This is a genomic window from Aliarcobacter butzleri (assembly GCF_900187115.1).
GTDB lineage: Bacteria > Campylobacterota > Campylobacteria > Campylobacterales > Arcobacteraceae > Aliarcobacter > Aliarcobacter butzleri.
In genome coordinates this window covers 115,344-230,686 of the sequence record NZ_LT906455.1, presented here as the reverse complement: position 1 = coordinate 230,686, position 115,343 = coordinate 115,344, and the positions used below count along the sequence as shown (strand labels likewise).

Here is a 115,343-nt window from a genome sequence, read left to right as displayed (position 1 = left end):
TCCACTATCAAATGTTTTAGATTTTCATACTCTTGTTCTAAAACTTTTTTATTTTCTTTTAAATACTTTTGGCTATCAAAATTAAAATTCACTATAAAATATCCATACTTTTCATCACTAGCTTTTTCTAAATCAACTTTTGAATCATAAAACTCATCAAGTTCCATTTTTGAAGATAAAAAGATGATTAATACATTTAGAGCTTTTTGTAAAAGCTCATCTTCAATTAAATTTACCATTACAAAAAGTAGTTCTTTTGCTCCATCAAAATTTTCATTTGACCACTTTTCAATCGCATGTTCATATAAAGCTCTAGCATAAAAAAGATGTTCATCTTCAAGCTTTAATTTTTTATTTTTATTTATGATTTTTTCTACATTTTCAAATGCTAATTTTAAGATTTCTTGATAAAGTTCATTTATTTGTTCTTCATCTAAATCTAAAACTAACATTGAATCAAGAGTTTCATACATTAAAGCTATATCTTTTGCTTTTATAGAATTAACTCTTGTTTCATTTAAATACTTTAAAAAATCAGGATTTGTTCTTGCTTGAAAAAGTTCTTCTTTATCCATCTATAAAATCCTTTAATCTTTTTAAACTCTCTTTAGTTTTCTCTTCATTTTCAACTAGAGCAATTCTTACATACTCTTTTCCAAGTCCACCTCTTCCTAAAAAACTTCCAGGTAGAACTTTGATATTTTTTTCTTTATATAAATTTTTTGTAAATTCTAAATCATTTTCTACTTCAAGCCAAATATAAAATGTTGCTTCAGGAGTTGGTATTCCTAAAATTTCTTGTGCAATCTCGAAATTTCTTTTATATATTTTTCTAAACTCTGCTACATGATTTTGGTCATTCCAAGCAACTGCCGCTGCTTCTTGTAAAGGAACAGGACTTGCACAACCAATATAAGTTCTATATTGTAAATAGTCTTTCAAAATAGTTTCATCACCAGCTATAAATCCACTTCGTAAACCTGGAGCAGAACTTCTTTTTGAAATAGAGTTCATAACTAAAACATTTTTAAATTCACTATTACCTACTTTTATAGATGCTTCTAAAAGTGAAGCTGGTTTTGTATTTTCATCAAAATAGATTTCACTATAACACTCATCATTTACAAGTATAAAATCAAATTCTAAAGCTTTTTTAACCCAAATTCCTAATTCATCAATATCCATTGAAGCTGATGTTGGATTATTTGGGAAATTTAAAATAACTAAATCACATCTTTTTAGTTCTTCATCACTCAAATTTGCTTTAAAATTATTCTCTTTTGTCAAATTTATATAAATAACCTCTGCACGACTAGCGATTGCTGCACCTTCATAAATTTGATAAAAAGGATTAGTAAATGCAATAACTGGATTTTTTTTATCAAATAAAGCAAACTGAGGGAAGTTAAATAAAACCTCTCTTGTTCCAAATGTTGGAATTATTTGGCTCATTTTTAAAGATACATTAAATCTATTTTTCACAAAATTTATCATAGATTCTCTCAAAAAAGGTTCACCAATAGTTGAGGGATATTTTCGTAAAAAAGAGCTTGTCTCTTTTAATTTATCTTGTATAAATTGTGGTGTTTCAAACTTTGGTTCACCAATAGTTAAAACTGATAATTCATATTTTTCATTAGGAACTATATCTTTTAATAGTTCATTTAATTTTTCAAATGGGTATTTTTCGAAATTCACATATTTTCCTTAATTATCTTCTGAAACTGGTATTAGAAGTTGGTTAAATTTATTCATATCAAATGCTATTACATCACTATTGGTATTGAAAATTTTAAATAAAAATCTTTTTTTGAACATCTTTCTTTTCAAAGGCAAAATTTGAAGCATATCTTTTTGTTTTTTCAATTCTCGTATTGGGTTTTCACTACTTGAAACAATTTCTATTTTTTCATTATACAATTTTGCTAGATTTTCAAAATGGTCAACTAAAGTAATTTTTCCATCTTTTTCACCAATTGGGTCTAAATCAAAAAGTTTAGTTTTTATTTTCAATTGACTCGAAACATCAAATACTATTGGAGAAATTTGTTCATAAGATTTTATATCATTTAAAACAACACCTGTTCTTTTTACTGCTTTTAAACTCTCTTTTCCAAATTTGAATATTGGTATTTTCAAATCAAATAAAGTATCTTTTATAAACTCTTTATATTTAAACATCTCAGATGTTAGCATCAACATACCAATATTATATTTTCTACTATCTTCTTTTAAAATTTTTACAAAACCTTTATTTGCATAATCAATTTGCAAAATAATAGTTGGAAAATGTTTTAATTCATTTTTTATTAAATCCATAATAGCAACTGTTGTTGGTCGAGTAACTTTTACTATCAACAAAGAATTTTTTAGTTTTTCATTCATATATTTTGCTTCATCAATAGCTTTTCTTACACTATTTTCGTTTTCTAAATATAGATCTAAATACAAATATATCTTACTTCCAAATGGCATAGGAAATTGTCCTTGTGTTTTTCCTATTGCATTATAAATATTCATTAAAATACTTGGTTTTCCAATAACCAAAATCAAATCATTTGGTTTTAAAACTAAAGTTGGATTTATATCTATCATTTTTTGATTTCTATAAAGTCCAAAAATTCTCCACTGTTTTTGTTCAATTGAACCAATAGAACGATAAGCATAAGAACTTCCAAATGGAACTCTAATTTCCATAATTTCACCTTGTTTAAGCCCAATATTTTGAGCTAAAACAGGAATATTTGGAAGACGTTCAACCATTCCATTTGCTAATACATCTATTCCTCTATATATGTTTAGCATTGGGTCATTACTAACTTTCATACCCCAATAATCTAAAATTGTAATTTGAAGGTTTTTCTTATACTCTCTAATATTTTTAATAACATTTAATATTTCATCTTTTGAGTTAAGTGCCATCAAAACTTCAGTGTGAATGTTTTTATCTAAAACCATAGAAAGTTTTGATTTTGATGTTGGGTCAAACTTATAAAATGTAAAATTTGAAGGTTTTTGAACAGGTAAAATAACATCATTTATGTAAATAACATCATAACTATTGTCACTTGTATTTGCTTCTACAATTCTTTGTAATAGTTTTTTTGCAACTATTCCATCTAATATAACTAATATTTTTTTCATAGGCAAAATTATATCTTAAAAAAATTAATTCTATATTTGAGTTACGATAGATAAATCTTACTTTGGATATAATAATAACTTATCTAAAAAAAAGGTTTTTATAATTTATGGAATTTAAAATCGATGGAACTTCACAAGGAGCTAGAGCTTGTACAATCAAAACTGCTCATAGCACTATTTTAACTCCTGTTTTTATGCCAGTTGGAACTCAAGGAACAGTAAAAGCACTTGATGCAAATGATATGTTAGAACTTGGAGCAAAGATTATTTTAGGAAATACTTATCACTTATATTTAAGACCAGGAAGTAAACTAATCAAAAAATTTGGTGGACTTCATGGTTTTTCAAAATTTCCTAACTCATTTTTAACTGATAGTGGTGGTTTTCAAGCATTTTCTTTAAGCAATAACTCAAAACCTGATGAAAATGGAATTACTTTCAAATCACATATTGATGGCAGCCGTCACTACTTTACACCAAAAAGTGTTTTAGACACACAATATGATTTAAATAGTGATATTATGATGATTTTAGATGATTTAGTAGCACTTCCAAATACTGATGAAAGAATAAAAACATCAATTCAAAGAACTACAAAATGGGCACAAGAAGCCATAAATTATCATATGGAACAAAAACAAAAAGGTATTGGAACACACCAAAATATTTTTGCAATTATCCAAGGTGGAACGAGCAAAGAGTTTAGAAAATTAAGTGCACAACAACTTTGTGATATGAGTGATTTTGATGGATTTGCTATTGGTGGGCTTAGTGTTGGAGAACCAAATGAGCAGATGTATGAAACTGTTGAATGGACAACTCAATTTATGCCAAAAGATAAACCTAGATATCTTATGGGCGTTGGAACACCTGAAGATTTGATTGAAAATATTGAACGTGGTGTTGATATGTTTGATTGCGTTATGCCTACAAGAAATGCAAGAAATGGTACTTTGTTTACAAGTTTTGGAAAGTTAAATATCAAAAAAGCTGAATTTAAAGATGATGCTAATCCAATAGATAATGAATGCTCTTGCTACACGTGTAAAAACTTTAGTAGAGCTTATCTAAATCATCTATTTAGAGCAGCAGAAATAACATATTTTAGATTAGCTTCAATTCATAATATTCACTACTATTTAAATCTTATGAAACAAGCTAGAGAAGCTATATTAGCAGATAATTGGAGCGAATTTAAAAAAGAGTTTTACGTTAAAAGAAGCAAATAAACACTTTTTTGATAAAATAAAATATATTAAAATAAGGATACTTATGACAGTCGATGATAAATTAATTGCAAAATTAGAAAAATTATCAAGTTTACAAGTTGATGATGAAAGAAAAGAGAAACTAAAATCAGAATTAGCTGATATTATAAACTTTGTTGAAAACTTAAATGATATTGATGTATCAAATATCGAAGCTACTTTTAGCACTATTGAAGGTGGAACTCCACTAAGAGAAGATACTTCAAAACAAGATTTAGAACTATCAAATCATATTTTAAATCATGCTCCCAAAAGTGAAGATGGATACTTTATAGTTCCAAAAATCATTGAGTAAAGCTTTATTCATAAAGCTCTTTAGAATTTTCTCAAAGAGAGTTCTAAAGAACAAGCTACTTTTAAGGATTTTTTATAAATCCTGCTAAAAAGTAGTCATAAAATATTTTGGTTTCCCTTTAAAAAGGGAACTTTTTTAAAGGAATAGTATATGATTACAGTTTATGGAATAAAAACTTGTGGAAGTGTAAGAAATGCTCTAAAATTTTTTAAAGACCATAATATTGAAGTTGATTTTTTTGATTTTAAACAGAAATCTCCAACAGCTTCTCAAATAAAAGATTGGACAAAAAAAGTAGATATAAATATCCTTTTTAATAGCAAAGGTACAAAATATAAAACTTTAAATCTAAAAGAATTAAATCTTGATGATAATGGAAAATATGAGTGGCTTTGTAAAGAACCAATGCTTTTTAAAAGACCGGTTATTGAATATGGTGATAAATTAGTTGTAGCTTGGGATGAAGAAGAGTATAAAAAGACTTTTTTATAATTTCTTCTTAGCTCTCTCTTCAATTTGCTTTAACTCTTTTAAATCTTCGTAATCTGCTTCTATAGCTTCTTGTTTTTTTCTTTTACTATCAAAAGTTTCGTAAACTTTTTCAACCATCTTTTTCATTTGTTCGTTGCTAATACTTCCATTATCTTTTAATAGTTTTTTATCGTTAAACTCTATAATTCTGTCTATATTTTCTCTCCAAAAATCCATTGTAATATCTTCTTTATTTTTTGCTCTTAATTCTGCTGTTTCTAAAAATACAATAACAAACCTATTTAAACTATCTAATTCATCAGAATTAAGATAATTTTTTGCTATATAAATATCTTCTTTTCTAACTTTAGCACCTTTAAAACTTGTCAGTGCCATATTTGGTTTCATTTCATCTGCACGATTTATAATAATTTCTGCAGCTGTTTGCCCTGTTATTGCAAATAATAATTTATTTTGTGTTTGTGCAAAAAAAAGTTGCGTTGATTTATCACTTGAATCATAATCACTGCTAAGCATAAAAAGTTCTTTAACTTTTTGATAAAATCTCTTTTCAGATGCTCTAATATCTCGGATTCGTTCTAATAATTCATCGAAATAATCAGGTTTTCCATCTAGATTTTTCAATCTTTCATCATCTATTATAAAACCTTTTATCATATACTCTTTTAGATTTTTATTTGCCCATTGACGAAATTGCGTTCCTCTTTTACTTCTTACACGGAAACCAATAGCTAAAATCATCTCTAAACTATAATGTGTAACTGAGTAGTTTTTACCATCATTGGCAGTTGTTAAGTAATCCTTAACAACTGAATTTTTATCCAATTCCTCATCTTCAAAAATATTTGAAATATGCATACTAATATTTGGGATTGAAGTATTAAAAAGTTCTGCAATTTGCATTTGACTCATCCAAACCATACCATCTTTTGCTAAAAGGGAAACAGAAGTTTTACCATCTTGAGTGTTATAAATGATTATATCTTTCATATTAATTCCTATTAGAAATAAATTTTATTGCTTCTTCTTCATCTTTTTCAATAGCAATTTCAACAACTTTTTTTGCCAAATCCAAAAGTTGTTTTGATTCTTCTTTTAATTCAAATGATTTTTTAATTTTTTCTTCTATTTTAGTTTGAATTGAAATATCGATAATTGGGATTAAAATTTCTTGTATTTCTGATGGCTTCCAATGCTGAATAATTGAACCACCAGCATCTCTTTGTGCCTGAAACTGTACGATTAAACTATTTAAAACAAGTGTTAAATATTCAGGTAATATATCATCTTTTTTTATTGATAAATGCAATAATGCACCCGAAGTTATCATTTCTTTTTCATTTTTAATTTTATAAGCAATTCCAACTGTTCCATCTTTTGATAATAAAATAGTATCTTTTGTAGGATACAGTTTTTGTAACTCTTCTTCTTTTAATATATTTTTTGATAGATATATATCTGTATCTGATATTCCAAATTTTGTAACATTTGAAACTCTAATAAATGGAATTCCTTCTTCTTGATATGCTTCACTTCCAGGTTCTATCGATTTTTTAATATTAACAATATTACTAAGTTTATCAAATTTTGTTTTTTCAATATGTGCAACTAATTCATCATATTTTGGTTGATAATATTCACTATCTATTCGTCCACTCGTTCCAAAACTATCTTTAAAAGATTTTATAGAGATATTTTCAACACTAGGTTTAAAATCTAGTAAATCAATTTCTTTTAAAAGTAACTCTTCCGCTTCTTTGTAAAGTGTTTTACTTTCTTCTACTTTTTTGTATGAAGATTGAACAAGATTTTCAATTTGTAATTGAAATTGTTTATTTAATTCTGGAATAAGAAGTTTTCTAATTTGGAAAATACTAAGCCATGGCTGAACATTTCCTGTTGATAGCCTTTCTATTTGTTTTAATCCAAATTTGCTATTAAAGTAAACAGTAAAATAAAATGGATTATATCGAGCTTTATCTATTATAGTTAATTTAATAACATTTTCATTGCAATTATAATTTACTTCATTTTCTGTGATAATAGAAGCTCCACCTATTTTACCTTTTCTTGCCATCATAATATCATGTAATTTCGTTGTAGATTTAGGCAACTGTTTATGTGATAACTCAGAAATATATTCTAAATCACTTAAATTAATGAAAGTTTCTCCACAATTTCCTGACCTGATAAATGGAACAATTTTAGGTTCATCATTACTCATTATCTTTTTTACTATTGCAAATGAACCATTTGTTGATAAATCTGACATTGTTGTAAAATCAATTAATTTAGGTGAATATATAATTTTACTGTATAAACTAATATATTCTTTTTTATAATATTCAGAATCTAATCTAAATTCTTCATTATCTTTTAAAATATTTTGACTATTAAAAACAGTAACTTCAAGCCCATCTAATAAAGCATTATATTTAGCTTCATCAAATGGGCTATCTACTTTCCCGAAAAACTTAAATTCTCTTTTTTTGCAAATTCTAGAAATGCTTCTGCTATTCCATCTTGAGTAAGTCCATCGTGATTAAAAAGGTCGTGGTCAACTATCAAGTGGTCGTGACTATCTAGCTTATTTGTACCATCTTCATTTTTAACATATATTTTTTCTCCACTATTATCTTTGCTTGGTTTTTGCATTGTTGCAAAAAATATTGGATAATCCTCTTTTTTAGGACATAGTTTATCATCCCATTTTTGAACTATCAAAACAGATGTTTTTGTACCTGTATGAGGTTTAAATACATTTCCATGAAGTCCAACAACTGCTAAAATCCTGCACTTTTGGGCAATATAGTCTCTGATATATTTATCACTTGAGTTATTAAATCTTCCTTGTGGAAGAACTACCGCCATTCTTCCACCAGACTTTAACATCTCTAAGTTTCTTTCTATAAATAATATATCTCTTCCAACTTTTGATTGGAATTTTCCACTTGCATTTTTACCTAATTCATATTTATATAAAATTCTACTCTCTTTTATATCTCCAGCAAATGGTGGATTTGCCATAACCATATCAAATTCAAATTCTTTTGTATCATAGATTTGTTTCTCTTTTATATATATTTTTCCATTTCTCTCTTCTTCTATCTCAACAATTTTTGCTTTTTTGTTTTTGAGAATTTTTTTAAGATTATTCCAACCAGTAGCATAAATAGATTGCCACTCTCCATTGTTATAATTTTCATCCCATCTATCAAAATCAAGAGAGTTTAGATTTAATACATTTGTGTGTCCATCTCCAGCAATAATATTTAACATTCTACTTACTCTCACACTTTTTTCATCAAAATCTATTCCAAAAACTTTTTCTCTTACATAATCAAGTGCTTCTTGATGTTTCTCTTCTGCTGTGAAAAGATGAGATTGTTCAACTTCTAGTTTTTTATAAATTTTTTTCCAAACTTCAAAAACTGTATGTATAGGAAAACCACAACTTCCGCTTGCTGTATCTATCATAGTTTCAGCTTCAGTTGGATTCATCATTTTTACACACATATCAATCACATATCTTGGAGTGAAATATTGTCCTTTTTCACCTTTGCTTGTTTTGTTTACAAGATACTCAAATGCATCATCTATAACATCAAGGTTTGAATTAAATAGTTTTACATCTTGTAAAGAACCAATACAAACAGCTAAATGAGATGGAGAAAGTTTGATTTTATCACTCTCTTCAAATATACCTGTCCATTTATTTTTTGCATCATCAAAAAGTGCTTCTATTTTTTGTTTTAGCTGACTATCACTCTCTCCATAGTTTCTAAATTCTAAATTTCTTGTTTGAGTTCTTGTGCTTTTTAACTCATCAAATAGTTTGATAAAAATGAGCTTGAAAACCTCTTCAAATACATCAACTCCCGCATTTGCTAAAACTTCATCTTCCATATCTAAAACTATATTTTTTAAACTTCTTCTTTGTGTTTTTAAAATATCTTTTGCATTTAAGTCTGCAATTTTAAAATCAACTCGTAAAATATCTTTAAGTTGTTTATCACTAGATGGTATATCAGGAATTGGTTCAAAGTAGTTTGGGTCTTTTCTATGATAGTAAACTATCTCTTTACCATTTGTCCAAACTGCCATTGTTGCACCTGTTCCATTACAATAGCTTTTTAATTGGTCTTTTCCATCTTTTAGTTTTGGCTTTTTTAATTCGATGATTATATAAGGTACTGTTGGCTGGATTTTATCCATTATTACAATATCTGCTCTTTTTACTTCTTTTCCAAAATGTACAGCAAATTCAAGTTGCATTCTCTCATAAGCATAGCCATATTCTTTGTGAAGTTTTATAAGATAAAGTTGTCTTACTATCTCTTCAGGAGTTAATTTTATATCTTTTTTTCGCACTTTACAAATAATATAAGGAATTAATCCATTTTTTTGTTCTTTTGTTGTAATTTCTAAATCATTTTCATATTTTGATAATAAATCTAAACTGTAATTTGAATCTTTTAAAATCTCTTTAATTGTCAAAGCAGTATCCTTTTTTTTAATAGTTTTAATTTTACCTAAAAAAGGATTTGATTATTATTTTGATATATTTAAAACTTATAAGCTATACTAAAGTAGTGCCCAAAGCCTGTGGTATCAGTTTTTTTATCATTTAACTCCTGATTATCTCTCCATTGAGTCATATTTTTATACACTTTTAATCCATATCCGATTAACCACTTTTTTTCATGCAAATAAAGTCCTAAATATGACTGTAATGAATCACTTGTTCTATACTCTTTTTCGAATGCAGTTTTATCAAGATTACTTCCAAATTCATAATCAATATATCCGTGAAATGATAAAAAATTATTCTTACTAAAAAAATAAAAAGGTTTAAACCAATTTATATGTGCTACATATCCATCAAAACTATTTTCATTACTTGCACCATAATTTTCATCGATATATCTTGTATAAAAATTCACTCCACTTTTTCCAAGCCATGGAATATCTATATCACTTCCAAGTCCCATCCAAAGTACTTTCAAACCTTTTCCAGTTGGTTCATCGGCATAATAAAAATCAAATGCAAAATATAATTCTTGTAATACTCCATAAGATAAGTCTGTGTTTGTTAAATAATCGATTGAAATTCTTGGTTCTATATCAACAAAAAAATTGTTTTGTCCATGTTTATCACTACTTTTGCTATTTAACACATCAACAAAATCAACATATCCATATAAATCCAGCCATTCATGTCTTCCACCAAATTCAAATTCAACATAAGTATCATCAAAAGAGAAAGGTCCTCCTCTTTGTTCAATACCTTTCATCAAAATTAGATTTGCCCATTGTGAATTTTCTATAGAAGTTTTATCTTTTGCAAAACAGTTTATTGAAATAAAAAAGAAAAGGAAGAGTATTTTATAAAAAGTGATTTTTTTCATTGTACTCCCCTAATTTACAATTCAAAAAGAAGAAGAGAAAGTATTCTCTTCTTAAGCAATAAAATTTATTTTCTAGCTTCTTTTAGTGTGTCAGCTATCATAAATGCCAATTCTAAAGCTTGATCAGCATTTAATCTTGGATCACATTGAGTATGATATCTACTTGCTAGATCTCCTTGAGTTACAGCAGAAGATTTACTTCCTGTACACTCTGTTACATTTTGTCCTGTCATTTCAAGGTGAATTCCACCTGCATAAGAACCTTGAGCTCTATGGATTTGGAAAAATTGTTTTACTTCACTTAAAATAGCTTCAAAATCTCTTGTTTTATAACCATTTTCAGCTTTGATTGTATTTCCATGCATTGGGTCACTTGACCAAAGCACTTTTTTACCCTCTTCTTCAACTCTTTTTAAAAGTTTAGGGAAATGATCTGCTATTTTATTTGCACCCATTCTAACTATTAAGTTTAATCTTCCAGCTTCATTGTTTGGATTAAGAGTATCTATTAATTTAAGTAACTCATCTTCTTTCATTGATGGTCCCACTTTACATCCTATTGGATTATTAATTCCTCTAAAATACTCAATATGAGCACCATCAAGTTCTCTTGTTCTATCTCCAATCCATAACATATGAGCGGCACAGTTAAACCAATCACCAGTTATTGAATCACGTCTAGTTAATGCTTGTTCATAATTTAACAATAATGCTTCATGAGAAGTAAATAGTGTTGTTTGATTTAATTGTGGAGTATTTTCACTTGTAATTCCACAGGCTTTCATAAATGCTAAACTTTCACTTATTTTATTTGCAAGTTCTTCATATTTTGTACCTAAAGTGTTATCTTTTACGAAATCTAAATTCCATAAATGAACTTGATTTAAATCAGCCATTCCACCTCTTGCAAATGCTCTTAAAAGGTTCATTGTTGCAGCACTTTGATTGTAAGCTTTTAAAAGTTTTTTTGCTTTTGGTTCTCTTGATTCTAAAGAAAAATCAATATCATTTATAATATCTCCTCTGTAAGAAGGAAGACTTAATCCATTTATATCTTCAAAATCAGCACTTCTAGGTTTTGCAAACTGACCTGCAACTCGTCCAACTTTTACAACAGGACAACCACCTGAAAAAGTTAAAACAACTGCCATTTGCATCATTACTTTGAATAAATCTTTTATATTTGTTGCATTAAAAACATTAAATGATTCGGCACAATCTCCACCTTGAAGTAAAAATGCCTCTTTATTTACAACTTTTGCAAGTTGTTTTTTTAAATTTAATGCTTCACCAGCAAATATCAAAGGAGGATAAGAAGCAAGTTCTTTTTCTACTTGTGCTAAAGTTTCTACATCATTATAAGTTGGTTGTTGTTTTATAGGAAAATTTCTCCAGCTACTTGGAGTCCAGTTATTCATTTTGTTTTACCTTTTTTATATTATTTTATTATTGGAAAAATTTTATCCAATATATCTTAAAATCTTTTTAATGTTTTAACTTTGAAAGTAAATCTTTAAAAGAGTTTTTAAATGATTCTAAACCATCAGCCAAAAGTTTTTCATAAACTTCTTCCATTTTTATACCTTTATCTTTTAAAAGTTCAAAGTATTTATCACAATCTGTTTCGCTCATAATTGCTGTTTGTTCTTTTTTGCCATCTGTTAGCCAATCTTCAATAGTAGCTAATGGCGCAGTGTTTACAGAATTTGGATAAATCAAATTATCTATATAGTAACTTGGATTTAGTTCATTTCCTTTTACACCTGTACTTGCAAATAATGTTCTTATATTTGAATTTTCAAATTTAGTTACTTCATAATAACATTTTGTTGCGTTGATAATTCCAAGTTTAGATTTTTGTAATCCTTTATTAGAAAGATCATTATCCATCAATCTATCAAATCTTGAAACAAATACTGAAATAACAGCCTTTATATCTTTATTTGAATCTTTTATTCCTTCATCTAAAGCTTGTGCGCATTTAATAGCTTGTTGTGGAGAAAAAATCAAAGTTGCATTTACATTTATTCCTCTTGAAGTTAGTTCTCTCATAGCTATATATCCTGCATCTGTTGCAGGTATTTTTATCATAACATTTTCAGCATTTATCGAGCTATAAAGTCTAATTCCTTCTTCGATAGTTCCAGCAGCATCATCACATAAAAGTGGGTCAACTTCAATAGAGATAAATCCATCATCTGCATCTTTTTTGTGTAAATCATCTAGTAAAAAAGCTGCTCTTTTAATATCAGTTAATGCTAACTCTTCATAAATTGTTTTTTCATTATTTGCTTGTAACATGTCAAGTTGTTGTTTGTATGCAACAGATGTTGTAATTGATGATTCAAAAATTGCAGGATTCGAAGTTGCACCTTGAATAATTCCTTTATTGATTATCTCTTTAAATCTATTTTCTAAAAAATCTCTTTCAATAAAATCACACCATAAAGAGTAATTTATTTCTTCTTTTAATCCCATTATTAAGCCTTTATATTATCTAAAATTTTTGTTAAATCTTTTGTATCAACTATGATATTTGCTTCTTTTTTCAAAATCTCTTTTGCACAAAAAGCAACTCTTGTATCCGCATATTCAAACATAGATAAATCATTTGCTCCATCACCACAAACCAAAGTATTTTCTCTTGAAACACCTAAAATTGATTGAAGCCTTTGAAGCATATCACCTTTTGAAAAACCAAACATCATATCTCCACCAACAAGTCCTGTTAGAACTCCATTTTTTTCATGTAAAACATTTGAAAAATCAGCATCAAGACCTAATTTTATCTTAGCGGGTGTTGTTCCAACTCTAAATCCACCTGAAAAACAAACTACTTTATAACCCATTTTTTTTAATTCAGGAATAAGTTCATACGAACCATTCATCAAAGGAAGATTTTCACAAATCTCTACAACTTTTTTATATTCTAAACCCTTTAATAAAGCTACTCTCGTAGTTAAAGATTCAAAAAAATCTAATCTTCCACTCATAGCTTCTTCAGTGATTTTTGCTACTTTTGCACCAAGATTTAACTCTTGTGCTAAAAAATCTATTGTCTCACCATCCATAAGTGTTGAATCAAAATCAAAAACGGCTAATTTCATCAATTTTCCCTAATTTTAGTCTTTAAAAGGTATAATAATACCCAATTTTAACTAAATATATAAAAGGAAACTTTTTTCTAATGTTCAAAACACTTATACAAAAACTTCAAGAAGATAAATATTTAACTCTTGAAACAACTCCTCAACATGAGCCTTCAATGCACAATATCATTGAAAAAATAAAAAAATTTAATTTGCAAGATAAAATTGATGGCTTCTCCTGCACTGATAATCCTTTAGCAAAATTAAGATACAACTCTTTATTTGCTGCTTTAAAACTACAACAAGAGTTTGAAAAACCAGTAATAGCAACAATGACTATGAGAGATAGAAATAAGATAGCTTTACAATCAGATCTACTTGGAGCAAATGATTTTGATGTTCGTGCAATTTTAGCATTAACAGGTGATCCTGCAAAAATGAGTGATCAACCAAATAGTAAAGGTGTTTTTGAAGCAAACTCTTTAATGCTTTTGAAAATGATAAAATCATTTAATTATGGGATGGATTTTGCAGGACATCCTTTTAAAATCGAACCAAAACAAATATTTCCTTTTGCTGTTGTAAACTCTTATGCAAAAAATTTCTCTTCTTTAGAGAAAAAACTGCACTTAAAAATCCAAAATGGAGCAATAGGAATCATCACTCAACCTATTTTCGATATAGAAAATGCACAAAAACTTCTTGAAAGTTTTGATATAGCTAAAGAGAATGTTGAAGGTGATAAAAGAAAATCTCAATTAATCTTTGGAATTTTCCCTGTTACTAAACTAAGAACTGCACTATTTTTATCTGCACAAGTTCCTGGAATTCATGTTCCACAATTTTGGATTGATGCTCTTGAAAAAGCTCATAGCATTGGAGAAGAAGAGGAGTATAAAGTAGGAATGGAATTAAGTAGCAATTTATTTAAAGAGTTAAATAAACTTCATCCAAAAATTCACTTGATGACAGCAAATAGATTTGATGTTGCAAATGAGATTATCTCTTGAAATTAGCTTCGATTGATGTAGGTCTTAAAAGAATTGGAGTTGCCATTTGTCTTACAAGTGATATAGTAACTCCACAAAATGCAATTTTACGAAAAAATAGAAATCAAGCTGCTAATGATGTAAATACTTTTTTAAAAGAGTGGGAAATTGAAAAACTAATCGTTGGTTTTCCCACTTCAAGTGAAGATATGCAAAACAGAATCAAACATTTCGTTAACCTACTTGAACTTCAAATTCCTTATGAATTTTGCGAAGAAAATATGAGCTCAATTGAAGCGGAAGAATTAATCAAAGGTGAGATAAAATATAAAAGAGATGGCAGAGTTGACTCACTTGCTGCTAAAATAATATTAGAAAGATATTTAAAAAATAAATAATTTAAAATAAAGGGAAAAAACTTATGAATTTTACATTTAATCCATATTACACACTAATTGTAGCCGTTATAGTTTTACTTATTGGAAAAGTCTTAGTAAACAAAATAGATTTTCTAAAAAGATATAATATTCCAGAACCAGTTGCTGGAGGTCTTGTTGCAGCACTTTGTACGACTGCTATACACTACTTTTTTGGATATAGTATATCAACAAGTACAGAACTTCAAACAAGTTTTATGCTAATTTTCTTTGCATCAATTGGACTTAGTGCAAACTTTTATAAACTAAAAGAAGGTGGGAAAAGCCTTGTAATCTTTCTTTTTGTTATAGCTTTTTTTATTGTAGTTCAAAATTTTGTTGGTATCTCACTTGCTACAATTTTAGGTATTGATCCACTTATTGGATTAATCGCTGGTTCGATAACTCTTACAGGAGGACATGGAACTGCTGGTGCTTGGGGAAGTATATTAGAAACAAAATATGGTATAGAAAATGCTACTGCTCTTGGTATGGCAGGTGCTACTTTTGGTCTTGTAATGGGTGGAATTATTGGTGGACCGCTTGCAAAACTTCTAATAAATAGATATAAAATTAAAAATGGACATCTACAAAAAGATGAGAGTGACACTGGAAATAAAAAGGTAATTGATGAGTTTGTACCATTTGAGTATCCAAAAGCAGTAAGATTAATCACTACAAATAGTGCAATTACAACTTTAGGACTTTTTGCAGCTTGTTTAGCTTTTGCTGATTTTATGACAGGTTTTTCAAAAGGAACATCATTTGAATTACCTACTTTTGTTTGGGCACTAGGAGGTGGTGTAATTTTAAGGAATGTTTTAGAAAATATACTAAAAGTAGAAATTTTTGATAGAGCTATAGACGTATTTGGAAATGCTTCTTTATCTTTATTCCTTGCAATGGCACTGCTTTCACTTAAACTTTGGCAATTATCGAATTTAGCTGGTGCATTATCTGTAATTTTAGTTACTCAAGTTGTTGTTATGATTTTATACGCTTATTTTGTAACGTTTAGAGCTATGGGTAAAAATTATGATGCTAGTGTTTTAGCTGCTGGTCATTGTGGTTTTGGATTAGGTGCTACTCCAACAGCAGTTGCAAATATGCAAGCTATAACAAACGTATATGGAGTTTCTCATAAAGCTTTCTTAATTGTTCCTCTTTGTGGAGCGTTTTTTGTCGATTTAATAAATGCTACGATAATTCAAGTTATTTTAAAATTGCTTTAAAAAAATGCTATAAGAAGCAATTCTTATAGCATCTTTACTTTTTTTTCAAAACATTTACAACAACTGCTATTGCAAAACCTGCATCATGAGTTATTGTAAGATGAGACTTTTTTATACCAAATTTTTTTCTAATCTCTTTTTTATACTTTATTTTTGGTGCTCCTAATGCATCTTTTTTTATTTTAATATCATGAAAACTACAACTACCACCAATTCCAGTTCCTATTGCTTTTGATGCTGCTTCTTTTGCTGCCCAAAATCCAGCTGCTGTTTCTGGCTTTTTGATTAATTCAATTTCATCAGGATTTAAAAATTTTTCATAAAATTTATCACCAAATTTTTCATACATTTTTTTTATTCTATCTGTTGAAGTTATATCTATACCTATCATTTAAACCTATCTTTTGTATAATTTCGACCATGAAACTTTTTATAAAAAAATTATTATATCTTATAGTTATGTTATTTATCATTAGCTTGATTTCATTTATTGCAATAAATGCTGCACCAAACTCTTTTTTTGCAAGTGGAGAATTAAATCCAAATATAACTCCTGAATCAATCGAACAATTAAAAGCTATTTATGGGCTTGATAAACCTTTGTATGTACAATTTTTTTCTTGGATTTATTCTATTTTAAAACTTGATTTTGGAATCTCTTTTTCAAGTGGAGAGATGGTAAAAGATGAAATTTTAAATAGAATCCCAATCACCCTTACAATAAATCTAATATCGATGTTTTTAATTTTTATCATTTCTTTATATTTTGGTATTAAATCAGCTTTAAACAAAAACTCATTTTTTGATAAAGCCACAGAACAACTTTCACTTTTAAGTTTTGCAATGCCATCTTTTTATTTAGCACTTATTTTAGTTTTAGTTTTTGCAATAAATTTTGAGATTTTTCCAATAGCTGGACTTCACAGTGTTCCAAATGATGGAAGTTTAACTTATTATTTAGATTATGCTTGGCATTTAGTTTTACCTATTTTTATTATTGTTTTTGGTGGAATTGGAAGTTTAATTTTATATATTAAAAGTCTGACTGTTGAAATTTTAAAAAGTGATTATATATTTTTTGCTCATGCTAGAGGATTAAGCAAAAAACAGATTTTAAGATTTTATATCTTACCAAACTTATATCCACCAGTTATAACTTTACTAGGACTTTCTCTTCCAGGAATTATTGGTGGTTCAGTAATACTTGAAACAATTTTTTCAATAGATGGAATGGGATTACTATTTTATCAAAGTGCATTAAGCCACGATTATCCAGTTATTATGGGAATACTTATAATTGGAGCATTTTTAACACTTATTGGAAATATGATTGCTGATTTATTTTTACTAAAATTAAATCCAAACTATCAAGAAAAATAAATATAAAAAAGGATAAATTTTGCAAGTTTTAAAAACTATTGAAGAGTTACAAAACATAAGAAAAAACTCTTTAGGAAAAGTTGGTCTTGTACCAACAATGGGTGCTTTACACAATGGACATATTTCACTTATCAAACAAGCAAGAAATGAAAATGATATTGTAATAGTTTCAATTTTTGTAAATCCAACACAATTTTTACCTGGTGAAGATTTAGACGCATATCCTCGACGTGATGAAGCTGATAAAAAGATTTGTCAAATGTGTAAAGTTAATTATGTTTTTATGCCTGAAATTTCAACAATGTACACGAAAGAAGAAGTTTTAGTAAAAGCTCCAAATAAAAGTTATATTTTAGAAGGAAAAACAAGACCAGGACATTTTGATGGTGTTTTACAAGTTGTTTTAAAACTATTTAATTTAACACAACCAACAAATGCTTATTTTGGAAAAAAAGATGCTCAACAACTAACACTTATTCAGCAAATGGTAAAAAATTTCTTTTTACCAATCAATATTGTTCCATGTGATATTGTAAGAGAAGAAGATGGTTTAGCACTTAGTTCAAGAAATATTTATCTAAACCCAACACAAAGAAAAGATGCACTATTAATTTCAAAATCACTTTATATGGCTGGTTCATTAATTTCAAGTGGAGAAAGAAGTGTAAAAGCTGTAAAAGATAAAATTTATGAAGTTATGTCAATACTAGATGTTGAATATGTAGCTATTGTAGATAAAGAATTTAATGAGCTTGAAACTATTGAGCCTACAAATACAATTATTTTAGTAGTTGCTAGATTTGGAAATACAAGATTACTTGATAATATTTGGCTTTAAAATAAATTTTACAAAAACAATCGATTATGCTAAAATTCGCGAAAAATAATATGGATAAATTAAATTAATGAAATTTTCAACACAAAAACCTAAAAAAACTCTGCATATGGTAAGCCTTGGCTGTACAAAAAACTTAGTAGATAGTGAAGTTATGCTTGGACGATTAAGTGATTATCAACTAACAGATGATGCACAAAATGCAGATGTAATTATAGTAAATACTTGCGGATTTATAGATAGTGCAAAACAAGAGAGTATCAATACAATTTTAAGTCTTCATGAAGATAGAAAGAATGAATCTGTTTTAGTTATGGCTGGATGTTTAAGCGAAAGATATAAAGAAGAGTTACAAAAAGAACTTCCAGAAATTGATGTTTTCACTGGAGTTGGTGATTATGATAGAATTGATGAACTTGTAAACGAAAAAAGAAGCAACTTTACTTCTGAAGTATTTTTAGCAAGTGAAACAAATGAAAGAGTAATAACAGGTTCTTCATATCATGCTTATGTAAAACTAAGCGAGGGCTGTAACCAAGCCTGTTCATTTTGTGCTATTCCTTCATTTAAAGGGAAACTTCACTCAAGAACTTTACAATCACTTGTAAAAGAAGTAAAAGCACTTGTAGCAAAAGGATATGTAGATTTCTCTTTTGTATCTCAAGACTCTTCTTCATTTTTAAGGGATTTAGATATAAAAAATGGACTTGAACTTCTAGTAGAAGAAGTTGAAAAAATCGAAGGTATTAAAACAGCAAGAATTTTATATCTATATCCATCAACAACAACTCTATCTTTAATAGACAAAATTGCAGATTCAAAAGTTTTTGTAAACTATTTTGATATGCCTTTACAACATATAACTCCTTCAATGCTAAAAATCATGAAAAGAGGAAAAGGTGTTGAGCAACTAAATGAACTTATGAATCATATGAAAAGTAAACCAAACTCTTTTGTAAGAACAACATTTATTGCTGGACATCCAGGAGAGACTGAAGATGATTTTGAAGCACTTTGTAATTATGTTGAAAACTTCAAATTTGATAGAGCAAATGTATTTTCATACTCTGATGAAGAGGGAACGACTGCTGAAACTAGAACAGATAAAGTTGAACAAGAATTAATCGATGAAAGAGCTGAAGTTTTAGGAGAAATCATTTCTCAAACTACACAAGAGTCACTAGAAAGTGAAGTTGGAAAAACTTTTGAAGTTTATATTGATGGTGAAAGTGAAGAACACGAATATCTATTAAGTGCTAGAAAAACTATTTGGGCTCCAAGTATTGATGGTGAAATTTATATAAATGATAATGAGTTAAGTGAAGGTGAGCAAATCAAATTTGGTCAAATTTATACTGTAAAAATAACTGAACTTGTTGGAGATAAATTACTTGCAACAGTAATCAAATAATTATGAACTTAAATTTTAGTGCAATAAAAGAGTCAAAAAACCTTCTAGCATTCTCTGCTGGAGTTGATTCTTCTGCGCTATTTTTTCTACTTTTAAAACAAAATATTCCCTTTGATATTGCAATTGTAAACTATAACGTAAGAGTTCAATCAAAAGATGAAGTTAATTATGCAAAAGAGTTAGCTTCAAAATATAATAAACAAATTTATATAAAAGATATAAAACTAGAATCGACTTCAAATTTTGAAAAAATGGCAAGGGATATAAGATATAAATTTTTTGAAGAAATAATAGATGAAAACTCTTATGAAGTTCTAATCACAGCTCATCAATTAAATGATAAATTAGAGTGGTTTTTGATGCAATTTACAAAAGGTGCAGGTTTAGTTGAACTTATTGGATTTAATGAATTTGAACAAAAAGAAAACTACAAAGTTTACAAACCTCTACTTGAAATTACAAAAAAAGAATTAGAAAACTTTTTAAAACAAGAAAATATAAAATATTTTATAGATAATTCAAATTTTGATGAAAAATATAAAAGAAACTACTTTAGGCATAATTTTTCTGATAAATTATTGAGTGAATATACTAATGGAATAAAAAAATCATTTAAGTATCTACAAGATGATATAAATTCCTTAAATATTGAAATTACTCCTATAAAAAATTTTAATGAATTAGAAATCTATCAAAATCAAAATGATAATAATCTAAATATTAGAATTATAGATAATAGTTTAAAAAAAAGAGGTTTTTTATTAAGCTCAGCACAAAGAGATGAAATTATTAAACAAAAAGAGATAACTATTAGTCATAAAATAAATATCTCAATTAAAGAAGATTTTATATGGATTTGTCCAAATGTAAGTTCTGTTATGGATAAAAAGTTTAAAGAAATTTGTAGAATAAATAAAATTCCTAAAAATGTAAGAAACTATATTTATTATAAGAAAATTGATATAAAAGAACTAATTTTTTAAAAAGCTTTTCACTTTTCTTATTCGTATTAACTCTTGTCTAGCCTGTTCTTTTATCTCTTTTAAAAAGTTAATATTTCTAAAAAATAACTCTTCCAATGTTTTTAAATCTTTAAGCTCTAAATCAAACTCTTCAATTGAGTTCTCACTTAGATAATCATTATACCAATTCACTAAGGCATCTCCTTTTTCAAAAGAGTCTAGTGAATCAATATAAATCAATTCATTTAGTGCTTTTAAAGACCTGTTTCGTCTTTCCATGCTTCTATCAATCCTTGAGTAACTTTCATAACTTGGTTAATTGAATTAATGTTATCATCAATTCCAGCAGAAAAAAGTGTCTCTATTTGATATAAATATAATCCATCTAAATAATAAGCAACATCTCCACCATCAAAATCTAAAACACTTCTTAATTCATCAAAAATTGCAATTGCTTTATTTATATAAATAAACTTTTTCTCAATATCACCCTCTTGTATTGCACTTTTTGCAAAAGAAAGAAACTTGATAACTCCCTCATATAGTTTTAATACTAAAACATAAGGATCATCTGATATGGCATTTTGCTGATTATATTCTTCAATTCCCATAAATTCACAACTCCAAAATAATTCTTTAGATAGTATATAAAGTTTTTACTTAAACTATAAAATCATTTCTTCTAATTACTTGCCGTTGACTGTTGAATTAACATCTTTAAACCTGAAAATGAATTTTCCATTTGAGTTATTATTGTTGTATATGCTGCAAATTGTTCTGACATTAGCTTATATTTTGCATCTAAAGCTTCTTGTGCTGCATCTTTTTGTTCTGTTAATTTTGTTTCTCTAGACAACATATTTGATTCATAATCAATCAAATCTTTATTTATTCCACTATTTGAAATTAACTCATCTAATGTTGTTGCTATACCTTTTTTTTCAGCAACTCCAACAAATAAGTTTTGTAATCCTTCTTTGTCATTTTTAATTGCATTATCAAATTCTGTTGAACTTAAAACTAAATTTCCATTCGATGAATCAAAAGAGAATCCATAACTAAATATAGTTTTATCTCCGCTACCTGTACCAAATAGTTGCTCTTTTAATTGAGACATAACATTTCTAATAGAAGCTTTATCTCCCAAAGAAGAATCCGTACTATATACTTCACCTGAAATTAATGTATTCAATGTATTATATGCTGTAACAAAAGCTTGCATCTGTGTTTTAATATTAGAATTATCATCTTCTATATTAATAGTAGATTCACCAGTTGACTTTGAAGCTGTTATTTTAAGCCCATCAATAGTTATTGTATTACTACTTCCTGAATAATCAACTCCATCAACTTTCATTTTCATATCTTGCGCTTTTAATACATTATTTGTTGTATCATCAAATCCAAAATGAGATAAAGCTGTAGAATCTGAACCAGTAAAATTAATTTTATTTGATTCTCCCGTTTCGCTACTTTTTATAGATAATCTAAATTTACCAGTAGAATCTTCAACTAAAGAAGCCTGTACACCACTGATTTTATTTATTTCGGTAACCAAATCGCTATATGATTTATTAGTTGTGTCTATTGATGTTCCATTTATATTTAAAGTACCTTGATTAACCAAACTACTTTTTGTTGTAGTAGTTCCATCAAATTGTTTTGATTGCCAAACATCTTTTTGCGCTAATTGCTCAACTTTTACGCTAAGGCTACCAGATTTTAAAGCACTTAAGTCATCTGAGTCAAATACTACTCCATCTCCCGTTACATTTGCACTTTTTTGTTGAAATGCATTTGCTCCAGTTGTCTGATTTAAGCTGAATACCTTTACAGCAGATAATAATTCATTAACTTTTGTTTGTATATTAGCAACTACCTCTTTCTCTGTAGTAAACTTTTCTAGTTTTTTTTCTAAAGGAGTTACGCTAGAGGCTTTATCTGCTTCTTTTAATTTTTCAATTAATGCTTCATTTAAGCTTGTCGATCCGCTTGAACCTAATCCTAATACTCCAGCCATTGTTTACTCCTTTATTTTAATTAACTTCTTAATCCAAGTATTACTTTAATCATTTCATCAACAGCAGTTATCATTTGTGCATTTGCACTATATGCTGCTTGCAACTTCATTAAATTTACCATTTCATCATCTTCATCAACTTTTACAATATTATTATATGTTGTTCCTATCGTTTGAGCAATATTTGCTTGTACCTCTTTTGAGTATTTTGCATTTTCTGTATCACTTGATACATTTACTTTTGTATTTCTAAAAAATTCACTTAAAGATGTTGTATTTGTTGCTGTCGAATCTTGTCCTTTTCCATCAAAAGACAAATCTGTTTTCCATTGTATTGTTGCTAAATACTCTATTTGTTCCTGTTTTAAATCATTTACAGCATTTTTATTAAATGCTAATGTTTTAACACTAGTACCACTAAATAATCCAACAGAAACTATCTCTCCCTTAGGAGTTCCATTATAATCATTTGCAGCATTTTGTCCATAAACATATTCACTTTTCCCAACTTGAATATATTGATCATAAATATCTGAGAAAGTAGCTGCTAAAGAGTCTAAATTATCAAGATATGATTGAATTTTATTATTTGGTGAAGATGAAGATAAATTCTCAACTTGAGCTTTTATACTTCCACTTGATAAATTTACATTTTGTTCCAATATTTTAAGAACTACATCTGATTCAGCTGTTGTACTTTGAGATTCATTTTTATATAAAGCTTCTCTTTCTTGTACAGCATTAGTTGCATCATATCTTACAATGCTTATAGTTCCCGTAAATTCATTAGCTTTTCCAGCTTCATTAGATTCAACTCTTAGATATTTATCCGAATCTGTACTTAAACCTCTATTATCTCCTGGATAAACCATATAACCATCATTATAATCTCCGTTATGCGCAGTAACATATTGACTTAATTTAGGGTCATTATTTATTTTAAAAGCTAAAGCTCTTGTTAAATTATCCATAGTTACAGCTTCTCCTGTATCAGGAGTAGATGGATCATTATCCCAATCTCCATTTACCACTTCACCTATTTGAATAGTAACTGAAAGATTATCATCATTATTTAATGTATATTTGATTACATCATTTGCATCATAAGCTGCTTTTGCCGTTCCATCTTCATTATATTTCAAAGAATCCAAAACTGTTCCATTACTTTGAATATAATTAAATTTATCTACTTGTTTTGTATCTTTATAACTTATTTCTAATTCTCTATTAAGAGTACCACTACTTAATGCAGTTACTCCACCAATTTTTATTTCATAACCATTGTCTCTATTTATATCTACATTAACATACTGAGATAACTTGAGTTCTAAAGCATCTCTTTTATCCAATAAATCATTAGTAGAATTAGTATAATTTTCAAGTTTACCATTAATATCAGCTATTTCTTTTAAAATTGAATTTACTTCTTTTACATTTGTTTTCAATTCAACTTTTTCAATTGATTGTTGTTGTTCAACGCTAGAATAAAGTCTTTGTAAATTATCAACTAATGCTTGTCCTTGTGATTGTAGATAACTTTTATATATTTGGGAATTAGGATTGGATCTTAACTGTTCAACTGCCGTAAAATAATTGTTTATATCAACTGATAAGCCTGCAGTATCAGTTTCTGCAAATACTTTTTCAATATTGCCCAACATATTAGTTAATTTATCATAGTAACTAGTTTTTGTATATTCTTTTGTGTAATTATCATATAGATATTGAGAAGTAACTCGTGAAACCCCATCGACATTTACACCTCTTCCAGTAATACTAGAACCCATTTGTCCAATTTCACTTAAATCAGTTACACGTTTTTTATATCCATCAGTATCTTTATTTGCAATATTATTACTTACAGTTTCGATACCATATCTTGAAGCACTAAGTCCAGTTTGAGCAACATTAAAAGTACCGAATAAACTCATACTAACTCCTTTAAAATCTTTAAAATTATTGCATTACATTTCTTAATATTAGATTAAAATGGCCAAATCTTACGCATAAAATTTAATCCCCAAGGTGTATCTAAAATATCAGATTCTGTACCATCTTTATTATATAAAAGCTTCAAATTTGCTATTTGAGAAGAGTTTATTGAATTATCTGACGTTATATCATAAGGTCTTATTACTCCACTTATAACAATTTTTTGTTTTTGCCCTTCAATTAGCATCTCTTTTTCGCCTCTTATATAATAATTACCATTTTGATAAGTCTCTTCTATAATTGCCGAAATTGTTGTGTCAAAAGTTTCATTAAACTGAGTTTTTACTTTTCCTTTATCAGAGTTTGTACTTTGAGTTCCAAAATCAACTCCTAAACTTCTATTAGACTCGTTTGTAATACTTTCAGCTACACCACCTAAAGTATTAGTACCCATTGGAGTAAATAATCCACCACCTAAGTTATTATTCCTATTATTTGTCAACTCTCTTTTGTTATCACTTTTAGCTGTTAAATCTTCTTTTATTATTATTTGAATAATATCTCCGATTTGTAAATCTTTTTTATCAGCAAATAAAGATGTCCCTTGCATAGAATATAATGAACCTTTATTTTTTTTAGCTTCTGGTGCTTTTTTAGGAATTTGTATTTCTGGTTTTTCAAAATGTATATCTGGTTCCTGAGAGGCACATCCTAAAAATAATAAACTTGTAAGTGATATATATATAACTAATTTCATAATTTATTCTTTAAAATAAAATCAATATCAACAACTATAACTATTTCATCAAAAGTTTTTTTAACTAAAGCCATAGCACCATATCTTACAACTAAAGCATCAATATTTGTATCTGGTTCACAAACAAATACAACTTTATTTTTAATCAGTTTAACATCTCGAACATACTCTTGCCCAATTAAATTTACAGCTTTTTCAACTTCAGCCAAAATCTCTCTTTGAGCTTCTTGTTTTATCTTTTCTTGTTCTTCTTCTTTTGCTTTTAATACTCTTTTTTGCTCTTCTTCTAACTTTTGTTTTTCTGCATTTATTCTAGCAGTTTCTATATAATCATTGTAATAATAAGCTCCACCTGAAACTAACAAAACAACTATTATAATTTTTAAAATTTTTTGACTTTTATTTCTTTTTACAGCTACTATCATTATTTAATTACAAAAGTTGTGAACAATATTGTACTTACTACATTACGATTTGATTTCGTAACATAATTTATAACATTGTTTATTTCGGCTATTAGCTCATCTTTCAATAAGTTTTTTCCACCAACAGTCAATAATTCTTCTGAACTTCTTGAACTCACTTGTGAAATAACAACATCAGTAATTTCTGCTTTATACTCTTCTATTACTGTTGCTATTAATGGATCATTACTTCTAATAGAAAAAGATAATTTCATTACTTTTTCTTTACCTCTTGAATCAGTTAAATTTAAAACCAAATCATTTACATCTGCTTTAAAAGTAGCTTCTGACGTATTTGCAGGAGTAGCAGTTTGAGCACTTTCTTCTGTTTTTTGTCCATTATTTGCTGTACTAGAAATTTTATCTAATAAAAAGTATGTTCCGCCAGCAACGGCCATAATTAAAATCAGAATTAAAACTATTAATACAATTAATAATCCCTTTCCTTCCGAAGATTTTTTTGTTGTTTCACCATTTTCTTCTGCCATTTTAATCCTTTTTATCTTTATCTAAATTATATTTTTCAAGTTTTTGTGTCAGTCTTGATGCATTCGTTACAGTCAAAAATTTTAGTATTTGTGTAACATTAGACTCTCTTAGTCTTAAGATTATATCAAAAACATCTTCAATTTTGCCTTCATTTATCATTTGGTCAAAAATTTCAGCTGCATTTTTTGCTTTCATTCCATCATAAATTTTTACTGTTTTACTTTGAACTTCTGCTCTAATATCTTTTAAAAGTGCTAAATTCTTGTCATGAAGTCTTTTGGTTTCAGCTTTTTCTTTTTCTACTTGAGCAAGAAGATTTTCTAACTCTTTTTTTTGTGTTTGATACTCTTTTTCTTTTTCATTATAAAAATTATTTAACTCATTTTTTAATTCTAAAACTTCCATTTTTTGTCTAGTTAAAGAACTACTTGTTTCAACTGCATTTATTTGTATTACAAAAAAAATAGTTAATATCAAAAATTTATAAATCAAATTAACTCCTACCCTCTTATATATTTACTTTGTACATATTCGCTAGCGGCTTCTTCTTCTGCAGCTAAAATTTTTTTAAATTTTTCTTTTTTTTCTTCATCTAAAATATATTTAAATTGTTCACTCTCTTTTTGTAATTCTACTATTTCATTTACTAAATTTGCTATTTGAGAAACTAAACTGTTTTTTCTAGTTAAAAGCTTTTGAATATGCAATCTCATTGTATCTTTATGCATTGCCAAAATCAAAAAATCAGAAATTGCTCCAAATCTATCAACTGTTGCTGTATCAATTTTATGTTGAGTAAAAACAACTTCAGAATCAATTTTATCAACTTCTTGTTCTAAAGTAGCTTTTTCTATTAATTTTTGGTCTGTTTGGTTTTTTTTGAGTTTATATAATTTCTCAATCAACTTAATGCCCGAATGTTAAGATTATATCCCATAAATCTTTTGTAAATGTTTCAAGATGATCTCCAACCCAAGGTAAAGAAATCAAAATAAATGCTGATACAAAAATCATTTTAGGAACAAAGGATAAAGAAGCATCATTTACTTGTGTAACTGCTGAAAAAATTGATATTACAAGCCCTATAATCATACTTACAATCAAAGAAGGCAAACCTAATATTAAAATTATTTTTACCGTATTTTCTGCAATTCCTATTAAATCCATAATTAATCTTTTAATTTTATCGTTATTTCTAAAGTTTTATTACTTAGTAGTTTAGAAATTAGTTGTGATATTTCATCAACATTTGAACTATTTAAAATTACTGTTTCTTTATTGTTTGTATTAGAAATTATTTGAGTCTTTTCTTCATTTTTAGGCACTTGAACTATTTCATCTGCTTTATAATTTAAAGCTTCCATTAAATCTTTTTCATTCAAGCTATCTAATTCAGAAAATTCATTATCATTCATATTCTCTCCTTCTAAATCTTCAAAATTTTCACTTTCTTCATCTTCTTCATTTTTTTCTTCATTTTCTTCATTTTCTTCATCATCCATTGGTTCGATAATAACTTTTTTTTTCTCATTTTCAAAATTATCTTCTTCTAAATCAGCCACTTCTTGTATCTCTTCATCAGGAAGATGAACTTCTTCATCATCATCAAACTCTACAAATTCATCCGTCATCTCAGTTTTATCATCTTCAACTTGCTTTTCTGGTTTTTCAAAAGTCGCAAGAAATTCTGCTTTATCAGGAAAAAGTTCTTCTAAGAAATTTACATCTTCAAATGTTTCCCCTAAAAATTCATAATTATCTTCATCTATACTAGCTGAATTTAAAATCTGAGATAAAACATCTTCATCACTTAAAGAATTGTCATTTAAAATATTATCGTCATCGTAATCAAATGATATATTATTTAGTCCAAAATCATTATTAAAATCTTCAAATTCATTAGTTATTTTATCATTGTTATCTAGCTTATGCAAATCTATATTTTCTGTTTCTTCAGTGGTTTCTATCAAATTTTCTAGTTCGTTTAGATTTACACCACTTACGATTTCATCATCTTTTATTTCAGGAGTACTTTCTGCTTTTTTTTCTATTTGCGTTTCATTAGCAAGAAGTTTTGATAATTCATCATCAAGTTCAACTTTATTCTCTTTTTTTATATCTTCTAAGTTCTTTTCTAATTCATATTTTCTGATTATATATTCTGGTATTTCATTCAAAGAATTAATAGTTAAATCGTTGACTCCACTTTCTACTAGAAATTGTTCGTCAACGCCATCTTTAGGAGCAAAAAACTTCGATTTTAAAGAATCTTTTTTTATTATCTTTTCATCATCAATCAAATAAATATCTTTAGGTTGCGCTTTTATTGTCTCTTTTAAATCATTTAAATTACTAATTTCTTTTATGATTACATTATTATCAATTTTTTTAATTTGAGAGCTATCTAATATTTTATAAATCTCTTTTTTAAAACGCTGATTACCGTATATATAAATATTCAACTTTGATAAATCCTATTAAAGATATTTTTAATTTTATGCAGATTATACCTTTTTTTATTAAATTTTCGTTAAAATATATATTAAAATAAATTAGGAGGATGATATTGAAATATTTTTTTATTATTGCACTATTATTATCATCTTTATACTCGCAAACAATTAAAGACATTTCAAATATCATTGGAATTAGAGAAAACCAACTAATTGGTTATGGGTTAATAGTTGGATTAGCTGGAACTGGTGACAAATCAAAGTTCACTATGCAATCTTTACAAAATCTTCTTAGAAATTCTTATATTAAAATCCCAGCAGGTTCAATTAATTCAAAAAATATTGCAGCAGTTATGGTAACTGCTGATTTACCACCATTTGCAAGACAAGGTGATAAAATAAAAGTGAATATTTCAACTATTGGTGATGCAAAATCTGTTGACCATGGAGAACTTTTAATAACTCAATTAAAGGGTGTTGATGGAAATGTCTATGCCTTAGCACAAGGAACAATTGTTGCAAATGAAAATAATAAAACTACTGGATTTATTTATGATGGGGCAACTGTTGAAAATGAAATAAATTTCGATTTACAAAGTGAAGACTCAATCCAACTAAGTCTTTTGAAAAATTCTGCAAAAAATGCTGATTTAATTGAAACAAAAATTAATGATACTTTTGGAAAAAAACTTGCAACTGCATTGGATACTAGAACTATTGATGTAAAAAAACCTGATGGTATGTCTATTGTAAAATTTATTTCTCTTGTTCAAAATATAGAATTAGAGTCTTCATTTAAAAAGAAACTTATAATTGATATGAACAGAGAATCGATTCTTGCAGGAGGAGATATAGTAATTGATCCTGTTACAATAGCAAGAGATACTTTTACTATTAGAATAAATAAAACTGGTTTAGGTGAAGTTGATTGGAATAATCCTACAATAAATACAGGTGTTGATATTGGTGATGATGTAAGAATTGCAGATAAACCAGTTATAGACATAAATAATGCAATGATAAATACAAAAAATCCTCCAACAGTTGCTGATTTAGTTCGTTCAATGAAAGTTATGAAACTTCCAATGAAAGAGATAATAGATACCCTAAAAATGATAAAAGATATGGGTGCAATTGATGTTGATATTGAATTAAGAGAGTAATAAATGGCAGAATTTTTAAGTCAAGATGAGATTGATGCACTTTTAGATATCGCTGAACAAGGTGATGATATTGATGGAACTAATCCTTTAGATAAGTTCACCGCAAAAGAAAAAAATTACTCTATTTATGACTTTAAAAAACCTAATAGAGTTACACTTGACCAATTAAAAGCACTAACAACCATGCATGATAAAATGCTAAGAGAGTTCATAAATGATCTATCTTCAATGCTTAGAAAAATTGTAGATATAAAACTTACAACAATTGAACAAATGACTTATGGAGAATTTATCTTATCTATTCCACAAGTTACATCTTTAAGTACACTTTCTATGAAACCACTTGATGGAAGAATAGTAATTGAGTGTAACCCAACTATTTCACATAAAGTAATCGCTGATTTATTAGGTAGTGGTGCTGTAAATACTATGGATAATTTAGATAGAGAATTAACAGAAATAGAAATAAAAGTTTTAGAACACTTTTATAAAATGTTTATAAAAATTTTATATAAAACTTGGAGTGATATTTCAAGCTTAAACTTTAGAATAGAATCAAGTGATACAAATGCAAATGCTATACAAATAGTATCTGACCACGATATAGTTTTACTTGTTGTTTTTGAAATCACTATTGATGAAGATTCAGGGTTTTTATCAATTTGTTATCCAATTTCTTATATTGAACCTTTATTAAATAAAATTGTTGATAAAATTTTTAGTGAAGGTAAAAATAAAAAACTTAGTAGAAAAGAAGATATAAAAACTCTTATTTCTGGAGCAAGGATGAAAGTTGAAGCAATTATGGCTGAAACTGAACTTACAACTGCAGAAATTCTTAATCTAAAAGAAAATGATATTATAGTATTTAATAAAAATGCTTCGTCATCATCTGCAACAGTTTATATTAATAAAAAAGAGAAATTTTCAGCAGTTTCTGGAATTTCAAATAATAGAAAAGCTGTTCAAATAAAAGCTAACTTAGATAGAGAAAAACAAGAAACACTTGATACTTTAAGAGAGATGAGAGAAGATAGAGAGCAAAAAGCAAAAGAATCTGCTGAAACTTTGAAAAAGTTATTAAATGAAAGAACTAGTAATTATCTTTAATACTAGCTCTTTTTTTCTTAGTCTTCTAAACTCCAAGATAAAGTTTCTCCTGCATACATAGGCACAACTCTTTCTTCTTTATATTCATAAATTGCTGGAACTACAAAATCTTTTTTTACTAATTTTATAGTTTTTTTATCCAATTTTAGATTATAAATTTTTTGTGCATTTAAAGAAACAAAGGCATTTAAATTTTCTAATGCATTATGCTTTTCAAAAAGTTGTGTTAATACTTGTAAAGCGATTGGTGAAGTAAAAACTCCAGCTGCACAACCACAACACTCTTTTTTATGTTTTGGATGAGGAGCACTATCACTTCCAAACATAAGTTTTGGATGAGCTTTTAATGCAGCATTTAATAAAGCACTCCTATCAATAGGAGTTTTTGCTATTGGTTTACAAAATAGATGTGGTTGAAGCATACCGCCAGCAACGTCATCTAAAGTTATAAGCAAATGATGTAATGTTACAGTTGCAAAAAGATTATCATATTTATCCAACAACTCTATCGCATCTTTTGTAGTTATATGTTCCATAATAATTTTTAATTTTGGAAAGGCTTTTGCTATTGATTCATAAATTGGCATAAACTCTTTTTCTCTATCCATTACAAAACCATTTGTTTCACCATGAATACAAAGTGGAATTTCTAATTTACTCATAGATTCTAAAGTAGGTCTTAAAACTTCGATATCCATAGAAGAAACTCCTGTTTCAGAGTTAGTTGTAATCCCTGCTGGATAAAGTTTAATAGCGATTATCTCATCTTTTATATCTTTTAAAAATTCATAAGAGTAATCATTTTTGAAAAATAGTGTTACAAAAGGCTCAAATTGATCATTTTTACAGGCTTCTTTAATTCTTTGTTTATATGATAATAAAGCTTCTTTTGTTGTAATAGGTGGAACTAAATTTGGCATAACTAAAGCACCACTAAATGTTTTTGATGTTAGCGGTCCTACAAGTTTTAGCATATCTGCATCTCTTAAATGAAGATGCATATCCAAAGGTTCATTTATTTCAAAAGTTTTAAAGCCACTCATCTAAATAGCTTCCTCGTCTTCTTCACCTGTTCTAATTCTTACAATTTTTTCAATAGGAGAAACAAATATTTTCCCATCTCCAATTTTTCCTGTTCTTGCAGCTTCTATAATAACTGAAATTATGTTATCAACGTTTTCATCTGCAACAATTAACTCAATTTTGATTTTTGGTAAGAAATCAACAACATATTCAGCACCTCTATAAAGTTCGCTATGTCCTTGTTGTCTTCCATAACCCTTTACATCAGATACAGTCATACCAGTAATTCCTGCTTCTTGTAAAGCATCCTTTACATCTTCAAGTTTAAATGGCTTGATTACAGCTTCAATTCTCTTCACTACAAATCCTTTTTTAAATTCGTATTATTTTAACAAAAGATTATTAAACTAATATTATTAAAAAAATTTTAGAATCAATTAAAGTATTAATTAGATAAAAAGCATAAAAGCTAAATAATAAACTTTATATTTTATAAAGTTAATAATCAATAATTTTATTATATAATCCACTAAATTTATAGCAATTAATTATAGGAAAGTATGTTAAATATATTGACAAACAAATCAAAATTTACAGAACAAGATTTAGTAAAAGAACTTATAGATCCAACAACTTCATCTGAACAACTAAATAAAATATATCAAAACTCAAATATAGACCTAAATAAAATTTATCATCATGATGAACCCATTTTACATAGTTGTTGTAAAAAAGATTTATATGAATCTGTACTTTGGCTATTAGAACACAATATTAATACTGAAATTGAAACTGAACAAAAAGAGACGGCCATTTTTTACGCTATATATTCAAAAGATAGCAAAATGCTTAAAACTTTAGTTGATTTTAATGCTAATGTAAATCATATAAATAATAAGAACCGAACAGCTTTACAAGAATCAATAAGTAATTCAAATAACAAAGTAATAAGATATTTATTGCAAGTTACGAAAGTTTTAAACAATAAAGATACAAATGGAAATAATCTTATTTTTGATGCTATAACAAATGGAAACTTTAACCTCATAAAAAATATTGTATCTTTAAAAAAAATCGATATAAATGAGATAAATAATCAAGGCAATTGTGTATTACATTTAGAAAATGTTTTAAAAAACAATGAAATAGCGATGTTTTTATTGGAATCAGGAGCAAATCCTACAATAGTTGATAGAAATGGAAAAAGTTTTCTTTCTTATTCTGTTTTAAATGGAATCAAAAATATGAATCTTATAAAAAGAGCAAGTTTTTTTGGTTTTGATTTAAATTTAAAAAATAAAGATAATAGAAATATTTTAATGGAAGCAACAAATCATTTTTTAAATCTTCCAAAAGATGATAAAAAAACAGTAAATAGTCAAGCAGAACTAATAAAAGAGTTAGTTCAAATGAATATCAATATTCAAGCAGTGGATAATGATAATGAAACTGTTTTTTTCAATATTACAAGAAGTGAAGATAGAGATTTGATTCACTATTTTTTAAATAATGGATTAAACATTAATTTAAACAAACAAAATAATATTGGATTAACTCCTTTAACTATTTTAGTTTTAAATGGAATAAAAAATAGTGATTTGATTAAACTGTATTTGGAAAAAGGTGCAAGTTTAAATACAAAAAACAAATTTGGAAAAACAACAATAGAAATTTTAATAAATATAATTTTACATCAAGACGATAAAGTTGAGATTGAACCAGAATACAAACTTTTATTGGTTGAAGATGCACAATATAAAGATATTTTAGAACTATTTATAAAAAATTATGATGTTGAAATAAATGAATTAAATTCAGAAGGTGAACCTTTGTTTTTTTCTTCACTTTTAAATTTTAATTTCTCTTTATTTAAAATATTAAGAACAAGAAATACAGATTTGAATAAAAAAGATGAAAATGGAAATAATATAATTTTCAGATTAATGGATTTGAGTTCTGAACACAAAATAAAAAATAAAAGAACTTACCTAAATACAATAAAAAACTTAATAAATGTTGGTGTTAATATTGATGAAACAAATCAAGAAGGTTCTACTGCTTTACAAGTTGCGATTTTTAATAATTGTAAAGATGTAGTAAAACTTTTATTAGAATTAAGAGCTTCTTGTAATTTAGTTGATGAAAAAGGAAGAACTTTAATCCATAGTTGTGTTTTCCAAGATAGAACTTCTTTTATAAAAGATATTCATCAATCTAACCAAGAGATTATAAATATAGCAGACTCTTTTGGAGTAAGACCAATAAATTATGCCGCATTTATGGGGAAAAAAGATTTAGTTCTTGAAATGTTATCAATGGGTGCTTTAATAAATAATCCTCATAAAAAATCACCAAAGATTTTATCTTTTCTTGAAAAATATCATAAAAATATATTAAATCTTACTATTGGTGTAAAAGATGAATCTAATAAGGCAAACTTGAACCTACTTGCACAAAATATGATAAAAGAGTTTAATATAAAAACATCTGTTTAGTTTCTATACAATTTTTTATTTATACATTTTTTTATTTTTTATATAATAAAAAAAAGTATAGGAAATTGTATGAAAGAGTTTTTTGAAACATATAATCAACACCAAGAAGACATAGAGTATTTTTTACAAGAGAGCCTCAAAAATATTGGTGGTTTATCAAATCATAAAAAAAATGATTTTAAACAACTCTATAAAATCTTTCCCTCTTTAGAGTTAGTTTATATAATAGATAAACATACAAAAATTCAAACATCAAATAACTTTTATAGATATAAAATTGATGAAAATGCAAAAAACAAAGATAGGTCTCATCTTATTTCTAAACTTCATTTTACTGACTCAAATATGGCTTTTTCAAAACCCTATATAAGTAGTGCAACAAGAAGTACTTGTGTAACAGTAACTATAAAAGAAGAAAATGAAATATTTTTTTTAGATTTTAGAATTGATATTTTACTTCAAAAATTAAACTTAATTGAGCTAAATAAACCTTTTCATAGTATTACAAAAGGTTTTTATATCATTGCTGGTTTTTCTATGATAGTTTTATCAATTCTTACAATTTTTTTCTCTTTATATGATTTTATGCTTTATATATTTTCAAATCACGATTTATCATTGGAAATGATTTTTAAACCTATAATTTCTTTAACTTTAAGTATTGCAATATTTGATTTAGCAAAAACTATTTTAGAACAAGAGGTATTTTTCAAATCATATTCAAAAAATTCAAGGGTTGAAACAAAAATATTAACAAAATTTTTAACTACAATTATTATTGCTCTTTCTATTGAAGCTTTAATTGTTGTATTTAAAATTGCGATTAATGATTATGTTCAGATGGTTAATGCTTTCTATTTAATAGCAGGTATTGCTCTAATTTTGGTATCATTGACAATATTTATATATTTTTCACAAAAAAAATATATACAGTCTTGATTGTTTATTTTTTATACATTATAATCTTTTAATGTAGTATATATTTAATAAGGTAGAACAAATGCAAGAATATATAGCACTGGATAGTATCTCAAAAGAGATTTTAAACTCAGCAAAACTTCTTCAATCAGTTGAAGTTAATGCTTTAATATTAGGTGAAAATGGAGTTGGTAAAAAATCTTTAGCCAAATATATATTACCAAATTCAAAAATATATGAAGCAAAAGCCTTACAAAAAGATATTATTGACAATATTTTAACTCTGCAAAATGAATCAATAATTATTGATAGAGTAAATGAAATCACAAATATTGATATATTTATAAATTGGATAGAAAAAAATCAAATAAGAGTAATAGCAACTTCACAAGCTTCAAATTTAAATCAAAAACTAAAAGATTTATTTATAATAACCTTGGAAATTCCACCTTTGAAAAATAGGATTGAAGACACCAAAGCTTTGATAAATAAATTTTCACAAGAAGCCAGTTCTATTTTAGAAATGCCTTTAGTAAGCTCTTCAAAACTTATCACAAATATCTCAAACAATACTCACAGCCTAAGAAAATCTATATATTTTTCATATCTTTTTGAAACAATTGGAGAAAATGAAATTTTAACATTTTTGGAAAAATATCTAAGCGAAAACCTATCAAAAAATAGTTCTTATAAAGATTTATTATATATTTTTGAAGTTCCTTTACTAAAAGCAGCTATAAAAAAATATAAATCTCAAGTTCAAGTTGCAAAACATCTAGATTTGAATAGAATTACATTAAGAAAAAAATTAGAAGTATATAAAGAGTTACTATGACTGAACTAAATATTCAAATCGAAGAATTAATATCAAACAATGCAACAGATTTTCAAATTTCAAAAGTATTCAAAACTTATTATAAAAACTATTTAGATTCTATTGATACAACAGTTGAGACAACTGGTGGAAAAGATTTTTTTATAAAACATACAAAACATACTGATAAATTTTTAATACTTTTATATAAATATATTTTGAGAAAAAATTTTGGTGTACACCAACCAATGAGTAACTCTATTCCAATAACTTTAATAGCATTAGGTTCTTATGGAAGAGAACAACTTTGTATATATTCTGATATTGATATTATGATTTTATATGAAGATATTAAAGGTTATAACTTAAAAACTATTATTGAAGAATTTATAACTTTAACATGGGATTGTGGTTTAAAACTTGGTTCACGTGTTGATGAATTAAAAAATATAGAAAATGTAGTAAAAGAAGATATAACAATAAAAAGTGCTATTTTAGAATCAAGAATAATTTATGGTTCAAAAACTTTATGGGTTAGTTATGAAAATATTTTAAAAAAGATAAGAAAAACTGACCAAAAAGAGTTTATTTTAGAAAAACTCGAAGAACATAAACAAAGACTTTTAAAATTCCCTTTAAAAATGGAACCAAATATCAAAGATGGTTATGGTGGAATTAGAGAAGCAAATATGATGTATTGGATAGCAAATATTTTATATGGCTTAAATAATGTAAAAGAACTTGCAGGTTTTCAATTTAGTGAAGATGAATATAAAAAATACAGACAAGCTTTAGAATTTATTTTTCAAGTAAGAACAGCTTTGCATAGTATTGCAAGAAAAAAACAAGATCAAGTTACTTTTGATATTTTGCCAGATTTAAGTGCAAAACTAGGTTTTAAAAATCAACCAAGATATACAAAAGATAGACTTTGTATGTCAAAAATAATCTCAAGTTTGCATATTATTCATAACTTCACTGCAACAATGATAAAAAAATTTACAAGAGTTGCTTTATTTGAAGCTACAAATATACCAAAACTAAAAAAACTAAGATACAAAAAAACCTTTACATTATAAACAATGAACTATTTTGTTCTTTTAGTGCAAAACCACAAAGTTTAAATAACTTTATAAAAGAGTTAATAGAACTTCCTTTGAATGTTGATAGATTTGATAGATCTTATATCTATTATGCTAGTAAAACAAAATTACCAAAAACTCAATCCAAAGAGTTGAGAAAAAGTATAAAACTACTTTTAACAAAACAAAAACTATACCCTTTGATGAAACTTATTTATAATGCTGGATTATTCCAAGCAATTATTCCTGTTACAAAGATGCTGATTAATCAACCTCAATTTGATGGTTACCATCGACATCCAGTTGATATTCACTCTATAAAAACTTTAAAATTTGCACAAAATATTGAAGATGAACACGTAAAATCAATCTTTAATGAACTTACAAATGAACAAAAAATGATAGTAAGACTTGTGGCATTTTTTCATGATGTAGGAAAAGGAAGAAAAGAAGATCACCATATAGTTGGAGAAAAACTTTTTAAAAATATGTTGAAGTCTTTTGATTTTGATGAAGAACTTATAAAAGTTGGAGCAAACTTAGTAAGATATCACAATATGATGTCTTATATGGCTACAAATGAGGATATTTATTCAGAAAAAACTATTTTAAATCTTATGGGTATAGTAAAAACAAAAGATTCATTAAAAATGCTTTATGTTGTAACATATTGTGATATTTCTGCTGTTGGTCAAAATATTTTTAATAGCTCAACTGCTTCTTTACTAAAACAGTTATATTATCAAGCACTTCCAGCTTTTGATAATCAAGAATTTTTAAAAGAGAGTAAAAGAAGAACTGCAAAACAAAATGCTATAAAAAATCTTGAAAGATATAAAGAACTTCCAATGATTTTGCAAAAAAAGATTATGTATATATCTTCAAATCAAATATTTCTAAGAATGAAAGCAGAAGATATTTTAGATATAGCAATTAAAGCAAAAGATGTAGATTCATATATTTATAAAATAATAAACGAGGCTCAATTAACAATTAGAATCATTAGAAAACAACCATTAAATTTAGGTTATTTACTTGGAAAATTAGAGTTTTTAAATATAGATTCTATGAATATATATAAACTTTATGATAATAAAAAAGCTTTTGAAATCTCATTTAGTGAAAAAATAGACCCAGAAGATATATATTTAATAGAAGAGATTATCAAAGACTCTTTTGATATGACAAAAAGAACAAATTTAATAACTCCAATTATAAAAAAAGAAGACATAAAAATAGACTGTAATCATACTTCTTATCTAGCTTCTATGCATATAGTTACAAAAGACCAAAAAGGTTTAATCGCTTATATTGCTAAGATATTTGATGACTTTAATGTCGAAATAGAAAGTGCCAAACTTTATACTTTAAAAGGTATGGCAAGAGATTTACTTTTAATTGAAAAAGATGGAAATTTTTGTTCAAAACGAGAAGAAATAGTAAATCTAATTTGTAGCAAAGGTTAAATTATTAACCTTTTGCTAAAAGTTTTGAAGCGTTAAAATCTTTTTTTCCACTTCCAAGTTTTGGTATATCTTTTACTATTTTTATCTCTGATGGAATCATTAATTTATTATCAAAATTATTTAAAATTTTCTCTTTTAAATTTGCTACAAAATCTTCATCAATATTTGAGATAAGTAAAACTATTTTTTCACCTTTTTTCTCATCTTCAACATTTGTTGCTATAAAATCAACAGAACTATCTTCTTTTAACTCTAATATTTTTGATATTTTATCTTCAACTGAAGTCAAACTTACCATTTCACCACCAAGTTTTGCAAATCTTGAATATCTATCAATAATAGTTAAAAAGCCATCTTCATCAACTTTTCCTTTATCTCCTGTTATATAATAAGTTTTTCCTTTTATAGTTTTTAAAACTTCTTTTGTTTTTTCTTCATTTCCCAAATAACCTTTCATTACTTGTATTCCAGAAATTACAATCATCCCTTCTTCATTTGGTTTTAACTCTTCAAAACTCATTGGATCTACTATTTTTATAGTTGTTCCTGGTATTGCCATACCAACTGTTCCAGCTTTTTGTCCAATTTGAACTGTAAAATCAGGTGCCATAACATTTGGTAAATTACAAGTTGCAACAGGTGAAGTTTCTGTTGTACCAAAACCTTCAAGAATATCTTTTCCAAATCGTTTTTTAAAGTCAATTTTTACATCTTCTCTCAATTTTTCTGCACCTGCAATAACAAGTCTTAAACTTTCAAACATTAAAGGATGAATTTTTTGATTTCTTACATATAATCTAAAGAATGTTGAAGTTCCACACATAAAAGTTACTTTATGTTTAAAAATCAATTTTGCTATTTCTAAACCATCAGTTGGATCTGGATGTGCTACACATTTTATTCCTTCAATTAATGGAAGATATGTATTTACAACTATTCCAAAAGCATGAAATAGTGGTAATGAACCTAAAATTGCATCTTTATTATTTACATTTATAATATTTGCAATTTGTTGAGCATTTCCTAAAATATTATCTCCACTTAATTCTATTCCTTTAGGACTTCCTTCGCTTCCTGAAGAAAATAAAATCATAGCTGTATCATCTTTTTTTGTTTTAGTTAAGAAAAGCCATTTTAAAATAAAACTTGGAAGTAATTTTACGCAAATTAGAGTTATTATTCCTTGTTTTTTAGATATTTTTGTTTTTAAATCTTCCATATAAAAAACATTTACATTTTCTAAAACCTCATCAATTTTAAAACCTTTTAATTTTAGTTTTTCAACAAATTTCTTTGAAGTTATTACACTTTTTGTTTGAGATTGAATAATTGCAGATTTTAAGGCTTCAACTTGACTTGTATAGTTTAGATTTATTGCTGTTTTTCCCATCAATAAAACCATGTAATTCATAAATGCTCCAGCTACACTTGAAGGAAGTAGTAATGCTATATTTTGTTCTTTTAAATCTTTTTTTAGTAAATTTTTAAATAAAATTGAAGCAGTTAGAAATCTATAACCACTCAATTGTGTATTTGTTGAATCAGCAAAAATTATCTCATTTGAAACTTCTTTTAATCTATCAAAAATAACTTCATTTAAAGGTTTTAAATGATTTATATGTTCTTTCCAAGATTTAGCAGATAGTTCAAAAACTTCATTTTTTATACTTATTGCATTTGCATCATTTTTATTCATCATTCTTGCAAAAGATACTGTTACTCTATTTGTTTTATTTGAATCTTTAAATCTTTTGTTTGCCCTACTAAACATAGATTCCCAAAGTCCTCTTATATAAAAAGGAATTACTTTTATCTCTTCATTTGTAGTAAATTCTAAGATTTTTTCAAAGCCTCTTTTAAATTCTCCTAAATGCCCATTTCTAGTAATTGCGCCTTCAGGGAAAAGTACAACTATATTACCATCATCTAACTCTTTTGCAATAATTTGCATAGATGATTTTGACGATTCATTTGAAATTGGAATACATTTAAACATCTTTAAAAGCCAAGTTAAATACCATTTATTATAAATAGTTTTATCCATTACAAATTTTACTTCTCTTGGAACTGCCATCAAAATAATTGCCCAATCAATCCAAGAGACGTGATTTCCTAAAAGTAAAACTCCACCTTGAGAAGGAATATTTTTTATTCCATCAACTTCAAGTTTATATTTTAAACCAACAAAAGCTTTTAAAAATAATAAAAGTAAAGATTGTGGCAATTTATAAACTGTGTATAAAGTTCCTATTACAATAATTGATAAAATTAGATAAATTGTATTTAATGGATCTAAATCATAAAAAGATACTATCGTAGTTATACAAAGCATTAAAAACATAAATAAAGATTGAAACCAATTATTCCCTGCTAAAATAGTTCCTAAGAATTTCTTTTTTGCATTAAATTGTATTAAAGAGTTTAAAGGAACTACAAACATTCCACCAAAAATACCAAATACTAAAAAAGTAAGAGTTAACATAAAAGGAGTTTCAACAATAGTTGAAATATATATCATTGTAGCCATTCCAAATGATGCAAAAGGAATAGTTCCTACTTCAATATAGAACTTTGAAACTCTTGAATAAATTATTGACCCAATAGCAATACCTATTCCAGAAGCTGCGATAACTCCATTTATTACAAAAACATCATGGATATTTAGATACATTTTTGCAAAAGATGGAAAAACTGCAATTACTCCTTGAGAAACTCCATAAAATACTGATAAACCAATTACTGATAAAAATATTACATTTTGAGAATAGATATTTTTTATATTATTTATTAATAATCTACCTTTAAAAAATTCTTGTTTGTTTAAAGATATTGTCTCATTTTTTACATAATTTGTATTAACTCTTCTTAAAAATAAAAACGAAACTACCATCTCTAAAAATGCAACTGGTAAAATATAATAAGTCAAAGGTAAAATTGCTAATAATAATTCATCTTTAGAAGTTATATTTTGAAGATTATTTAAGTTATAAAATTTTTCAAATACAAATGAAGTAACACCAATAGCAAATAATATTGCTATTATAGATATTGCTTGAAGTGCTGCATTTCCTCTTGATAGATTTTTTTTACCATAAATATCAAGAATCAATCCAAGTTTTGCAGGTCCATAAATGGCACTTTGAATTGCTAATAAAAATAAAGCAAACATTGCAAAATAAAAATTCCCACTAATATAAGCAGCTATCATCAAACTTGCTAATAAAAAAGATGATAATGCACCATATACCAAAATATCTTTTTTATTATATTTATCTGATAAATATCCACTAAATGTGAACAAAAGTAAAAAAGGGATAATCAATAAAACATTTATAATTGATACCCAAATAACTTGTGTTGTTCCATCAAAAATTTTAAAAGCAATATTTTGAAGTAAAACTTTATGAGATACATCAACAACAGCATTACAAAAAACTACAAATAAAAATGCAATTTTTATTATTAATAAATTATCTATTTTTTTCATTGATTACCTTATTAACTAATTTGTTTTAGATTTGTTTCAAAAAAATCTTTTAAAGTTTCATTCAAAGTTTGAGAATTCTCAGGAATATCTATAGATTCACCAATAACTACTTGACAATTAAAAGGTACAAATAAAGCTTCACCTTTTGGTAAAGAGTTACCTAATCCTTGCATTGCAATAGGAATAATTGGTATATCTTTTTTATCTTTTAATAAATAAAATAATCCTTTTTTCAATCTTGTCATCTGTTCAGGTTTTCCCCTACTTCCTTCTGGAAATAGTATTAAAATATCTTTATTATCTAAAGCTTCATGTGGTTCTTTGAATAATTCTTCTTGAGAACTTGCACCCGTTCTATCTAAAGGAATTATACCTATACAATAAGTTGAAATCCAAGATACAAATTTATTTCTCATAAAATAATCTGCTGCGGCAACTGGTCGAATTTTATCTATTTTAGATAAAGGGTATAAACTCATAATTACCAAAGTATCCAAATGACTATTATGATTAGGAGCAATAACTGCTCCACCTTCTAAAGGTAACTTTTCTCTTCCTTTGATATTTAAACCTAAAACAACAAATACAATTGGTTTTACTATAAAAGCAAAAAATAAAACTTTAACAACTCTTTTCATATTAATAACTCACATAATATAAGAAATGGAAAAAAACAGGTGCTGTGTACATTAAACTATCAATTCTATCTAAAATTCCACCATGTCCAGGAATAAATGTACCTGTATCTTTTATTCCAATATCTCTTTTTACACTTGAAATTACTACATCTCCAAAAAATCCAATGCAAGAGATAATAAATCCTGCCATAAATCCATAAGACATATCTAAAGGTGTTAAATAAGGAGCAACTATTCCAGAGATTAATGTAACACTAAAAACACCACCTAAAAATCCTTCCCATGTTTTATTTGGACTAACTTTTGGAATAATCTTATGTTTTCCAAATAATTTTCCAAAAACATATTGTGAAACGTCATTAAACTGTGTCATTATCAATAAAAATAAAACTGGACCAATATTCCCAGCTAAACTATTATGAACTGGCAATGCCATAAGATAAGCTATATGACTTATACTAAAAACTGTTAGCATTGTTGCCCATTGGATTATACTTGCTGATTTTATAAAACCACTTGTTTCTCCAATCAAAACCAATCTTATAGGTATAAATAAAAACAGATAAACAGGAATAAATATGATAAACATTCCATACCAACCAATACTAATCCAATAATATTGTAAAGGAATAGATAAATAAGCCCAAAAAATAGCTCTTCTATCCACATATCTAACAGAAACTATTGATAAAAACTCTTTTAGAGATAAAAATGATAAAAAGGCAAAAAAGATTAAAGCTGATTTTAGACTAATACTTAATGCTAAAAAAACTATTCCTATCATCCACCACCAAGATTTTATTCTTAACCCCAATTCTTTAAAATCCTTATTTGGATTTTTAACTTTTTTATATTGATATATCAAAGTTGATATAACTAAAACTGCAATGGTAAGAATCATTGCATATAATGAATTTTGTGCAATATCAAACATTATTTTCCTTCTAAAGTGTTATAAATAGTCTTTGTTCTATTGATTATTGTTAAAAATGAACCAATTGCTATTACAAACAATGTAATTATTAAAATATAATCTGTAGCAAAAAGTGATAATTCAAACGGTGTTAATATTAAAGCTATTGTCAAAATAGCCATTCTATGTTGTTTTGCCATTGGTCCTTTAAAACAACTTCCAGCTTGCATACTTGCACCTAAAACTCTCACATAAGCTGTTAAAGCTGCAAAAAGTGCTGCTAAATATCCAAGTTCTATTCCAAAAGATATATTTGTTATTGAATATCCTAAAGCTATAAAAAGTAAACTATCAGAAACTCTATCTGGAATATCATTAAATAACTCACCTGATTTTGTACTTTTTCCACCTTCAAGAGCAACCATTCCATCAAATAAATTACATAATAATCGCATTTGTATAAACAATGCAGCTAATATTGGTGAAATCCAAATAGTAAAAAAATTATCATTTGAAATAAACAATATAAAAATTGAAGCTATAAAAGAAGCAACTATACTACCTATTGATATTTGATTTGGAGTAATATCTTTTTTGCTTAAATAACTTGCAAATTTTTGGCTCCAAACACTTCCTCTAACTTTTAATGGTCTTCTATTACTATCTTTCATTTTTATCCTCTGTGATTGATTTTTGATACTTTTTTGCTATAAAAAGAGAAAACATAAAAGCAACAATAACTGTAGGAGCAATAGTATAAAATATATTTTGAGTATTTATTATTAAATGCCCTATAAAAACTATACTTGAAGTAGCTAAAACAGTTAAAATTGATATTATGTAAATTGAACTATTTGTAAATATATTACTAAAAACGATTATTAATCTTACCATAAAAAGTGTTATTATAAAACTAGCTATTCCTTGAAAAAAAGATGATATAAATCTATTTTCATCTTCAATATTTACAAAATAAGACCAACTTCCCCATAAAATAAAAGCAAAAATTGCTGATATATATTTCTCTTTTCTCATTATTTTGCCTTTTTAAACTCTAAAATTGTATGCCGATTAAAAACATATGGTTTAAACTTATTTAATATATCAAGAACTAAAACTTCTGGTAAAAAACCATTTTTTTCCAATACTTTATTTGTAAGTTCTTTTTCTAAAAGTGCTAGATTTTTGCTTGTTTTTACATATTGGCTTATAAGTTCAGTTGATACATCATATTTTTTTAGCTCATTAAATGTATCTAAAACTTCAATTTCTGTTTTAAAATAAACTTCTTTATCCTCTAATAAATCAAGTTTTATAGCTTCATCAATATTTTTATTTAATAAATCTTTTTTTAAAATTGGATTTTTAATTTCATTGCTTAACATTTGAATTGATTGTAAAATCAAATCTGATCTATTTTCAAAATTTATCTGATAGTAATCAAATAACTCTTTTATGTAATCTATTGAAAAATTTAGATTATCTTTGAAATATTTAATTAAATTTAAAACCGTAATCGTTATTTCAGGATAATATTTCATATTTTTTGATGTACTAATAGTATTTGGTAACAAACCTTTTTTATCATAAAATGATATTGTATGATTATTTAGATTTGATAATTCAACCAATTTTGACATCTTATAATAAGTTTTATCTTCTATTATTTTCATTCTCATTCCTTAAAGTATAAAGTTTAACTCTTTACTTTTGAAAGTTTATAAAAAAATTCTTAAAAAGTCAAGAATTTCTTAAAAGTGAATAATTTTTTATTTGAAAAATTAAGGCAAAAATTAAAACAAAATTTAAAAAAATATTCGCTATTATTAAAGCTTAGACTAAAAAAAGGACGCACTTTGGAACAAGAAGTAGATTTGAAAAAAAGAACTTTGATGGACTATACTGTTAAAAGCTTAGCTTTTTGGGTAATATTTGGTATCATCGCAGGTATTATTGTGGGGTATGTTAATCCTGCATTAGGAATAGAAGCAAAGCCAGGTATTGATTGGTTTATAAAAATATTAAAATGGCTTGTAGGACCTATTATTTTTCTTACGATAATTTCTGGTATTGTTGGACTAGAATCTCTTAAAGAATTAGGTTCATTAGGATTTAAAGCATTTATTTACTTTGAAATTGTAAGTACATTTGCTTTAGCAATTGGTGTTATTTTTGGTAACTGGTTTGGACCAGGACATGGAATGAATCTTGATGTTAATCACCTTGATGAAAAAAGTGTTAGCACTGTTGATAAATATACTCATGTTGATCCAGACAAAGTGGGAGATATTTGGGAAATTCTTAAAAATGCAATTCCAACTGACCCTATTACACCATTTTTAACTGGTCAAACTTTACAAGTTTTAGTTATGGCTTTAGTTTTAGCTATCTTAATTTCTGCTTTTGGTGGAAAACATAAACCAAAAATTTTAAAACCTGTTGAAGTTGCACAAAACTTTTTCTTCAAAGTGTTAATCATTTTAATGTGGTTATCTCCTTTAGCAAGTTTCAGTGCTATGGCTTTCTTAATTGGGAAATTTGGTATTGATTCACTTATTAACATGGCAAGTTTATTAGGTGTTATGTTTATATCTGTTCTTGCATTTATTTTTGTTATCTTAGGTATTATCATGGCATTCTTTAAAGTTAATATCTTCAAATTTATGAGATATATTCAAAAAGAAGTATTAATTGTATTTGCAACAAGTTCTAGTGAATCTGCTTTAGCACCACTTATGAGAAGACTTGAAGCAGCTGGAGTAAAAAAATCTGTAACAGGATTAGTATTACCTACTGGTTACTCATTTAACCTTGATTGTACAAATATTTATTTAGCACTTTGTATTATATTCTTATCACAAGCATTTAATATTCCTTTAACTATTGAACAACAATTATTCATTATTTTAATTTTGATGGTTACATCAAAAGGAGCAGTTGGAGTTACAGGTTCTGGATTTATCGTACTTGCAGGAACTTTAGGAGCAATGGGTGGAGCAATTCCTGTTGTAACAGTTGCTGTTTTACTTGGTGTTGATAAATTTATGTCTGAAATGAGAGCAGTTGGAAATCTTTGTGGAAATGCAGTTGCAGCTGTTGTTGTAGGTGTTTGGGACAAAAAAATTGATATGGAAAAATTCCAATATGCACTTAACAACCCAGATAAAATTGAAAGTGTTATTGGATCAAAAACAATTAAATAAGTCGTTAGATAAAGTTTTATCTAACAACTTTTTGATAGAATAGAACAAAAATTAGGATTAAAAATGGAAATTGGATTATTTTTTAACTTTATGAGCTTTTTCTTAACAGCAATTTTGCTTGTAGTTTCTTTTCTTTATCTTTATTCTATAGTTACACCTTATGATGACTATAAACTTATTTTTGAAGAAAATAACATTGCAGCTGCTTTAGGATTTGGTGGAGCAATAATTGGAGTTTCAATTCCTATTTATAGTGCTTTAGAAAACTCTGTTTCTTATATAGACTTTGTTGTTTGGGGAGTTATAGCTATAATTATTCAATTAATTTTTGCATCTATTGTTACAAGAACTAAAGGAAAATATTCATTTAGTTCTAAAATTTCACAAGGAGTAATTTCTGTTGGAATTTTAATGGCATTTTTATCAATTTGTATTGGATTAATCAATGCTGGATCAATGAGTTATTAAACTCATTGATTATATTAATATAGCTCTTCTTCTATAATTTCATCTTTTAAAGTATATATATAAGTATCAACTTCAATTTCATCAAATCTTTCAGCTTTTATAGGCATTCTTATAAATTCTTCTCCTTCAAATTCATCTAAAAAATCCCAATGATTTATAAGATTATCTGAATAAAATAAAAAACCATGTATTGTATCACTACCATCTTCAAGTCTAATACCTGGATATCCCATACTTGCACTCCAGCCAGCATCAACTAATTTTCCTTTTACAGTTGCTGGAAGAAACTTTCCCACAATATTTTCTAGAATATGAGCATTTGGACAATTTGGCATAAGAGTTCCATAAACAAAAAGAGTTTCTTTCACTTTTAGTCCTTATTTTAGAAAATATTTTTAAAATATGTAATTACTATTGGAAGAAAGATTGCAGTAAATATTCCACTTAACCCCATAGCAAGTGCTGCAAAAGCTGCTGCTTTTTCACTTATTTCAATTGCTCTTGCAGTTCCAATTCCATGAGATACAAGTCCAAGTGCAAAACCTTTTGAAGTTTCATATTTAACTTTAAAAATCTTAAATACAATTGTTCCAAATAAAGCTCCAACAATTCCCGTAATCAAAACAAAACCAACTGCAAGTGAAGGAATAGCTCCTATTTGTTGTGAAGTTATAATTGCAATTGGAGCAGTTATAGATTTTGTAGTCATTGATAAAATAGTTGGAAGATGTGCTCCAAAAATATAAAGCAGACTAACTGCAATTACTATTGAAAAAACTCCAGCTATAAAGAGTGTTAATACTATTGGTAAAAAAAGTGATTTTATATATTTCAAATTTTTATATAAAGGAAGTGCAAGTGCTACAGTTGCAGGGCCAAGAAAAAAATGAATTATTTCAACACTTTTAAAATACTTCTCAAATGAGGTATTTGTGTAAATAATTAAAAATAAAATAATCACATAAGCAATAATAATTGGTTGTAAAAGTGTATGTTTATTAAACTTTTCATAAATTATTATTCCAAATTTAAAAGCTGCTATTGTTATAATCAACCAAGTAAGAGGAGTTGAACTAATATAATTTGTTAAAGCTTCATAATTCATCTTTATTCACCTTTGAAGTTAAAAAATCCATAAATTTTGCGGCAAAGATTAAAGCTATTAATGTTCCAAAAAACAAAGCTATAAATATCGCCCAAAACTCTTTTGTAATAATATCTATTTGAGTGATTATTCCCATAGCTGCTGGAATAAAAAGTAGTGGAAGATATCTTAAATGAAGAGCAACTGCATTATCAAGACTATGAAAACTTCCTTTTTTTATAATTAAAAATACTAAAAGTAAAACCATCCCAATTACAGGACCTGGAACTAAAAGAGTGAAGAATTTTGCTATACACTCGCCTAAAAATTGGAAAACTAATAAAACTATAATACCTTTTAACAAACTTTTTCCTTGTTATTAAGTTTTTAAAAAAACAGATTATATGAAGTTAATATAAAAAGAAGATGAGATTTTTAAATTAATTAAGAAATTAATAGATGAGTTTTAACTCTCACCTATTTAATTGTTTTTGAAGTCAGCAATAATTTTTGCTTTTAATTTATCTTTTGTAAATCCAAACTCTTCAAATAAATCATTTGCTGGTCCAGATGCTCCAAATGTTTCCATACCAAACACAACATCAGCATATTTGTAGTATTCCAAACCACGAGCTGCTTCAACTGCATATACTTTTGTATTTTTATTTATAATTCTGTCAACATACTCTTTACTTTGTTCCATTAATAAATCAAAACAAGGAACTGAAACAACATTTGCAAAAATTCCGTCTTCCTCTAAAGAACAAGCTGTTTGAAGTGCAAGCATTAATTCACTTCCAGATGCCATGATAGTGATATTTGCATTTTCTCTTTCTTTTAATAAATAAGCTCCATTTGAAACATTTCCATAAGCTTTTTCATCTTTTAATACTCTTAAACCTTGTCTTGAGCAAACAAAAGCAGTTGGAGCTTTCATTTTTAAAGCAACTTTCCAAGACTCAATATTTTCTGTTGCATCAGCTGGTCTAAATGTATAGAAATTTGGTAATGCTCTAAATTGTGATAAATGCTCAATTGGTTGGTGAGTTGGACCATCTTCTCCAACACCAATAGAGTCATGAGTCCAAATAAAGTGTTGAGGAATTCCTGCAAGTGCAGCTATTCTTGCACTTGGTTTTAAATAATCACTAAATACAAAGAATGTTGCAGAATAAACTCTAAATAATCCATATAAATTCATTGCATTTGTAATAGCTGCCATAGCATGTTCTTTGATACCAAAGTGAATATTTCTTCCTTTTGGGAAATCACCCATATCTTTTAATTCAGTTTTATTTGATGGTGCTAAGTCAGCACTTCCACCTAAAAATCCTGGAATTGCTTTTGCAATTGCATTTAAAATTTTATGATTTGAATCTCTTGTTGCAACGCTTGAATCAGGCTCAAAAGTTGGATAAACGATTGAATCAAAATTAGGATTTTTTAATTCTTCAATTTTCGCTTTTGTTTGAGCAGAAAGTGATTCCATCCAAGCATTTTGAGCAGTAGAACCAACGATTAATTTATCAAAAGCACCTTTTACATCAGCTGGTACAAAGAATTTTTCTTCAGGATTAAATCCTGCTTTTTCTTTAGATTTTGCAATTTCATCTTCACCTAATGGAGCTCCATGAGAATGATGACTTCCTTCCATTGTTACTGCACCTTTAGCAATTGCTGTTTTTGCAATAATTAATACTGGAAGTGTTGATGATTTAGCAGCAACTAAGGCTTTATCAATTTGGTCAAAATTATGTCCATCTATTTCTATTACTTCAAAATCAATAGCTTGAAATCTTTTTTTAACATTTTCACTCCAAGAAATACTTGTATCACCTTCAATTGTGATTGAATTTGAATCATAAATTATTACAAGATTATCAAGTTTTAAATGTCCTGCTGTTGCTGTTGCTTCATAAGAAATACCCTCTTGTAAATCTCCATCACCACATAAACAGTAAACTTTATGATTTATTACATCACTTCCAAGAAGATTTTGTGCATATTTTCCTGCCATTGCAAATCCAACTGCATTTGCAATTCCTTGTCCTAAAGGTCCTGTTGTAATTTCAATTCCATGAGTATGACCATATTCTGGATGTCCTGGAGTTTTAGAGTGAGTTTGTCTAAAGTTTTTAATATCATTTATAGATACATTAAATCCCCAAAGATGTAATAAAGAGTAAACTAATCCAGTTGCATGACCACCTGAAAATACTAATCTATCTCTATTTAACCATTTTTCATCAGCTGGATTTACATTTAAATGTTTACTTAAAACTGTTGCAATATCAGCTAATCCCATTGGAGCACCAGGATGTCCTGAGTTTGCTTGTTGAACCATATCAGCTGCTAAAAATCTGATAGTATCTGCTTGTTTTTGTAGAAGTTGTTTTGACATAATTATCCTAATTGTTTGGTGAGTTATTTAAAATTTTTAAGCGATTATATCTAAAAAGTATTTAATTTTTTAAGTTACTAAACTATTTTAGTAAACTCTTCAAAAAGTTTATCACTCAGAGGATTTTCAAGTTTTAGTTCTAAACTTATTGGTTTATTATCCCAGTATTTTAGAGTATTTGCAATTCCAAGATAGATAAAATCTTGCGTTTTTTTATCAACTTGAACATATTTTCGCACAAATATATGAAGTTTAACTCCGAATTTTTTATTTTCACACAATCTTTCTCCATCACCTTTATCAGAAGAATGACTTGGTTTACTTTGGTATGTAAAAACATCTTTTGATAAAAAGGCATTATGATAATTTGCAGATTTTGAAAACTTCTCTTTTTCTAAATTTATAAATAAAAAGAAATCATTTTCATATTTTAAAAATCCACTTCCTCTAAATGAACTATGAATTTTTGGGAAATTACAAAGTTTTGCAATATTTAGCATATTGTATTTAGAATATAGTTTTAAAAATGGTTTTCCAAAATCAGTTAAACCAAACTCCTCTTCATAATTATAAATTCCAAAATTCAAACTATCTTCAAATATTTTTTTATAATTTTCATTTTTCAAAAGTTCTTCAAACTCTTTTGTTTTGCGTGCGATTTTATTTTCATAATTTATTAGTTTTAAATATCTACTACTTTGTGCAGAATCTAAAAAATCTTGTCTTAAATATAAAAAACTATGAATTATCGTCTCTTTATCAACTCTATCTAAATACTTATTTAAAATCTTAAAAGCTATATTTTCATCACAAAAATCATTATTTAAAAGATATTTTAAAATCACAAACTCATAAACTCTTTTTATTGGTAACTCATTTTCTATAAATCTTATAGCTTTTATAAAATTTTCATCTAAAATCAACTCTTTTAGTTTTTTATCATCTTCAACTTTTGCCAAGAATTCTATATATGATTTACTTTCATCAACAAATTTTAAAGGATTTATCACATCTTCAAATTGCAAAAAATCAACTAAACTAGGAATTTTTCTTAAAATATTTTTTACTTCAAAATATTGTTCTTTTAGATATTTTAGTTGATTAAAATTCTCTTTGTTTATCTGCTCTAAAATTCTACTTTTTGAGATTTCATCGATACTAATAAAAGCATTTTTAAAATCTGCAAAATTGTTTTGTAGTGAGAGTTTAATGCTTTCTTTATCAATCATCTTATTTCCAACAAGTGCAAGAGCTATTAAATAAGCTTTTTTATGATTTCCTATAAAATCAAGAACTGTTAAAAACTCTTTATTTTGATATTTTCGTAAACCTCGACCAAGTTGTTGAACAAAAACTATAGGAGAATTTGTTGGTCTTAAAAACAAAACCATATTAATTGATGGAATATCTATACCTTCATTGAAAATATCAACTGTAAAAATCACTTCTAAACTATCATTTTCATTTTCCAGTCTTTTGATACTATCTTCTCTTTTAGAAATAGAATCTTCACTTGTTAAAGTTATAGAATTTATACCTTTTTTATTAAACTCTTCACTCATAAAATTAGAATGTTCTTTTGAAACACAAAAACCTAGAACTTTTCTTTTATTTCCACTATTTGAATAAAAATTCATCTTATCAATAATAAAATCAACCCTTTTATTTACACTTAAAAGTTTGGCTAATAAATCAATTTTTATTAAATCCACATTTTCATAATCTATACTTTGTATATCACTTATTCCATAATAGTGAAAAGGAACAATCAAATTATGTTCAAGTGCATCATTTAGTCTTATATCAAGTGCAATATTTTCATCAAAAATTTCATAAATAGAGTTTCCATCCATTCTGTTTGAAGTTGCAGTTAGCCCCAATAAAAATTTTGGTTTAAAATAATCTAAGATTTTTTTATAACTTGGACTTGTGGCATGATGAGCTTCATCAATAATAATATAATCAAAAAAATTTTGTGAAAACTCTAAAAAGTTTGAACTCATTGTTTGAATAGTTGAAAATAGATAATTTTTATTTTGTTCTTTTTTATTTCCAGTATATAAACCAAAAGAGTTAATGTGAGGTAAAATTTCTTCAAAACTTTGTTTTGCTTTTACTAAAATATTTTCCCTATGAACTAAAAAAAGAATAGTTTTTGCTTTAAAATTTTTTACATCAAATGCACTAAGATATGTTTTTCCAGTTCCAGTTGCTGCGATTATTAAAGCTTTATTTTCACCTTTGTTTCTTAGATTTTCTAACTTTTCCAAAGCTTTTTCTTGCATAAAATTTGTTTTTATTTGATTTAAACTAAAAGATTTAAACTCTTTGTTTTGGCTATTTAAAAAATTTGAATATGAAGTTAGAAACTCATCATTTACTTTTCTTGAACTCTTCCAAAGAGTTCCAAACTCATTTAAAACATCTTTTAAAAAAATATCATCTTTTTTTGTTATTGTTTTTACATTCCATTCGATATTTGATTTAAATGCACTTGCAGTTATATTTGATGAACCAATTAAGATTTTATAATCATCTTTAAATTCAAAAATATAAGATTTACTATGAAAACCTATATTTGATACTTCGCAATCATAGATTTTCAACTCTATATTTTTAAACTTTTTGATTTTTTCTAAAGCTTTTATTTGCGTAAAATTTAGATATGTAGAAGTTAAAATTTTACCTTTTATATTTTTTTCTTCTAATTTTTTAAAACTATCAAGAAGTAATTGAATTCCTGAAAAATTTATAAAAGCTACGTTAAAATAGAAACTTTCACAATTATCTAATAGCTCTGTTATATTATTAAAAAAGTTTGTTATTTGATTATTTGTTACTAAATTATTCATTTAATTATTTTTACATTCAAAAGTTTTCCTTATAATACAGAATTAATTTTTTATTAACTTTATATTTACTAATATCATTAAATTTACTATATAAGGATAATATAATGTTAGTAAAAAATCGTTTACGACTTTTATCAATGCTTTTAATTGCTGGATTAATCATAATTGGTTTAGTTGCATTTAATAGTGCAAAAACTTGGTCTGATGATATGCAAAACATAGGAGACGAAAGAATTCCAGCTCTTTTAAGTTTATCTAATATAAATGCTGAAAGAATGGCTATTAGAGCTCAAACGCTTGAAGTTTTAATTTTAGATAGAACTAAAAGTAACAAAGAAAGACTTCAAGAAATTGAAAAACAAAGAGTAAATAGTTGGAAGATAATTGATGAAAATTGGAAAACTTTCCAAAATATTCCAAGAAAAACAGAAGCTGGAAAAAAAGCTGCTGAAACTTTACAAAAAGCATATCAAGATTGGAGAGATATTTATGGAATTCTTGATTCACTATTGTATAAATTGATTGATAATGAATCAGAAAAAAATCTATTTCAAGAATATGAAACTACTGTAAATAAAATGATTCCAATTTCAAATAATTTTGGTAAATTAATGACTGAACAAAAAGATAGAACATTTAATTTTTCATTAAATATGATTTCTCAATCAGCTGATAAATCTAAAAATTCTGTAATTCAGATTAGTATTGTTTTTATAATTGTTTCTATAATAGGAGTAATTTTTACGATTTTAACAATAAATATAATTACTCAATCGTTAAATAAAGTTAAAAATGGCGTATTAAGTTTTTTCGCTTTTTTAAATCACGAAACATCAAAACCTTCAATTATTGATTTAAATAGCAAAGATGAGTTTGGACAAATCGCTTCAATCATAAATGAAAATATATACAAATCTGAAGCAAATATCAAAAAAGATACAGAATTTTTAAAAGATATTGAAAGATTCGTTGGTGAGCTATCAAATGGAAATATGCTTGCTAAAATTGAAAAAGATTCAGATACTCCAAATTTAAAAGAATTGAAACTGCTATTAATAAAACTTCAAGATTATTTAGAACATACAATTGCAAGAGATATAAACATTTTAGTTAACATTCTTGAAAGTTACAAAAAAGAAGATTTTACAGCAAGATTCCCAAATCCTTATGCAAAAGTAGCTGTGATAATAAATGAATTAGGTGATGTAATATCAAATTTATTAAAACAATCATTAGATACAGGAAAAATTTTAGAAAATAGTTCTAATAAACTTTTAGAAAATGTTAATGTTTTAAATGAGAGTTCTAATCAAGCAGCAGCTTCTTTGGAAGAAACAGCAGCAGCACTTGAAGAGATAACTTCAACAGTTACAAGTAATGCCTCAAGTGTTAATCAAATGGCACAATATTCACAACAAGTTAGCAATTCTGCAAAACAAGGTCAAAAATTAGCAACACAAACAACAAATGCGATGGATGAAATAAACAGTCAAGTAAATTTAATCAATGAAGCTATTTCAGTAATTGATAATATTGCATTCCAAACAAATATCCTTTCTTTAAATGCCGCTGTTGAAGCTGCAACTGCAGGTGAGGCTGGAAAAGGATTTGCCGTTGTTGCTCAAGAAGTACGAAACTTAGCAAGTAGAAGCGCAGAAGCAGCAAAAGAGATAAAAAATTTAGTTGAAAATGCTACTTCAAAAGCAAATGAAGGTAAAAATATAAGTTTAGAGATGATTCAAGGATATGATGAATTACTTAAAAATATTGAAAATTCTACTCAAACAATAAATGAGATTGCTACTGCTTCAAAAGAACAACAAAAAGGAATTTCACAAATAAATGATGCAATAAATGGCTTAGATAGACAAACACAAAAAAATGCAACTATTGCTTCTCAAACAAAAGAGATAGCATTACAAACAGATTCTATTGCAAAAGAGATTGTAAATGATGTTATAAAAAAAGAGTTTATTGGAAAAAATGAACTAACAAATAAAACTTCAAAAAAAGAGAATAAACAAATTGAAGAACCCTCTTTTATTGAAACTAAAAAAGCAGTAATGCCTGAAAAAAAAGTTTTAGAGAAAAAATCTATACAAAATGATGAATGGGAATCTTTTTAAAATAAGGCTTAAAGCCTTATTTATATATTTCCAACAAGTGTCATTCCCAAATAAGTATTATATGCTACATAACAAACAACAAGAATAAATCCTTCTAATCTTGTAATTTCACCTTCTTTATTTTTGAATCCATAAGCCATAAATAAAAGAGCTATTGTTAAAAGTAGCATCGTTATCCAATCCCTTTGTAAAACTTCAAATGAAATAATATTCATAGGAGCAATTACAACTGCAATTCCAATAACCGCTAAAATATTAAACATATTAGAACCAACAACATTTCCAATAGCAATATCATGTTCACCTTTTCTTGCTGCTACAATTGAAGCTGCTAATTCAGGTAAAGAAGTACCAAGAGCAACTATTGTAAGACCAATTATCAAGTCACTTACTCCAAATTCAGTAGCAACTCCAACAGCTCCCCAAACAAGAAGCCTAGAACTTGCTATTAATAAAATAAGCCCAACTATTAACCAAATAACTCCAGCTCTTAAACTCATTTCGTGTTCTAGTAACTCATCATTTATTTCAGATTCTAAGGCATCACCTTTTCCTTTAATTGCAGCATAAATAGACCAGCCAACTAATATAAAGAAACCAACCAAAAGAACAACACCTTCAACAAATGTTAAAGTATTATCAAAAAGTAAATATCCTAAAAATAAAACGATTATTAATAAAATAGGTATCTCTTTTTTAACTATTTTTGAATTCACAGCAATTGGTGCAATAATTGCAGTAATTCCTAAAATCAAAGCAATATTTACAATATTTGAACCTATTGCATTTCCAAGTGCAAGTCCAGAATTTCCTTCCATTGCAGCTATTGCTGAAACCACCATTTCAGGTGCACTTGTACCGAATCCAACTATTAAAATACCAATCAACAAACTTGGCATTCCAAGGTGCTTAGCTGTTGAAGCAGCACCTTCTACAAACTTATCTGCACTCCAAACAAGAATTGCAAAACCTGCAACAATTGCTCCTAAAAATAAAAACATTTTTAACCTTTTTACTTATAAAATTTTGTAATTATAGTAGTTTTTCTTAAAAATTTATTGACACATAAAAACTTAATTCAAACTCATTATCTTCATCAAAAAAATCTAATTTTTCATAAATAGCATAAGAAGGTTTTGTCGTAGTTTCATATTCACTTTTTGGTAACCATTCATGATAAACCCATTGGATAAAAGGTAAAACATCTCCAGTTTTTCCTTTCAAATCAAACTTTGCATAAACGCCTTCAGCAATTTTAAATTTTGGTAACCTATCACTTTTTATATTTTCCATATCATCAACCATAATACAGCCTATATATTGGCATTCGTCTAATGGTGTAATTGTAGGATTATCATGAAAAAGTGCAATTCTTTTATAAGATGTTATATTATTTGTTAAAACCCAAGTTTCAAGTTTTTGCCATGTTTCTTCTATGTTTACGTTATAACCTTTGTTTCTTATATAATAACTTTCAATAAATGGCATTTTAACAATAGTTGGTACTATATTTTTAAAGTCAGCTTTTGATTGCATAGCTTTTTGTGATTGTTGAATTATTTTATTTGAATACTCTTTATATCCACCATTTTTCCACTCTTTTGGGCTCATTTCAAATCTTTCTTTAAATATCTTTATAAAAGAAGATTGAGAAGAATAACCACAAAGATTTACAATATTTGAAATAGTTGAATACTTATTTGTTAGAAGTAAATTTGATGCTTTTTGAAGTCTTATTGACTTTATACTTTCATAAATATTTTTTCCAAAAATTTCTTTAAAAATTCTGTGCATATGGAATTTACTAACCCCTAAATCCATACTTAACTCTTCAATATCAATATTTGTCTCTATATGAGTATATATGTAATACATTATATCATTAGCTATTTTTGTTCTTTTTTGTAACGTTTCTTTTTTCATACCAATATTATAACAAAAAATAACTATAAAATAAGCACTAAAAAACAATTATTATAGCACTTAAAAAGAAGAAGATTTTATAAAATTTGCCTAAAATTAGCGTTTCAAAAATCACATTGCTGATTTATTACAAAAAAAAGGATTTAAGTGGATGCCTTAGTACATACATTGACAAGCTTTCTAATAGTAATGGGGATAGTATCAACAGTATTATTAATATTAGGTTTTTTGCTAAAAGCAAAAGGAGTAACATTTGTAGAGTTTTTTCCGAAAAAACAAGAGAATGTTAGTCAAACACCAAATATAATCTATAACACAATAACAAATCCTGTTGTATCAAATTCAGGGATAGACCCAAGAAAAGTAGCAGCAATAATGGCAGCAATACAACATCATACAAAGTTAAAAGGTTAATAGGATATGTCTAAGAAGTATATAGATATTATGGATACAACCTTTAGAGATGGATTCCAATCTGTCTTTGGAGGAAGAGTTTTAATGAATGACTTTTTTCCAGCAGTAGAAGCTGCAAAAGAGGCTGGGATAACTCACTTTGAATTTGGAGGAGGAGCAAGATTCCAATCGTTGTTCTTCTACTTACAAGAAAATGCTTTTGATATGATGGATAAATTTAGATCTATCGTAGGACCAGAAGCAAACTTACAAACTCTAGCTCGTGGTATAAATACAGTAATGTTAGATACTGGTTCAAGAGAATTAATAGACCTTCACGCAAAACTTTTTGCAAAACATGGAACAACAACAATTAGAAACTTTGATGCTTTAAATGATGTTCAAAACCTTGAATACTCTGCACAATGTATAAAAAATCATGGATTAAAACATGAAGTAGTTGTAACACTTATGGATTTACCTCCAAACTGTACAGGTGCACATGATGTACCTTTTTATGAAAAAACTTTAAGAAGTATTCTAGATAGCGGATTGCCTTTTGATTCTGTTTGTTTTAAAGATGCAAGTGGAACATCAAGCCCACAAAAAGTATTTGATACTATTAAAATGGCAAGAAACCTTTTAGGTGATTCTACTCATATAAGACTTCATACTCATGAAACAGCAGGAGTTAGTATAGCTTGTTATTTAGCAGCTCTTGAAGCAGGTGCTGATGGTATAGACTTAGCTGCATCTCCAGTTAGTGGAGGAACATCTCAACCAGATATCCTAACTATGCTTCATGCTGTAAAAGGTAAAAACTTTGATTTAGGTGGTTTAGAAATTGATAAAATTCTAAAATATGAAGAGACTTTGGCTCATTGCTTAAAAGATTACTTCCTTCCACCAGAAGCAACTCAAGTTTCACCACTTATTCCTTTTTCTCCAATGCCAGGAGGTGCATTAACTGCAAATACTCAAATGATGAGAGATAATGGAACTTTAGATAAATTTCCAGCAGTTATTAAAGCTATGCAAGAAGTAGTTGTTAGAGGAGGATTTGGTACATCTGTAACTCCTGTTTCTCAATTTTATTGGCAACAAGCATACGCTAATGTTATGTTTGGACCATGGAAACAAATAGCTCCAGGATATGGAAGAATGGTTTTAGGATACTTTGGAAAAACACCAGTTGAAGCAGATCCTGAAATAATAAAATTAGCAAGTGAGAAATTAAAACTAGAACCAACTAAAGAGAATCCTTTAGATATTGCTGATCGTGATGAGAAAAAGAAAATATCTGTTTGGAAACAAAGATTAGAAATAGAAAATATTCCTGTAACAGAAGAGAATATTTTTATTGCAGCTGCTTGTGATGAGAAAGGTATTGCATTTTTAAAAGGAGAGAGTCCTTTAAATGTAAGAAAAAAAGAGAATGAAATAAATAATAGTAATAATAAAACAAAAGGAGATAATAAAATGGCAAATGGGAACTATACAGTAGTAGTAGATGGACAAAGATTTAATGTAACAGTAGCTGAAGGGATTGTAGATAATATACAAGTTGCACAACCTGTTGTACAACAAGTAGTTCAACAACCAGTTCAAGCTCAAGTTGCACAAACTCCTGCAAAACCAGTTTATAATGGAACAGAAGTTCCAGCAGCAGTTAATGGGAATGTATGGAAAATACTTGTTAAAGAGGGAGATAGAGTTGAAAAAGATCAACAAATTATGATTTTAGAAGCTATGAAAATGGAAATTGACATTACTGCTCCTGTTTCTGGTACTATCTCTAAAATCTTAGTTGAACCTTCTTCTTCTGTTGACGAAGGTCAAACTTTAGCTGTTATTGCTTAATACTTTTTAGAATTAGTGTTTTTCACTAATTCTAATTTTCTTTCAAACATTTTTTTATCCAAATTATTTTTTATAAAAAACAACTCTTTTTTCAAAATATATTAATAAATTTATGATTGTATTTTTCTTTGATAGTTTAATGGAGCGGGAGACGAGACTCGAACTCGCGACAGTCTGCTTGGAAGGCAGAAGCTCTAGCCAACTGAGCTACTCCCGCATAAAGTGGTACTCCCAGTACGATTCGAACGTACGGCCTACGCCTTAGAAGGGCGTTGCTCTATCCAGCTGAGCTATGGAAGCATTAAAAAATAAAGCTAAAAAAAGCCTTACACAAAAAGTAAAAAAACTTCTTATATAAGGCTTTTAAATGGAGCGGGAGACGAGACTCGAACTCGCGACAGTCTGCTTGGAAGGCAGAAGCTCTAGCCAACTGAGCTACTCCCGCTCAAAAGTGGTGCGGACGGAGAGACTCGAACTCTCACACCGTGAGGCACCAGATCCTAAGTCTGGCGTGTCTACCAATTTCACCACGTCCGCAAAGTGGTACTCCCAGTACGATTCGAACGTACGGCCTACGCCTTAGAAGGGCGTTGCTCTATCCAGCTGAGCTATGGAAGCACTCTAAAAAAATTTAATGGGGTAGGTAATGGGGCTCGAACCCACGACCCTCGGAACCACAACCCGATGCTCTAACCGACTGAGCTATACCTACCACAAGTTAATATTAAAATGGTCGGGGCGAGAGGATTCGAACCTCCGGCCCCCTGGTCCCAAACCAGGTGCGCTAACCAGACTGCGCTACGCCCCGACAAATAAAGAAGTTTCACAAAAAGTGGACGGAATTATATTATATATTTTAGATTTTGTCAAGAGTATTTAGAAGAAATAATGGAAAAATCCAAAATTACTTCTAAAATACGTTAAAACTGTATTAATCCGTCAATTGGTGAACTTGCTGTTGCATACGGTTTTTTAGGGATTCTTCCAGCTTTATAACCAAGTCTTCCTGCAATAACTGCATATTTCATAGCTTCTGCCATTTGTATAGGATTTTGAGCACAAGCAATTGCACTATTTGCTAAAACAGCATCTGCTCCTAATTCCATAGCTATTGAAGCATCACTTGCACAACCAATTCCTGCATCAACAATAACTGGAACTTTTACTGCATCTCTAATAAATGCTATATTATATTTATTTTGAATACCAAGTCCACTTCCTATTGGAGCAGCTAATGGCATAATAGCATCAGCACCTGCATCTTCTAATCTCTTAGCAATAATTGGATCATCACTTGTATATGCCATAATTGTAAAACCATCTTTTTTTAAAATTTCACAAGCTTTTATTGTCTCAATTACATCAGGATATAAAGTTTTTTGTGCATCACCAATAACTTCTAATTTTATTAAATCAATTCCAGTTGCTTCTCTCATCAATCTAAAAGTAGTAATTGCTTCTTCTGCTGTAAAACACCCTGCACTATTTGGTAAAAATTTTACATTTGTATCTTTGAAATAATCCAGTAAATTTTCTTCATTTGGATTTGTAATATTTACTCTTCTAATTGCAACTGTTATTAATTCACTACCACTTGCAAGTGTTGCTTCTTTTGTTGTTTGAAAATCTTTATATTTACCACTTCCAACAATTAATCTACTATTTAATTCATATTTACCTATTTTTAAAATATCATTCATATTGTATTATCCTTTATAAATTTTAAATATTTTTTACTTGATTTTGAAATATCAAATTGAATAATTTCAGGCACATCATAACTATGTAATTCTTTTATTTTACTTTTTATTTTCTTAAAGTGCTTTTTTCTTGTTTTTATGTTTAAAAGTGTTTCTTTATCACTACAAAATTGATTATCCCAATTATAAAATGATTTTATTTGACTTAACTGTATACAAGCAGCAAATTTTTCTTCTATTAATATTTTTGCGATATTTTGAGCTTCTTCTTCTGAACTGCAAGTTGTTTGAATAATAATAGTTTTCATAGATTTTTTATCTCTTCAATTAAATCTTGTGGACTTAGAGAGTAATTGTTTTTTTTATAATTTTTTGCCGCTAAAGTATGTGCTAAACTTGCACTTATTGCTGCATCAAGAGGTTTGTAACCTTGAGCTAAAAGAGACCCTATAAGACCGCTTAAAACATCACCACTTCCACCTTTACTTAGAACTGCACTTCCAAAACTATTCACATATAATTTTTCATTTTGGGCAATTATTACATTTGCACCTTTTAAAAGAAGCACTGTTTTAGGATATTTTTTTGAAAACTTTTCTACATATAAAAATCTATTATTTTGTAACTCTTGTACAGATATATCAGCGATTCCAGAAAGTTTCAATAAAGAAACAAACTCTTTTGGATGAGGAGTTAAAACAACTTCTTTATCTAATACTTCAAATATTAGTTCATCATAAAACAGATCTGCATCTATAATTTTTGGAACATCTTTATTTAAAATCTCTTTTATTTTATTTTCATCATATTTTCCCAAACCCATTCCAATAGCAATAGCTGTACAATTTTGGCTAATATTTTGTGTTTGCATAATATGATAAGGTAAATCTACATTTTCATCACAAACTACACTTACAAGTCCAGCACCAAATCCAAAAGCAGCATTTGAAGCTATAATTCCTGCACCTTTTTTTGAACCAAGTATTACATTTAAATGTCCAAAACTACCTTTATTTGAATCTTTTTTATTTCTTGTAGGAAGTTTAATATCATTTTCATCTAATAAAAACTTATTAGTTTGTGCTTCATAAATCTCTCTTTGAACACCAAGATTTGATACAATTATTTCACCAACATAATCTTTTGCTAAATCTGTAAAAAGTGAAGTTTTAAGTGCACCCATTGTTATAGTTACATCTGCTTGAAAAGTAGAACTGTTTATTTGCCCCAAATTATTTATTCCACTTGGAATATCACAAGCAATTTTAAAAGAAGAATTTGAATTTAAATTGTCTATTAGATTTAAATATTTTTCATCTAAAGGTTTATTTAAACCTGTTCCAAAAAGACAATCAACTATTATATCTGCTTCAAAAACTTCATCTACTTCTTTTATATTCAAAGTTTTAACTCTTTTGTATTGAAGTTTTGCCATAGAAGATTTTGGTTCACTTAAAAGATATAAATTTACATCAAATTTTTTATGTAAAAGTCTAGCAAGAGCTAATCCATCAGCACCATTATTTCCACTTCCACAAATAATCAATACACTTTTATTTTCTTCAAAAATATCTTCAATGTAAGAGCACATACTAGAAGCTGCATGTTCCATCAAAATATCTTCATTTAAAAAAAACTCTTCATAACATCTTTTATCTAAAGAATTTACCTCATCAAATATTTTTTGCACAATATAACTCCTTAAAAATGTTATCTAAGTTTTATCTAAATTTCCAGTTCTCTTTTGTCAATATCTCTTTTATTTTATCTTTGAAATCACCTTGGATTTCCAACCATTCATTATTTATTGCTCCACCACAAGCAAGCTTTTTCTTTAGAAGTTTTAGAACCTCTTTTTTTTCATTTTCTTCTATATAAAATCTTCCAACTAAAGTTACAGGTTTTCCATTTCTTTTTTCAAAAGTAAAAACTAATTGGTGTTGATTTTTAGGTATTAAATCAGAAGATGATTTTTTTGGATTTTTTTTATCCTCTTTTATCGTATCGTGATTATTTCCTTCAAGTTTTGAGCCTAAACCTTTTGATAACATATCTGCTAGACTTGCCATTTAAAACTCCTTTATTCTTGTTTGTATATCTATCTCTTCAATACTTATAAAATCTTTTAATTTGTATTGTTCAACTGCAACTCGTCCAATCATAGCTGCATTATCACTACAATATTTTAGTTCACTAAGATACAAATTCATATTATGTTTTTTACATAATTCATCTATTTGCGTTCTTAAATAGATATTTGCACTTGCTCCTCCAACTATTGCGAAGTTTTTTGGAACTTTTTGTTTAAACTGCTTTTTTAGTTTTTGCATTATATGATCAACCGCTGTTTTTTGAAAACTTGCACAAATATCATATTTGTCTTGTTCCCTAATTCCTTCTTCACTATTTTCAAGTTTTTCAATATGAAGTCTAACAGCATTTTTAAGTCCACTATAACTAAACTCTATTTTTGGACTTTGACTAAGTGGTATTGGTAAATCAAATCTATTAACATCACCTTTTAAAGAGTATTCTTGAACAACTGGACCACCAGGATATCCAAGTCCAAGCATCTTAGATACTTTATCAAAACTCTCACCAAAACTATCATCAATTGTTGTCGCAACTACTTTCATATCATTTAAAGAATTTGCTTCTATTATTTGTGTATGACCACCAGAAACCAATAGTATTGTTATAGGTAAAACTTCTTGTTTTTCTATAAAAAGTGAATAGATATGTCCTTTTAGATGATTTACCGCAATTAAAGGAAGATTTAACGATATACTTAAAGCCTTTGCCATAGTTACGCCTTCCATTAGCGTTACACTAAGTCCTGGAGCATTTGTAACAGCAATTGCTTTTAATAATGGAAAATACTCTTTACACTCTTCAAGAATTTTTGGAAGTGCTTCCACATGAAGCCGTGCAGCAAGCTCAGGAACAACTCCTCCGTAAATACTATGTTGAAGTTCTTGAGATATTTTTTTATGATAGATTAATTTATTTGTTTTTATTTCTGTAATAGCTATTGAGCTATCATCACAACTGCTTTCAATGCTTAAAATCATATTTAGTGTTCTTTAAGCTCTTCATTTATTTCACACTCATCTTCTCTTTTTATCCAATCAAGTGCGCAATCAAGTTTTCCAAATCCAGAAGCAGCATTTATATGTCCTGCATTTTCCATAATTTTCATTCCAATATTAAGTTTTGATTGAAGTCTTATTGCTTCTTCTACTGTTAAATAAGGGTCATTTGTTGAAGCTGCCATAATAATTTCATTTGCTTTTAAATCTTTTGCTATTGGATAAGGGAAAAATGTTTTAGCATCTTCTAAAACTTCATTTCTAACGGGAGCAACTAGCATCAATTTATCAAGTTTTATATCAAGTTCATCACAAGTATGAAACCATAAAATATTTCCTAAAGAGTGACAAACTACAATATCAGGATTAAAGTGTTTTATCTCTTTTTTTAAAAAATCTTTCCACTCTTGTAGTTTTGGATTATCTCTTGAAGGAAAACTAGGAAAAGACACTATAAAATTCTCTTTTATCAAATCCATAGCAAGTTGTGACTGCCAATGAGGATAATCACTTCCATTTAATCCATGAAGTATTAAGATTCTTTTACTCATCTTTTTCATCCCTTATATTTTTTATTTCAAATTTACCTTTTCTAATCAAATACTGTACATTTTCATCTAATAATTCGATGTTTATTTTATCATCTTTTCTGAAGATTAATCCAACTAATTCTTTATGTGATTTTTTTTCAATATTTACAAAACTATTTTTTTTCCAATTATCAAATTTATCTTCATATAAAGTTACAATATCTTTTTCAAATTTAGTTCTTGTGTAAATTAGATAAATTACTAAAATAAGTAAAATTCCAAAAGGAATTAATAAATCAAGACTCACAATACTTTCTCACTTCTTTATCTATTTGAAAAATATCTTCTATTGAACTTGCATTTGTATTATGAAATTTATTTATAGCATTCATAGTAATTTTTGAAATATCTAAAAAGCCTATTTTTGAATTTAGAAATTTTGAAACAGCAACTTCATTTGCAGCATTTAAAACAACTCCCAAATCAAGATTATTTAATATTTCATCTTTAAGTTGCCAAATTGGATAACGATTTTCTTCAATTCTTCTAAACTCAATATTTCCGACTTCTATTAAATTTACAGGTTTTAAAATTTCTTCATCACAATGCCCAAGTATTGCATAAGCTATTGGAAGTTGCATTGAAGCATTTGCAATATGTGCTGTTGTACTTCCATCTTTAAAGTTAATCATTGCATGAATAAGTGATTTTGTTTCGATGATTGCATCAAGTTTTCTTGTATCAAAAAGCCAAGCAGCTTCTATAAGTTCAAACATTTTATTTGTCATAGTAGCACTGTCAATAGTAATTTTATTTCCCATTGACCAATTTGGATGATTTAATGCTTCTTTTATAGAAACATTTTGAAGTTTATCAAGTGGATAATCTCTAAATGAACCACCGCTTGCAGTTATTGTCATAGAATCTATTTTCTTATTTTGAAGTAAATACCAAAGTCCAAAATGTTCACTATCTATTGGACTAAGTTTTGTTTGGTCAATAAACTTTCCAGCAACTACAAGAGATTCTTTATTTGCTAATGCTATTTTTTTACCACATTCAATAGCTTTTAATGTAGGTCTTAATCCTAAAAATCCAACAAGAGCATTTACAACTGTTTTAGAACTACTATTTTCAATAGCTTCTAAAATAGCAGCTTCTCCAAAAGATACATTTTTGTGTTGAACAAAAGGAATATCTTCTTTATCTGCAACAACAACTATTTTAGGATTAAACTCTTTTATTTGTTCATTTAGTAGCTTTATATTTTTTCCAGCTACTAAAACTTCAACATTTAAATTAAATTTACGTGCAATATTTAAAGTATTAACTCCTATTGAGCCTGTACTTCCAAGAAGTATCAAATGATAACCCTTAATAAAACAACCATTGTTATTGCACCAAATAAGTAACCATCAACTCTATCTAAAACTCCACCATGTCCCGGAAGAATAGTACCACTATCTTTTACACCTGCTTCTCTTTTTAAATAACTTTCATATAAATCACCAAATACTGATGATAAAGATACAATAGCAGAAACTATAATAGCTCCAATTATTCCAACTTCACTAATAGAAGTTAATGTTCCTAAAATAATAGCAAATGCCATTCCTCCAAATACACCTTCTAAAGTTTTATTTGGACTTGTTTCACAAAACTTTGTTTTTCCAAAGCTTCTTCCTACAAAATATGCTCCAATATCAGTAGCTGCAACAATTACAAATAACCATAGAAGAACTTTTACTCCATATTCACTGTATAAAGTCATTAAAAATATAAAAGATGCTGTTGGATATAAAAGTGGTAAAAATAACTTTTTATCTAAAGTTCTTTTATAAGCTAATTGAGAAGCGTAACCTATTGCAACAATAAAAATCAAATCTATTGGCATTGGATAAAAATATACTGCAATCCACAATAATAGAGTATAAATATAGATGCTATCACTATTTAATTTATATAATTCTTTTGATTCATGTACTGAAATCATAAGCATAATTCCAAATACTAGCCAAAATAAAAAATAAGAATCTATGTATCCTAGTATTAACATACCTATTATTAAAACAACACCTGTTTTAACACGTACAGAAATATCTTTTGTCATTTCAAACATTTTTATTAACCTTAAAGAAAAAATTTATTAATTGTACTAAATTTTGGCTTTTGATTGTATTTCTTGAATTTATTTTATTGTTTAATTTAGAATTATTCTATCTCATTTGAGATAGAATAATTTATGTGAGATTTTAGAATAAACCTGCAATTTGGTTTGAAATTTGTCTTTCTAAAATTGGAGTAGCTTCTTCTAAAGTTAAATTCATTTTAGTTGCTTCTGCAAATAACATAGTTTTATGTTCTATATAGTTTGTTGAATAGCTTTGAGCTGTTCCTGTAGCCATATTAGAGTTTAATTGTCCAGAAGCATTTGCATTATTTACACTTCCTCCAAGACTATTCATAAATCCAGCTTTACTTGAATCTTTTACAGATGCTTGTCCTTGAGCTGTTGCACTTGAAGTATAAACTTCACCTTTTGCTTTTTCTCTGATTACAATATCAACTTGCATTTGATAAATTGTATCTTCTAAAGCTTTTCCTACTAATCCACCAACTAAAGCACTTCCTAAACCAACAGCTATTGGTTGTGTTGCTCCATGGCTATTATAAGCTGAAACTCCTGCTCCTAATGCTCCTGCTCCTAATGCCGCTCCAGCAACATTATTTTCTTGTTTTTTATCACAATATAAAACATTCATCATTAAAACATAAGTTGCCATATCTGGATCATCAACTACTCTATAACCTTTAGCCATTAATTCACTTATAATAGAGCTTTCAAGATTAATTCTTTGTCCACTTGTATTTTTTGTTGAAACGAATATAGTTCTTAACTCTTTTTTTACTGGATTAATAAATACACTTTGTGTCATTTTTGCATTTGTTTGTAATTCAGTTGTTGCACAACCTGTAAAAAGTAATGTAGCAGCCGCAATACTCAAGCCTAAAGTCTTTATTTTATGCACTTTATCTCCTTAAAATTTTCTAATTGATATTATATCTTAAAAAGTTTGATTTTGGCTTTCTTTATATTTGCTTTATATTTTAATAGAGTAGAAGATTAATCTTCTATTCTTATCATATTAGGTTTTGTTAGAACTACTCCAGAATTTTCAAGTTCTTTAATAGCTTTTAAAATATCTTTTTCTACACATGTATGAGTTGTAAGTAAAAGATTTGCTTTTGAATCTTTCAAAGGTTTTTGCATCATATTTTCAATAGAAATTGAATTATTTCCAAATATTGTTGCAACTTTTGCTAAAGTTCCAGATTTATCTGCAACTTCAAGCCTTAAGTAATATTTTGTTTGGATATTCTCTTTTGGCATTAAAGTTATTTTTTCACCTGGTTGTTTTTCAAACCCTAGCATTGGAGAACCTTTACCTTTTCTAGCAATATCTATAATATTTGCAACAACAGCTGAAGCAGTTGCATCACCACCTGCTCCTGCTCCATAATACATAGTTTCTCCAACTTTGTCTCCAACAACAGAGATTCCATTCATAACACCATCAACTTTTGCTATCATTTTGTCTTCAGGAATTAAAACTGGATGAACTCTTAATTCAATTTCATTTCCTACTTTTTTTGCAATACCTAAAAGTTTTATAGAATACTCAAACTCTTTTGCAAATTCAATATCTGCTTTTGTGATATTTTCAATTCCTTCGATTAATATTTCTTCAGGTTTTACATCTATTCCATAAGCAATTGAACCTAAAATTAAAAGTTTATGAGCAGCATCATATCCACCAACATCAAAAGTAGGATCAGCTTCTGCATAACCTAATTCTTGTGCTTCTTTTAGTATTTCATCATAATTTACACCATCATTTATCATTCGTGTAAGCATATAGTTACAAGTTCCATTCATAATACCTTGAATAGATTTAATATGATTTGCACTTAATCCATCTCTTAAAGCGTTAATGATTGGTATTCCACCTGCAACTGCTGCTTCAAATTCAAAAGGAATATCACCAGCAAGTTCTTGAAGTTCATATCTGTGATATGCCAATAAAGCTTTATTTGCAGTAACCACTGCTTTTCCTTTTAATAAAGCTTTTTTAACTATCTCATAAGGCTTATCAATTCCACCCATTAATTCAACAACTATATCAATAGAATCATCTTCTAAAATTTCATCAGCATTTGTAGTTAATTTTATACTAACATCTCTTTTTTTGCCTAAGTTTGAAACTACTCCAATAGTTGGAACAATCTCTTTACCAGCACGTGCAGTAATAATATTTTTATTATCAATTAAAATATTTGCAACACTAGTTCCAACTGTACCAACTCCAATAATTCCAACTTTTAACATAACTTATTTCCTTTAAAATGGTTCCCCTTTTAAAGGAACCGAATTCATTCTATATCTACTTTTTAGCAGGATTTCTAAAAAATCCTTAAAAGTAGCAAAAACTAAAGGGCTTTGAGAACAAAGCTTACTTTTCTAATGATTTTAAATATTTCTTTATATTTTTTGCAGCTTGTCTAATTCTTTTTTCATTTTCAATTAAAGCAATTCTTACATATTGGTCACCATAGTGTCCAAATCCAATTCCTGGACTTACGGCAACTTGTGCTTGAGTTAATAATTGTTTTGAAAATTCCATACTTCCTAAATGACTTGCAACTTCAGGGATTTTTGCCCAAATAAACATAGATGCATTTGGCTTATTCATAACCCAACCAGCATCTGCAAATGTTTCAAGCATTAAATCTCTTCTTTTTCTATATTTTTCAATATGTTCTTCAACACAATCTTGTGGTCCATCAAGTGCAACAGTAGCTGCAATTTGAATAGGAGTAAACATACCATAATCAAGCCAAGATTTGATTCTTTTTAATGCACCAATTAGTTTTTCATTTCCTACGATACACCCTACTCTCCATCCAGCCATGTTGTATGATTTACTTAAAGTAAAACATTCAACAGCAACATCTAAAGCACCTTCTGCTTGGAAAATTGAAGGAGTTTTATATCCATCAAAAGTTATATCAGCATAAGCAATATCAGAAATAATATAAAATCTTTCTCTTTTAGCCATTGCTACTAATTTTGTATAAAATTCTGGTGTTACAGTTGCACAAGTTGGATTATGAGGGAAATTTACAACCACAAATTTTACTTTTGGAATTGACTCATCAAGTGTTTTTTGTAATCTTTCAAAAAACAAATCTTCATCAACTTTAAATACATCATCAAATGCTAATTCAAACTTATGAACAGCTGCACCATTTAGCATAAATGCATATGAGTGAATTGGATAAGTTGGGTCTGGAACAACAGCTACATCTCCAACATTTACAATAGCTTGAACTAGGTGAACATAACCCTCTTTTGAACCCATTGTTGCACATACGTGTTTATTTGGATCTAAAAAATCAACATCATATTTTCTTTTATACCAATTAGAAATAGCAAGTCTTAGTTTAAAAATACCAGCACTTGCACTATAACCATGATTTTTTGGTTTTGCTGACGCTTCAATTAATTTATCTGTTATATGTTGTGGTGCTGGACCATCTGGATTTCCCATAGAGAAGTCAATTACATCTTCTCCTGCTCTTCTTGCTTCCATTTTTATTGCATTTACTTCTGCAAATACATAGTTTGGAAGTCTTTTCATTCGTTCAAATTCAATTTCTGGAAACATTTATTACTCCTTAGTAATGCTAATCCCTTGCTTTAAATTTGCAAGAGAATATAAATCATCAATTTTGATATATCTTGTATTATTAGGCACATCTATTACTAAATTTTTGTGCAAACTATCTTTTTCTACTATTTCAATAATTTTAAAATCTTTATCATAAAAAACTATACTTGGATACCAACTATTATTTATATTTGAACTTATGCTAATAGCACTTGTATTTGATATTTCAATAATATATGGTTTATTTGGTTTTTTTAATGATAAACTCTTATTATTTATTAAATCTTCCGTTTTATAAACTGTAGAGTTAGTTGAATCAATAAAATAACTCCATTTAAGATTTCCCTCTCTTTTTATATCTACAATACTACTATTTGTACTTTGTAATTCTTGAGATAATCTGAGAGGGTTTATGGCGGCTGCAGTTTTTAATCTAATAGTCCATTTTAATTGATCTTCTATAACTACTTCACTTTGAGTTATAAAGTTTTGTTGACCAATAGCTTTTAATATATCATTTATATTTTTCATTGATTTTTTTGCATTTGTATTAAAACTAAAAGATACTTCTATATCTTTAGTTCCTCCTAAATCTAACTTTAGAAGATTATTATTTGATAATTCTTGAGTAATTTTTACATAATCAATTTGACCATTTTTATAAAATGAACTTGAATTTTTGAAAATATGATTAATTAAATTCCTATGAGTATTATAATCACTAGCTCCTAGCAAATTTTGAACTGCGTCATTTATACTTGCGTTTGAAGTCACACATAAAGCAATAATTAGGATTAATTTTTTTATCATATTTTACTCTTTTTATCTTTTTAGGTTATAAATCAATATTCCTGCTGCAACTGAAACATTCAAAGAATCAAATTCATGTTCCATTTTTATAGATACTTTTAAGTCCAATTTCTTAGCAACTTTTGGAGAAATACCTTCTCCCTCGCTTCCTAAAAATAGGGCTACTTTATCACTTTTTTCTATTTTTCCATATTTTTTTAAATCAACACCATCCATTGTTGCACCAATCAAAGTAAATCCAGCATCTATTAATTCACTTGCTAAATCTGCACTTCTTGGATGAATACAAAATGGTAAATCAAGCAATGCTCCAGCACTTGTTCTTACAATTCCAGAGTTATTTATAGTTTTTATATTTGATGCAATTATTCCATCAATTCCTAAAGAATAAGCTGTTCTAGCAATTGCTCCAATGTTTCCAACATCAGTTACTCCATCTAAAACTAAAATAAAATTCATCGCTTTTAATTCTTTTATCGGTGCATAGTCAAACTGACTCAACTTTAAAAAAAATCCTTGATGATTTCCACCTTTTGCTAAAGCTTGCGCTTTTTGGTTATCTAGTCTATGGATTTTTTTACCTAATTTTAAAAATTTTGAAAATAGTTTATTATCTATCTCTTTTGAAAGAAAAACTTCTTCAACTAATTTTGGGTGATTTTCAAGTACGTAAAGTACTATTTGTTTTCCGTATATTATCATTCGGCGATTTTATCCAAAAATTGTTGATAAACCTCTTTGATAGATTGTCCTGTCATTTTTGCAATTAATTTTGCTTTTGTTTTTGGAGGTAAATCTAAAGGTAATATGTCATTTAATTCAAGATTTAAACCAACTTTTTCTTTTGGTTCAATTACTACAACCCATTCACCTTTTATATTTATATTTTTAAACTCTTCAAAAAGATTTGAAGCGCTATTTTTATAAGTAGTTTGATGAAGTTTTGTTATCTCTTTTGCTAAAAATATTGTTCTATTTGGCTCTTTTTCATTTAATTCTTCAAGAAGTTTTAAAAGTCTATGAGGTGATTCATAAAGGATTGATAGTTTATCATCATTTAAAATCTCATCGAGTTTTGAAGCACGACTTGCTCCTTTATGGTCTAAAAATCCATAAAAAGAAAAAGTAGTTTGTATAAATCCACTCATTGCATAAGCAGTTAAAATTGCATTTGCACCAGGAAGAACATCATAAGGAATTTGATTTTTTATACAAAAATCTACAAGTGTAGCACCTGGGTCACTAACACAAGGCATTCCTGCATCGCTTACATAAACAACATTTTTAGAAAAAGTATCTTTGTCTAAAGTTTTTAATATTTGATTTTCATTATGAGAGTGAAAAGATTTATACTCTTTATTTGAAAAGTCTAAGTTATATTTTTCACCTAAAAGGTTTAGAAGTTTTTTTGTTACTCTTGTATCTTCACAAAAGATTAATTCCGACTCTTCAAGAACTTTAAGTGACCTCGAAGAGATATCTTCTAAATTTCCAATCGGAGTCGGAACTAAGCATAACATAGTATTTTACTACTATTTAGCCATGTTATATTTAGCTTTGAATTTCTCAACTCTTCCTGCAGCATCAACAAGTTTTTGCTCACCAGTGAAGAATGGGTGACAAGAAGAACAAATATCGATTTTTAAAGTCTCAACATTTGATTTTGTTTCAAAACTATTACCACAAGCGCAAGTTACTGTACAAACTTTGTAGTCTGGATGAATATCTTTTTTCATTCCATTTTCCTTAATTAAATTAATGTAAGATAAAAGGTCAAGTCCTTGCAAGCCCTTTACCAAACTCTTTAGGGTTGTGATTATATCGAGAAATACTTAAGTATATCTGAATTTAAGTTATCTATTATATTTGAAGTCTTATTTAAAAATTGACCTTTATTGAAAGTATTTTGTCTTTTTGCAAGTTTCATTGTATTTTGTGAAATTTTTTCTTCTAACTCTTCTTTAGACAATTTTCCATCTAAATATTCAAATGTTTCAACAATACCAATAGATGACATACAATTTGGAGCTCTTGTATATTTTTTTTCTAAATAAATAATCTCATCAATCAAACCTGATTTTATCATAGTATTTGTTCTTGATGCAACTCTTTTTTTTAGATCTTCTTTTTCCCATAAAATTTCAAATATCTTTAAATCTTTTGCAAGTGGAATTTTAGGATTTTTTTCAAAATATAAAGTTGGAGTTAAACCTGTTTGTTTATAAATTGCATAAGCTTTTTCTACTCGATATTTATCATTTTTTTCTATCTTTTTCATATACATTTCATCTAACGAATACAATAAATCATAAGCTTCTGATACACTAATATCTAATTTTATTTTTGATTCTATTCCCAAAGATAATCCATCAATTAAAGCTTTTAAGTAAAATCCTGTACCACCAACTATAATCAAATTTTTATCATTTTTTAAAGCATACTCTTTAGCTTTTTTGTATAACTCCATAAAACAAACCACATCAAATTCAACATTTGGATAAACTTCATCTATTCCAAAATGTAAAATTTCACCTCGTTCTTCTAAAGTTGGTTTTGCAGAAACAATATCTATTTCTTTGTAAACACACAAAGAGTCCAATGATAAAATTATAGAATTTGTTTTTGAAGCAATTTCAAGTGATAAAGCAGTTTTTCCTGATGCAGTTGAACCAATAATTGCTATTTCTTTCATTTTATTACTTTTTTACTTTCACAAATTTCTAATTTTTTATTAAGTTCATTTATCTCTTTTTCTTTTTCAATAATTGTTTTTAATAGTTTTGAAATATCATTTGATTGTGTGTTTTGAATCTCTTCTTGAGTTTTTGATGAACAAGCACTAAAATTTAGAATTAAAAATAGACTTAAAATAAATAAAACAATTTTTTTCATATATTCTCTTTTTTATAAAATATCTTTCATTATAACCCAAAAAGGTTTAATTTAATTAATCTAGGATAAAATCCCTGCTATGAAAAAATTGATGAAAAAACTTAATGATTTTAGTGAACTTGTAATGTTCCAACACTCTATTTTTGCTTTACCATTTATTTTTATAGCTATGGTTGTTGCAGCAAATGGTTGGTTTGGTTTCAAACTTTTGATACTTGGTGTTTTAGCAGCTGTTACTGCAAGAAATTTTGCTATGGGATTTAATAGATATATGGATAGAGATATCGATGCTTTAAATCCACGAACTATAAATCGTCCAAATGTAGATGGAAGAATTAGTGCAAATGCTATGTTTATTTTTGTAGTAGTTAATGCACTTTTATTTATATTAGTTGCTTATTTTGTAAATGATTTAGCATTTATTTTATCTTTACCTATTTTAATAATCATTGGTTCTTACTCTTATTTTAAAAGATTTTCATATCTTGCACACATTATTTTAGGAATTTCTTTAGCTCTTGCACCAATTGCAGGTGTAGTTGCTGTTAGTGAAAATATACCTTTATGGGTAATATTTTTAAGTATTGGTGTTATGTTTTGGGTTGCTGGTTTTGATTTACTTTATTCTTTACAAGATATAGAAGTAGATAAAAAACTTGGTCTTCACTCTGTTCCTTCTGTATTTGGAGTAGAAAAAACTATGCTTTTTTCAAAAGTATTTCACGCACTAACAGTAATATTTTGGCTTTTATTTGTAATCTACTCAAGTAGCTCATATTTTGCATATCTTGCAGTAATAATAAGTGCTTTGATGCTTAGCTATGAACACTATTTAGTAAATAAAGATTTTAAAAAAATTGATAGAGCATTTTTTACTGTAAATGGTTATTTAGGAATAGTTTTCTTCCTTTTAATAGTTTTAGATAATATCTTTTTTTAAAATTTAAGAAATATTAGGATAGACTTACATCCTAATTTTAGGTGCGTCTGTAGTTCAACTGGATAGAATAACCGGTTTCGACCCGGTGGGTTGTGGGTTCGACTCCTACCAGGCGTGCCATTTTATAATTTCAATCAATCTAATTATAATTTTTTCACTAAGAAACTTACTATCTTAAAATTTCTAAGTATTGTTAAAAATTTTTTTAAATTTACAATAATTCTAATTTACTCTTATTTTCATAAATATTTAGCTAATCTTATTAAAAATCTATTATGGAGTTAATTGATGGCATTTAGATTTAGAAAATCAATAAAAATAATACCAGGTGTTAGGGTAAATCTTAGTTCAAAAAGTGCAAGTTTAAATGTTGGACCAAGAGGTTCATCTTTTTCTATTGGAAAGCAAGGTATTTATAGTAATGTTTCAATTCCAGAAATGGGAATATCTTTTAGAAAAAAAATTTCAAATAATGTAAGAGAAGAAAGAGCTTTAAAAAGACAAAGATTATCTGAACAACAAACTATAATAAGTGTTGTTTTAAGTTTATTAGATGATGGTAATATTGTATATAAAGATGAGAATGAAAATCTTTTAGATAGAAAAATTGTTACTAAGCTTTGGCAAGAAAAATCTGATATGTTAAAAAATTGGCTAGAAACTGAAGCTCAAAAAATTAATGATATGGATTTAATTACTACTATTCATTATGATATGCCAACTCCATATAATGAACCACAATTAGAAAAATTAGAATTTGATAAAGAAAAACCATCTAAACCTAAGAAAAATGAAATTAAAAAACCTTCTTTTTTTAAATCTCTTTTTTTTCCAAGTTCTAAACAAAAATATCAATCTGATTTAGAAAAAGCAGAAAGCGATTTTATATGCAATACTAATAGATTTAAAGAAGAATTGTCATTATGGGAAAAAGATAAAGAAGAGTTTGATAAAGTTCAAAATGAATTAGCAATTAGTTTTAGTACACTTATTAGAACAGATATAAATACTATGTCTGAATATTTAGAAAAGGTATTACAAGATTTAGATTGGGCGAGAGAAACATTAGTTTCTTATGATATTAACAATTCAGCTAATACCGTTTATATAGATATTGATTTACCAGAAATTGAAAATATTCCTCAAAGAACAGCAACGATTGCAGCAACTGGTAAAAAACTTAACATAAAAAATAAAACTGAAAAACAGTTAAGACTAGAATATGCAACTCATATTCATGCAATAGCTTTAAGAGTTGCAGCATATACTTTTGCAACATTGCCTTCCATTGATTTAATTATAATATCAGGATATTCTCAAAGATTAGATAAATCAACCGCTAATACAAATGATGAATATTTATATAGTATAAAATTTAATAAAAGTGACTTTTCTAAGTTAAACTTTGAGAAAATAGAATTAATAGACCCGATAAAGGCTTTTGATAATTTCGAGAATATAAGAAATATGACATCAACAGGTATTTTTAAAGAAATTAAACCATTTTAAATCAAATTTTTTATAATTTTTTCTTCTATATATGATAATTATTTGATATAATTTAATTATTCCCAATATAAGGAGGAAGTCAAATGAAAAAATTATTTTTAATTTTAATCATTTTAAATAGCATAGTTTTTGGAGTTACTTTTGAAGATGGTAAAAGAGCTTTATTAACCAATGACTATGAGCAAGCTTTTAAAATATTTGACGATTTGGCTTCAAAAGGTGATGCAAAAGCACAATATGGGCTTGGATTTATGTATGAAACAGGAAAAGCCGTAAAAATGGATAAAAAAGAAGCCATCAAATGGTATAAAAAATCATCAAAACAAGGTTATAAAAAAGCTCAAAAAGCTCTTGATGATGTTTGTAGTGAAAATCCTTTTATTTGTAGATAAATTAAAGATTTTTAAGCATCACTAAATTAACTCTTTTGTATTTTGATTTAAAATTAGGAATTTCTTCAAATCCTAATTTTTTATACAAACTTACAGCAGGAGTTAAAACACTATTTGTTTCTAAAAATATAGTTTTACCGCCTCTATTTTTAGCTTCATTTATAACGGCTTGAGATAAAAGTAAACCCAATTTTAAACCTTGTACTTTTGATAAAACAGCCAATTTAGCTAATTCAAAATCAAAGTTTTCATTTTTTGATTTTATTAAAGCACAAGTTCCAACTACCTCATCTTTATATAAAGCTAAAAAAATTTCTCCACCCATATCGATAATATATTTTTCAGGTTCATTCAATACTTTTATATCTGATTCTTCTACTTCAAAATATTCACCAATCCACCAAAGATTTATCTTTTTAAAATCTTCTTTGTATTTTGGCGAAAATTTTACTATCTTTATATCTTCACTCATTTGTATTTCTAAAAATCTTTAAAATTTCCTATTATCTCTTTTGCTTTTTGTAAAGCTTTGTCACTACTATCTTTATCAAAAGTAAGTGCAACAGCCATTCTTCTTCCAACATGGCTTTGTGGTTTTCCAAATACTCTAATAATTGAATCTTTTGTAAATGAAGAATCAAAAATATCAATTTGAGGGTTGAAGCTATCACCACCTGCTTTATATGCTGCACTTGCACCTGCTCCATAAGTTATAAAATCAATTGGTAAACCTAAAACTGCTCTTACATGAAGTGCAAACTCACTAGCACTTTGAGTAATCATAGTAACCATTCCAGTATCATGTGGTCTTGGACTTACTTCTGAAAAATAAACATCATCACCTTTTACAAATAACTCAACTCCAAAAATTCCTCTTCCACCAAGACCATCAGTAATAGTTTTTGCTATTTCTTGAGATTTTTTAACTGCAATTTCACTCATATTCATTGGTTGCCATGAGAAGATATAATCTCCATCTTTTTGAATATGTCCAATTGGTTCACAAAATACTGTATCTTTTCCGTTTCTAACAGTTAACATAGTGATTTCATAATCAAAAGTGATAAATTCTTCAACGATTAATTCACTAGCATCACCTCTAGCTTCTTTTGCCATTTCCCATGATTTTTCTAAATCAGCTTCGCTTCTAGCAACACTTTGCCCATGTCCTGATGAACTCATAACAGGTTTAATAACACAAGGAAATCCAATAACACTTGCTGCTTCTTTTAAAGCTTCAAAAGTTGTTACAAATTTATATTTACTCGTTGGAAGTTTTAGTTGTTCTGCTGCAAACTCTCTAATATTTTTTCTATTCATAGTTTTATTAACTGCATCAGCATTAGGAATTACATGAAATCCCTCTTTTTCAGCATCAAATAAAGCTTGAATATTTATAGCTTCAACTTCAGGAAGAATATAAGTTGGTTTTTCTCTTCTTATAATATCAAGAAGTTGATTTTTATCTTTCATATTTATTGTATATGATTTGTTTGCTACAAGTTGAGCTGGAGCATTATTGTAACTATCAACTGCTATTGTTTCTATTCCTAATCTTTGAGCTTCAATTATTACTTCTTTTCCAAGTTCTCCACTTCCAAGAAGCATAATTTTTATAGAGTCAGACTTTAAAGGTGCTGTAAATTTCATATTTTTCCTTTTTATTATAAATTGTTAAAGAGTAACCGTAAAAACTTTTTTTACAGCACCTTTGAAATAAATTGTATTATCTTTGATTGATAAAGTTAATTCTTCGCCACTTTTTGGATAAACAAAAGTAGTATCATTTACCAGTTTTAAGCTATTTGCTCTTAGAAAACTTGCCGCCATTCCTGTTCCACAAGCTAGAGTCTCACCTTCAACTCCTCTTTCATAAGTTCGTACTTTTATTGTTTTATTTTCTATTTTTGCAAAATTAACATTTGCATTATATTTATATCTCATTTTTGCACATAACTCATGGTTATAAAGATTTAAGTCATCAACTATTGTTACAAGGTGAGGAACTCCAGTATCCACTAAATGCCAAATAAATCCATCTTCACTAAACTCTTCATTTATAACTTTTGCTTTAGTTAATTGAGTTTCAACAATATCATTTTCAACAACAGCTTTTATAATTCCAGCACCAGTTAAAAATCTCGCTTGATTTGTATTTATTAAACCATTTGTGTAAGCATAATGAGTTACTGCTCTTGTCGCATTCCCACACATAGAAGCATCACTTCCATCGCTATTATAAAATAACCATTTAAAATCTGCTTCACTACTTGGAACTAAAACTACAAAACCATCTGCTCCAATACCTTCTGTTCTATTACATAATTTTATTGCTTCAGCTTTATAGTCTTTTTCAATAAATGAGTGTGAAATGATAAAATCATTCCCACTCGCGCTATATTTTGTATATGTCATATAATCTCTCCAATTACTCTTTCAACTTCATTTTGTAAGTGTTTTAAATCTTTTGAATTATCTATTACTATATTGGCTAATTTTCTTTTTTCTTCAATATCCATTTGATTTGAGATTTTTAGTTTTGCCTCTTTTTCATCTATATTATCTCTTTTCATAAGTCTTTGTATTTGCAACTCTTTTGGTGTATAAATAACTAAAGATTTAGAAATTGGATAATGCATTTTTTCAAAAAAAAGTGGAATATCTACAAAATATGGTTTATTTTGCTCTTCATATATTTTTGACTCTTTTATAATCTCTTCTTTAATCAAAGGATGAAGAAGTGCCTCGAGTTTTAGTTTATTTTCTTCATTTGAGAAAATTATTTTGCCTAACTCTTTTCGTAAAACTTTTCCATTTTCAACATACTCTTTTCCAAACATCTCTTCTATTTTTGAAGAGTTTTCATCTAAGAGTTTATGTGCAATTTTATCTGCATCAATAGTTAGAAAACCATGAAGTTTTAAAAGGTTACAAACAGTACTTTTGCCAGTTGAAATTCCACCTGTTAAGGCGATAGCGTTTTTAAATAAATCATTACTCATAGTTTGGATTTTACTACAATAATGATTTATTTAAATTTAAAATTTATCTTTTTGCAATACCTGTTAGAGCTTTGTGTTCTCTTGCAGGGAATACAAATGAAGCATTGTGGATTTCTGCTGAATAGTATTGTAAATCATCAAGTAAATCAGCTCTTTGAAGATTTAAATCTGCAGTTGGATGATATTTTTTTGATGCAATGATTGAAGTATTATGTCCAAATTTAAATGGCATAGCTATCCAAAATTTTGAACCAACAAGTTTTAAATCATCAAATAATTGTTCTTCATCTTCTGAAAAAGATTTTGTAGCAAAAGCTATAAGACCATCATCTTTTAAGATTCTATCGACATTTGCTAGTAATAATTCATCAAGTTTTACATCAGTTAAAACTATCACATCAACATTTTTTTCATTGTGTGATTTTAAAAATGCTAAATCTCCAAATTCAATATTTGAAATTTTATTATGTTTAGAAGCTTCTATTTTTAAATTGTCGTTTATTGTTCCAATAATTAAAACTTTTGAAGCTTCTTTATGTGTACAAAGTGGTATATGTACCATCATTTCATTAAATGCGTTATTATATTTCATTATATATAGTCCTTAAAATTTATAAATATTCTGCTATAATACCCAAAAATTTTTAAAGTAATCGCAAGATTTGTAAAATATAGATACAAAAAGGTGAATAATGGCAACAGTTAGTTACAAAGATGCAGGTGTTGATATAGATGCAGGAAATCAGTTTGTAGAAAATATCAAACCTTATGTAAAATCAACAATCATTCCAGGAGTTCTTGGTGGAATTGGTTCATTTGCAGGAGCATTTGAGTTACCAAGTGGATACAAAAAACCTGTAATTTTATCTGGAACAGATGGTGTTGGAACGAAGTTAAAACTTGCAATTGATGCAAAAAAATTTGATACTGTTGGAATTGACTTAGTTGCTATGTGTTCAAATGATTTACTTTGTAACTTTGGAGAACCACTATTTTTCCTAGATTATTATGCAACTGCAAAACTTGATGTAAACGAAGCTACACAAGTAGTAAAAGGAATTGCAGAAGGTTGTATAAGAAGTGAATGTGCGCTAGTTGGTGGAGAAACTGCTGAAATGCCAGGTATGTACAAAGAAGGTGATTTTGATTTAGCTGGTTTTTGTGTAGGAATTGCAGAAAAAGATGAACTTGATAGAATTTCAAAAGTAAAAGCTGGAGATATCTTGATAGCACTTCCAAGTTCAGGTGTTCACTCAAATGGTTTTTCATTAGTTAGAAAACTGCTTTTAGAAAAATTAGGAATGAGTTTAGAAGATGATTTCCAAGGTAAAAAACTAAAAGATGTTTTATTAGAGCCAACAAGAATTTATGTAAAAGAGTTCAAAGCTAATAAAGATAAAATCAATGCTTTAGCACATATCACTGGTGGTGGAATTACTGAGAATTTACCAAGGGTTTTACCTGAAAATTTAACAGCAGTAGTTCAAAGAAGCAAAATTAGAGTTTTACCAATCTTTGAATTTATGAGTAATCATGTAGAACTTGAAGAGATGTATAGAACATTTAATATGGGTGTTGGAATGGTTTTAGTTGTAAACCCTGCAAATGTTGATGCGATTTTAGCTAATACTGATGGTTATGTAATTGGTGAACTAAAATCAGGTGAAAGAAAAGTAGAATTTATCTAATATAAATTTAATCAATTAAAAAAGGGTGAGTATAAAAACTCACCCTTTTTTTATCTCTTCATAATACTTCAAAATCTCAACAACTTTAGAAGCATATCCCCACTCATTGTCATACCATAAAAGAAGTTTTATCATATTATTTTTAACCTCTAAATATCTATGGTCAATTATCGTTGTATATTTCTCTTTTTTAAAATCACTTGAAACTAAAGGCTCAAAATTATTTAAAATAATTGGAAATTGTTGTTGTTTTTCAAACTCTTTAAAAAGAGAAATTATCTCATCTTTTGTTGAAGTTTGTTTTGTAAACAAAGTCACATTTATAGCTCCAACTGTATCTGTTGGAACTCGTAAAGAGTTTGAAGAAATTAATTCACTATTAAATTTAGAAAGTACATAAGAACAAGCTTTTATTGTTGTAGTACGGCTTGGAATTATATTTTGAGTTGAACTTCTTCCAAATTCAAAATTTAAATCAACATCTCTAGTTGCACTTCCAACATAGTTACCATCAAGAACTCTTTGGTGATTAAGTAGTGGATGAATGGTTACTATATCACCACAAAGTATCTCTTTTTTATCATCAATTAGTTTTAAAGCAGGAAGTAAAGATGTAGCATTACATGAACTTGTTGAAATTATTTTGTGAAGATTTATATCAAGTTTTTCTTCATTTGCTCCTAAAATTAGATTTATATGAGCATTTTTATTTGGATGAGTTAAAAATATAGCTTTTACGGGAAGTTTCTCTAAAAGTTTTGCATCTTCTTTTTTTCCACTACAATCAATTATAATATCTACATTTTTTAAATCAATTTTATCTAAAGAATCAAAATGTGTGATTTTTATTTTTGATTTAGAGTTTTGAATATAATTATCTTCAATAATTTTAAATTTATCTTCTAATTTCCCATAAGTTGAATCATAGTTTATTGAATAAACTATATTTTCAATATATGGATTTATTTCATTTATAACAATAATTTCAAAATCTTTATTTTCTAAAAGCTGTTTTAAAACAGCTTTCCCAATTCTTCCCGCTCCATTTAGGAGTATTTTTGTACTCATAAGCTAACCTATACTATATTTTTTAATCGTAGTATAGTTTATTTTTATTTATAGACTTATTTTTTCTGCATTTCTATAAATAATATGTGACTTTTTATAAGAGGATTTATATTTAATATTTCCTCATCTACTATTTCCATAGCATCACCATTTTCTAAAATAGTGCCATTTACCTCAGCTTTTCCTTCAATTTGTACAAAATAAACTTGTCTATTCTTTTCTATTTTATATTCAAGCTTTTTATCAAATTCACTAACATAAATATTTATATCTTGATAGATTTTTATTTTGCTATCACCATCTAAAGAGGATACTATTTTCAATAATTTATTATCTCTTTGTTCTTCTTTAAATTTAAAAGAACCATAAAGTCTTGGTAGTCCTGCTTGAGGAGGTAAAATCCAAATTTGTAAAAGCCTTAAATCATCACTTTTATGAAGATTGTGCTCGCTATGATATATTCCATCTCCAGCACTTAAATATTGAACTTCTCCTCTTCTTAAAACTTCACTATTTCCCATTGAATCTTTATGTGTTATTTCTCCATTTACAACATAAGAAATAATCTCCATATTTGCATGAGGATGAGTGTCAAATCCACTTTCTGGATGAACAATATCATCATTTAAAACTCTTAAAACACCAAAATTAATGTTGTTTGGATTTCTATATTCTGCAAAACTAAAGTGAAATCTACTTTCTAACCAACCAAGATTTGACTTTCCCATATTTTCTTTTGCTAGTTTTTTTATCATAATTTATCCTTTTCATCAAAAACAAAACTTTCCATCGAAATATTTGAATATTGTATTTCACTATTAAAAGATTTTCCTCTTTTTTCTATTGCATTTCCAAAAGCAATATATAAAGGTAAAAAATGCTCTTTAGATGGATGGTTTTTATAAAAATTCACATCACTATTTATATTTATTAACTCTTCTTTATTACCATTTTCAATAACATTTTTTATTTTGTCATTAAACTCTTTTGCATAAGGTTTTACTATAGAACTAAAACTCATATCTCCAAGATTATGTGTAATACCACCACTACAAATAATCATAGCATCATTTTTAAATACTTTTAGTTTTTCACCTAAATTTATCAATTCAGCTTCACTATAAGAGTAAGGAATACTTAACTGTAAAACAGGAATATCTAATTTTTTATAAAATAATGCCAAGACATTCCATACTCCATGATCATAACTTTTTCTATTTTCATCAATTGATATATTTATATTTTCATTTTTTAATTTTTCTATTAAATTGTTCGTCAAACTTTTGTCACTATTTATTTCATAAGTAACCTTATATAATTCATCTTCAAAGCCATAAAAATCATACATTATTTTATTAGCTTCAGGACTTATAATTTTTAAATCTTTTGTAACATAGTGTGCTGAAACTATTATTATATACTTTGGTAATTCTAAACTAAGTGCAAATTTCTCAAAATTTCTTTTTGATTTAGAATCACTTAAAATTATATTTGGAGCTCCATGTGAAATAAATAGTGTTGGGTACATAATATTTATAATTTAGCTAAAAATTATTTAGCTAAATTCCCCTCTATATCAATAGTTAATTTAACTTCATCACTAACTGCAACTCCACCTGTTTCTAACACTTTATTCCAAGTAATTCCAAAATCACTTCTATTGATTTTTCCGCTTAAAGCAAATCCAGCTTTTTCACCAACTGCTCCACCATTTTCAAGTTGAAGTTTGATATTTTTTGTAACACCTTTCATTGTTAAATCTCCATAAACTACATCTTTTTCAACTTTTGTTGATTTAAAAGTAATTTTTGGGAATTTTTGTGCAGCAAAAATATCTTCTGATTTTAAATGTCCATCTCTTTTCTCATCAGCAGTATTGATTGAATCTACAACAATTTCACCACTTACAGATTTTAATTTGTTAGTTTTTTCATCATATTCAAAACTTCCCGATACATCATTAAATTTTCCTGTTACATTTGATATCATCATATGTTTTACTGTAAAACCAGCATTTGAGTGACTAGCATCAACATTATAATTTCCTGCAAATAAAGCTGTTGAAACAGCAAGTGATAATAAACCTAATTTTAATTTTTTCATAATTTTTCCTTTTTTTTAATATATTACTAATTAGTACATATAAAGCAAAAAAATATTAATTTGCTTTATAAACCTTATTTAACAAATCATATAAAGTATTTAGTTCTTCATCATTTAAAACTTCCATTGCTTTAGTTAAGTTTTTTGCATGATTTGGAAAAACTTCTTCAATAATCTCTTTACCTTTTTGTGTAATAGATAAAATTGATGCCCTATTATCATTTTGATCTTTTACTGATGTTATCCAATTATCTCTTTTAAGATTTTTTACAACAACAGTTATATTTCCAGGTGTACTCATAGTTAATTTTGTAATTGAACCTATGTTTAAATCACCTAAATGATATAAAACTTCTAACACTTTAAATTGATTAAACGTAAGATTATGTTTTAATAAATAATTAATTGTTAAATTTGTAATTTTTAAACTTGTTTTTTCTAATCTAACAACTGTTTTCATAGCTTTATCAGTTCTAGTTCCATAAGTTTTTAACGATTTATTATTCATTACATTCTCCATAAGTGAAATTATAGTACTAATTAGTAATAAATGTCAAGAGTAAAATATATAAATTTCAAAATTTCTTTATAAAGCTTTTATTTTAAGGGTTTTGTAGGTCAAACCTATTCTAATATTTTTATTAAAATAGGTTTTTTTGTAGTTTATTTTGTCTCTTTTTTCTTTTCAGTTACTTTTTTATTTGTTTTTTTCTTATCTTCTTTTTTCTCTTCAGGTTTTGGTTCTTCTACTAAATTTCCTTTAATATTTATTGTAAGTTTTATCTCATCAGAAACAGCAATAGAACCAGTTTCTAAAAGTTCATCCCAACTTATATCAAAGTAACTTCGTTTTGTTTCACCTTTCATTGAAAATATTACTTGTTTATCTAAAAATGCTTGATTTTCTAACTCAAGTTTTATATTTTTTGTAACATTTCTTATTGTTAGGTCTCCATAAACAATATTGTCTTCAATTTTAGTTGATTTAAAAAAGATTTTTGGAAATTTTTTTACATTTAAAATATCTTCAGATTTTAAATGTTCATCTCTTTTTTCATCGGCTGTATTAATCGATGATACAACTATTTCTCCCTTTAAAGATTTTAATTTATTTGTCTCTTCTTCATATTCAAAATTTCCAGACATATCATTAAATGTTCCAGTTACATTTGTAACTTTTAAATGTTTAACTGTGAAATTTGCATTTGAAAGAGATGTATCAATAGCATAATTTCCTGCAAATAAAGTCGTTGTAACAGCAAATGACACTAAAGTTAATTTCAAAAAATTCATCAATTTTCCTTTTTTATAAATATTGCTGATTATAACGAATTAATGTTGAAACAAGTTTCTATTTAGGCTTCTAAAGTTAAAAATAATCTTGATTTAGATAAAATATTCCGTTTTACTGAATGAAAAATTATTAAGGATAAATGAAATGTTATTAACACCAGGACCAACTCCAGTACCAGAATTTGCTAGAAAAGCAATGTCTGATATTACTATTCATCATAGAACTCCTGAGTTTGAAGCAATTTTTGAAAAAACTAGAAATTTATTATTAGAACTTTATGGAATGCCAGAAGTTTTAATGTTAGCTTCAAGTGGAACAGGGGCGATGGAAGCTTGTATTACAAACTTAACAAAACAAAAAGCTCTTACAATTAACTCTGGAAAATTCGGAGAAAGATTTGGAAAAATCTGTAACGCTTTTGATATTGAATACACAGAAATCAAAAAAGAGTGGAATACTCCAGTTACTGTTGAAGAAGTTGTAAATACTATAAAAAATGATTCTTCTATTGATGCTATTTTTATTCAAATTTGTGAAAGTGCAGGAGGATTAAGACATCCTGTTGAAGAAATTGCAACTGAAGTAAAAAAAATCAACCCAAATATTATGATTATTGCAGATGGTATCACTGCTGTTGGTGTTGAAAAAATCGATGTTACAAATCTTGATGCAGTAATTACTGGAAGTCAAAAAGCATTTATGTTACCTCCAGGTCTTGCAATAATCGGATTATCTGATAAAGCTGTTGAAAAAATTGAAGCAAATCCAAAAGGTTACTATTTTAACTTAGCGATTGAACTAAAAAATCAAAGAAAAAATACAACTGCTTGGACAGCTGCAACAACACTTATTATTGGTCTTGGTGCAATTTTAGAAAAACTAAAAGCTGATGGATTTGATACTTTATACACAAACACTGCATTAAGAGCAAAAGCTACTAGAGAAGCTTTAAAAGCTATTGGATTTGATATTTATCCAAAAAGTCCAGCAAATGCAATGACAACTGTTTATACAGAAAAATCAAATGAAATTAGAAAAATCCTAAAAAATAAATACAATGTAAATATTGCTGGTGGTCAAGATCACTTAAGTGGAAAAATCTTTAGAATAAATCACATGGGATTAGTTGAAGATTTTGAAGCTTCTTGGGCTGTAAATGCAGTAGAATTGACTCTTGATGATTTAGGAATTAGAACATTTGATGGTACTGCAAACAAAGTTTTTGCAATGACAATGTTTAAAGGAAATAATAAATAATGATTTTTGAACACGAAATTCCAAAAGGAAGTAGATTATACTTTGGAAAATTGGCAAAAGCAAAAAGAGTATTAGAAAATCAAGTTTGTGATATTTTAGATAAAGCTGGATTTGAAGAGATATTAACTCCAAACTTTTCATATTCTCAACATCAAGCAATTGCAAATGAAAAAAAGTTGATAAAATTTTCAGATGAACAAAATGAACAAGTTTCTTTAAGAGCTGATTCAACTTTGGATGTTGTAAGAATTATCACAAAAAGATTGGGAAGAACAACAAAACATAAAAAATGGTTTTATGTTCAACCAATTTTTTCTTATCCATCAACAGAAGAGTATCAAATTGGTTGCGAATGGATAGACCATAATAATATTGCTGATATTATGAATTTAACAGCAAATATTCTAAATTCTTTAAAAATTGAGCCTATTTTACAAATATCAAATATCAATATTCCAAAATTGGTTTGTAGTGAATTAAATCTAGATATCTCTTTATTAAAAAATGGAGAAATGTCTGAATTATTTAAATTAAATTGCGATTGGCTAAATAAACTTATAAAAGTAAAAGATGTAGCAAGTTTACAAAGTGTAATTGAACTTGTTCCAGATAGTATAAAAAAAGAGTTAGAAAAACTTCTTTCAAAAGCAAAAGAAGTAAAATATTCAAATATCATTATTGCTCCACTTTATTATGGAAGTTTAAAATATTATGATGATATTTATTATAGAGTAATAGATAAAAATTTACTTTTATGTAATGGTGGGATGTATTCAAGTAATGGACTTAGTTCATTAGGATTTGCACTATACACAGATAATTTATTAAAAATGTTAGAGGGTTGAAATGAAAGCAGATGTAATAGTTGGTATTCAGTGGGGAGATGAAGGAAAAGGTAAAATAGTAGATATGCTAGCACAAAAATATGACATGGTTTGTAGAAGCCAAGGTGGTCATAATGCTGGTCATACTATTTGGGTTGATGGAGTAAGATATGCTCTTCAACTAATTCCTTCAGGAATTTTAAATCCAAAAGCTGTAAATGTTATTGGAAATGGTGTTGTTGTATCACCTTTAAATATAATTAAAGAGATGAGCCAGTTTTCAAGTTTAGAAGGGCGACTATTTATTTCTGATAAAGCACATTTAAATTTACCATTTCATGCTTTAATCGACCAAGCAAAAGAGAGATTAAAAGGTGACAAAGCTATTGGAACAACAGGAAAAGGTATAGGACCTACTTATGCAGAGAAAGTAAGTCGTACTGGTTTTAGAATGGGTGAACTTTTAAATCCAATAAAACTTTGTGATGATATTTTAGAATACTTTAAACAAAATAGATCAATATTTGATGTTTTAGATATAAGTACTCCAAATAAAGATGAACTATTAGCTGAATTAAATGAATATAAAGAAAAATTAAGTCCATTTATTACAAATACAACTAACCTTGTTTGGAAAGCAATAGATGAAAACAAAAGAATCCTTTTAGAAGGTGCTCAAGGAACAATGCTTGATATTGACCATGGAACTTATCCTTATGTAACAAGTTCTAGTACAGTTAGTGCTGGTTCTTGTACAGGTTTAGGAATAAATCCAAAAGATATTGGAGTTATTACTGGAATTGTAAAAGCTTACTGTACAAGAGTAGGAAACGGACCTTTCCCTACTGAAGATTTTACTGAAGCTGGAAAAACAATAGGTGAAGTTGGAAAAGAGTTTGGAACAGTAACAGGAAGAAAAAGAAGATGTGGTTGGTTTGATGCAGTTGCAGTTAGATATGCAAGTAGATTAAATGGTTGTGACCAATTAGCTTTAATGAAACTTGATGTTTTAGATGGTTTTTCTAAAATCAAAGTTTGTGTTGCTTATGAACTTGATGGAGAAAGAATAGATTATATGCCATCAGATATGCAAAATGTAAAACCAATTTATGAAGAGATAGATGGTTGGGACAGTGTAGTTGGTATACAAGATTTTGATAAACTTCCAGTAAATGCAAAAAAATATATAGAAAAAATAGAAGAGATAACTTCTGTAAAAGTTGGGATTATTTCAACTTCTCCAGAAAGAGCAGACACAATTATAAGAGGGTAAAAAGATGAGATTAAAGTTACATCACACACCGTATGTTTCAAGAAGAATTACAAGAGATTTGATCAATTGTGATTTTGTAGAAATTAGAAAAGAAAAAAATAGTATTGAAGCAGAAATCGAGAAAATACTTGATGCGGATATAGAAAAAGAGTTTGCTTTAGATGAAAAAGTTCAAGAAATTTTAGAATCACAAGAAGAAGAAATAGAGTATCTAAATGCTGATAGAAGACAACTTTTTTGGATGACTAAAAAAAGATTAGCAAATGATTTTGGTGTTATTTTAAACAATGAAGATAGATTTTCAGATATTGCTCATAAAATCTTAGATTATTTATGGGAAGAAGATTTTATTCATTATGTGTGCTCTGATAATCAAGTTAAAAATATTATTTTCAATTCTTTAGATGACTTTATAAAAGGCTTTGAAAAAGCAGATAGTGAAGTTTTAACAAAACTAAGAAATTATAAAAGAAAGTTAATTCCAGGAACTGAAGATTATGACTTAGTTTATCATAGACTTTACGAAGAAGAATTAATAAAAAGAGGATTAATTTAATGCAAAAAGTATGGATATATTTAGAAAATGGAACTTTTTTAGAAGCAAAATCTTTTGGTGCAACAGGAACTGCTGTTGGAGAAATAGTTTTTAATACTTCATTAACTGGTTATCAAGAAATTATCTCTGATCCATCTTATGCTGGACAATTTATCACTTTTACAATGCCAGAAATTGGAAATGTTGGTGTAAATGATGATGATATGGAAAGTAAAATTTGTCATTGTAAAGGTGTTTTAGTTAGAAACTATCACAATGACTATTCAAATTATAGAGCACAAAATAATTTAGATAATTTATTAAAAGAACATGGTGTTTTAGGAATTTGTGATATAGATACAAGATATTTAACTAAAATGCTTAGAGATGAAGGAGCTATGATGATGATAGCTTCAACTGAAATCTCTTCAAAAGAAGAATTAGCAAAACAATTAGCTGCAAGCCCTAGAATTGAAGATATAAACTATATAGAAATAGTTTCTACAAAAGAAGCATATATTCATAAATCAGGAAGCTGGAATCATGCTATAAAAGCTTATGATAAAGCTGTGATGAGTGATAAAAAAGTAGTTGTTATTGACTTTGGAGTTAAAAGAAATATTTTAAATGAATTAGTTCAAACTGGACTTGAAGTAGAAGTTATACCATCTTCATTTAAAGGGGAAGACCTAATAGCAAGATTTGAAGCTAAAGAAATAGGTGGAGTATTTTTATCAAATGGTCCAGGAGATCCTCTAACTCTTGTAAATGAAAAAGTAGAAATTCAAAAATTAATAAATGCAAATATCCCAATATTTGCTATTTGTTTAGGACATCAATTACTTTCTATTGCTCATGGATATGATACTTATAAACTAAAATTTGGACAACACGGTGGTAACCATCCAGTTTCAAATAATGGAGTAGTTGAAATAACTGCACAAAATCACAACTATAATGTACCAGATAATATAGTTGAAATCGCAGATATAACTCATATTAACTTATTTGACAATACAATAGAAGGTGTTAAATATAAAAATAAAGAGATTTTTTCTGTTCAACATCACCCAGAAGCTAGTCCTGGTCCACATGAATCAAAATATATCTTCAAACAATTCGCAGAGATAGTGAAATAATTTTCACTTCTTTTGCATAATCTCTGTGTTAAATTTTACTTTAACTTATTCTTCCACAAAATAAACAAACTCTTTAATTATTTTTTAATATCTTTGATTGCATAAGATTTCGTAGAATTGTAAAGATCTTTTAACTTAAAAGGTAGATTATCAAGTATTGAGTTTTTTAGAAATTCAAGTCCTTGACTTATACCTTTTAGATCACTATATTCAAGTAAAGACTTATTCTCTGAATTTGTAAAATATCTAATTAAATTTTCAAAAAAAGCTCTAGATGATGTAAAAGCCTTATCTTGATACATTAATTCTAAATTACAAACAATAGCATTTTTAATATTAAGTTTGTTATTAGTCGAAGGTATTATATCTAAAAGTAATAATTCTGTTTCCCCACTATATTTCCATTTAGTTGATTGTTCAAATTCTTCAATAATAGAAATAAAACTTTTGTTGTCAAATGACCACTTAACACCATCAATAGTGATAACAACATTTTCATTTTCTGGTGCCCAATATGCTCCATAGCCACAACAAAAAAAATTTATATTATCACCAGACCTGTGATGTAAATAATCTAAACTAGGTAGTATTTCATCTTTAACAAATTTAATACTAGGTTGACAAAAAAGAATACCAACAATTGTATGTTTATTTATCTTTGAATTAATCTTTTGCATTGAACTAGAAGAAATTGGATCAACAGAATCGAAAAAAACACAAGAAATAGGAAGTTTATCGAACTCTTGATTTACTCTACTAATTATATAAGAATAATTAACTGCATCAACCATCTAAACCCTTTTTTTATTATAAAATAAATTTATCAATTACCTGATAAACCGCAGCTGTTGCAATTCCTGCAGCTATTCCTGCAATAATATCATCACCCATTACACCTAAACCACCTTTTACATCTCTATCAATTTTACCTATAATAGATGGTTTCCAAATATCAAAAAGTCTAAAAAATACAAAAGCAAGTGGTGCCATAAAAAGTATATTATCGCCATTTATTCCACAAATACTTAAAGCTATCCACATACCAGCAAGTTCATCTATTACTATTTCACTGCTATCATGTAAACCTACTTCTTTTTCATAGATATCAATTTGTTTAATTGCTACAACAGTTATCAAAATAGATAATAAAAACAAAGTTGAAGAGTGTAAAAATTCTAAAAGAAAAAGTCCTAAAATTAAAGAAACAAAAGAACCAACAGTTCCAGGAGCTTTTGGACTTAAACCACTAAAACCTACTGTTAAAAAAAATTTTCTCAAATTCATACATTATCCCCTATTTCTTTTTTTCGATATCTAGTTTTTTTCTTTTTTCCCAAAGTGATTTTCTTGAAATTCCAAGTTTTTTTGATAGTTCTGTATCTGGATATTTATTTTGATATGACATAACCATCATTTTTACATAATCATTTATTGTCATAATATTTGTAATTCCTACTAACTCTTTTTCACTATTTATCTCTATTTTTCTATAAGGGAAACTATCTTCACACTCTAAAGTAGAAATAACACAAGTTTTATCTTCAATATATTTAACAACATAATCTTTCATATTCTTTTTCAAAGTATGATAATCTGTTAAATATATAATTGTTTTTTCTTCTATACTATTTATTTGTTTTTGCCAAGTTGGAGAAACTAAAGATATAAAATAAATAGGTAAATCAACTTTTTTTGACAATTCAAAAACTAATTTATCTGCATATCTTTGAGAATTTGTCTCTATTAAAAGTGGAAAAGATGGAGGTAGTAAAATTCCACTTATATCAATATCTGACATAGTAAAATCAAAATACTCTTTTAAAGTTTGTAACTCTCTTTTTACATTTCTTGTATCAATATAGTGATATATTTTTCTTATCAATTCATCCATAATAAATGGCTTCATAATATAATCTCTTGCACCATCTTTTATATGATTTGTAACTGTTTCATCTGAAACATAAGAAACTAAAAGAAGAATGATAGATTTATGTGAATATTTTTTAGTTATCTCTTTACATAAAGCAGTTGGTAAAGAAGTTGATAATAAAATCACATCATAATCTTTTGATAAATTATCAATATTTGGTGATTCTATATAATCACAATTGTGTCCATCATCAAGAAGTCTTGAAACTACTTTTTGAGCTAAATATATCTCATTTTCGATAATTAATATGTTCATCTTTTTTTCCAATTATAATATTTCAATGTAGCAATACTTTGAACAGCAACCCCTTCTGCTCGTCCAATAAATCCTAGTTTTTCGGCTGTTGTAGCTTTTACATTTACAAACTGTTTTTCAATTCTTAAAAGTTTTGCCATTGATTTTTTAATTTCATCTTTAAAAGGATTAATTTTAGGTTTTTGTGCAATTATTGTTAAATCAACATTTACTATTTCATATCCAACATTATTTATAAAATTAACAATTTGTCCTAATAAAAGTTTTGAATCTATACCTTTATATTTATCATCTGTATCAGGGAAAAACTCACCAATATCTCCAGCTCCACAAGCTCCTAATAAAGCATCAATTACTGAATGAATCAAAACATCTCCATCACTATGTGCTTTAAATCCATATTCATAAGGAAGTTTTACTCCACCTAAATACATATCTTTTATCTCTTCAAAGGCATGAATGTCAAAACCAGTACCTGTAAAAAAATTATTTGAAGGAGCTTTTAAACAAGGAAGTTCATCAAGTTCATCACCTAAAGTTAATTTTTTACTAAAAGTAGAACCTTGAATATATTTTATTTTTCCATCTATTGCTTTGATTGCTGAACTTTCATCTGTAAATTCAATAGGTGTATTTAAAGCATCTCTCAAAACTTGAGTGCTTGAAAGTTGAGGAGTTTGTATAAGTTTTACATTACTTCTATCAATAGTATCATTTTCATAAACTACTGTATCTGTTACATTTAAAATAGGAACTATACAATCTGCACTAGATTTCTCATTTAAAAGATTTTCTATTACACTTTGAGGAACACAAGCACGTGCTACATCAGTTATCATTACATATTTTGTTGTTACAAATTGCAAACTATTTAAAATTGATAATTGTCTTGTTTCCCCACCTTTTACAAAAGTAAAATCATCACTAAAATTTTTCATATAATTTAGTTCATCTTGATGAGAAGTAACTATTATTTTATCAAATTTAGCAAAAGAAGATATTCTTTTTGTAACATTTAACCATAAAGGTTCATCTTCAACCCTTATCCATTGTTTTTTTGTTTTGTGTTCAAATCTCGTGGAATTCCCAGCGCAAAGAACTATTAATGTAACATCTAACAACAATAACTCCTTTTGTGTAAAAAAGTTACAAATTATAACTAATTGTTACTTAATGAATGTTGAGAATTTTTTTCTATTCTTTCTCTAATTGAATCTAATGAATTTAAAAAATATTCAACATCAAAATTATATTCAAGAACTTTTTTTAAAGCTTTTTCTATATTATTATTACTTAATGGATTTCTAATATCACATAAAATTTTTACAACATTTAATACTTGAGCTTTATGTAAAAAATCTTTTGGACAATTTTCTAAATCTTGAGTAAAAGCAATAGGAAAAATTATATTATGACTAAAATCCCAATGTTTAAAAATATTTGCACTAATTCTTGAACATGTATATCCAGTAAATTCAAGTTCACAAGCACTTATATCATCTGTTTCAACTAAACTTTTTAAAAAAAATTCTGTTTGTCTATCATCTTGAATTAACTGAGAGATTATAAACTTCCCAATATCTTGTAAAAATGCTGGCAAAAGTAACTCATTTCGTAAATCTTCATTGATTTGTCCAAGCCAATTATCAATAAAAATAGCACTTAATGCACTAGAATAAAAAAAATCATCATTTGTAACAGCATAAGCAAATAGGTTTTTGTTTATTGTTTTAGAAATTATAGTTCCAATAGAAATAGCTAAGATTAATTTTACTCCCAAAAGTTCAACTGCTTTATTAAATGTTTCAATTTTATAATTTCCACCAAAAAGATTTGAATTTGATATTTTTAAAATATTTGAAACTATCAAAGAATCTTTTTTTAGAATTTTTACTAACGCACTTACATCTGAGTTATCATTTTTTCTAAAATTATTAATTTCTTTGATACTATTTGGAAGATTTTCTAAAGTCTTTATTTCTTGAATTAAATTTTTTTTCATTGAATTTCTCTTTAAATTATGAAATATTATATAGAAAAGAAACTTATACAACTAATAATTCAAAAATTCATATGTTCCTTAAGCTTATATAAATATATTTGGCTATAATCCAGTTACAATTAATTAAATATTATAGGATTTTAAAATGAGAACTTGGTTAGACAATCATAAAAACGACAAAATTAGAACTCAAATGTATTATGCAAAACAAGGAATTATTACTCCTGATATGGAATATGTAGCGAAAGTTGAAAAACTCGATCCTGAGCTTGTAAGAGCCGAGATTGAAAGAGGAAGATTAATAATTCCAGCAAATGTAAATCATAAACATTTAGTTCCAATGTCGATTGGAATTGCATCTTCATGCAAAATAAATGCAAACATTGGTTCATCAGCACTTGCTAGTGATGTTTCAAAAGAGATTGAAAAAGTTGATGTTTGTTTAAAATATGGTGCTGATACTATCATGGATTTAAGTACTGGTGGTGACTTAGATATGATAAGACGTGCTGTAATTGAACACTCTACTGTTCCAATTGGAACAGTTCCTATTTATCAAATTTTACATGATGTAAAAGATAAAATTGAAGATTTAACAATCGAAAAAATGCTTGAAGTTATAGAAAAACAAGCTCAACAAGGTGTTTCATATTTTACAATTCATGCTGGATTCTTACTTGAATTTATGCCTCATGTTGCAAAAAGAAAAATGGGAATTGTAAGTCGAGGTGGTTCATTAATGGCTGCTTGGATGATGCATTATCATAGAGAAAATCCATTTTATGAAGCTTTTGATGAGATTTTAGATATTTGTAGAAAATATGATGTTTCTCTATCTTTAGGAGATAGTTTAAGACCTGGTTGTTTAGCAGATGCTAGTGATGAAGCACAATTAAGAGAGTTAAAAGTTCTTGGAGAACTTACTTTAAGAGCTTGGGAAAAAGATGTTCAAGTTATGATTGAAGGTCCTGGACACGTTCCTTTAAATCAAATAGAAAGAAATATGAAACTTGAAAAAGAGTATTGTCACGAAGCACCATTTTATATTTTAGGACCACTTACAACTGATATTGCTGCTGGATATGATCATATAAGTTCAGCAATTGGTGCAGCTGTTGGTGGATGGCATGGTGCTTCTATGCTTTGTTATGTAACTCCAAAAGAGCACCTAGGTTTACCAAATGCAGAAGATGTTAGAAATGGAATTATTGCATATAAAATTGCTGCTCACTCTGCTGACATAGCAAGAGGAAGAAAAGGTGCAAGAGATATTGATGATGAAATGAGTGATGCTAGATATGCATTTAACTGGAATAAACAGTTTGAACTTTGTTTAGACCCAGATAGAGCAAAAGAGTATCATGATGAAACACTTCCTCAAGATGTATTCAAAGAAGCAGAATTCTGCTCAATGTGCGGACCAAAATTTTGCTCATATAAAATAACGCAAAAGATAGTAAAAGAACATGGTCAAGAAATGGTTAATATAGCAGGTTAATTAAGACAAAAATTATCCTATTTTTATTATAATAACAATTTAATAAATTATATTATAAGGATTTATATGGCTACTATTGAAAATATTAAAAAAGAGTTAGAAAAAGTTAAATATCCAGGCTTTACAAAATCTATTGTAGAGTTTGGATTTGTTAAAGATATTAAACTTGATGGAAATAGCTGTTTTATTATTTTAGATATTACATCTACAGCAATTGAAGTTGAAGAGCAATTAAAAAAAGAGATAACTGACTGTATTGAGCCTTTAGGCCTAATGTTAACACTATATTTTAACAAACCAAAAGAGCAGGTTCAACAAAGTAATAGTACAAGTGGAAAAAACATTGCTCCTCAAATCAAAAAAATCGTAATGGTAAGTAGTGGAAAAGGTGGAGTAGGAAAATCAACTACAACTGTAAATCTTGCAATTGCAAGTGCAATGCAAGGTAAAAAAGTTGGTATTTTAGATGCTGATATTTATGGTCCTAATATTCCAAGAATGATGGGTTTAAATGGAAAAGAAGTTGAAGTTGTAGGAGATAAAGCAAAACCTTTAAATGCTTATGGTGTTGATGTAATGTCAATGGGAATGTTAATGCAAGAAGGTCAAGCTCTTATTTGGAGAGGTGCTATGATTATGAAAGCTATCCAACAACTTCTAAGAGATATTTTATGGGAAGATTTAGATATATTATTCATTGATATGCCTCCAGGAACTGGTGATGCACAACTTACTCTTGCTCAAAGTGTTCCTGTAAGTGCTGGAATAAATGTTACGACTCCTCAACATGTTGCACTTGATGATAGTAAAAGAAGTTTAGATATGTTTAAAAAACTTCATATTCCTGTTGCTGGAATAATTGAAAATATGAGTGGATTTATTTGTCCAACTTGTAATACAGAATCTGATATTTTTGGAATGGGTACTTGTGAAAATTTAGCAAAAGAGTATGAAACTCAAGTTTTAGGAAGTCTTCCAATAGAACCATCAATTAGAAAAGGTGGAGATAGTGGTAAACCAATTGTTTATTTTGAACCTGAATCAATAACAGCAAAAAGATATATGATTGCTTCTGATAAACTAATCTCATTTTTAAATTCTCAAGATGAAGTTTCAAATGCTGAAATTCAACCAATAATGCCAGCAGGTGTTAGCGCTTGTTCAACTGAAGGACAAAAAATAAAAGCTCAACATGATGAAGCTAAAAAATCGGGTGGAAGTTGCGGAAGTGGATGCGGATGCCATTAAGTAATAGATAAAAAAGAGTGTTTAAAACTCTTTTTTTATCCACATTGATAATACTCTTCAAATAACTCTTTAATTTTCTCAGTTACTAGTTTTTCATGCCAATTATGTCTTTGAGCAAATGTTTTTATCTCATACTCTTTTTGCTCTTCTGAACAGAAAAAATATAACTTCTTAACAAAAGGTTTTGGTACTGAAATAGCAATTTTTTGGAAAAAGCTCTCTTTACATTCAGCAGAACAAAAAACCTTTGATATTGGAATTTTTTTAGAGCAGTATTGACAACTATTTGTCATATTTAATACTCCTTTGTTTATTTTTAATCCTCGCATTATAACAATCGATTATTAAATGCAACTTAGTTGTATAAGAAATTTTAAAATTTCTATCATTTAATTCTTGAATTTTTTTCTTCGATTCCAGAGATTCCAAACCTTCTTGCTAACTCTTGTTTTACTCTATCTGGATTTATATTTTTGCTTGCAAGTGCCACTAAAACGTGATAAGCAACATCTGCGGCTTCATAAATAATCTCTTCTTCATTGTCATCTTTTACTGCAAATGTAAACTCACCTGCTTCTTCAACAATCTTTTTAAGCATAGAATTTTGATTACCTTTAAGTAATTTTGCTGTATATGATTTTGAAACATCTTCATCTTTTCTTTCACAAATAGTATGATATAAAGTATCAATAACTCCATAAGCTGCTGTAGTATTTATTTCAACGTCACTAATTATTTTATCAGTTTTTAGATTTGTATAAAAACATGATTTTCTACCTGTATGACATGCAACTCCAGTTTGATTTACTTTTAATAAAAGTGTGTCATTATCACAATCAACCAATATTTCTACAATTTCTTGAAGATGGTTTGAACTTTCACCTTTTTTCCAAATTCTCTGTTTGCTTCTACTAAAATAGTGAGCATAATTTGTTTTTATAGTAAGTTCTAAAGCTTCTTTATTCATATAAGCAAGCATTAAAACTTCATTTGTTTTCGCATCTTGAGTAATAACTGGTATTAGATTATTCATCTTTTCCCAATCAATTTTATTTAACTGTTCCATTAATTTATACCTTTAAACTTTGTACCAACATCTATTTTAAATCCTTCTATTGTCATTAATTCTCTATTTATATCTAAATTAAATCCAAAACTATAATCACTTTCTTTTTCTTCTTCTGTTTTCTCTTTATATTCTAAAATATCTTCATATTTTACATTTTGATTATATTTTAAAATATCTTCATATTTTGGTTCAGGTTTTATTCTCAAAACAGATTCTATCTCTTGTGCATAAATTGTTGAGATAAAAAAAAGATTAATTATTATAAATAGTTTTCGTTTTTTCATACTACTTTTCTTTATAAAGAAGTAGTTAAAACTACCTCTTTTATTTTTGATTTACAATTGTATCTCTTGACTTATCTTTAGTATCAACCCAAATATTTGGAGTTGCTCCACCTGGTGTTAAGAAAATTTTCGCATCTTTATTTTCTCTTAGAGCTTCATTGAATTTTCCTTGAACCTCAATTTGTTGCATTTGTAATAAATTTTGAGTTAAAGATTGAGCTATTTCTTTATTAGCTTCAGCTTGTGCTTTTGCTTCAATAGTTACAGCATCTGCTCTACCTTGAGCTTCAATTCTTCTAGCTTCAGCTTCTCCTGTTGCAAGAGCAGCTCTTTTTTCAGCTTCTTGTTTTGCTCTTTGAACTTCGTATCTTACTCTTTCTGCTTCTTGATTTGCAATTTGAACTTTTTCTATTTGTTCTTTAATTTTTTCAGGAAGTACAATCTCTTTTAATTGTACAGATTCAACAATAACTGCACCTTGAGATCTTTCTGTTACTTTTTCTTTAATTAATCTATCAAGACTTTCAGCAACATCATTTCTTTTCATTGGAAGAACTTCTGCATTATATCCACCAAGAACACTTCTTGCAACTTCTCCAACAATTTGGTTAACAATTTTATCTTCCCAAGATGGTCCCCAAGTTGCAATAGTTTCAGGAACACCTTCAGCTATTATTTTATATTGAACAGTTAATTCAATAGAAATTGGTAAACCTCTTGAATCAAGAACATTGATCGCTGGATTATTTTTGATACTTTGGTCAAAAGAACCTATATTTTGTGTATTCATATATGTTAAAAGTCTAACTTTTGTATCAACCACAATAACTCTTTGAATTACAGGAATATAGAAGTGAAAACCTGGATTTAAAGGTTCTTTATCATATTTTCCTGTTGTTGCTTTGATCCCAACTTGTCCTGATTCGATAATTACAAAAGGTTTAAAAATAAATAAAACTCCTATAATTATAATTATTGCGTAAAGCATACCTGCTTTTTTCCCAAAATTCTTAAAAAACTCTGGTGTTTCAAATGGTGGTTGAAAATTACCACCATTTCCTCCACCATTATTATTTTGTTGTCTGTTTTTAAAATAGTCATTGTCTATCGGCATATTTTTCCTTATTTAAATATTTTAATAACTTATAATAATTAAAATTAGTTAATGTAAGTTAAATACTTAATATATTTTTCATTTTTTCCAGTAACTGCATCAAAATATGCAGACTGGATTTTTTCAGTAATTGGTCCTCTTGAACCACAACCAATAACTCTTGCATCAACTTCTCTAATTGGAGTTATTTCAGCAGCAGTTCCAGTAAAAAATGCTTCATCAGCAATATAGATTTCTTCTCTTGTAATTCTTCTTCTTACAACTTCAATTCCTAAATCTTTTGCTAATTCAATAGCTGTTGCTTGAGTAATAGACTCTAAAGAATTATCATTTGGTGGAGAAATTAATACTCCATCTCTAACGATAAAGAAACAAGCACCACTAGCTTCTGCAATATATCCTTGGTCATCTTTTAATAAAGCTTCATCATATCCAGCCTCAACAGCTTCATATTTTGCCATTTGAGAGTTTAGATAATTTGCAACTGCTTTTGCTTTACCCATTCCAGAAGTATTTGGAGTTCTTGAAAAAGATGAAATTTTTACTCTAACACCTTTTTTTAAACCTTCTTCTCCTAAATATGCTCCCCATTCCCATGCAGAAAGAGATACTTTTACAGGAGCATCTTTGTGATAAAGTCCCATAACACCATAACCTAAATAAACTAATGGTCTTAAATATGCACCATTTGTTAATTCATTTTTTTGTAAAAGTTCAACTTGTGCTTTATTTAACTCTTCTAAAGAAAAAGGCACATCCATTAAAGTCATTTTTGATGAATTTAACAATCTTTTTGTGTGTTCATTTAATTTAAAAATTGCACATCTTCCATCAACAGTTTTATAAGCTTTTGTTCCTTCAATAGCACCATTTCCATAATGTAATGTATGACTTAAAACATGAACTTTTGCATCATGCCAAGCAACAAATTCTCCATCCATCCATATATATTTTGATTCAGTCATCTTAGTTATTTCCTAATACTTTATTTATTTTAGTTAATATTTTAGCCAAAAGATAATTAAAATCTTGATTCTAAGACTATTTTTTCAAATCTAAAATAATTAAAATTTGATTTAACAGCTTTTAACCACTCTTTAAATATACTATCTAATGAATATTATTAAAAACAATTATAATTTATAAAAGTAGAGAATTAATGGAAGAATTAATAAAAAATTTAATTGATAAAAGAGTCCTTATTATCGATGGGGCGATGGGAACTCAACTTCAAATAGCTGACATAAAAAAAGAAGAGTGGTTTTTTGAAGATTTAGACTTAGAAGGTTGTAATGAACTTTTAAATTTAACTGCACCTCATATATTAGAAACAATTCACGATAACTATGCAAAAGCTGGTGCTGATTTGATTTCTACGAATACTTTTGGTTCAATGCCTTGGGTTTTAGATGAATATAATATTGGTCATATGTCTTATGAGTTGTCAAAATTAGGTGCTAGTTTAGTAAAAAAATCTTGTGAAAAATTTTCTACACCAGAAAAACCTAGATTTTGTCTTGCTTCAATAGGACCAGGAACAAAACTGCCGTCTTTAGGTCACATTAAATATGATGAAATGTATGAAGGTTACAAAATCATGGCTAAGGGGCTTGTTGATGGAGGAACTGATATTTTCTTACTTGAAACTTGTCAAGACCCACTTCAAATAAAAGCTGCTCTTCATGCACTAAATGATGTGGCACCTAATATTCCAATTATGGTGTCAGTAACCATCGAATTAAGTGGAACTATGCTTATTGGAACTGATGCGATGACAATTGCTGCTATTATGGCACCATTTAATATTTTATCTCTTGGATTTAACTGTGGAACAGGTCCAGTACAAGTACATAAACATGTTAAAACTTTAAGTCAAGTTTGTAAATTCCCAATTTCAGTTCACTCAAATGCTGGACTTCCTCAAAATAGAGGTGGAAAAACTTATTATCCAATGCAACCAGAAGAGTTTACAGCTTTACAAAAAGAGTTTTTGAAAATAAATGGTGTTTCATTTTTAGGTGGTTGTTGTGGTACAACACCTGAACATATTGAAGCTTTGGCAAAGGCTGTTGAAAATGAAATTCCACTAAAACCTTGTGGATTTTTAAAAGCTTCATTAGCAAGTTTATTTAATATCGTTCCATTAAAACAAGAACCAGCTCCTTTACTAATAGGAGAAAGAAGTAATGCTACTGGAAGTAAAGCTTTTAGAGAGTTACTTAAAGCCAATGATTATGAAGGAACATTAAGTGTTGCTCAACAACAAGTTCGTGCAGGAGCTCATGTAATTGATGTATCTGTTGGATTTGCAGGACGAGATGAAAGATTTGATATGGATGAAGTTGTTTCACTTTATTCACAAAAAATTGCACTTCCTCTTATGCCTGATTCAACTCAAATTTTAGCACTGGAAGCAGCACTTAAACAAATTGGGGGAAGATGTATAATCAACTCTGTAAACCTTGAAGATGGAATTGAAAAATTTGATGCTGTTTGTTCTTTAGCAAAAAAATTTGGAGCTGCACTTGTTTGTCTTGTAATTGATGAAATTGGAATGGCAAAATCAAAGGAAAGAAAATTAGAAGTTGCAGAAAGAATTTTTGACTTATGTGTAAATAGACATGGATTTGATCCTGCTGATTTAGTATTTGATATGCTTACATTTACTATTGGTTCTGGAGATGATGAATATAGAACAGCAGGAATTGAAACACTTGAAGCAATAAGAGAGTTCGAAATAAGACATCCTGAAGTAGGAACGACTTTAGGACTTTCAAATATCTCTTTTGGTTTAGCAACAAATGCTAGAATTTATCTAAACTCTATTTATCTTGACCATTGTGTAAAAGCTGGACTTACAAGTGCTATTGTAAATGTAAAACATATTTTGCCACTAAATAAAATAAGTGAAGAAGATAAAAAAGCTTGTGATAATTTGATTTTTAATATTTGGGAAAATGGTGCTGACCCACTTTTTGCATTTATTGAACATTTTTCAAATGTAGAAGGTCAAGAAGAACAAAGCGATGAAGAGTATCAAAAACTAGAACCAATTGAAAAAGTAAAAAAACTTCTTCTTGATGGAGATAAAGAGAGACTTATTCCTTTAGCTTTAGAATTAAGACATACAATTAGTCCTGAAATTATCGTAAATGAGTGGTTAATTGATGGAATGAAAGTAATAGGTGAACTTTTTGGAAGTGGTCAAATGCAGTTACCATTTGTACTTCAAAGTGCTGAAACAATGAAAGCTTGTGTTGATTCGCTTAATCCATATTTACCAAAACAAGAAAAAGCAAGTGAAACAACTCTTATTTTAGGAACTGTAAAAGGTGATGTTCACGATGTTGGTAAAAACTTAGTTGATATTATTTTAAGTAATAATGGATTTAAAGTTGTAAATGTAGGTATAAAAGCTGATTTAGGACAATTTGTTGAAGAACTAAATAAACATAATGCTCATGCTATTGGAATGAGTGGATTGCTTGTAAAATCAACAGCTGTTATGAAAGAAAATCTTGAAGAGTTACAAAAATTAGGTATTAAAGTTCCTGTACTTCTTGGAGGTGCAGCACTTACAAAAAACTTTGTTGATGAATATTGTAGAACTATTTACGATGGTCCTATTTTTTATTGTAGAGATGCTTTTGATGGTGTTGTTTCTATGCAAAGAATTGAAAAAGGTGATGAAAACAATACTGCACTTGCAGCTGATTTAATTGAAAGAATAGATACAAGTGATAGAGTTGAAAAAGAAGAGATTGAAATACCTTCTTATGAAGAGATATCTATGCCAGAACGTGGAAAATTTGTTTTTCCTCCAATTTGGGATAGAGTAACAAAAAGAGGTGAAAAACTAAATAAAGAGTTGATTTTTAAATGGATAAATCATAGAGTTTTATTTAGACAAAGATGGGGATATAAAAGAGGAAAACAGACTCCAGAAGCTTTTATGAAATATGAAAGAGATGTAGTTGAACCAACTTATGAAGCTTTAAAAGCTGAATTAGTTGATAAAGATATCTTTGACCCAATTGCAATTTATGCTTATTATCCTTGTATATCACATGATAATAAACTTTATATTTTTGATAAAAAATATCTGTTTAATTCACTTGAAGAGTCAAAAAATATTCCACCTCTAAGTGAAGCTATAAAAGTATTAGAATTTCCAAGACAAAAAAGAAAACCATTTAGATGTATACCTGACTTTTTTGCAAATGATAGACTTGATGTAGTTGCCTTTACACTTGCAAGTGCTGGACTTAAAATCACTGATTATGAAAGAAGTTTATATGATAATGGTGAATTTACAAAATACTATCAAGTTCATGGACTTGGAGTTGAACTTGCTGAAGCATTAGCAGAAGTTTTACACAAACAAATAAGACTCGATTTAGATATTGTACCGAATGAAGGACACACTTTAAATGATGTTCAAATGAAACAATATGTTGGTTGTAGATATTCTCCTGGATATGCAGCTTGTCCTGATCTAGCGATGAATAGAGATATTTTTGATTTATTAAATCCTGAAGAGTTTGGAATAGAACTTAGTGAAACATTCCAAATGCATCCCGAACAAACAACTTGTGCAATAGTTGTTACAAATCCTGAAGCAAATTATTATAATGTATAAGAGTTAACTCTTATACATTTAATTTATATTGAGCAAGCCTTTGCTTTACATTTTGCATCAAGACTATATTTACCAGCACCTAAAAACATAATTGAAACAGAAGCTAAAAGATAAATAAGTGGTAATTCAATAACTGGACCACCAGTTTTTCCTAAAGTAAATATATCAGCACTATGAGCTAAGAAAACAGCAAAAACCATTGTAAATGCAAAAAAGAATGATGAAATTCTAGTGAATAATCCAAGAATAATTAAAATAGGAAAAACAACTTCACCTAAAAATACACCATAAGCAAAAAATTCAGGCAAACCTGCACTTGTAACTAAAAATTTTATTCCATCAATTCCATTTTGTAATTTTGCAAATCCATGAAAAAGCATTAAAACAGCGATAGAAACTCTTAAAATTAATTTACCAATATCTTCATTTAAAATAGATTCTAATTTACTTTCACAACATCTCATACTTTTTATCCTTATATTAAAAATTTCTTCATAGATAAATAAATAATCTATAAATTTAACTTTATATTATAACAAACTAAGATAAAATATATCATTATCATCAGTTAGTAGGAAAGTTTGATGTTCAAAGAAAAAAATGTTCAAAGTAAGGTTTTAGAATATATTTATACTACTTCAAAACAACCAATCTTGTTAAAAGATATGTTGGTTGCAAATAGACAATTTAATAATGGAATGCAAGTTGATCCAGGAAAACTAGGTTTTAGATTAAGACTTTCTCGTGCATATTTTTTATATATAGGAATTGTTTTAGTTATTTTAGTTCCTGTTTCTCTTCTTACACATAAAGCTTTAGCAAAAGTTGATTCACATATTTCTATCTTAGGAGCAATGGTAATAACTGCTATGATTTTTATAGGTTTTAATTTTTTCCGAGATAAAATGAGAGATATTATGACGAAAGAACTAATCAAAAAATCTTGGAAGTTACATTTTCCTTTTTTTTCTTACGAAGAGTACTCTATAAAAATAGACTCAATTTTTGAAAAAGCGATGAAAGAAGAAATCTCAAAAAAAGATTTAGAAAGATATATCTTAGATAAATTAACTGCTAACTAAAAGCTGTTAATTTATTTATTTAAAATTGTGTCTAAAGCTAACTTAGTATTTTCCCATCTATTATGAGAATTTAACATTACAAGTAAAATATCTTTTTTGCCCTCTTTTGCACGAGCAATTAGACAAGGTCCAGCTTGGTTTGTATAACCAGTTTTTACACCTATCATATATTTTTCTTTTGGTTGAAGTTTATTGCTTGTATATACTGTATAAGTTCTTTTTGTATTTATTGCTTTAAATGAATAAGAATTTTTTCTAACAATCGCGTTGAAAGTACTATTTTTAATAGCATATTCTGTAAGTTTCAATAAATCGCTTGCTGTACTTTTATGATTTTTTGCATCAAATCCACATGGATTTTGAAAAGTAGTTTTTGTCATACCAAGTTTTTTTGCTTTTGCATTCATCATATTCACAAATTTTTGTTTATCACCATTTCCTAAATAAATAGCAATTGAATTTGCAGCATCATTTGCAGAACGAATAAGAGCAGCATTTACTAAATCTCTTAAATAAATTTTTTCACCTACTTTAAATCCTAAAATTGTTGGTTCAACTTTTTTCATATCAGCTGTAATAGTTACAATACTATCCATTTTATTACTTTCTATTGCAAGAATAGCTGTCATGATTTTTGTAAGACTTGCTGGACTTACCTGCTGGTTTGCATCTTTTGAAAAAATCAATTGTTTTTTAGTTAAATCTTTAACAATAATTGAATCCAAATCTTTTTCTATTTTTTGAAAAACATTTGCTTCTGTATAAGAAAAAGCCATAATTGGAGTAAAAATTAAAATAAGCGCAGATAGTAAAAATTTCATGATTGTTTCCATTTAAAAAAATTCAGATAAGATTATATAAAAAAAAACTTTTATTTATCATATAAAGCTTTTGCGTCTTGATTTCTCTGCTTTTTTAGCTCCATATCTATATATTTCCCAATACTATTTTTTAAACTTTTTGTTGCAAGTGTAATTTTTCTTTTTGTAGATTTTGTTTCGTATATATAAAATTTTGCTTCATATAAAGATAATCTTATTGGCGTTGCTATTGCATAAGTACTTAAAATACTATCTTCTTTACAGATTTTATAAATATCTTCAAAATACTCTTTTGTCCATAGTTCTTTGTTTACATCACTTGAAAAAGCATCTTGGAAAACTATATCAAAAAAGTTTTTCTCAAAATTTTTTATATAAGCTCTAGCATCACCTATAAAAACTTCTATTTTGATTTTTTCATCTTCATATTTATTTGAAGTAGAAATAGCTTTTATGATATGTTTTATATTTTCAAACTCTTTTGGAAAAGGAAAATCTTTTAGAGATTTTATTAAATCTTCATCTAACTCAGGAGAAAAAATATTTATTTTTATATCAAGATTGTTTTTTAAAATATAATAGATAGTTGAAAAAGTGTTATACCCTATTCCGAAACAGATATCCAAAATATTTAACTCTTTTTTATTTTGATGATAAAAAAATGTTGGGATAATATGTTTACTCAAAGCTTCATTTATCGCACCATCTTCTGTGTTATGAAAGTGTTGATTATATTTTGTAGAAAAAAGAGTATTTGAACCATCCAAAGTGGTTACTAAAATATTTTGATTATTTTCCAATATTAAAGTCCATAACCCCAATGGTGCATTTTTTTTGCAGTAAATATCAAAACCTCATCAAAAAGTTCTATCGCATTTGGTGCTTGAAATCCTATCTCTTCTAACATATCTAAAATCTCATATCTATTATCGTTTGATATTTTTTCTAAGATTATTATATTTCCTGAATTTTCCAAAGCTTTGTAGTGAGATTTTAATATCTCTTCTTTATTTTGACAATAAGATAAAATATCACTCAAAACTATATATTCATAAACTCTTGCACTTGATAATTTTGCACTTGATTCATCTTCAAAAGAGATATATTTTATATTTCCTTTGTTCTGTTCTTTTATCTCTTCTAAAGTGCTATTAACTAAACCCAAAGAGTTATCTATATGCAAAATCGAAATATTTGTATAGTCACTAAATAAGCCTTTGAAAAGGTCTAGTTTTTCTTGCATTTTAGTTTCCTAAAGATTTTAATTTCTCTTCGCTAAGATAAAGTTCTTTGTTTGACATAACACCGATTTGTGATTTTAAAATATCTCTTGCAATATCTTTTGCTTCATCAAGTGAGTGCATAGCACAAGTTCCACATTGATATAGATTTAGTTCTGGAATATCACTTTGGTTTTCAACTTTTAAAACATCTTCCATAGCTTTTTTCCAAGCAACGGCAACTTCTTGTTCACTTGGAGTTCCAATCAAACTCATATAAAATCCAGTTCTACAACCCATAGGTGAAACATCGATGATTTCAACTGTTGGAGAGTTCAAATGATTTCTAATAAATCCAGCAAAAAGGTGTTCTAAAGTATGAGTTCCTTTTTCACTCATCATTGATTTATTTGGTACACAAAATCTTAAATCAAAAACTGTAATATCATCACCTTTTGGAGTTTGCATAACTTTTGCAACTCTAACAGCAGGTGCTGGCATAATCGTATGGTCAACTCTAAAACTATCTAATAATGGCATTTTTATTTCCTTTTGAATTTATATATTTTATAAAATTTTTCAAAGATTATATCCAAAGAAAAGTAAAGTAGTCTAGCTTTGTATAAAATAAGTCTTTTTTAACTAAGATTAGTAATAAAATTATTTATAAAGAGTTTTTTATGGAATTGGTTTATTTGTGGGTAAAAAATTATAAGAATATAGTAGAACAAGGATTTAATTTTTCACCTAGGTTTAGGTGTGAATATGATGAAGATACAAAAGAATTAAAAGTTGTAGATAAAAATGAAACAGGTGAATTTTATCCTAAAAACTTTTTTGGTAATAATATAAATGTAACTGCAATTGTTGGAGAAAATGGGAGTGGGAAAAGCAGTTTATTATTAGGAATTACTAATAGCAAAATAATTATTAGAAGAGATAATCAATTCTACACAAATGATTTTACTAGTGAAATTCATAAGTTCACTAATATAAACAGAGAAAAAGACTATGATATTATTTATATGGATTTTGATTTAATAAAAATTAATCCTATAACAGATTTTTGGGATTTTAGTCAACAGAATATTTATGATAAAAATTTATATAAAAGAATTGAAAATAACTTCTCAGGAAATGTAAATTTTAATATAATTAAATACAAAGAAAATTTTTACAATTTAATTATCAAATATGATGATTCTTTTTTATCTGAATTATTTTTTTACAATCCAATTGAAATAAGATTATCTGATTTTATAAAAACTATTCCTTTTCAGGATAGTCAATCCAAATATATCAATGATAAAATAAAATCTGTACAAAGTAAAAATTACTCAAAAATTAAATTTCTGACTTTTTTATATTCAAAAATTAAAAATAATCCAGAACTATCTAAATTAAAACATTTCGATGATGACATAAGTATTTTAGAAAAAGAACAAGATATTTTAAATTATAATAGATTTAGTAATCAAGAAGAAATAGATAATATTTATAAGCTATTGAAAGTATTAGAAAATAAAAAAATTCATAAATTCTCAATTGAAGATTTTAATAAGCAAATATATAATGAAAATCAAGAAGCTTTTTTTAAACTAACAGAGCTTGGTTATTTAGAAGTGAATTTGAAAGATAAAACAGGTAGAGAATATTTTGATTTAAGCCAAGGAGAAAGAAAACTTTTTGCAGAATTTTTAATGATTTTTGATAGCATAAGTAAAAGCGATAAAAATGAAATTTTTCTTGTTCTTGATGAGCCCGATTTAGGACTTCATCCACAATGGCAAAAAAATTATATACAAGAATTAATAAAATTACTTTCTACCTTTCCTAAAAAAAGGTTTCATATTATAATTACTTCTCATTCTCCATTCATTCTTTCAGATTTACCAAAAGAAAATATAATATTTTTAGAAAAAGGTAAACAAGTTTACCCTTTTGAAGATGGAAAACAAACTTTTGGAGCAAATATTCATACTTTACTTTCTCATGGTTTTTTTATGAAAGATGGACTTATGGGAGAGTTTGCGAAAGAGAAAATAAATCAAGTTTATAATTTTATTACACAAAAAGGCACAAGTTTTATAAAAACAAAAGAGGAAGCACAAAATATAATCAATCTTATTGGTGAACCAATGCTTAAAAAAGAACTTCAATTTTTATATAATGAAAAATTTGAAATTGATGATATAGATAAACAAATAAGAGAGTATGAAGAAGCTATTGAAAAACTAAAATCAAAAAAGAAAAAAAATGATTAAAATAAATATTGATGAAACAATAGTAAATAACTTTTATAATGGAGTAAAAGAATATATAGGGAAACATCTTTTTTCAAATGCAGAGAAAGATTATTTTACAGATGAAAAAATTGAAGAAATTATAAAATGTAAAATTGATGATTTTCAAAAAATAATAGATGAAATAATTAATTTAAAATTAAATCCAAAGATAATTAAACAATCTTTTGTGGGAGATGAAGAAAACAAATTTGGATATAAAAAATTTACAACAAAAGCAAAAACTCAATATAGAGCATACAATTTATCAGAAGCTTTAAATATAGATGTTTGTCCTTATTGTAATAAAAATTATACTTATACAATTGTTAATAAAACTCATCAATATACAAGACCTGATTTTGACCATTTTTTAGCAAAAGAAAAATATCCTTATTTTGCAATGTCATTTTATAATTTAATTCCATCTTGTCAAGTTTGTAATAGAACATTGAAACATAGAAAAGAGTTCTCTTTTACAACACATTTACATCCATATAAAGATGATTTTAATAGTATAAAAAAATTTACAACCACTAAACCTTTACTTCTATGTAATAATGAAAAAGATTTTGAAATAAAATTTAAAGATATAGCAGAAGATACCGTATTACTCGAAAAGGCAAATAAAAATATAGAAGATTTTGCATTGCCTTTACAATATAATAAGCATAAAGATATTGTTTTAGAACTAAAAAATCGATATGAATTATATAATGATGATTCTATAAAAAATATTTTAAAAGATACAGAAGTTTTTAAAAAGAAAGGTGAAGAATATATTAAATCTTTAATAATGTGTTCAAGTACAAAAGACAAAGATATAAACAAACGCCCACTTTCAAAACTAATAAAAGATATAAGTGAAGAGTTAGACTTGATTTAACTTTTATAAAAAGATTATTTTTATAAATTTCAGATAATATATAAATTATTTTATTTTATAAAAAAAGAAAGTAGTGTTATGGAAAATTGTGACTATTTTTTGTTAGAAAAAAATGAAAATAACTATAAACTAACTTTATTAAATATTTGGAATAAACAAACACTTCCAAATATTATAAAAAAAATAGAACTTCTTAATTTTTCAAAAAACAGTAAGCTCAACATTGATTTTGCAAATCTAAAAGAGTGCGATAGTAGTGCGATTATTTATCTAATCTCATTTTTAAATACTTTTGAAGAAAAAAACATCACTATTTTAAATAATAAAAACCATGAAAAGATATTTGATTTTTATAAAAAACATTATCAAACTAAAGTTCTTGAAGAAGAGAAAAAAAATCTATTTTTTGAAGATTTAGGTAAAAAAAGTTACGACATTTATAAAGAATCAAAAGAGTTTATTGGCTTTATAGGAAAAGTTTTTTATTTTTTTATTTATGCGATTTTTAATCCATCAAAAATAAGATTTAAAGCGATGCTAAAATATATCGAAACTTCTGCTTTTGATGCACTTTTGATTGTTGCGGTTACTTCATTTTTAGTTGGAGTTGTTATTGCTTATCAAGGAAGTGTTCAACTTGAAAAGTTTGGGGCAAATATATTTATCGTTGAGATGATAAGCATAACAATATTTAGAGAAATAGCTCCACTTGTAACTGCTATTGTAATTGCTGGACGAAGTGCAAGTTCATACACAGCTGAAATAGGCGCTATGAAAATAACAGAAGAAATTGATGCTATGAAAACTATGAATTTTGAGCCAACTTTGTTTTTAACACTTCCAAGAATATTTGCTTTATGTATCTCTTTGCCACTTTTGGTTTTTTTTGCAGATATTATAGGAGTTTTTGGAGGAATGGTAATCGCAAGTTCTAGTTTAGATGTAACATTTATCGAGTTTATAAATAGACTTCACAATGAAGTTCCACTAAAACATCTTATTTTGGGAGTTTTTAAAGCATTATTTTTTGGTTTTGCTATTGCAATTATTGGATGTTATAGAGGTTTTCAAGTACAAAACAATACAACAAGTATAGGAAAATTTACAACAATGAGTGTTGTAAATGCTATATTTGTAGTAATTTTGATAGATGCAGTTTTCTCTGTAATTTTTACTCAAATGGGAATATAAATGAAAATCATAGAAGTAAACAACCTTTATACAGCTTTTGGTGAAAATGTAGTTCATAATGATATTTCATTTAGTGTAAATGAAGGTGAAATATTTGGAATATTAGGTGGAAGTGGTTCAGGAAAAAGTGTTTTAGTAAAACAGATAGTTATGCTAAATCAAATTCAAAGAGGAAATATAAAAATCTTTGATAAAGATATTTCTACTTTATCACTAAAACAAACAGAGGATTTAAAACTTCAGTTTTCTTATCTTTTTCAGTTTGGTGCTTTGTATTCATTTTTAAATGTGATTGAAAATATAAGTGTGATGCTAAAAGAGTACACAAACCTACCAAAAGATTTGATAGAAAAGATTGCATATACAAATTTGGATATAGTTGGACTTCCAAAAAATGTAGCAAAACTATATCCTTCACAATTAAGTGGTGGAATGAAAAAAAGAGTTGCACTTGCAAGAAGTTTAGCAATGCAACCAAAAATCTTATTTTTAGATGAACCAACAAGTGGATTAGATCCTGCAAGTACAAAAAGTGTAAATGAATTATTGCTTTATTTGAAAAATAGTTTAAATATAACAACGGTTATAATAACACACGATTTAGATACTATAAAAACTTTGCTTGATAGATTTATCATAATAAAAAAAGAGAAAATCTTTGATGGAAATATAACAGAAGCTTTAAAAAGCGAAGATGAGTTTATCAAAGATTTTTTAACAAATAAAAAGGCTACCTAATGGATACTAAAATTAACTTTTTTAAAATCGGATTATTTGTAAGTTCACTATTTACTCTTTTAGTAATATTTATTTTTTGGCTTGGGAAATATGGACTAGAAGATAAAAAATATGATGATTATTCAATCTTTTTTTCAGAATCAGTTTCAGGACTAAATATAGGCTCTTCTATAAAATTTATGGGATTTGAAGTAGGTACTGTAAAAGATATCAAAATAAATCCATACAATTCTGAAGAGATTCAAATAGATATTCAAATACAAAAAGGAACTCCAATAAAAGAGGACAATTTTGCCATTTTGGGAAACCTTGGAATTACTGGATTAAAATATATTGAATTAAAAGGTGGAAGTAATAACTCAAAACTTTTAGGCGAAAATCAATATGGAATGAAAGTCATAAAATCAAAAACATCTGCTTTGACAACATTTGTTGATTCAACAGAAGATATTACAAAAGAGATAACAATTCTTTTAGGTCAAATGAAAAAAGTTTTAAATGATGAAAATATCTCAAATTTTTCTTCACTTTTATCAAAAAGTGAAAAAAGCATGGCAAACATAGAGCAATTTTCTGCATATTTAGTTAAAAATGAGAAAAAAATAGATGAACTTATCAATAGTATGAAGAACTTTGCTAATACAGGAAATTCATCATTTGCAAGTGTTAAAACTTCTGCTGATAGTTTTAAAGAGCTAACAACAAAAATAAAAGAAGAGTTTGACAAAGGAACTTTTGATTTAAAAGGAATGAGTAGTGAAAGTTTTGAGAACTTAAATAGTTTATTAAAAAATCTTGAAAATAATTTGAATCTAACTCAAGATTTAATAAATAATATAAATGAAAGCCCAAGTG

The 115,343-nt window shown here is 27.3% G+C and carries 121 protein-coding genes and 8 tRNA genes (2 of these 129 cut by a window edge); 41 read left to right on the top strand and 88 right to left on the bottom strand.

All coding sequences use genetic code 11. The annotated features are described in order from the left end of the window. The 3 genes in view from CKV87_RS01170 to CKV87_RS01160 are tightly spaced (at most 9 nt apart) and all read right to left on the bottom strand, a layout consistent with a single transcriptional unit that may run on beyond the window. On the bottom strand, positions 1–575 hold the 5' portion of the coding sequence (locus CKV87_RS01170; RefSeq protein WP_012012100.1) for a hypothetical protein. Its footprint begins 10 nt before the window's first position; only the first 575 of its 585 coding nucleotides appear in the window; it begins with the start codon at positions 573–575; its stop codon lies beyond the left edge, outside the window. Continuing rightward, entirely contained in the window at positions 568–1,698 is a 1,131-nt protein-coding gene (locus CKV87_RS01165) for a succinyldiaminopimelate transaminase (RefSeq protein WP_012012099.1), read from the bottom strand. The genes CKV87_RS01170 and CKV87_RS01165 overlap by 8 nt, the downstream gene beginning before the upstream one ends. 9 nt (positions 1,699–1,707) lie before the next feature. Beyond that, on the bottom strand, positions 1,708–3,144 hold the full coding sequence (locus tag CKV87_RS01160) for a COG3400 family protein (RefSeq protein ID WP_152058361.1): 1,437 nt from the start codon (positions 3,142–3,144) through the stop codon (positions 1,708–1,710). A gap of 107 nt (positions 3,145–3,251) precedes the next feature. Between CKV87_RS01160 and tgt the strand changes: the two genes are divergently transcribed. From tgt to CKV87_RS01145, 3 genes are all read left to right on the top strand, one after another. After that, positions 3,252–4,373 (top strand): tRNA guanosine(34) transglycosylase Tgt, encoded by a 1,122-nt coding sequence (tgt, locus tag CKV87_RS01155; RefSeq protein ID WP_012012098.1) that lies wholly within the window; start codon positions 3,252–3,254, stop codon positions 4,371–4,373. A 43-nt stretch (positions 4,374–4,416) separates the two neighbouring features. Further along, positions 4,417–4,707: an Asp-tRNA(Asn)/Glu-tRNA(Gln) amidotransferase subunit GatC gene (gene gatC, locus CKV87_RS01150; RefSeq protein WP_004510283.1), complete on the top strand. Its 291-nt coding sequence runs from the start codon at positions 4,417–4,419 to the stop codon at positions 4,705–4,707. Positions 4,708–4,857: 150 nt separating this feature from the next. Further along, positions 4,858–5,199, top strand: coding sequence for an arsenate reductase family protein (locus CKV87_RS01145; protein WP_012012097.1), 342 nt, complete (start codon positions 4,858–4,860; stop codon positions 5,197–5,199). Here the strand turns inward: CKV87_RS01145 and CKV87_RS01140 are convergent. The 7 genes from CKV87_RS01140 to serB all read right to left on the bottom strand — a co-directional run bounded on the left by CKV87_RS01140 (position 5,194) and on the right by serB (position 13,714). Beyond that, positions 5,194–6,189: a virulence RhuM family protein gene (locus CKV87_RS01140; RefSeq protein ID WP_012012096.1), complete on the bottom strand. Its 996-nt coding sequence runs from the start codon at positions 6,187–6,189 to the stop codon at positions 5,194–5,196. The two genes, CKV87_RS01145 and CKV87_RS01140, sit on opposite strands and share 6 nt — an antisense overlap. Position 6,190: 1 nt before the next feature. Then, complete coding sequence (locus tag CKV87_RS11750; RefSeq protein ID WP_197697168.1) at positions 6,191–7,471, bottom strand: restriction endonuclease subunit S domain-containing protein; 1,281 nt, start codon at positions 7,469–7,471, stop codon at positions 6,191–6,193. A gap of 185 nt (positions 7,472–7,656) precedes the next feature. After that, complete coding sequence (locus tag CKV87_RS01130; protein ID WP_041644847.1) at positions 7,657–9,696, bottom strand: N-6 DNA methylase; 2,040 nt, start codon at positions 9,694–9,696, stop codon at positions 7,657–7,659. A gap of 68 nt (positions 9,697–9,764) precedes the next feature. Further along, a complete protein-coding gene (locus tag CKV87_RS01125; protein ID WP_012012095.1) occupies positions 9,765–10,607 on the bottom strand; it encodes a nucleoside-specific channel-forming Tsx family protein in 843 nt (280 codons plus the stop codon). 65 nt (positions 10,608–10,672) lie between these two features. Continuing rightward, on the bottom strand, positions 10,673–12,025 hold the full coding sequence (locus CKV87_RS01120; RefSeq protein WP_012012094.1) for a class II 3-deoxy-7-phosphoheptulonate synthase: 1,353 nt from the start codon (positions 12,023–12,025) through the stop codon (positions 10,673–10,675). A gap of 67 nt (positions 12,026–12,092) precedes the next feature. Continuing rightward, on the bottom strand, positions 12,093–13,085 hold the full coding sequence (locus tag CKV87_RS01115; RefSeq protein WP_012012093.1) for a transaldolase: 993 nt from the start codon (positions 13,083–13,085) through the stop codon (positions 12,093–12,095). 2 nt (positions 13,086–13,087) lie between these two features. Next, complete coding sequence (gene serB / locus CKV87_RS01110) at positions 13,088–13,714, bottom strand: phosphoserine phosphatase SerB (RefSeq protein ID WP_012012092.1); 627 nt, start codon at positions 13,712–13,714, stop codon at positions 13,088–13,090. 80 nt (positions 13,715–13,794) lie between these two features. On the opposite strand from serB, the gene CKV87_RS01105 reads away from it, so the two are divergent. The 3 genes from CKV87_RS01105 to gltS are packed head-to-tail and all read left to right on the top strand — an operon-like array spanning position 13,795 to position 16,333. Beyond that, positions 13,795–14,706 (top strand): methylenetetrahydrofolate reductase, encoded by a 912-nt coding sequence (locus tag CKV87_RS01105; RefSeq protein WP_012012091.1) that lies wholly within the window; start codon positions 13,795–13,797, stop codon positions 14,704–14,706. Next, positions 14,703–15,083: a Holliday junction resolvase RuvX gene (gene ruvX / locus CKV87_RS01100; protein WP_012012090.1), complete on the top strand. Its 381-nt coding sequence runs from the start codon at positions 14,703–14,705 to the stop codon at positions 15,081–15,083. Before CKV87_RS01105 ends, ruvX begins: the two co-directional genes overlap by 4 nt. Before the next feature lie 23 nt (positions 15,084–15,106). After that, the gene (gene gltS, locus CKV87_RS01095) at positions 15,107–16,333 is read left to right on the top strand and encodes a sodium/glutamate symporter (RefSeq protein ID WP_012012089.1); all 1,227 of its coding nucleotides are present in this window, start codon (positions 15,107–15,109) and stop codon (positions 16,331–16,333) included. Between the two features lie 34 nt (positions 16,334–16,367). Here the strand turns inward: gltS and acpS are convergent, their stop codons facing one another. Further along, positions 16,368–16,724: a holo-ACP synthase gene (acpS, locus tag CKV87_RS01090; RefSeq protein WP_012012088.1), complete on the bottom strand. Its 357-nt coding sequence runs from the start codon at positions 16,722–16,724 to the stop codon at positions 16,368–16,370. Between the two features lie 29 nt (positions 16,725–16,753). Here acpS and CKV87_RS01085 point away from each other — a divergent pair, with 29 nt between their 5' ends. The 4 genes from CKV87_RS01085 to tilS all read left to right on the top strand — a co-directional run bounded on the left by CKV87_RS01085 (position 16,754) and on the right by tilS (position 20,942). After that, positions 16,754–17,713 (top strand): ABC transporter permease, encoded by a 960-nt coding sequence (locus CKV87_RS01085; protein ID WP_012012087.1) that lies wholly within the window; start codon positions 16,754–16,756, stop codon positions 17,711–17,713. A gap of 19 nt (positions 17,714–17,732) precedes the next feature. Then, positions 17,733–18,551, top strand: coding sequence for a pantoate--beta-alanine ligase (gene panC / locus CKV87_RS01080; RefSeq protein ID WP_012012086.1), 819 nt, complete (start codon positions 17,733–17,735; stop codon positions 18,549–18,551). A 67-nt stretch (positions 18,552–18,618) separates the two neighbouring features. Continuing rightward, complete coding sequence (rimO, locus tag CKV87_RS01075; RefSeq protein WP_012012085.1) at positions 18,619–19,959, top strand: 30S ribosomal protein S12 methylthiotransferase RimO; 1,341 nt, start codon at positions 18,619–18,621, stop codon at positions 19,957–19,959. Positions 19,960–19,961: 2 nt separating this feature from the next. Further along, positions 19,962–20,942 carry a tRNA lysidine(34) synthetase TilS gene (gene tilS, locus CKV87_RS01070; RefSeq protein WP_012012084.1) on the top strand — a complete coding sequence of 327 codons (981 nt, stop codon included), beginning with the start codon at positions 19,962–19,964 and terminating at the stop codon, positions 20,940–20,942. On the opposite strand, the gene CKV87_RS01065 is transcribed toward tilS, so the two are convergent. From CKV87_RS01065 to CKV87_RS01015, 11 genes are all read right to left on the bottom strand, one after another. Further along, positions 20,931–21,200, bottom strand: a complete 270-nt coding sequence (locus tag CKV87_RS01065) for a hypothetical protein (protein ID WP_012012083.1) — start codon at positions 21,198–21,200, stop codon at positions 20,931–20,933. The two genes, tilS and CKV87_RS01065, sit on opposite strands and share 12 nt — an antisense overlap. Continuing rightward, positions 21,176–21,532 carry a flagellar export chaperone FliS gene (gene fliS, locus CKV87_RS01060; RefSeq protein ID WP_004510268.1) on the bottom strand — a complete coding sequence of 119 codons (357 nt, stop codon included), beginning with the start codon at positions 21,530–21,532 and terminating at the stop codon, positions 21,176–21,178. The genes CKV87_RS01065 and fliS overlap by 25 nt, the downstream gene beginning before the upstream one ends. Before the next feature lie 71 nt (positions 21,533–21,603). After that, complete coding sequence (gene fliD, locus CKV87_RS01055) at positions 21,604–22,941, bottom strand: flagellar filament capping protein FliD (RefSeq protein ID WP_012012082.1); 1,338 nt, start codon at positions 22,939–22,941, stop codon at positions 21,604–21,606. A 20-nt stretch (positions 22,942–22,961) separates the two neighbouring features. Beyond that, positions 22,962–24,872, bottom strand: a complete 1,911-nt coding sequence (flgK, locus tag CKV87_RS01050; protein ID WP_012012081.1) for a flagellar hook-associated protein FlgK — start codon at positions 24,870–24,872, stop codon at positions 22,962–22,964. Between the two features lie 53 nt (positions 24,873–24,925). Next, positions 24,926–25,630, bottom strand: coding sequence for a flagellar basal body L-ring protein FlgH (locus CKV87_RS01045; RefSeq protein WP_012012080.1), 705 nt, complete (start codon positions 25,628–25,630; stop codon positions 24,926–24,928). Beyond that, positions 25,627–26,055, bottom strand: coding sequence for a hypothetical protein (locus CKV87_RS01040; RefSeq protein ID WP_012012079.1), 429 nt, complete (start codon positions 26,053–26,055; stop codon positions 25,627–25,629). The genes CKV87_RS01045 and CKV87_RS01040 overlap by 4 nt, the downstream gene beginning before the upstream one ends. After that, a complete protein-coding gene (locus tag CKV87_RS01035) occupies positions 26,055–26,582 on the bottom strand; it encodes a flagellar basal body-associated FliL family protein (RefSeq protein WP_012012078.1) in 528 nt (175 codons plus the stop codon). The genes CKV87_RS01040 and CKV87_RS01035 overlap by 1 nt, the downstream gene beginning before the upstream one ends. 1 nt (position 26,583) lies before the next feature. After that, positions 26,584–27,075, bottom strand: coding sequence for a MotE family protein (locus CKV87_RS01030; protein WP_004510262.1), 492 nt, complete (start codon positions 27,073–27,075; stop codon positions 26,584–26,586). 8 nt (positions 27,076–27,083) lie between these two features. Then, positions 27,084–27,488, bottom strand: a complete 405-nt coding sequence (locus CKV87_RS01025; protein WP_012012077.1) for a hypothetical protein — start codon at positions 27,486–27,488, stop codon at positions 27,084–27,086. A gap of 1 nt (position 27,489) precedes the next feature. Next, entirely contained in the window at positions 27,490–27,750 is a 261-nt protein-coding gene (locus CKV87_RS01020) for a flagellar biosynthetic protein FliQ (RefSeq protein WP_004510260.1), read from the bottom strand. Between the two features lie 2 nt (positions 27,751–27,752). After that, on the bottom strand, positions 27,753–29,045 hold the full coding sequence (locus CKV87_RS01015) for a hypothetical protein (protein ID WP_012012076.1): 1,293 nt from the start codon (positions 29,043–29,045) through the stop codon (positions 27,753–27,755). A 98-nt stretch (positions 29,046–29,143) separates the two neighbouring features. On the opposite strand from CKV87_RS01015, the gene CKV87_RS01010 reads away from it, so the two are divergent. Together CKV87_RS01010 and fliM are read left to right on the top strand one after the other, a co-directional pair. Next, positions 29,144–30,199: a flagellar basal body P-ring protein FlgI gene (locus CKV87_RS01010; RefSeq protein ID WP_046996971.1), complete on the top strand. Its 1,056-nt coding sequence runs from the start codon at positions 29,144–29,146 to the stop codon at positions 30,197–30,199. A 3-nt stretch (positions 30,200–30,202) separates the two neighbouring features. After that, positions 30,203–31,309, top strand: coding sequence for a flagellar motor switch protein FliM (fliM, locus tag CKV87_RS01005; protein ID WP_012012074.1), 1,107 nt, complete (start codon positions 30,203–30,205; stop codon positions 31,307–31,309). Positions 31,310–31,326: 17 nt separating this feature from the next. Here the strand turns inward: fliM and pyrC are convergent, their stop codons facing one another. Together pyrC and CKV87_RS00995 are read right to left on the bottom strand one after the other, a co-directional pair. Next, positions 31,327–32,352 carry a dihydroorotase gene (gene pyrC, locus CKV87_RS01000; protein ID WP_012012073.1) on the bottom strand — a complete coding sequence of 342 codons (1,026 nt, stop codon included), beginning with the start codon at positions 32,350–32,352 and terminating at the stop codon, positions 31,327–31,329. Then, complete coding sequence (locus CKV87_RS00995) at positions 32,353–32,691, bottom strand: P-II family nitrogen regulator (RefSeq protein WP_004510256.1); 339 nt, start codon at positions 32,689–32,691, stop codon at positions 32,353–32,355. Positions 32,692–32,892: 201 nt separating this feature from the next. On the opposite strand from CKV87_RS00995, the gene CKV87_RS00990 reads away from it, so the two are divergent. The 5 genes from CKV87_RS00990 (at position 32,893) to CKV87_RS11760 (ending at position 39,107) form a co-directional block, all read left to right on the top strand. After that, entirely contained in the window at positions 32,893–34,827 is a 1,935-nt protein-coding gene (locus tag CKV87_RS00990) for an ankyrin repeat domain-containing protein (RefSeq protein ID WP_012012072.1), read from the top strand. Between the two features lie 69 nt (positions 34,828–34,896). Then, the gene (locus CKV87_RS00985; RefSeq protein ID WP_004510253.1) at positions 34,897–35,766 is read left to right on the top strand and encodes a hypothetical protein; all 870 of its coding nucleotides are present in this window, start codon (positions 34,897–34,899) and stop codon (positions 35,764–35,766) included. 61 nt (positions 35,767–35,827) lie between these two features. Continuing rightward, the gene (locus CKV87_RS00980) at positions 35,828–36,580 is read left to right on the top strand and encodes a helix-turn-helix domain-containing protein (RefSeq protein ID WP_004510252.1); all 753 of its coding nucleotides are present in this window, start codon (positions 35,828–35,830) and stop codon (positions 36,578–36,580) included. Next, the gene (locus CKV87_RS11765; RefSeq protein WP_228149476.1) at positions 36,577–37,638 is read left to right on the top strand and encodes a [protein-PII] uridylyltransferase family protein; all 1,062 of its coding nucleotides are present in this window, start codon (positions 36,577–36,579) and stop codon (positions 37,636–37,638) included. Before CKV87_RS00980 ends, CKV87_RS11765 begins: the two co-directional genes overlap by 4 nt. 77 nt (positions 37,639–37,715) lie before the next feature. Next, a complete protein-coding gene (locus CKV87_RS11760; protein WP_228149475.1) occupies positions 37,716–39,107 on the top strand; it encodes an HD domain-containing protein in 1,392 nt (463 codons plus the stop codon). Between the two features lie 4 nt (positions 39,108–39,111). Here the strand turns inward: CKV87_RS11760 and CKV87_RS00970 are convergent, their stop codons facing one another. Genes CKV87_RS00970 through CKV87_RS00945 form a run of 6 tightly spaced genes read right to left on the bottom strand, consistent with a single transcriptional unit; the run spans position 39,112 to position 45,818 of the window. Next, positions 39,112–42,594 carry an acyl-[ACP]--phospholipid O-acyltransferase gene (locus CKV87_RS00970; protein WP_012012071.1) on the bottom strand — a complete coding sequence of 1,161 codons (3,483 nt, stop codon included), beginning with the start codon at positions 42,592–42,594 and terminating at the stop codon, positions 39,112–39,114. A gap of 11 nt (positions 42,595–42,605) precedes the next feature. Then, positions 42,606–43,232 carry a lysophospholipid acyltransferase family protein gene (locus CKV87_RS00965; protein WP_012012070.1) on the bottom strand — a complete coding sequence of 209 codons (627 nt, stop codon included), beginning with the start codon at positions 43,230–43,232 and terminating at the stop codon, positions 42,606–42,608. 1 nt (position 43,233) lies between these two features. Beyond that, positions 43,234–44,166: a phosphatidate cytidylyltransferase gene (locus tag CKV87_RS00960; protein ID WP_012012069.1), complete on the bottom strand. Its 933-nt coding sequence runs from the start codon at positions 44,164–44,166 to the stop codon at positions 43,234–43,236. Then, positions 44,166–44,816: a CDP-alcohol phosphatidyltransferase family protein gene (locus tag CKV87_RS00955; RefSeq protein WP_012012068.1), complete on the bottom strand. Its 651-nt coding sequence runs from the start codon at positions 44,814–44,816 to the stop codon at positions 44,166–44,168. Before CKV87_RS00955 ends, CKV87_RS00960 begins: the two co-directional genes overlap by 1 nt. After that, positions 44,806–45,180: a hypothetical protein gene (locus CKV87_RS00950; RefSeq protein WP_012012067.1), complete on the bottom strand. Its 375-nt coding sequence runs from the start codon at positions 45,178–45,180 to the stop codon at positions 44,806–44,808. Before CKV87_RS00950 ends, CKV87_RS00955 begins: the two co-directional genes overlap by 11 nt. Further along, positions 45,180–45,818, bottom strand: a complete 639-nt coding sequence (locus CKV87_RS00945; protein ID WP_012012066.1) for a MerR family transcriptional regulator — start codon at positions 45,816–45,818, stop codon at positions 45,180–45,182. The genes CKV87_RS00950 and CKV87_RS00945 overlap by 1 nt, the downstream gene beginning before the upstream one ends. 183 nt (positions 45,819–46,001) lie before the next feature. Between CKV87_RS00945 and CKV87_RS00940 the strand changes: the two genes are divergently transcribed. Continuing rightward, the gene (locus CKV87_RS00940; protein WP_041644841.1) at positions 46,002–47,348 is read left to right on the top strand and encodes a cation:dicarboxylate symporter family transporter; all 1,347 of its coding nucleotides are present in this window, start codon (positions 46,002–46,004) and stop codon (positions 47,346–47,348) included. Positions 47,349–47,411: 63 nt separating this feature from the next. Continuing rightward, on the top strand, positions 47,412–47,816 hold the full coding sequence (locus CKV87_RS00935) for a DUF350 domain-containing protein (protein ID WP_012012064.1): 405 nt from the start codon (positions 47,412–47,414) through the stop codon (positions 47,814–47,816). Positions 47,817–47,830: 14 nt separating this feature from the next. Here the strand turns inward: CKV87_RS00935 and CKV87_RS00930 are convergent, their stop codons facing one another. The 5 genes from CKV87_RS00930 to CKV87_RS00910 form a co-directional block, all read right to left on the bottom strand. Next, complete coding sequence (locus CKV87_RS00930; protein ID WP_012012063.1) at positions 47,831–48,184, bottom strand: gamma-glutamylcyclotransferase family protein; 354 nt, start codon at positions 48,182–48,184, stop codon at positions 47,831–47,833. Between the two features lie 14 nt (positions 48,185–48,198). Then, the gene (locus CKV87_RS00925; protein WP_012012062.1) at positions 48,199–48,921 is read right to left on the bottom strand and encodes an LrgB family protein; all 723 of its coding nucleotides are present in this window, start codon (positions 48,919–48,921) and stop codon (positions 48,199–48,201) included. Beyond that, positions 48,911–49,264 (bottom strand): CidA/LrgA family protein, encoded by a 354-nt coding sequence (locus tag CKV87_RS00920; protein WP_012012061.1) that lies wholly within the window; start codon positions 49,262–49,264, stop codon positions 48,911–48,913. Before CKV87_RS00920 ends, CKV87_RS00925 begins: the two co-directional genes overlap by 11 nt. Positions 49,265–49,381: 117 nt before the next feature. Beyond that, complete coding sequence (tkt, locus tag CKV87_RS00915) at positions 49,382–51,301, bottom strand: transketolase (protein WP_012012060.1); 1,920 nt, start codon at positions 51,299–51,301, stop codon at positions 49,382–49,384. A gap of 77 nt (positions 51,302–51,378) precedes the next feature. After that, a complete protein-coding gene (locus tag CKV87_RS00910; RefSeq protein WP_012012059.1) occupies positions 51,379–54,153 on the bottom strand; it encodes a DEAD/DEAH box helicase in 2,775 nt (924 codons plus the stop codon). A 104-nt stretch (positions 54,154–54,257) separates the two neighbouring features. Between CKV87_RS00910 and CKV87_RS00905 the strand changes: the two genes are divergently transcribed. After that, positions 54,258–56,279 carry a HAMP domain-containing methyl-accepting chemotaxis protein gene (locus CKV87_RS00905; RefSeq protein WP_012012058.1) on the top strand — a complete coding sequence of 674 codons (2,022 nt, stop codon included), beginning with the start codon at positions 54,258–54,260 and terminating at the stop codon, positions 56,277–56,279. Positions 56,280–56,299: 20 nt separating this feature from the next. Here CKV87_RS00905 and CKV87_RS00900 read toward each other — a convergent pair whose 3' ends face one another. Both CKV87_RS00900 and CKV87_RS00895 read right to left on the bottom strand, forming a co-directional pair. After that, the gene (locus tag CKV87_RS00900) at positions 56,300–57,280 is read right to left on the bottom strand and encodes a calcium/sodium antiporter (protein WP_012012057.1); all 981 of its coding nucleotides are present in this window, start codon (positions 57,278–57,280) and stop codon (positions 56,300–56,302) included. Positions 57,281–57,326: 46 nt separating this feature from the next. Continuing rightward, positions 57,327–58,202: an AraC family transcriptional regulator gene (locus CKV87_RS00895; protein ID WP_004510236.1), complete on the bottom strand. Its 876-nt coding sequence runs from the start codon at positions 58,200–58,202 to the stop codon at positions 57,327–57,329. 147 nt (positions 58,203–58,349) lie between these two features. Between CKV87_RS00895 and CKV87_RS00890 the strand changes: the two genes are divergently transcribed. Both CKV87_RS00890 and CKV87_RS00885 read left to right on the top strand, forming a co-directional pair. Next, the gene (locus CKV87_RS00890; protein ID WP_012012056.1) at positions 58,350–58,616 is read left to right on the top strand and encodes an OadG family protein; all 267 of its coding nucleotides are present in this window, start codon (positions 58,350–58,352) and stop codon (positions 58,614–58,616) included. 6 nt (positions 58,617–58,622) lie between these two features. Next, a complete protein-coding gene (locus CKV87_RS00885; protein ID WP_004511361.1) occupies positions 58,623–60,455 on the top strand; it encodes a biotin/lipoyl-containing protein in 1,833 nt (610 codons plus the stop codon). 140 nt (positions 60,456–60,595) lie between these two features. Here CKV87_RS00885 and CKV87_RS00880 read toward each other — a convergent pair. The 25 genes from CKV87_RS00880 to CKV87_RS00760 form a co-directional block, all read right to left on the bottom strand. After that, positions 60,596–60,672 (bottom strand) — tRNA-Gly (locus tag CKV87_RS00880). 6 nt (positions 60,673–60,678) lie between these two features. Then, positions 60,679–60,755: transfer RNA gene (locus CKV87_RS00875), tRNA-Arg, on the bottom strand. A 68-nt stretch (positions 60,756–60,823) separates the two neighbouring features. Continuing rightward, positions 60,824–60,900: transfer RNA gene (locus tag CKV87_RS00870), tRNA-Gly, on the bottom strand. Positions 60,901–60,907: 7 nt separating this feature from the next. Next, a tRNA-Leu gene (locus CKV87_RS00865) sits at positions 60,908–60,992 on the bottom strand. A 4-nt stretch (positions 60,993–60,996) separates the two neighbouring features. Then, positions 60,997–61,073, bottom strand: a tRNA-Arg gene (locus CKV87_RS00860). Between the two features lie 17 nt (positions 61,074–61,090). Beyond that, positions 61,091–61,167: transfer RNA gene (locus tag CKV87_RS00855), tRNA-His, on the bottom strand. A gap of 18 nt (positions 61,168–61,185) precedes the next feature. Next, positions 61,186–61,263: transfer RNA gene (locus CKV87_RS00850), tRNA-Pro, on the bottom strand. A 112-nt stretch (positions 61,264–61,375) separates the two neighbouring features. Continuing rightward, on the bottom strand, positions 61,376–62,155 hold the full coding sequence (locus CKV87_RS00845; protein ID WP_012012055.1) for a thiazole synthase: 780 nt from the start codon (positions 62,153–62,155) through the stop codon (positions 61,376–61,378). After that, positions 62,152–62,463, bottom strand: a complete 312-nt coding sequence (gene cutA / locus CKV87_RS00840) for a divalent-cation tolerance protein CutA (protein WP_012012054.1) — start codon at positions 62,461–62,463, stop codon at positions 62,152–62,154. Before cutA ends, CKV87_RS00845 begins: the two co-directional genes overlap by 4 nt. Beyond that, positions 62,460–63,845: a bifunctional ADP-dependent NAD(P)H-hydrate dehydratase/NAD(P)H-hydrate epimerase gene (locus CKV87_RS00835; RefSeq protein ID WP_012012053.1), complete on the bottom strand. Its 1,386-nt coding sequence runs from the start codon at positions 63,843–63,845 to the stop codon at positions 62,460–62,462. Before CKV87_RS00835 ends, cutA begins: the two co-directional genes overlap by 4 nt. A 31-nt stretch (positions 63,846–63,876) precedes the next feature. Beyond that, positions 63,877–64,224, bottom strand: coding sequence for an SUI1 family translation initiation factor (locus CKV87_RS00830; protein ID WP_012012052.1), 348 nt, complete (start codon positions 64,222–64,224; stop codon positions 63,877–63,879). Beyond that, positions 64,225–65,226, bottom strand: a complete 1,002-nt coding sequence (tsaD, locus tag CKV87_RS00825) for a tRNA (adenosine(37)-N6)-threonylcarbamoyltransferase complex transferase subunit TsaD (protein WP_012012051.1) — start codon at positions 65,224–65,226, stop codon at positions 64,225–64,227. A gap of 2 nt (positions 65,227–65,228) precedes the next feature. Continuing rightward, positions 65,229–65,795, bottom strand: coding sequence for an RBBP9/YdeN family alpha/beta hydrolase (locus CKV87_RS00820; protein ID WP_012012050.1), 567 nt, complete (start codon positions 65,793–65,795; stop codon positions 65,229–65,231). Continuing rightward, positions 65,788–66,081 carry a hypothetical protein gene (locus CKV87_RS00815; RefSeq protein ID WP_012012049.1) on the bottom strand — a complete coding sequence of 98 codons (294 nt, stop codon included), beginning with the start codon at positions 66,079–66,081 and terminating at the stop codon, positions 65,788–65,790. Before CKV87_RS00815 ends, CKV87_RS00820 begins: the two co-directional genes overlap by 8 nt. Further along, positions 66,071–67,138 (bottom strand): 1-deoxy-D-xylulose-5-phosphate reductoisomerase, encoded by a 1,068-nt coding sequence (gene dxr, locus CKV87_RS00810; RefSeq protein ID WP_012012048.1) that lies wholly within the window; start codon positions 67,136–67,138, stop codon positions 66,071–66,073. The genes CKV87_RS00815 and dxr overlap by 11 nt, the downstream gene beginning before the upstream one ends. Then, positions 67,135–67,893, bottom strand: coding sequence for a phosphatidate cytidylyltransferase (locus CKV87_RS00805; protein WP_012012047.1), 759 nt, complete (start codon positions 67,891–67,893; stop codon positions 67,135–67,137). The genes dxr and CKV87_RS00805 overlap by 4 nt, the downstream gene beginning before the upstream one ends. A 133-nt stretch (positions 67,894–68,026) precedes the next feature. Further along, positions 68,027–68,803, bottom strand: coding sequence for a complement resistance protein TraT (locus CKV87_RS00800; RefSeq protein ID WP_012012046.1), 777 nt, complete (start codon positions 68,801–68,803; stop codon positions 68,027–68,029). A gap of 95 nt (positions 68,804–68,898) precedes the next feature. Next, positions 68,899–70,161 (bottom strand): homoserine dehydrogenase, encoded by a 1,263-nt coding sequence (locus CKV87_RS00795; RefSeq protein WP_004510198.1) that lies wholly within the window; start codon positions 70,159–70,161, stop codon positions 68,899–68,901. Between the two features lie 124 nt (positions 70,162–70,285). Continuing rightward, positions 70,286–71,500: an LL-diaminopimelate aminotransferase gene (locus CKV87_RS00790; RefSeq protein ID WP_004510197.1), complete on the bottom strand. Its 1,215-nt coding sequence runs from the start codon at positions 71,498–71,500 to the stop codon at positions 70,286–70,288. A 3-nt stretch (positions 71,501–71,503) separates the two neighbouring features. Beyond that, positions 71,504–72,313 (bottom strand): hypothetical protein, encoded by an 810-nt coding sequence (locus CKV87_RS00785; RefSeq protein WP_004510196.1) that lies wholly within the window; start codon positions 72,311–72,313, stop codon positions 71,504–71,506. Between the two features lie 12 nt (positions 72,314–72,325). Beyond that, on the bottom strand, positions 72,326–73,015 hold the full coding sequence (rlmB, locus tag CKV87_RS00780; RefSeq protein ID WP_004510195.1) for a 23S rRNA (guanosine(2251)-2'-O)-methyltransferase RlmB: 690 nt from the start codon (positions 73,013–73,015) through the stop codon (positions 72,326–72,328). Continuing rightward, a complete protein-coding gene (rsmI, locus tag CKV87_RS00775; RefSeq protein ID WP_012012045.1) occupies positions 73,012–73,833 on the bottom strand; it encodes a 16S rRNA (cytidine(1402)-2'-O)-methyltransferase in 822 nt (273 codons plus the stop codon). Before rsmI ends, rlmB begins: the two co-directional genes overlap by 4 nt. Positions 73,834–73,845: 12 nt before the next feature. Beyond that, entirely contained in the window at positions 73,846–74,049 is a 204-nt protein-coding gene (rpmE, locus tag CKV87_RS00770; protein WP_004510193.1) for a 50S ribosomal protein L31, read from the bottom strand. An 80-nt stretch (positions 74,050–74,129) separates the two neighbouring features. After that, a complete protein-coding gene (miaA, locus tag CKV87_RS00765; RefSeq protein WP_012012044.1) occupies positions 74,130–75,005 on the bottom strand; it encodes a tRNA (adenosine(37)-N6)-dimethylallyltransferase MiaA in 876 nt (291 codons plus the stop codon). After that, on the bottom strand, positions 75,002–75,205 hold the full coding sequence (locus CKV87_RS00760) for a hypothetical protein (RefSeq protein ID WP_004510191.1): 204 nt from the start codon (positions 75,203–75,205) through the stop codon (positions 75,002–75,004). Before CKV87_RS00760 ends, miaA begins: the two co-directional genes overlap by 4 nt. Positions 75,206–75,284: 79 nt before the next feature. Here CKV87_RS00760 and mqnP point away from each other — a divergent pair, with 79 nt between their 5' ends. The 4 genes from mqnP to CKV87_RS00740 all read left to right on the top strand — a co-directional run bounded on the left by mqnP (position 75,285) and on the right by CKV87_RS00740 (position 78,046). Beyond that, a complete protein-coding gene (gene mqnP / locus CKV87_RS00755; RefSeq protein ID WP_004510190.1) occupies positions 75,285–76,145 on the top strand; it encodes a menaquinone biosynthesis prenyltransferase MqnP in 861 nt (286 codons plus the stop codon). Between the two features lie 43 nt (positions 76,146–76,188). Further along, positions 76,189–76,265, top strand: a tRNA-Arg gene (locus CKV87_RS00750). A 168-nt stretch (positions 76,266–76,433) separates the two neighbouring features. Further along, positions 76,434–77,654, top strand: coding sequence for a DUF4236 domain-containing protein (locus CKV87_RS00745; RefSeq protein WP_012012042.1), 1,221 nt, complete (start codon positions 76,434–76,436; stop codon positions 77,652–77,654). Between the two features lie 83 nt (positions 77,655–77,737). Beyond that, positions 77,738–78,046: a tetratricopeptide repeat protein gene (locus tag CKV87_RS00740; protein ID WP_012012041.1), complete on the top strand. Its 309-nt coding sequence runs from the start codon at positions 77,738–77,740 to the stop codon at positions 78,044–78,046. A 1-nt stretch (position 78,047) separates the two neighbouring features. Here CKV87_RS00740 and CKV87_RS00735 read toward each other — a convergent pair whose 3' ends face one another. Genes CKV87_RS00735 through CKV87_RS00715 form a run of 5 tightly spaced genes read right to left on the bottom strand, consistent with a single transcriptional unit; the run spans position 78,048 to position 81,640 of the window. After that, on the bottom strand, positions 78,048–78,518 hold the full coding sequence (locus CKV87_RS00735) for a GNAT family N-acetyltransferase (RefSeq protein ID WP_012012040.1): 471 nt from the start codon (positions 78,516–78,518) through the stop codon (positions 78,048–78,050). Positions 78,519–78,526: 8 nt separating this feature from the next. Beyond that, positions 78,527–79,696 (bottom strand): formate-dependent phosphoribosylglycinamide formyltransferase, encoded by a 1,170-nt coding sequence (purT, locus tag CKV87_RS00730; protein ID WP_012012039.1) that lies wholly within the window; start codon positions 79,694–79,696, stop codon positions 78,527–78,529. A gap of 24 nt (positions 79,697–79,720) precedes the next feature. After that, a complete protein-coding gene (gene dapF / locus CKV87_RS00725) occupies positions 79,721–80,461 on the bottom strand; it encodes a diaminopimelate epimerase (RefSeq protein WP_012012038.1) in 741 nt (246 codons plus the stop codon). After that, positions 80,458–81,048 carry a dephospho-CoA kinase gene (gene coaE, locus CKV87_RS00720; protein WP_004510185.1) on the bottom strand — a complete coding sequence of 197 codons (591 nt, stop codon included), beginning with the start codon at positions 81,046–81,048 and terminating at the stop codon, positions 80,458–80,460. Before coaE ends, dapF begins: the two co-directional genes overlap by 4 nt. A gap of 43 nt (positions 81,049–81,091) precedes the next feature. Continuing rightward, entirely contained in the window at positions 81,092–81,640 is a 549-nt protein-coding gene (locus CKV87_RS00715; protein ID WP_012012037.1) for a spermine/spermidine synthase domain-containing protein, read from the bottom strand. Positions 81,641–81,740: 100 nt separating this feature from the next. Here CKV87_RS00715 and purM point away from each other — a divergent pair, with 100 nt between their 5' ends. Then, positions 81,741–82,736: a phosphoribosylformylglycinamidine cyclo-ligase gene (purM, locus tag CKV87_RS00710; protein ID WP_012012036.1), complete on the top strand. Its 996-nt coding sequence runs from the start codon at positions 81,741–81,743 to the stop codon at positions 82,734–82,736. A gap of 39 nt (positions 82,737–82,775) precedes the next feature. Here the strand turns inward: purM and CKV87_RS00705 are convergent, their stop codons facing one another. The 6 genes from CKV87_RS00705 to CKV87_RS00680 form a co-directional block, all read right to left on the bottom strand. Beyond that, positions 82,776–83,804 (bottom strand): glyceraldehyde 3-phosphate dehydrogenase NAD-binding domain-containing protein, encoded by a 1,029-nt coding sequence (locus CKV87_RS00705; RefSeq protein WP_012012035.1) that lies wholly within the window; start codon positions 83,802–83,804, stop codon positions 82,776–82,778. A gap of 56 nt (positions 83,805–83,860) precedes the next feature. Continuing rightward, entirely contained in the window at positions 83,861–84,559 is a 699-nt protein-coding gene (locus tag CKV87_RS00700) for a pirin family protein (RefSeq protein ID WP_012012034.1), read from the bottom strand. Continuing rightward, complete coding sequence (locus tag CKV87_RS00695; RefSeq protein WP_012012033.1) at positions 84,556–85,332, bottom strand: DODA-type extradiol aromatic ring-opening family dioxygenase; 777 nt, start codon at positions 85,330–85,332, stop codon at positions 84,556–84,558. The genes CKV87_RS00700 and CKV87_RS00695 overlap by 4 nt, the downstream gene beginning before the upstream one ends. A 23-nt stretch (positions 85,333–85,355) precedes the next feature. Further along, positions 85,356–85,907 (bottom strand): YceI family protein, encoded by a 552-nt coding sequence (locus tag CKV87_RS00690; RefSeq protein WP_012012032.1) that lies wholly within the window; start codon positions 85,905–85,907, stop codon positions 85,356–85,358. Positions 85,908–85,962: 55 nt separating this feature from the next. After that, on the bottom strand, positions 85,963–86,415 hold the full coding sequence (locus CKV87_RS00685; protein WP_012012031.1) for a MarR family winged helix-turn-helix transcriptional regulator: 453 nt from the start codon (positions 86,413–86,415) through the stop codon (positions 85,963–85,965). Between the two features lie 155 nt (positions 86,416–86,570). Further along, positions 86,571–87,200, bottom strand: a complete 630-nt coding sequence (locus CKV87_RS00680; protein ID WP_012012030.1) for a YceI family protein — start codon at positions 87,198–87,200, stop codon at positions 86,571–86,573. Positions 87,201–87,345: 145 nt separating this feature from the next. On the opposite strand from CKV87_RS00680, the gene CKV87_RS00675 reads away from it, so the two are divergent. From CKV87_RS00675 to carA, 5 genes are read left to right on the top strand one after another with little or no spacing between them, the layout of a single operon-like run. Next, on the top strand, positions 87,346–88,458 hold the full coding sequence (locus CKV87_RS00675) for a pyridoxal-phosphate-dependent aminotransferase family protein (protein WP_004510175.1): 1,113 nt from the start codon (positions 87,346–87,348) through the stop codon (positions 88,456–88,458). Continuing rightward, entirely contained in the window at positions 88,458–89,303 is an 846-nt protein-coding gene (locus tag CKV87_RS00670; protein ID WP_012012029.1) for an ATP phosphoribosyltransferase regulatory subunit, read from the top strand. Before CKV87_RS00675 ends, CKV87_RS00670 begins: the two co-directional genes overlap by 1 nt. A 1-nt stretch (position 89,304) precedes the next feature. Next, on the top strand, positions 89,305–90,555 hold the full coding sequence (locus CKV87_RS00665) for an adenylosuccinate synthase (protein WP_012012028.1): 1,251 nt from the start codon (positions 89,305–89,307) through the stop codon (positions 90,553–90,555). Positions 90,556–90,559: 4 nt separating this feature from the next. Continuing rightward, positions 90,560–91,111 carry a DUF507 family protein gene (locus CKV87_RS00660; RefSeq protein ID WP_004510172.1) on the top strand — a complete coding sequence of 184 codons (552 nt, stop codon included), beginning with the start codon at positions 90,560–90,562 and terminating at the stop codon, positions 91,109–91,111. After that, positions 91,111–92,229 (top strand): glutamine-hydrolyzing carbamoyl-phosphate synthase small subunit, encoded by a 1,119-nt coding sequence (carA, locus tag CKV87_RS00655; protein WP_012012027.1) that lies wholly within the window; start codon positions 91,111–91,113, stop codon positions 92,227–92,229. Before CKV87_RS00660 ends, carA begins: the two co-directional genes overlap by 1 nt. Positions 92,230–92,306: 77 nt before the next feature. Here the strand turns inward: carA and CKV87_RS00650 are convergent, their stop codons facing one another. From CKV87_RS00650 to CKV87_RS00630, 5 genes are read right to left on the bottom strand one after another with little or no spacing between them, the layout of a single operon-like run. Then, positions 92,307–93,020 (bottom strand): hypothetical protein, encoded by a 714-nt coding sequence (locus tag CKV87_RS00650; RefSeq protein ID WP_012012026.1) that lies wholly within the window; start codon positions 93,018–93,020, stop codon positions 92,307–92,309. 16 nt (positions 93,021–93,036) lie between these two features. Then, a complete protein-coding gene (locus tag CKV87_RS00645) occupies positions 93,037–93,513 on the bottom strand; it encodes a phosphatidylglycerophosphatase A family protein (RefSeq protein ID WP_012012025.1) in 477 nt (158 codons plus the stop codon). 10 nt (positions 93,514–93,523) lie between these two features. Continuing rightward, on the bottom strand, positions 93,524–94,414 hold the full coding sequence (locus CKV87_RS00640; RefSeq protein WP_014467989.1) for a DNA-binding transcriptional response regulator: 891 nt from the start codon (positions 94,412–94,414) through the stop codon (positions 93,524–93,526). Then, the gene (locus tag CKV87_RS00635; protein WP_012012023.1) at positions 94,411–95,535 is read right to left on the bottom strand and encodes a bifunctional 2-C-methyl-D-erythritol 4-phosphate cytidylyltransferase/2-C-methyl-D-erythritol 2,4-cyclodiphosphate synthase; all 1,125 of its coding nucleotides are present in this window, start codon (positions 95,533–95,535) and stop codon (positions 94,411–94,413) included. Before CKV87_RS00635 ends, CKV87_RS00640 begins: the two co-directional genes overlap by 4 nt. Before the next feature lie 38 nt (positions 95,536–95,573). Next, positions 95,574–96,416, bottom strand: a complete 843-nt coding sequence (locus CKV87_RS00630) for an HDOD domain-containing protein (RefSeq protein WP_012012022.1) — start codon at positions 96,414–96,416, stop codon at positions 95,574–95,576. A gap of 145 nt (positions 96,417–96,561) precedes the next feature. Between CKV87_RS00630 and thiC the strand changes: the two genes are divergently transcribed. Then, positions 96,562–97,914 carry a phosphomethylpyrimidine synthase ThiC gene (thiC, locus tag CKV87_RS00625; RefSeq protein WP_004510166.1) on the top strand — a complete coding sequence of 451 codons (1,353 nt, stop codon included), beginning with the start codon at positions 96,562–96,564 and terminating at the stop codon, positions 97,912–97,914. A gap of 66 nt (positions 97,915–97,980) precedes the next feature. After that, entirely contained in the window at positions 97,981–99,162 is a 1,182-nt protein-coding gene (locus CKV87_RS00620) for an Mrp/NBP35 family ATP-binding protein (protein WP_004510165.1), read from the top strand. Between the two features lie 35 nt (positions 99,163–99,197). Here CKV87_RS00620 and CKV87_RS00615 read toward each other — a convergent pair whose 3' ends face one another. The 5 genes from CKV87_RS00615 to CKV87_RS00595 form a co-directional block, all read right to left on the bottom strand. After that, the gene (locus CKV87_RS00615; protein ID WP_012012021.1) at positions 99,198–99,455 is read right to left on the bottom strand and encodes a hypothetical protein; all 258 of its coding nucleotides are present in this window, start codon (positions 99,453–99,455) and stop codon (positions 99,198–99,200) included. A gap of 92 nt (positions 99,456–99,547) precedes the next feature. After that, entirely contained in the window at positions 99,548–100,228 is a 681-nt protein-coding gene (hisIE, locus tag CKV87_RS00610; RefSeq protein ID WP_012012020.1) for a bifunctional phosphoribosyl-AMP cyclohydrolase/phosphoribosyl-ATP diphosphatase HisIE, read from the bottom strand. Continuing rightward, the gene (locus tag CKV87_RS00605; RefSeq protein ID WP_012012019.1) at positions 100,228–100,515 is read right to left on the bottom strand and encodes a hypothetical protein; all 288 of its coding nucleotides are present in this window, start codon (positions 100,513–100,515) and stop codon (positions 100,228–100,230) included. Before CKV87_RS00605 ends, hisIE begins: the two co-directional genes overlap by 1 nt. 40 nt (positions 100,516–100,555) lie before the next feature. Beyond that, the gene (locus tag CKV87_RS00600; protein WP_012012018.1) at positions 100,556–101,629 is read right to left on the bottom strand and encodes an SPFH domain-containing protein; all 1,074 of its coding nucleotides are present in this window, start codon (positions 101,627–101,629) and stop codon (positions 100,556–100,558) included. A gap of 44 nt (positions 101,630–101,673) precedes the next feature. Then, positions 101,674–102,594 carry a branched-chain amino acid transaminase gene (locus CKV87_RS00595; protein ID WP_004510160.1) on the bottom strand — a complete coding sequence of 307 codons (921 nt, stop codon included), beginning with the start codon at positions 102,592–102,594 and terminating at the stop codon, positions 101,674–101,676. 194 nt (positions 102,595–102,788) lie between these two features. Here CKV87_RS00595 and metH point away from each other — a divergent pair, with 194 nt between their 5' ends. Further along, positions 102,789–106,268, top strand: a complete 3,480-nt coding sequence (gene metH / locus CKV87_RS00590; protein ID WP_012012017.1) for a methionine synthase — start codon at positions 102,789–102,791, stop codon at positions 106,266–106,268. Between the two features lie 23 nt (positions 106,269–106,291). Here the strand turns inward: metH and CKV87_RS00585 are convergent, their stop codons facing one another. After that, positions 106,292–106,732: a DoxX family protein gene (locus CKV87_RS00585; protein ID WP_004510158.1), complete on the bottom strand. Its 441-nt coding sequence runs from the start codon at positions 106,730–106,732 to the stop codon at positions 106,292–106,294. A gap of 120 nt (positions 106,733–106,852) precedes the next feature. On the opposite strand from CKV87_RS00585, the gene CKV87_RS00580 reads away from it, so the two are divergent. Continuing rightward, positions 106,853–107,350, top strand: coding sequence for a hypothetical protein (locus tag CKV87_RS00580; RefSeq protein WP_041644835.1), 498 nt, complete (start codon positions 106,853–106,855; stop codon positions 107,348–107,350). An 11-nt stretch (positions 107,351–107,361) separates the two neighbouring features. Here CKV87_RS00580 and CKV87_RS00575 read toward each other — a convergent pair whose 3' ends face one another. From CKV87_RS00575 to luxS, 4 genes are read right to left on the bottom strand one after another with little or no spacing between them, the layout of a single operon-like run. Further along, entirely contained in the window at positions 107,362–108,171 is an 810-nt protein-coding gene (locus CKV87_RS00575) for a D-alanyl-D-alanine carboxypeptidase family protein (protein WP_226790299.1), read from the bottom strand. A 50-nt stretch (positions 108,172–108,221) separates the two neighbouring features. After that, positions 108,222–108,971 (bottom strand): tRNA (5-methylaminomethyl-2-thiouridine)(34)-methyltransferase MnmD, encoded by a 750-nt coding sequence (locus tag CKV87_RS00570; RefSeq protein ID WP_041644833.1) that lies wholly within the window; start codon positions 108,969–108,971, stop codon positions 108,222–108,224. A 2-nt stretch (positions 108,972–108,973) separates the two neighbouring features. Further along, positions 108,974–109,414 (bottom strand): hypothetical protein, encoded by a 441-nt coding sequence (locus CKV87_RS00565; protein ID WP_012012013.1) that lies wholly within the window; start codon positions 109,412–109,414, stop codon positions 108,974–108,976. 1 nt (position 109,415) lies between these two features. After that, positions 109,416–109,931: an S-ribosylhomocysteine lyase gene (gene luxS / locus CKV87_RS00560; RefSeq protein WP_012012012.1), complete on the bottom strand. Its 516-nt coding sequence runs from the start codon at positions 109,929–109,931 to the stop codon at positions 109,416–109,418. Positions 109,932–110,071: 140 nt separating this feature from the next. Between luxS and CKV87_RS00555 the strand changes: the two genes are divergently transcribed. From CKV87_RS00555 to CKV87_RS00535, 5 genes are all read left to right on the top strand, one after another. Next, a complete protein-coding gene (locus tag CKV87_RS00555) occupies positions 110,072–111,655 on the top strand; it encodes an ATP-binding protein (protein ID WP_012012011.1) in 1,584 nt (527 codons plus the stop codon). Then, positions 111,648–112,559 carry a hypothetical protein gene (locus tag CKV87_RS00550; protein ID WP_012012010.1) on the top strand — a complete coding sequence of 304 codons (912 nt, stop codon included), beginning with the start codon at positions 111,648–111,650 and terminating at the stop codon, positions 112,557–112,559. Before CKV87_RS00555 ends, CKV87_RS00550 begins: the two co-directional genes overlap by 8 nt. Positions 112,560–112,637: 78 nt before the next feature. After that, on the top strand, positions 112,638–113,750 hold the full coding sequence (locus CKV87_RS00545) for an MlaE family ABC transporter permease (RefSeq protein ID WP_012012009.1): 1,113 nt from the start codon (positions 112,638–112,640) through the stop codon (positions 113,748–113,750). Then, complete coding sequence (locus CKV87_RS00540) at positions 113,751–114,488, top strand: ABC transporter ATP-binding protein (protein WP_012012008.1); 738 nt, start codon at positions 113,751–113,753, stop codon at positions 114,486–114,488. It begins immediately after the preceding gene. After that, a protein-coding gene (locus CKV87_RS00535) for an MlaD family protein (protein WP_012012007.1) crosses the window boundary here: on the top strand, positions 114,488–115,343 show its 5' portion. It continues 53 nt past the right edge of the window; only the first 856 of its 909 coding nucleotides appear in the window; its start codon is at positions 114,488–114,490; its stop codon lies off the right edge, out of view. Before CKV87_RS00540 ends, CKV87_RS00535 begins: the two co-directional genes overlap by 1 nt.

Bases quoted from the DNA above. Each gene is read 5' to 3' on its own strand.
- CKV87_RS01160 (WP_152058361.1), bottom strand. From the start codon at position 3,144: ATGAAAAAAATATTAGTTATATTAGATGGAATAGTTGCAAAAAAACTA.
- tgt (WP_012012098.1), top strand. From the start codon at position 3,252: ATGGAATTTAAAATCGATGGAACTTCACAAGGAGCTAGAGCTTGTACA.
- gatC (WP_004510283.1), top strand. From the start codon at position 4,417: ATGACAGTCGATGATAAATTAATTGCAAAATTAGAAAAATTATCAAGT.
- CKV87_RS01145 (WP_012012097.1), top strand. From the start codon at position 4,858: ATGATTACAGTTTATGGAATAAAAACTTGTGGAAGTGTAAGAAATGCT.
- CKV87_RS01140 (WP_012012096.1), bottom strand. From the start codon at position 6,189: ATGAAAGATATAATCATTTATAACACTCAAGATGGTAAAACTTCTGTT.
- CKV87_RS11750 (WP_197697168.1), bottom strand. From the start codon at position 7,471: ATGTCAGATTTATCAACAAATGGTTCATTTGCAATAGTAAAAAAGATA.
- CKV87_RS01125 (WP_012012095.1), bottom strand. From the start codon at position 10,607: ATGAAAAAAATCACTTTTTATAAAATACTCTTCCTTTTCTTTTTTATT.
- CKV87_RS01120 (WP_012012094.1), bottom strand. From the start codon at position 12,025: ATGAATAACTGGACTCCAAGTAGCTGGAGAAATTTTCCTATAAAACAA.
- CKV87_RS01115 (WP_012012093.1), bottom strand. From the start codon at position 13,085: ATGGGATTAAAAGAAGAAATAAATTACTCTTTATGGTGTGATTTTATT.
- serB (WP_012012092.1), bottom strand. From the start codon at position 13,714: ATGAAATTAGCCGTTTTTGATTTTGATTCAACACTTATGGATGGTGAG.
- CKV87_RS01105 (WP_012012091.1), top strand. From the start codon at position 13,795: ATGTTCAAAACACTTATACAAAAACTTCAAGAAGATAAATATTTAACT.
- gltS (WP_012012089.1), top strand. From the start codon at position 15,107: ATGAATTTTACATTTAATCCATATTACACACTAATTGTAGCCGTTATA.
- acpS (WP_012012088.1), bottom strand. From the start codon at position 16,724: ATGATAGGTATAGATATAACTTCAACAGATAGAATAAAAAAAATGTAT.
- CKV87_RS01085 (WP_012012087.1), top strand. From the start codon at position 16,754: ATGAAACTTTTTATAAAAAAATTATTATATCTTATAGTTATGTTATTT.
- rimO (WP_012012085.1), top strand. From the start codon at position 18,619: ATGAAATTTTCAACACAAAAACCTAAAAAAACTCTGCATATGGTAAGC.
- tilS (WP_012012084.1), top strand. From the start codon at position 19,962: ATGAACTTAAATTTTAGTGCAATAAAAGAGTCAAAAAACCTTCTAGCA.
- CKV87_RS01065 (WP_012012083.1), bottom strand. From the start codon at position 21,200: ATGGAAAGACGAAACAGGTCTTTAAAAGCACTAAATGAATTGATTTAT.
- fliS (WP_004510268.1), bottom strand. From the start codon at position 21,532: ATGGGAATTGAAGAATATAATCAGCAAAATGCCATATCAGATGATCCT.
- fliD (WP_012012082.1), bottom strand. From the start codon at position 22,941: ATGGCTGGAGTATTAGGATTAGGTTCAAGCGGATCGACAAGCTTAAAT.
- flgK (WP_012012081.1), bottom strand. From the start codon at position 24,872: ATGAGTTTATTCGGTACTTTTAATGTTGCTCAAACTGGACTTAGTGCT.
- CKV87_RS01045 (WP_012012080.1), bottom strand. From the start codon at position 25,630: ATGAAATTAGTTATATATATATCACTTACAAGTTTATTATTTTTAGGA.
- CKV87_RS01040 (WP_012012079.1), bottom strand. From the start codon at position 26,055: ATGATAGTAGCTGTAAAAAGAAATAAAAGTCAAAAAATTTTAAAAATT.
- CKV87_RS01035 (WP_012012078.1), bottom strand. From the start codon at position 26,582: ATGGCAGAAGAAAATGGTGAAACAACAAAAAAATCTTCGGAAGGAAAG.
- CKV87_RS01020 (WP_004510260.1), bottom strand. From the start codon at position 27,750: ATGGATTTAATAGGAATTGCAGAAAATACGGTAAAAATAATTTTAATA.
- CKV87_RS01010 (WP_046996971.1), top strand. From the start codon at position 29,144: ATGATATTGAAATATTTTTTTATTATTGCACTATTATTATCATCTTTA.
- fliM (WP_012012074.1), top strand. From the start codon at position 30,203: ATGGCAGAATTTTTAAGTCAAGATGAGATTGATGCACTTTTAGATATC.
- pyrC (WP_012012073.1), bottom strand. From the start codon at position 32,352: ATGAGTGGCTTTAAAACTTTTGAAATAAATGAACCTTTGGATATGCAT.
- CKV87_RS00990 (WP_012012072.1), top strand. From the start codon at position 32,893: ATGTTAAATATATTGACAAACAAATCAAAATTTACAGAACAAGATTTA.
- CKV87_RS00985 (WP_004510253.1), top strand. From the start codon at position 34,897: ATGAAAGAGTTTTTTGAAACATATAATCAACACCAAGAAGACATAGAG.
- CKV87_RS00980 (WP_004510252.1), top strand. From the start codon at position 35,828: ATGCAAGAATATATAGCACTGGATAGTATCTCAAAAGAGATTTTAAAC.
- CKV87_RS11765 (WP_228149476.1), top strand. From the start codon at position 36,577: ATGACTGAACTAAATATTCAAATCGAAGAATTAATATCAAACAATGCA.
- CKV87_RS00970 (WP_012012071.1), bottom strand. From the start codon at position 42,594: ATGAAAAAAATAGATAATTTATTAATAATAAAAATTGCATTTTTATTT.
- CKV87_RS00965 (WP_012012070.1), bottom strand. From the start codon at position 43,232: ATGAAAAGAGTTGTTAAAGTTTTATTTTTTGCTTTTATAGTAAAACCA.
- CKV87_RS00960 (WP_012012069.1), bottom strand. From the start codon at position 44,166: ATGTTTGATATTGCACAAAATTCATTATATGCAATGATTCTTACCATT.
- CKV87_RS00955 (WP_012012068.1), bottom strand. From the start codon at position 44,816: ATGAAAGATAGTAATAGAAGACCATTAAAAGTTAGAGGAAGTGTTTGG.
- CKV87_RS00950 (WP_012012067.1), bottom strand. From the start codon at position 45,180: ATGAGAAAAGAGAAATATATATCAGCAATTTTTGCTTTTATTTTATGG.
- CKV87_RS00945 (WP_012012066.1), bottom strand. From the start codon at position 45,818: ATGAAAATAATAGAAGATAAAACTTATTATAAGATGTCAAAATTGGTT.
- CKV87_RS00935 (WP_012012064.1), top strand. From the start codon at position 47,412: ATGGAAATTGGATTATTTTTTAACTTTATGAGCTTTTTCTTAACAGCA.
- CKV87_RS00925 (WP_012012062.1), bottom strand. From the start codon at position 48,921: ATGAATTATGAAGCTTTAACAAATTATATTAGTTCAACTCCTCTTACT.
- tkt (WP_012012060.1), bottom strand. From the start codon at position 51,301: ATGTCAAAACAACTTCTACAAAAACAAGCAGATACTATCAGATTTTTA.
- CKV87_RS00910 (WP_012012059.1), bottom strand. From the start codon at position 54,153: ATGAATAATTTAGTAACAAATAATCAAATAACAAACTTTTTTAATAAT.
- CKV87_RS00905 (WP_012012058.1), top strand. From the start codon at position 54,258: ATGTTAGTAAAAAATCGTTTACGACTTTTATCAATGCTTTTAATTGCT.
- CKV87_RS00900 (WP_012012057.1), bottom strand. From the start codon at position 57,280: ATGTTTTTATTTTTAGGAGCAATTGTTGCAGGTTTTGCAATTCTTGTT.
- CKV87_RS00895 (WP_004510236.1), bottom strand. From the start codon at position 58,202: ATGAAAAAAGAAACGTTACAAAAAAGAACAAAAATAGCTAATGATATA.
- CKV87_RS00885 (WP_004511361.1), top strand. From the start codon at position 58,623: ATGTCTAAGAAGTATATAGATATTATGGATACAACCTTTAGAGATGGA.
- CKV87_RS00845 (WP_012012055.1), bottom strand. From the start codon at position 62,155: ATGAATGATATTTTAAAAATAGGTAAATATGAATTAAATAGTAGATTA.
- cutA (WP_012012054.1), bottom strand. From the start codon at position 62,463: ATGAAAACTATTATTATTCAAACAACTTGCAGTTCAGAAGAAGAAGCT.
- CKV87_RS00830 (WP_012012052.1), bottom strand. From the start codon at position 64,224: ATGGCAAGTCTAGCAGATATGTTATCAAAAGGTTTAGGCTCAAAACTT.
- tsaD (WP_012012051.1), bottom strand. From the start codon at position 65,226: ATGATTTTAAGCATTGAAAGCAGTTGTGATGATAGCTCAATAGCTATT.
- CKV87_RS00820 (WP_012012050.1), bottom strand. From the start codon at position 65,795: ATGAGTAAAAGAATCTTAATACTTCATGGATTAAATGGAAGTGATTAT.
- CKV87_RS00805 (WP_012012047.1), bottom strand. From the start codon at position 67,893: ATGTTTGAAATGACAAAAGATATTTCTGTACGTGTTAAAACAGGTGTT.
- CKV87_RS00795 (WP_004510198.1), bottom strand. From the start codon at position 70,161: ATGTTAAAAGTTGGAATTATTGGAGTTGGTACAGTTGGAACTAGTGTT.
- CKV87_RS00790 (WP_004510197.1), bottom strand. From the start codon at position 71,500: ATGTTTCCAGAAATTGAATTTGAACGAATGAAAAGACTTCCAAACTAT.
- CKV87_RS00785 (WP_004510196.1), bottom strand. From the start codon at position 72,313: ATGATAAAAAAATTAATCCTAATTATTGCTTTATGTGTGACTTCAAAC.
- rlmB (WP_004510195.1), bottom strand. From the start codon at position 73,015: ATGATAATATACGGAAAACAAATAGTACTTTACGTACTTGAAAATCAC.
- rsmI (WP_012012045.1), bottom strand. From the start codon at position 73,833: ATGTTATGCTTAGTTCCGACTCCGATTGGAAATTTAGAAGATATCTCT.
- rpmE (WP_004510193.1), bottom strand. From the start codon at position 74,049: ATGAAAAAAGATATTCATCCAGACTACAAAGTTTGTACAGTAACTTGC.
- miaA (WP_012012044.1), bottom strand. From the start codon at position 75,005: ATGAAAGAAATAGCAATTATTGGTTCAACTGCATCAGGAAAAACTGCT.
- CKV87_RS00760 (WP_004510191.1), bottom strand. From the start codon at position 75,205: ATGAAAAAAATTGTTTTATTTATTTTAAGTCTATTTTTAATTCTAAAT.
- mqnP (WP_004510190.1), top strand. From the start codon at position 75,285: ATGAAAAAATTGATGAAAAAACTTAATGATTTTAGTGAACTTGTAATG.
- CKV87_RS00745 (WP_012012042.1), top strand. From the start codon at position 76,434: ATGGCATTTAGATTTAGAAAATCAATAAAAATAATACCAGGTGTTAGG.
- CKV87_RS00740 (WP_012012041.1), top strand. From the start codon at position 77,738: ATGAAAAAATTATTTTTAATTTTAATCATTTTAAATAGCATAGTTTTT.
- CKV87_RS00735 (WP_012012040.1), bottom strand. From the start codon at position 78,518: ATGAGTGAAGATATAAAGATAGTAAAATTTTCGCCAAAATACAAAGAA.
- purT (WP_012012039.1), bottom strand. From the start codon at position 79,696: ATGAAATTTACAGCACCTTTAAAGTCTGACTCTATAAAAATTATGCTT.
- dapF (WP_012012038.1), bottom strand. From the start codon at position 80,461: ATGACATATACAAAATATAGCGCGAGTGGGAATGATTTTATCATTTCA.
- coaE (WP_004510185.1), bottom strand. From the start codon at position 81,048: ATGAGTAATGATTTATTTAAAAACGCTATCGCCTTAACAGGTGGAATT.
- CKV87_RS00715 (WP_012012037.1), bottom strand. From the start codon at position 81,640: ATGAAATATAATAACGCATTTAATGAAATGATGGTACATATACCACTT.
- purM (WP_012012036.1), top strand. From the start codon at position 81,741: ATGGCAACAGTTAGTTACAAAGATGCAGGTGTTGATATAGATGCAGGA.
- CKV87_RS00705 (WP_012012035.1), bottom strand. From the start codon at position 83,804: ATGAGTACAAAAATACTCCTAAATGGAGCGGGAAGAATTGGGAAAGCT.
- CKV87_RS00700 (WP_012012034.1), bottom strand. From the start codon at position 84,559: ATGATAAAAAAACTAGCAAAAGAAAATATGGGAAAGTCAAATCTTGGT.
- CKV87_RS00695 (WP_012012033.1), bottom strand. From the start codon at position 85,332: ATGTACCCAACACTATTTATTTCACATGGAGCTCCAAATATAATTTTA.
- CKV87_RS00690 (WP_012012032.1), bottom strand. From the start codon at position 85,907: ATGAAAAAATTAAAATTAGGTTTATTATCACTTGCTGTTTCAACAGCT.
- CKV87_RS00685 (WP_012012031.1), bottom strand. From the start codon at position 86,415: ATGAATAATAAATCGTTAAAAACTTATGGAACTAGAACTGATAAAGCT.
- CKV87_RS00680 (WP_012012030.1), bottom strand. From the start codon at position 87,200: ATGAATTTTTTGAAATTAACTTTAGTGTCATTTGCTGTTACAACGACT.
- CKV87_RS00675 (WP_004510175.1), top strand. From the start codon at position 87,346: ATGTTATTAACACCAGGACCAACTCCAGTACCAGAATTTGCTAGAAAA.
- CKV87_RS00670 (WP_012012029.1), top strand. From the start codon at position 88,458: ATGATTTTTGAACACGAAATTCCAAAAGGAAGTAGATTATACTTTGGA.
- CKV87_RS00665 (WP_012012028.1), top strand. From the start codon at position 89,305: ATGAAAGCAGATGTAATAGTTGGTATTCAGTGGGGAGATGAAGGAAAA.
- CKV87_RS00660 (WP_004510172.1), top strand. From the start codon at position 90,560: ATGAGATTAAAGTTACATCACACACCGTATGTTTCAAGAAGAATTACA.
- carA (WP_012012027.1), top strand. From the start codon at position 91,111: ATGCAAAAAGTATGGATATATTTAGAAAATGGAACTTTTTTAGAAGCA.
- CKV87_RS00650 (WP_012012026.1), bottom strand. From the start codon at position 93,020: ATGGTTGATGCAGTTAATTATTCTTATATAATTAGTAGAGTAAATCAA.
- CKV87_RS00645 (WP_012012025.1), bottom strand. From the start codon at position 93,513: ATGAATTTGAGAAAATTTTTTTTAACAGTAGGTTTTAGTGGTTTAAGT.
- CKV87_RS00640 (WP_014467989.1), bottom strand. From the start codon at position 94,414: ATGAACATATTAATTATCGAAAATGAGATATATTTAGCTCAAAAAGTA.
- CKV87_RS00630 (WP_012012022.1), bottom strand. From the start codon at position 96,416: ATGAAAAAAAATTTAATTCAAGAAATAAAGACTTTAGAAAATCTTCCA.
- thiC (WP_004510166.1), top strand. From the start codon at position 96,562: ATGAGAACTTGGTTAGACAATCATAAAAACGACAAAATTAGAACTCAA.
- CKV87_RS00620 (WP_004510165.1), top strand. From the start codon at position 97,981: ATGGCTACTATTGAAAATATTAAAAAAGAGTTAGAAAAAGTTAAATAT.
- CKV87_RS00615 (WP_012012021.1), bottom strand. From the start codon at position 99,455: ATGACAAATAGTTGTCAATACTGCTCTAAAAAAATTCCAATATCAAAG.
- hisIE (WP_012012020.1), bottom strand. From the start codon at position 100,228: ATGGAACAGTTAAATAAAATTGATTGGGAAAAGATGAATAATCTAATA.
- CKV87_RS00605 (WP_012012019.1), bottom strand. From the start codon at position 100,515: ATGAAAAAACGAAAACTATTTATAATAATTAATCTTTTTTTTATCTCA.
- CKV87_RS00600 (WP_012012018.1), bottom strand. From the start codon at position 101,629: ATGCCGATAGACAATGACTATTTTAAAAACAGACAACAAAATAATAAT.
- CKV87_RS00595 (WP_004510160.1), bottom strand. From the start codon at position 102,594: ATGACTGAATCAAAATATATATGGATGGATGGAGAATTTGTTGCTTGG.
- metH (WP_012012017.1), top strand. From the start codon at position 102,789: ATGGAAGAATTAATAAAAAATTTAATTGATAAAAGAGTCCTTATTATC.
- CKV87_RS00585 (WP_004510158.1), bottom strand. From the start codon at position 106,732: ATGAGATGTTGTGAAAGTAAATTAGAATCTATTTTAAATGAAGATATT.
- CKV87_RS00580 (WP_041644835.1), top strand. From the start codon at position 106,853: ATGTTCAAAGAAAAAAATGTTCAAAGTAAGGTTTTAGAATATATTTAT.
- CKV87_RS00575 (WP_226790299.1), bottom strand. From the start codon at position 108,171: ATGAAATTTTTACTATCTGCGCTTATTTTAATTTTTACTCCAATTATG.
- CKV87_RS00565 (WP_012012013.1), bottom strand. From the start codon at position 109,414: ATGCAAGAAAAACTAGACCTTTTCAAAGGCTTATTTAGTGACTATACA.
- luxS (WP_012012012.1), bottom strand. From the start codon at position 109,931: ATGCCATTATTAGATAGTTTTAGAGTTGACCATACGATTATGCCAGCA.
- CKV87_RS00555 (WP_012012011.1), top strand. From the start codon at position 110,072: ATGGAATTGGTTTATTTGTGGGTAAAAAATTATAAGAATATAGTAGAA.
- CKV87_RS00550 (WP_012012010.1), top strand. From the start codon at position 111,648: ATGATTAAAATAAATATTGATGAAACAATAGTAAATAACTTTTATAAT.
- CKV87_RS00545 (WP_012012009.1), top strand. From the start codon at position 112,638: ATGGAAAATTGTGACTATTTTTTGTTAGAAAAAAATGAAAATAACTAT.
- CKV87_RS00540 (WP_012012008.1), top strand. From the start codon at position 113,751: ATGAAAATCATAGAAGTAAACAACCTTTATACAGCTTTTGGTGAAAAT.